This window comes from Lentilactobacillus raoultii (assembly GCF_900411375.1).
GTDB classification, from domain to species: Bacteria; Bacillota; Bacilli; order Lactobacillales; family Lactobacillaceae; genus Lentilactobacillus; species Lentilactobacillus raoultii.
In genome coordinates this window covers 1-115,343 of record NZ_LS422986.1, presented here as the reverse complement: position 1 = coordinate 115,343, position 115,343 = coordinate 1, and the positions used below count along the sequence as shown (strand labels likewise).

Annotated in this window: 115 protein-coding genes, 1 pseudogene and 3 other annotated features (1 of these 119 running past the window's edge); of the genes and pseudogenes, 66 read left to right on the top strand and 50 right to left on the bottom strand. The window is 41.0% G+C overall.

What is annotated here, in order from left to right:
• The 4 genes from ED605_RS06220 to ED605_RS06205 all read left to right on the top strand — a co-directional run.
• On the top strand, positions 1 to 478 hold the 3' end of the coding sequence (locus ED605_RS06220; protein ID WP_121978034.1) for a carbohydrate ABC transporter permease. It extends 485 nt beyond the left edge of the window; the window shows 478 of its 963 coding nt (coding positions 486-963); its start codon lies off the left edge, out of view; it ends in the stop codon at positions 476 to 478.
• Positions 478 to 1,308, top strand: coding sequence for a carbohydrate ABC transporter permease (locus ED605_RS06215; protein ID WP_121978033.1), 831 nt, complete (start codon positions 478 to 480; stop codon positions 1,306 to 1,308). Before ED605_RS06220 ends, ED605_RS06215 begins: the two co-directional genes overlap by 1 nt.
• A complete protein-coding gene (locus tag ED605_RS06210; RefSeq protein WP_121978032.1) occupies positions 1,305 to 2,675 on the top strand; it encodes an ABC transporter substrate-binding protein in 1,371 nt (456 codons plus the stop codon). The genes ED605_RS06215 and ED605_RS06210 overlap by 4 nt, the downstream gene beginning before the upstream one ends.
• A 74-nt stretch (positions 2,676 to 2,749) precedes the next feature.
• Positions 2,750 to 3,442, top strand: coding sequence for a glycerophosphodiester phosphodiesterase family protein (locus ED605_RS06205; RefSeq protein WP_121978031.1), 693 nt, complete (start codon positions 2,750 to 2,752; stop codon positions 3,440 to 3,442).
• Between the two features lie 171 nt (positions 3,443 to 3,613).
• On the opposite strand, the gene ED605_RS06200 is transcribed toward ED605_RS06205, so the two are convergent.
• The 3 genes from ED605_RS06200 to ED605_RS06190 form a co-directional block, all read right to left on the bottom strand.
• The gene (locus ED605_RS06200; RefSeq protein ID WP_121978030.1) at positions 3,614 to 4,261 is read right to left on the bottom strand and encodes a helix-turn-helix transcriptional regulator; all 648 of its coding nucleotides are present in this window, start codon (positions 4,259 to 4,261) and stop codon (positions 3,614 to 3,616) included.
• Between the two features lie 240 nt (positions 4,262 to 4,501).
• Positions 4,502 to 5,134, bottom strand: a complete 633-nt coding sequence (locus tag ED605_RS06195; RefSeq protein WP_121978029.1) for a helix-turn-helix transcriptional regulator — start codon at positions 5,132 to 5,134, stop codon at positions 4,502 to 4,504.
• Between the two features lie 651 nt (positions 5,135 to 5,785).
• Positions 5,786 to 6,442 carry a helix-turn-helix domain-containing protein gene (locus ED605_RS06190; RefSeq protein ID WP_121978028.1) on the bottom strand — a complete coding sequence of 219 codons (657 nt, stop codon included), beginning with the start codon at positions 6,440 to 6,442 and terminating at the stop codon, positions 5,786 to 5,788.
• 552 nt (positions 6,443 to 6,994) lie between these two features.
• Here ED605_RS06190 and ED605_RS06185 point away from each other — a divergent pair.
• Both ED605_RS06185 and ED605_RS06180 read left to right on the top strand, forming a co-directional pair.
• Positions 6,995 to 7,285: a hypothetical protein gene (locus tag ED605_RS06185; protein ID WP_121978027.1), complete on the top strand. Its 291-nt coding sequence runs from the start codon at positions 6,995 to 6,997 to the stop codon at positions 7,283 to 7,285.
• Positions 7,286 to 7,716: 431 nt separating this feature from the next.
• A complete protein-coding gene (locus ED605_RS06180) occupies positions 7,717 to 8,247 on the top strand; it encodes a DUF3278 domain-containing protein (protein ID WP_121978026.1) in 531 nt (176 codons plus the stop codon).
• Between the two features lie 348 nt (positions 8,248 to 8,595).
• Here ED605_RS06180 and ED605_RS06175 read toward each other — a convergent pair whose 3' ends face one another.
• Positions 8,596 to 9,417 (bottom strand): D-alanyl-D-alanine carboxypeptidase, encoded by an 822-nt coding sequence (locus ED605_RS06175; RefSeq protein WP_121978025.1) that lies wholly within the window; start codon positions 9,415 to 9,417, stop codon positions 8,596 to 8,598.
• Positions 9,418 to 10,080: 663 nt separating this feature from the next.
• On the opposite strand from ED605_RS06175, the gene ED605_RS06170 reads away from it, so the two are divergent.
• The 3 genes from ED605_RS06170 to ED605_RS06160 all read left to right on the top strand — a co-directional run bounded on the left by ED605_RS06170 (position 10,081) and on the right by ED605_RS06160 (position 12,461).
• The gene (locus ED605_RS06170; protein WP_121978024.1) at positions 10,081 to 11,412 is read left to right on the top strand and encodes a dihydrolipoyl dehydrogenase family protein; all 1,332 of its coding nucleotides are present in this window, start codon (positions 10,081 to 10,083) and stop codon (positions 11,410 to 11,412) included.
• 93 nt (positions 11,413 to 11,505) lie between these two features.
• Entirely contained in the window at positions 11,506 to 11,775 is a 270-nt protein-coding gene (locus ED605_RS06165) for a hypothetical protein (protein ID WP_121978023.1), read from the top strand.
• A 74-nt stretch (positions 11,776 to 11,849) separates the two neighbouring features.
• Entirely contained in the window at positions 11,850 to 12,461 is a 612-nt protein-coding gene (locus ED605_RS06160; protein WP_121978022.1) for a YdeI/OmpD-associated family protein, read from the top strand.
• A 311-nt stretch (positions 12,462 to 12,772) separates the two neighbouring features.
• Here the strand turns inward: ED605_RS06160 and ED605_RS06155 are convergent, their stop codons facing one another.
• A complete protein-coding gene (locus tag ED605_RS06155) occupies positions 12,773 to 13,540 on the bottom strand; it encodes an aminoglycoside adenylyltransferase domain-containing protein (RefSeq protein ID WP_162919761.1) in 768 nt (255 codons plus the stop codon).
• Between the two features lie 707 nt (positions 13,541 to 14,247).
• On the opposite strand from ED605_RS06155, the gene ED605_RS06145 reads away from it, so the two are divergent.
• Positions 14,248 to 15,039 carry a CPBP family intramembrane glutamic endopeptidase gene (locus ED605_RS06145; protein WP_225419062.1) on the top strand — a complete coding sequence of 264 codons (792 nt, stop codon included), beginning with the start codon at positions 14,248 to 14,250 and terminating at the stop codon, positions 15,037 to 15,039.
• 192 nt (positions 15,040 to 15,231) lie between these two features.
• Here the strand turns inward: ED605_RS06145 and ED605_RS06140 are convergent, their stop codons facing one another.
• A complete protein-coding gene (locus ED605_RS06140) occupies positions 15,232 to 15,681 on the bottom strand; it encodes an SAP domain-containing protein (RefSeq protein WP_225419061.1) in 450 nt (149 codons plus the stop codon).
• Between the two features lie 283 nt (positions 15,682 to 15,964).
• Positions 15,965 to 16,402, bottom strand: a complete 438-nt coding sequence (locus ED605_RS06135; RefSeq protein ID WP_121978020.1) for a hypothetical protein — start codon at positions 16,400 to 16,402, stop codon at positions 15,965 to 15,967.
• Positions 16,403 to 17,002: 600 nt separating this feature from the next.
• Between ED605_RS06135 and ED605_RS06130 the strand changes: the two genes are divergently transcribed.
• Positions 17,003 to 17,872, top strand: a complete 870-nt coding sequence (locus ED605_RS06130; RefSeq protein WP_121978019.1) for an ABC transporter ATP-binding protein — start codon at positions 17,003 to 17,005, stop codon at positions 17,870 to 17,872.
• Positions 17,872 to 18,645, top strand: coding sequence for a DUF2705 family protein (locus tag ED605_RS06125; protein WP_121978018.1), 774 nt, complete (start codon positions 17,872 to 17,874; stop codon positions 18,643 to 18,645). The genes ED605_RS06130 and ED605_RS06125 overlap by 1 nt, the downstream gene beginning before the upstream one ends.
• Positions 18,646 to 18,766: 121 nt before the next feature.
• Here ED605_RS06125 and ED605_RS06120 read toward each other — a convergent pair whose 3' ends face one another.
• The 12 genes from ED605_RS06120 to ED605_RS06065 all read right to left on the bottom strand — a co-directional run bounded on the left by ED605_RS06120 (position 18,767) and on the right by ED605_RS06065 (position 31,751).
• Positions 18,767 to 19,471, bottom strand: a complete 705-nt coding sequence (locus ED605_RS06120) for a sirohydrochlorin chelatase (RefSeq protein ID WP_121978017.1) — start codon at positions 19,469 to 19,471, stop codon at positions 18,767 to 18,769.
• 14 nt (positions 19,472 to 19,485) lie between these two features.
• On the bottom strand, positions 19,486 to 19,938 hold the full coding sequence (locus tag ED605_RS06115) for a flavodoxin domain-containing protein (protein WP_121978016.1): 453 nt from the start codon (positions 19,936 to 19,938) through the stop codon (positions 19,486 to 19,488).
• Positions 19,935 to 21,560 (bottom strand): nitrite/sulfite reductase, encoded by a 1,626-nt coding sequence (locus ED605_RS06110; protein WP_225419060.1) that lies wholly within the window; start codon positions 21,558 to 21,560, stop codon positions 19,935 to 19,937. Before ED605_RS06110 ends, ED605_RS06115 begins: the two co-directional genes overlap by 4 nt.
• 15 nt (positions 21,561 to 21,575) lie before the next feature.
• Positions 21,576 to 23,264 (bottom strand): sulfate adenylyltransferase subunit 1, encoded by a 1,689-nt coding sequence (locus ED605_RS06105; RefSeq protein ID WP_121978014.1) that lies wholly within the window; start codon positions 23,262 to 23,264, stop codon positions 21,576 to 21,578.
• 312 nt (positions 23,265 to 23,576) lie between these two features.
• Positions 23,577 to 24,377 carry a sulfate adenylyltransferase subunit CysD gene (gene cysD / locus ED605_RS06100; protein ID WP_121978013.1) on the bottom strand — a complete coding sequence of 267 codons (801 nt, stop codon included), beginning with the start codon at positions 24,375 to 24,377 and terminating at the stop codon, positions 23,577 to 23,579.
• Positions 24,378 to 24,395: 18 nt separating this feature from the next.
• Complete coding sequence (locus tag ED605_RS06095; RefSeq protein WP_121978012.1) at positions 24,396 to 24,719, bottom strand: 4Fe-4S dicluster domain-containing protein; 324 nt, start codon at positions 24,717 to 24,719, stop codon at positions 24,396 to 24,398.
• Positions 24,703 to 26,388 (bottom strand): adenylyl-sulfate reductase subunit alpha, encoded by a 1,686-nt coding sequence (locus tag ED605_RS06090; protein WP_121978011.1) that lies wholly within the window; start codon positions 26,386 to 26,388, stop codon positions 24,703 to 24,705. Before ED605_RS06090 ends, ED605_RS06095 begins: the two co-directional genes overlap by 17 nt.
• A gap of 14 nt (positions 26,389 to 26,402) precedes the next feature.
• Positions 26,403 to 27,476 (bottom strand): ABC transporter ATP-binding protein, encoded by a 1,074-nt coding sequence (locus ED605_RS06085; protein ID WP_121978010.1) that lies wholly within the window; start codon positions 27,474 to 27,476, stop codon positions 26,403 to 26,405.
• Positions 27,460 to 28,299 carry a sulfate ABC transporter permease gene (locus tag ED605_RS06080; RefSeq protein WP_121978009.1) on the bottom strand — a complete coding sequence of 280 codons (840 nt, stop codon included), beginning with the start codon at positions 28,297 to 28,299 and terminating at the stop codon, positions 27,460 to 27,462. Before ED605_RS06080 ends, ED605_RS06085 begins: the two co-directional genes overlap by 17 nt.
• A complete protein-coding gene (gene cysT, locus ED605_RS06075; RefSeq protein WP_121978008.1) occupies positions 28,299 to 29,138 on the bottom strand; it encodes a sulfate ABC transporter permease subunit CysT in 840 nt (279 codons plus the stop codon). Before cysT ends, ED605_RS06080 begins: the two co-directional genes overlap by 1 nt.
• A 172-nt stretch (positions 29,139 to 29,310) precedes the next feature.
• On the bottom strand, positions 29,311 to 30,375 hold the full coding sequence (locus ED605_RS06070; protein ID WP_121978007.1) for a sulfate ABC transporter substrate-binding protein: 1,065 nt from the start codon (positions 30,373 to 30,375) through the stop codon (positions 29,311 to 29,313).
• 53 nt (positions 30,376 to 30,428) lie between these two features.
• Positions 30,429 to 30,676: a binding site (T-box leader), on the bottom strand.
• Positions 30,677 to 30,845: 169 nt separating this feature from the next.
• On the bottom strand, positions 30,846 to 31,751 hold the full coding sequence (locus tag ED605_RS06065) for a LysR family transcriptional regulator (RefSeq protein WP_121978006.1): 906 nt from the start codon (positions 31,749 to 31,751) through the stop codon (positions 30,846 to 30,848).
• Between the two features lie 506 nt (positions 31,752 to 32,257).
• On the opposite strand from ED605_RS06065, the gene ED605_RS06060 reads away from it, so the two are divergent.
• From ED605_RS06060 to ED605_RS06015, 11 genes are all read left to right on the top strand, one after another.
• Positions 32,258 to 33,253 (top strand): NAD(P)/FAD-dependent oxidoreductase, encoded by a 996-nt coding sequence (locus tag ED605_RS06060; RefSeq protein ID WP_121978005.1) that lies wholly within the window; start codon positions 32,258 to 32,260, stop codon positions 33,251 to 33,253.
• Positions 33,254 to 33,315: 62 nt separating this feature from the next.
• Positions 33,316 to 33,555, top strand: a binding site (T-box leader).
• A gap of 64 nt (positions 33,556 to 33,619) precedes the next feature.
• Complete coding sequence (cobA, locus tag ED605_RS06055; RefSeq protein WP_121978004.1) at positions 33,620 to 35,077, top strand: uroporphyrinogen-III C-methyltransferase; 1,458 nt, start codon at positions 33,620 to 33,622, stop codon at positions 35,075 to 35,077.
• A complete protein-coding gene (locus ED605_RS06050; protein ID WP_225419059.1) occupies positions 35,055 to 35,516 on the top strand; it encodes a precorrin-2 dehydrogenase/sirohydrochlorin ferrochelatase family protein in 462 nt (153 codons plus the stop codon). Before cobA ends, ED605_RS06050 begins: the two co-directional genes overlap by 23 nt.
• 2 nt (positions 35,517 to 35,518) lie before the next feature.
• Positions 35,519 to 35,890 carry a glutamyl-tRNA reductase gene (locus ED605_RS14935; protein WP_306419369.1) on the top strand — a complete coding sequence of 124 codons (372 nt, stop codon included), beginning with the start codon at positions 35,519 to 35,521 and terminating at the stop codon, positions 35,888 to 35,890.
• A gap of 71 nt (positions 35,891 to 35,961) precedes the next feature.
• On the top strand, positions 35,962 to 36,828 hold the full coding sequence (locus tag ED605_RS06045) for a glutamyl-tRNA reductase (protein WP_306419368.1): 867 nt from the start codon (positions 35,962 to 35,964) through the stop codon (positions 36,826 to 36,828).
• Positions 36,818 to 37,729, top strand: coding sequence for a hydroxymethylbilane synthase (gene hemC, locus ED605_RS06040; RefSeq protein WP_121978002.1), 912 nt, complete (start codon positions 36,818 to 36,820; stop codon positions 37,727 to 37,729). Before ED605_RS06045 ends, hemC begins: the two co-directional genes overlap by 11 nt.
• Positions 37,730 to 37,754: 25 nt before the next feature.
• The gene (gene hemB / locus ED605_RS06035; RefSeq protein ID WP_121978001.1) at positions 37,755 to 38,735 is read left to right on the top strand and encodes a porphobilinogen synthase; all 981 of its coding nucleotides are present in this window, start codon (positions 37,755 to 37,757) and stop codon (positions 38,733 to 38,735) included.
• 6 nt (positions 38,736 to 38,741) lie between these two features.
• Entirely contained in the window at positions 38,742 to 40,040 is a 1,299-nt protein-coding gene (hemL, locus tag ED605_RS06030; protein WP_121978000.1) for a glutamate-1-semialdehyde 2,1-aminomutase, read from the top strand.
• A gap of 55 nt (positions 40,041 to 40,095) precedes the next feature.
• A complete protein-coding gene (locus tag ED605_RS06025; protein WP_121977999.1) occupies positions 40,096 to 40,815 on the top strand; it encodes a uroporphyrinogen-III synthase in 720 nt (239 codons plus the stop codon).
• Positions 40,816 to 41,228: 413 nt separating this feature from the next.
• Positions 41,229 to 41,846, top strand: coding sequence for a TetR/AcrR family transcriptional regulator (locus ED605_RS06020; RefSeq protein WP_121977998.1), 618 nt, complete (start codon positions 41,229 to 41,231; stop codon positions 41,844 to 41,846).
• A gap of 80 nt (positions 41,847 to 41,926) precedes the next feature.
• On the top strand, positions 41,927 to 42,259 hold the full coding sequence (locus ED605_RS06015) for a DUF4260 family protein (protein WP_162919760.1): 333 nt from the start codon (positions 41,927 to 41,929) through the stop codon (positions 42,257 to 42,259).
• Between the two features lie 702 nt (positions 42,260 to 42,961).
• Here ED605_RS06015 and ED605_RS06010 read toward each other — a convergent pair.
• The 9 genes and pseudogenes from ED605_RS06010 to ED605_RS05960 form a co-directional block, all read right to left on the bottom strand.
• Complete coding sequence (locus ED605_RS06010) at positions 42,962 to 43,345, bottom strand: hypothetical protein (RefSeq protein WP_121978315.1); 384 nt, start codon at positions 43,343 to 43,345, stop codon at positions 42,962 to 42,964.
• Between the two features lie 180 nt (positions 43,346 to 43,525).
• Complete coding sequence (locus ED605_RS06005) at positions 43,526 to 44,041, bottom strand: transporter (RefSeq protein WP_121977996.1); 516 nt, start codon at positions 44,039 to 44,041, stop codon at positions 43,526 to 43,528.
• Between the two features lies 1 nt (position 44,042).
• Positions 44,043 to 44,366 (bottom strand): metalloprotease family protein, encoded by a 324-nt coding sequence (locus tag ED605_RS15070; protein WP_225419085.1) that lies wholly within the window; start codon positions 44,364 to 44,366, stop codon positions 44,043 to 44,045.
• A 317-nt stretch (positions 44,367 to 44,683) separates the two neighbouring features.
• A complete protein-coding gene (locus ED605_RS05990) occupies positions 44,684 to 46,057 on the bottom strand; it encodes a hypothetical protein (protein WP_121977993.1) in 1,374 nt (457 codons plus the stop codon).
• On the bottom strand, positions 46,023 to 46,739 hold the full coding sequence (locus ED605_RS05985) for an ATP-binding cassette domain-containing protein (protein ID WP_121977992.1): 717 nt from the start codon (positions 46,737 to 46,739) through the stop codon (positions 46,023 to 46,025). The genes ED605_RS05990 and ED605_RS05985 overlap by 35 nt, the downstream gene beginning before the upstream one ends.
• Positions 46,740 to 47,399: 660 nt before the next feature.
• A pseudogene (locus ED605_RS15055) lies at positions 47,400 to 48,278 on the bottom strand (IS982 family transposase); the annotation flags it as partial.
• A 271-nt stretch (positions 48,279 to 48,549) separates the two neighbouring features.
• On the bottom strand, positions 48,550 to 48,948 hold the full coding sequence (locus ED605_RS05970; protein WP_121977989.1) for a hypothetical protein: 399 nt from the start codon (positions 48,946 to 48,948) through the stop codon (positions 48,550 to 48,552).
• Between the two features lie 63 nt (positions 48,949 to 49,011).
• Positions 49,012 to 49,854 carry an aldo/keto reductase gene (locus tag ED605_RS05965; RefSeq protein WP_121977988.1) on the bottom strand — a complete coding sequence of 281 codons (843 nt, stop codon included), beginning with the start codon at positions 49,852 to 49,854 and terminating at the stop codon, positions 49,012 to 49,014.
• Positions 49,855 to 49,868: 14 nt separating this feature from the next.
• Positions 49,869 to 50,195, bottom strand: a complete 327-nt coding sequence (locus ED605_RS05960) for a hypothetical protein (protein WP_225419058.1) — start codon at positions 50,193 to 50,195, stop codon at positions 49,869 to 49,871.
• Positions 50,196 to 50,429: 234 nt separating this feature from the next.
• Between ED605_RS05960 and hemH the strand changes: the two genes are divergently transcribed.
• The 5 genes from hemH (at position 50,430) to ED605_RS05935 (ending at position 55,799) form a co-directional block, all read left to right on the top strand.
• A complete protein-coding gene (hemH, locus tag ED605_RS05955; protein ID WP_121977987.1) occupies positions 50,430 to 51,407 on the top strand; it encodes a ferrochelatase in 978 nt (325 codons plus the stop codon).
• Positions 51,394 to 52,716, top strand: a complete 1,323-nt coding sequence (locus tag ED605_RS05950; protein ID WP_370824572.1) for an Nramp family divalent metal transporter — start codon at positions 51,394 to 51,396, stop codon at positions 52,714 to 52,716. The genes hemH and ED605_RS05950 overlap by 14 nt, the downstream gene beginning before the upstream one ends.
• An 80-nt stretch (positions 52,717 to 52,796) precedes the next feature.
• A complete protein-coding gene (locus tag ED605_RS05945; RefSeq protein WP_121977985.1) occupies positions 52,797 to 53,558 on the top strand; it encodes a flavodoxin family protein in 762 nt (253 codons plus the stop codon).
• A gap of 112 nt (positions 53,559 to 53,670) precedes the next feature.
• Positions 53,671 to 54,600, top strand: coding sequence for a nucleoside hydrolase (locus ED605_RS05940; protein WP_121977984.1), 930 nt, complete (start codon positions 53,671 to 53,673; stop codon positions 54,598 to 54,600).
• A 5-nt stretch (positions 54,601 to 54,605) separates the two neighbouring features.
• Complete coding sequence (locus tag ED605_RS05935; protein WP_225419057.1) at positions 54,606 to 55,799, top strand: oxidoreductase; 1,194 nt, start codon at positions 54,606 to 54,608, stop codon at positions 55,797 to 55,799.
• A gap of 1 nt (position 55,800) precedes the next feature.
• Here the strand turns inward: ED605_RS05935 and ED605_RS05930 are convergent, their stop codons facing one another.
• From ED605_RS05930 to ED605_RS05905, 6 genes are all read right to left on the bottom strand, one after another.
• The gene (locus ED605_RS05930) at positions 55,801 to 56,490 is read right to left on the bottom strand and encodes a GTP pyrophosphokinase (protein WP_121977982.1); all 690 of its coding nucleotides are present in this window, start codon (positions 56,488 to 56,490) and stop codon (positions 55,801 to 55,803) included.
• A gap of 110 nt (positions 56,491 to 56,600) precedes the next feature.
• A complete protein-coding gene (locus ED605_RS05925; RefSeq protein WP_121977981.1) occupies positions 56,601 to 57,518 on the bottom strand; it encodes an aldo/keto reductase in 918 nt (305 codons plus the stop codon).
• A gap of 151 nt (positions 57,519 to 57,669) precedes the next feature.
• Complete coding sequence (locus ED605_RS05920) at positions 57,670 to 58,149, bottom strand: Dps family protein (RefSeq protein WP_121977980.1); 480 nt, start codon at positions 58,147 to 58,149, stop codon at positions 57,670 to 57,672.
• A 123-nt stretch (positions 58,150 to 58,272) separates the two neighbouring features.
• The gene (locus tag ED605_RS05915; protein WP_121977979.1) at positions 58,273 to 59,595 is read right to left on the bottom strand and encodes an MFS transporter; all 1,323 of its coding nucleotides are present in this window, start codon (positions 59,593 to 59,595) and stop codon (positions 58,273 to 58,275) included.
• A gap of 260 nt (positions 59,596 to 59,855) precedes the next feature.
• Positions 59,856 to 60,548 (bottom strand): YjjG family noncanonical pyrimidine nucleotidase, encoded by a 693-nt coding sequence (locus tag ED605_RS05910; protein ID WP_225419056.1) that lies wholly within the window; start codon positions 60,546 to 60,548, stop codon positions 59,856 to 59,858.
• Entirely contained in the window at positions 60,545 to 60,973 is a 429-nt protein-coding gene (locus ED605_RS05905; RefSeq protein ID WP_191981353.1) for a MarR family winged helix-turn-helix transcriptional regulator, read from the bottom strand. Before ED605_RS05905 ends, ED605_RS05910 begins: the two co-directional genes overlap by 4 nt.
• Positions 60,974 to 61,112: 139 nt before the next feature.
• Here ED605_RS05905 and alsS point away from each other — a divergent pair, with 139 nt between their 5' ends.
• The 3 genes from alsS to ED605_RS05890 all read left to right on the top strand — a co-directional run bounded on the left by alsS (position 61,113) and on the right by ED605_RS05890 (position 65,286).
• A complete protein-coding gene (gene alsS, locus ED605_RS05900) occupies positions 61,113 to 62,789 on the top strand; it encodes an acetolactate synthase AlsS (protein WP_191981348.1) in 1,677 nt (558 codons plus the stop codon).
• 18 nt (positions 62,790 to 62,807) lie between these two features.
• Complete coding sequence (budA, locus tag ED605_RS05895) at positions 62,808 to 63,518, top strand: acetolactate decarboxylase (protein ID WP_121977976.1); 711 nt, start codon at positions 62,808 to 62,810, stop codon at positions 63,516 to 63,518.
• Positions 63,519 to 63,897: 379 nt separating this feature from the next.
• Positions 63,898 to 65,286 (top strand): sugar porter family MFS transporter, encoded by a 1,389-nt coding sequence (locus ED605_RS05890; protein WP_121977975.1) that lies wholly within the window; start codon positions 63,898 to 63,900, stop codon positions 65,284 to 65,286.
• 117 nt (positions 65,287 to 65,403) lie between these two features.
• Here ED605_RS05890 and ED605_RS05885 read toward each other — a convergent pair whose 3' ends face one another.
• Positions 65,404 to 65,694, bottom strand: a complete 291-nt coding sequence (locus ED605_RS05885; protein WP_121977974.1) for a hypothetical protein — start codon at positions 65,692 to 65,694, stop codon at positions 65,404 to 65,406.
• Positions 65,695 to 65,792: 98 nt separating this feature from the next.
• Entirely contained in the window at positions 65,793 to 66,479 is a 687-nt protein-coding gene (locus ED605_RS05880; protein ID WP_121977973.1) for a type 1 glutamine amidotransferase domain-containing protein, read from the bottom strand.
• A gap of 389 nt (positions 66,480 to 66,868) precedes the next feature.
• Here ED605_RS05880 and ED605_RS05875 point away from each other — a divergent pair, with 389 nt between their 5' ends.
• The 4 genes from ED605_RS05875 (at position 66,869) to nrdG (ending at position 71,526) form a co-directional block, all read left to right on the top strand.
• A complete protein-coding gene (locus tag ED605_RS05875; RefSeq protein WP_121977972.1) occupies positions 66,869 to 67,780 on the top strand; it encodes an ABC transporter ATP-binding protein in 912 nt (303 codons plus the stop codon).
• Positions 67,781 to 67,786: 6 nt separating this feature from the next.
• Positions 67,787 to 68,560, top strand: a complete 774-nt coding sequence (locus ED605_RS05870; RefSeq protein ID WP_121977971.1) for an ABC transporter permease — start codon at positions 67,787 to 67,789, stop codon at positions 68,558 to 68,560.
• 211 nt (positions 68,561 to 68,771) lie between these two features.
• Positions 68,772 to 70,961: an anaerobic ribonucleoside-triphosphate reductase gene (nrdD, locus tag ED605_RS05865; RefSeq protein WP_121977970.1), complete on the top strand. Its 2,190-nt coding sequence runs from the start codon at positions 68,772 to 68,774 to the stop codon at positions 70,959 to 70,961.
• Positions 70,939 to 71,526 (top strand): anaerobic ribonucleoside-triphosphate reductase activating protein, encoded by a 588-nt coding sequence (gene nrdG, locus ED605_RS05860; RefSeq protein ID WP_121978313.1) that lies wholly within the window; start codon positions 70,939 to 70,941, stop codon positions 71,524 to 71,526. The genes nrdD and nrdG overlap by 23 nt, the downstream gene beginning before the upstream one ends.
• 82 nt (positions 71,527 to 71,608) lie before the next feature.
• Here nrdG and ED605_RS05855 read toward each other — a convergent pair whose 3' ends face one another.
• Both ED605_RS05855 and ED605_RS14740 read right to left on the bottom strand, forming a co-directional pair.
• Complete coding sequence (locus ED605_RS05855) at positions 71,609 to 72,424, bottom strand: DUF1828 domain-containing protein (protein ID WP_121977969.1); 816 nt, start codon at positions 72,422 to 72,424, stop codon at positions 71,609 to 71,611.
• A 30-nt stretch (positions 72,425 to 72,454) separates the two neighbouring features.
• Positions 72,455 to 72,931: a DUF6978 family protein gene (locus ED605_RS14740; protein WP_225419055.1), complete on the bottom strand. Its 477-nt coding sequence runs from the start codon at positions 72,929 to 72,931 to the stop codon at positions 72,455 to 72,457.
• 313 nt (positions 72,932 to 73,244) lie between these two features.
• On the opposite strand from ED605_RS14740, the gene ED605_RS05845 reads away from it, so the two are divergent.
• Positions 73,245 to 73,811, top strand: a complete 567-nt coding sequence (locus tag ED605_RS05845) for a DNA-3-methyladenine glycosylase I (RefSeq protein ID WP_121977968.1) — start codon at positions 73,245 to 73,247, stop codon at positions 73,809 to 73,811.
• Positions 73,812 to 73,909: 98 nt separating this feature from the next.
• Here ED605_RS05845 and ED605_RS05840 read toward each other — a convergent pair whose 3' ends face one another.
• Positions 73,910 to 74,365 (bottom strand): hypothetical protein, encoded by a 456-nt coding sequence (locus tag ED605_RS05840; RefSeq protein ID WP_121977967.1) that lies wholly within the window; start codon positions 74,363 to 74,365, stop codon positions 73,910 to 73,912.
• A gap of 276 nt (positions 74,366 to 74,641) precedes the next feature.
• Positions 74,642 to 74,953: a winged helix-turn-helix transcriptional regulator gene (locus ED605_RS05835; RefSeq protein WP_121977966.1), complete on the bottom strand. Its 312-nt coding sequence runs from the start codon at positions 74,951 to 74,953 to the stop codon at positions 74,642 to 74,644.
• 156 nt (positions 74,954 to 75,109) lie between these two features.
• Between ED605_RS05835 and ED605_RS05830 the strand changes: the two genes are divergently transcribed.
• Genes ED605_RS05830 through ED605_RS05815 form a run of 4 tightly spaced genes read left to right on the top strand, consistent with a single transcriptional unit; the run spans position 75,110 to position 79,832 of the window.
• The gene (locus tag ED605_RS05830; RefSeq protein WP_121977965.1) at positions 75,110 to 76,048 is read left to right on the top strand and encodes an AvrD family protein; all 939 of its coding nucleotides are present in this window, start codon (positions 75,110 to 75,112) and stop codon (positions 76,046 to 76,048) included.
• 5 nt (positions 76,049 to 76,053) lie between these two features.
• Positions 76,054 to 76,827: an AAA family ATPase gene (locus tag ED605_RS05825; protein WP_121977964.1), complete on the top strand. Its 774-nt coding sequence runs from the start codon at positions 76,054 to 76,056 to the stop codon at positions 76,825 to 76,827.
• Between the two features lie 21 nt (positions 76,828 to 76,848).
• Complete coding sequence (locus ED605_RS05820) at positions 76,849 to 77,547, top strand: ABC transporter ATP-binding protein (protein WP_121977963.1); 699 nt, start codon at positions 76,849 to 76,851, stop codon at positions 77,545 to 77,547.
• Complete coding sequence (locus tag ED605_RS05815; RefSeq protein ID WP_121977962.1) at positions 77,544 to 79,832, top strand: ABC transporter permease; 2,289 nt, start codon at positions 77,544 to 77,546, stop codon at positions 79,830 to 79,832. Before ED605_RS05820 ends, ED605_RS05815 begins: the two co-directional genes overlap by 4 nt.
• A 77-nt stretch (positions 79,833 to 79,909) precedes the next feature.
• Here the strand turns inward: ED605_RS05815 and ED605_RS05810 are convergent, their stop codons facing one another.
• Entirely contained in the window at positions 79,910 to 81,613 is a 1,704-nt protein-coding gene (locus ED605_RS05810; protein WP_121977961.1) for an MFS transporter, read from the bottom strand.
• Between the two features lie 154 nt (positions 81,614 to 81,767).
• Here ED605_RS05810 and ED605_RS05805 point away from each other — a divergent pair, with 154 nt between their 5' ends.
• The 4 genes from ED605_RS05805 to ED605_RS05790 all read left to right on the top strand — a co-directional run bounded on the left by ED605_RS05805 (position 81,768) and on the right by ED605_RS05790 (position 83,975).
• A complete protein-coding gene (locus tag ED605_RS05805; protein WP_121977960.1) occupies positions 81,768 to 82,292 on the top strand; it encodes a TetR/AcrR family transcriptional regulator in 525 nt (174 codons plus the stop codon).
• 29 nt (positions 82,293 to 82,321) lie between these two features.
• Positions 82,322 to 82,774 (top strand): DUF3290 domain-containing protein, encoded by a 453-nt coding sequence (locus tag ED605_RS05800; RefSeq protein WP_121977959.1) that lies wholly within the window; start codon positions 82,322 to 82,324, stop codon positions 82,772 to 82,774.
• Entirely contained in the window at positions 82,774 to 83,418 is a 645-nt protein-coding gene (locus ED605_RS05795) for a DUF421 domain-containing protein (protein ID WP_121977958.1), read from the top strand. Before ED605_RS05800 ends, ED605_RS05795 begins: the two co-directional genes overlap by 1 nt.
• Positions 83,419 to 83,663: 245 nt before the next feature.
• Positions 83,664 to 83,975 (top strand): hypothetical protein, encoded by a 312-nt coding sequence (locus tag ED605_RS05790; protein WP_121977957.1) that lies wholly within the window; start codon positions 83,664 to 83,666, stop codon positions 83,973 to 83,975.
• A gap of 5 nt (positions 83,976 to 83,980) precedes the next feature.
• On the opposite strand, the gene ED605_RS05785 is transcribed toward ED605_RS05790, so the two are convergent.
• From ED605_RS05785 to ED605_RS05775, 3 genes are all read right to left on the bottom strand, one after another.
• Positions 83,981 to 84,490: a helix-turn-helix transcriptional regulator gene (locus ED605_RS05785; protein WP_121977956.1), complete on the bottom strand. Its 510-nt coding sequence runs from the start codon at positions 84,488 to 84,490 to the stop codon at positions 83,981 to 83,983.
• Between the two features lie 202 nt (positions 84,491 to 84,692).
• Positions 84,693 to 85,823 (bottom strand): hypothetical protein, encoded by a 1,131-nt coding sequence (locus tag ED605_RS05780; protein ID WP_121977955.1) that lies wholly within the window; start codon positions 85,821 to 85,823, stop codon positions 84,693 to 84,695.
• Entirely contained in the window at positions 85,820 to 86,440 is a 621-nt protein-coding gene (locus tag ED605_RS05775; RefSeq protein ID WP_121977954.1) for an ATP-binding cassette domain-containing protein, read from the bottom strand. Before ED605_RS05775 ends, ED605_RS05780 begins: the two co-directional genes overlap by 4 nt.
• Before the next feature lie 721 nt (positions 86,441 to 87,161).
• On the opposite strand from ED605_RS05775, the gene ED605_RS05770 reads away from it, so the two are divergent.
• Together ED605_RS05770 and ED605_RS05765 are read left to right on the top strand one after the other, a co-directional pair.
• On the top strand, positions 87,162 to 88,337 hold the full coding sequence (locus ED605_RS05770) for an aminotransferase class I/II-fold pyridoxal phosphate-dependent enzyme (protein ID WP_121977953.1): 1,176 nt from the start codon (positions 87,162 to 87,164) through the stop codon (positions 88,335 to 88,337).
• 112 nt (positions 88,338 to 88,449) lie between these two features.
• Positions 88,450 to 89,082 carry a sugar O-acetyltransferase gene (locus ED605_RS05765; RefSeq protein ID WP_121977952.1) on the top strand — a complete coding sequence of 211 codons (633 nt, stop codon included), beginning with the start codon at positions 88,450 to 88,452 and terminating at the stop codon, positions 89,080 to 89,082.
• Between the two features lie 46 nt (positions 89,083 to 89,128).
• Here the strand turns inward: ED605_RS05765 and ED605_RS05760 are convergent, their stop codons facing one another.
• Complete coding sequence (locus ED605_RS05760) at positions 89,129 to 90,562, bottom strand: DHA2 family efflux MFS transporter permease subunit (protein ID WP_121977951.1); 1,434 nt, start codon at positions 90,560 to 90,562, stop codon at positions 89,129 to 89,131.
• Between the two features lie 369 nt (positions 90,563 to 90,931).
• Between ED605_RS05760 and gdhA the strand changes: the two genes are divergently transcribed.
• Positions 90,932 to 92,278, top strand: coding sequence for an NADP-specific glutamate dehydrogenase (gene gdhA / locus ED605_RS05755; RefSeq protein ID WP_121978311.1), 1,347 nt, complete (start codon positions 90,932 to 90,934; stop codon positions 92,276 to 92,278).
• Between the two features lie 180 nt (positions 92,279 to 92,458).
• Here the strand turns inward: gdhA and ED605_RS05750 are convergent, their stop codons facing one another.
• Positions 92,459 to 92,728: a hypothetical protein gene (locus tag ED605_RS05750; protein ID WP_121977950.1), complete on the bottom strand. Its 270-nt coding sequence runs from the start codon at positions 92,726 to 92,728 to the stop codon at positions 92,459 to 92,461.
• Positions 92,729 to 93,006: 278 nt separating this feature from the next.
• On the opposite strand from ED605_RS05750, the gene ED605_RS05745 reads away from it, so the two are divergent.
• From ED605_RS05745 to ED605_RS05735, 3 genes are all read left to right on the top strand, one after another.
• Positions 93,007 to 93,393, top strand: coding sequence for a MerR family transcriptional regulator (locus ED605_RS05745; protein ID WP_121977949.1), 387 nt, complete (start codon positions 93,007 to 93,009; stop codon positions 93,391 to 93,393).
• A gap of 123 nt (positions 93,394 to 93,516) precedes the next feature.
• On the top strand, positions 93,517 to 93,915 hold the full coding sequence (locus ED605_RS05740) for a carboxymuconolactone decarboxylase family protein (protein ID WP_121977948.1): 399 nt from the start codon (positions 93,517 to 93,519) through the stop codon (positions 93,913 to 93,915).
• Entirely contained in the window at positions 93,878 to 94,621 is a 744-nt protein-coding gene (locus ED605_RS05735; protein ID WP_121977947.1) for an SIR2 family NAD-dependent protein deacylase, read from the top strand. The genes ED605_RS05740 and ED605_RS05735 overlap by 38 nt, the downstream gene beginning before the upstream one ends.
• Positions 94,622 to 94,830: 209 nt before the next feature.
• Here ED605_RS05735 and ED605_RS05730 read toward each other — a convergent pair whose 3' ends face one another.
• Positions 94,831 to 95,319: an Rrf2 family transcriptional regulator gene (locus tag ED605_RS05730; protein WP_121977946.1), complete on the bottom strand. Its 489-nt coding sequence runs from the start codon at positions 95,317 to 95,319 to the stop codon at positions 94,831 to 94,833.
• Between the two features lie 289 nt (positions 95,320 to 95,608).
• Between ED605_RS05730 and ED605_RS05725 the strand changes: the two genes are divergently transcribed.
• The 14 genes from ED605_RS05725 to ED605_RS05660 all read left to right on the top strand — a co-directional run bounded on the left by ED605_RS05725 (position 95,609) and on the right by ED605_RS05660 (position 110,301).
• Positions 95,609 to 96,991, top strand: a complete 1,383-nt coding sequence (locus ED605_RS05725) for an MFS transporter (protein ID WP_121977945.1) — start codon at positions 95,609 to 95,611, stop codon at positions 96,989 to 96,991.
• A gap of 525 nt (positions 96,992 to 97,516) precedes the next feature.
• Positions 97,517 to 98,065: a LemA family protein gene (locus ED605_RS05720; RefSeq protein WP_121977944.1), complete on the top strand. Its 549-nt coding sequence runs from the start codon at positions 97,517 to 97,519 to the stop codon at positions 98,063 to 98,065.
• A 20-nt stretch (positions 98,066 to 98,085) separates the two neighbouring features.
• On the top strand, positions 98,086 to 99,081 hold the full coding sequence (locus tag ED605_RS05715) for a M48 family metalloprotease (RefSeq protein WP_121977943.1): 996 nt from the start codon (positions 98,086 to 98,088) through the stop codon (positions 99,079 to 99,081).
• A gap of 382 nt (positions 99,082 to 99,463) precedes the next feature.
• Positions 99,464 to 100,645, top strand: coding sequence for a trans-sulfuration enzyme family protein (locus ED605_RS05710; protein ID WP_121977942.1), 1,182 nt, complete (start codon positions 99,464 to 99,466; stop codon positions 100,643 to 100,645).
• Positions 100,646 to 101,043: 398 nt separating this feature from the next.
• Positions 101,044 to 102,225, top strand: coding sequence for an amidohydrolase (locus tag ED605_RS05705; protein WP_121977941.1), 1,182 nt, complete (start codon positions 101,044 to 101,046; stop codon positions 102,223 to 102,225).
• The gene (locus tag ED605_RS05700) at positions 102,218 to 103,255 is read left to right on the top strand and encodes a D-2-hydroxyacid dehydrogenase (protein ID WP_121977940.1); all 1,038 of its coding nucleotides are present in this window, start codon (positions 102,218 to 102,220) and stop codon (positions 103,253 to 103,255) included. Before ED605_RS05705 ends, ED605_RS05700 begins: the two co-directional genes overlap by 8 nt.
• A 146-nt stretch (positions 103,256 to 103,401) precedes the next feature.
• Positions 103,402 to 103,821 (top strand): GNAT family N-acetyltransferase, encoded by a 420-nt coding sequence (locus tag ED605_RS05695; RefSeq protein WP_121977939.1) that lies wholly within the window; start codon positions 103,402 to 103,404, stop codon positions 103,819 to 103,821.
• Positions 103,822 to 103,849: 28 nt separating this feature from the next.
• Complete coding sequence (locus ED605_RS05690) at positions 103,850 to 104,653, top strand: transporter substrate-binding domain-containing protein (RefSeq protein WP_121977938.1); 804 nt, start codon at positions 103,850 to 103,852, stop codon at positions 104,651 to 104,653.
• A gap of 15 nt (positions 104,654 to 104,668) precedes the next feature.
• Positions 104,669 to 105,412, top strand: coding sequence for an amino acid ABC transporter permease (locus ED605_RS05685; protein ID WP_121977937.1), 744 nt, complete (start codon positions 104,669 to 104,671; stop codon positions 105,410 to 105,412).
• Positions 105,345 to 106,103, top strand: coding sequence for an amino acid ABC transporter ATP-binding protein (locus ED605_RS05680; protein WP_121977936.1), 759 nt, complete (start codon positions 105,345 to 105,347; stop codon positions 106,101 to 106,103). Before ED605_RS05685 ends, ED605_RS05680 begins: the two co-directional genes overlap by 68 nt.
• 496 nt (positions 106,104 to 106,599) lie before the next feature.
• Positions 106,600 to 107,298: an amino acid ABC transporter permease gene (locus tag ED605_RS05675; protein WP_121977935.1), complete on the top strand. Its 699-nt coding sequence runs from the start codon at positions 106,600 to 106,602 to the stop codon at positions 107,296 to 107,298.
• A gap of 12 nt (positions 107,299 to 107,310) precedes the next feature.
• Complete coding sequence (locus ED605_RS05670; RefSeq protein ID WP_121977934.1) at positions 107,311 to 108,060, top strand: amino acid ABC transporter ATP-binding protein; 750 nt, start codon at positions 107,311 to 107,313, stop codon at positions 108,058 to 108,060.
• 3 nt (positions 108,061 to 108,063) lie between these two features.
• Positions 108,064 to 108,876 carry a transporter substrate-binding domain-containing protein gene (locus ED605_RS05665; RefSeq protein WP_121977933.1) on the top strand — a complete coding sequence of 271 codons (813 nt, stop codon included), beginning with the start codon at positions 108,064 to 108,066 and terminating at the stop codon, positions 108,874 to 108,876.
• Between the two features lie 79 nt (positions 108,877 to 108,955).
• Positions 108,956 to 109,200: a binding site (T-box leader), on the top strand.
• A gap of 96 nt (positions 109,201 to 109,296) precedes the next feature.
• The gene (locus tag ED605_RS05660; RefSeq protein ID WP_121977932.1) at positions 109,297 to 110,301 is read left to right on the top strand and encodes a ketopantoate reductase family protein; all 1,005 of its coding nucleotides are present in this window, start codon (positions 109,297 to 109,299) and stop codon (positions 110,299 to 110,301) included.
• Here ED605_RS05660 and ED605_RS05655 read toward each other — a convergent pair.
• The gene (locus ED605_RS05655; protein ID WP_121977931.1) at positions 110,298 to 111,140 is read right to left on the bottom strand and encodes a prephenate dehydratase; all 843 of its coding nucleotides are present in this window, start codon (positions 111,138 to 111,140) and stop codon (positions 110,298 to 110,300) included. The two genes, ED605_RS05660 and ED605_RS05655, sit on opposite strands and share 4 nt — an antisense overlap.
• A gap of 299 nt (positions 111,141 to 111,439) precedes the next feature.
• On the opposite strand from ED605_RS05655, the gene ED605_RS05650 reads away from it, so the two are divergent.
• Positions 111,440 to 112,375 (top strand): alpha/beta hydrolase, encoded by a 936-nt coding sequence (locus ED605_RS05650; RefSeq protein ID WP_121978310.1) that lies wholly within the window; start codon positions 111,440 to 111,442, stop codon positions 112,373 to 112,375.
• Positions 112,376 to 112,741: 366 nt separating this feature from the next.
• Here the strand turns inward: ED605_RS05650 and ED605_RS05640 are convergent, their stop codons facing one another.
• Together ED605_RS05640 and ED605_RS05635 are read right to left on the bottom strand one after the other, a co-directional pair.
• Complete coding sequence (locus ED605_RS05640; RefSeq protein ID WP_121977929.1) at positions 112,742 to 112,951, bottom strand: hypothetical protein; 210 nt, start codon at positions 112,949 to 112,951, stop codon at positions 112,742 to 112,744.
• Positions 112,952 to 113,687: 736 nt separating this feature from the next.
• Positions 113,688 to 113,927, bottom strand: coding sequence for a hypothetical protein (locus tag ED605_RS05635; protein ID WP_121977928.1), 240 nt, complete (start codon positions 113,925 to 113,927; stop codon positions 113,688 to 113,690).
• A 654-nt stretch (positions 113,928 to 114,581) separates the two neighbouring features.
• On the opposite strand from ED605_RS05635, the gene ED605_RS05630 reads away from it, so the two are divergent.
• Positions 114,582 to 115,220, top strand: coding sequence for a hypothetical protein (locus ED605_RS05630; protein ID WP_121977927.1), 639 nt, complete (start codon positions 114,582 to 114,584; stop codon positions 115,218 to 115,220).
• Positions 115,221 to 115,343 lie beyond the last annotated feature (123 nt).

Genomic DNA, 115,343 nt, shown 5'->3' with positions numbered 1-115,343 from the left:
CCTATCACTGGTTAGCACTTGGCTTCATTTACCACAAATCAATTGGTTGACGGATCCCGGTTGGGCCATGTTGGCAGTTATTATTACAACGGTTTGGATGAACCTGGGCTTTACCTTTTTGATTTTACTGGGTGCCATGCAGTCGGTACCAACAACACTATATGAAGCCGCCAGTATCGAAGGGGCCACACCGCGTCACCAGTTATTTCACATCACGATCCCAATGATTTCACCAACCTTGTTCTTCGTGTCGATTATCACATTAATTGAAGGCTTTAAGAGCTTCGGCTTAATTGACCTAATGACTAAAGGCGGTCCAACCAACGCGACTAACATGCTGGTTTATCGAATCTATAAGGACGCTTTCTATAGTGGTAATTATGCTCAAGCCAGTGCGGAGTCGTTAATCTTAACGATTATTATTGCCATCTTCACGTTGATTCAGTTCAAAGTTTTGGAAAAGCGGGTGAACTACTGATGGAAATGGTTGCGAAACAAAAGTTACCTCAAAAAATTTTGAATTATGTCTTACTAATTATTTTAACCGTTGTGGTGTTAGGGCCGTTTCTGATCGGTCTTTGGACCAGTCTCTTACCCACTATGGATATTGCAAAAGGAAATTTTCTAAGTCTTCATATTTCTTTGACCAACTATGTAAATGCCTTTAAACAAACACCGATTCTTCAATATTTGGGAAATAGTTTATGGATTTCTACTATTACGACCATTGCGCAACTCATCTTTTGCTCAATGAGTGCTTATGCCTTTGTATTTCTTCGATTTAAAGGTCGAAAAGTACTGTTTATCCTCTTTTTGGCAACGATGATGCTGCCATTTGAAGCTGAAATTATTCCAAACTTCATGACCATTAAAGGAATGGGCCTATTAAATACCTATTCGGCCATGATTGTGCCGTTTTTAACCTCTGCCTTTGGAACGTTTATGTTACGGCAATCCTTCATGCAAATGCCGGCTGAACTAAAGGAAGCAGCGGATATCGAAGGATTGGGCCACTTTCAATTTTATTGGAAAATGGTGCTGCCGTATAATCGGATTAGCCTAATTACACTTGGTGCATACAGTTTCTTGGGTGCATGGAATCAATATCTGTGGCCAATGTTGACGACCTTCAGTAATGCTTTTCGGCCCGTTCAAAATGGACTGCGACAACTGCAATCTGAAGAAACTTTCAATGATTGGGGAATGATTCAAGCAACGGCAGCAATCGTAGTCATTCCAACTTTGATTGTTCTATTTGTTGGTCAGCATTACTTCAAATCCGGAATGAATGAAGGTGCGGTTAAATGATTCAAAAAGTGACAGCCTTTTTAAGAGCCCACTTTTGGCCGGTCCTAGTGGTCGTGGTTGTAGCGATGGGCGCGTTGGTTTATACATCGGCACATAAACAAACCTCTGCTAAAGCTGGTCGAACACCGATTGTTTTTTGGCACGAAATGGGCGGTCCCGCTGAAGTCGCGCTGGACCAAATGGTTGATAAGTTTAATAAATCGCAGAATAAATACGAAGTCATTCCTCAGTATGAAGGCGCCTATGACGAAGCCGTTCAAAAGATTATTCAAAGCCATGGCTCAAATGCTTCGCCGGCGTTGTTTCAGTCCTTTGATATTTCAACGGCCCAAATGATGCACAGCAAGTACACGACGCCGGTTCAGAAGTTTATTGACAAGGAGAACTACAACGTAAAAGACATTTCACCAGTTGCCCGATCATTTTATTCAAACAAGGGTCAGCAGTTGGCAATGCCGTTTAACACCTCTCAGCCGGTTCTTTATTATAATGCCAGTCTGTTGAAGAAATATCACATTACACCACCAGCTAAATCACCGAGTTACAGTGATGTCACCCGGGTAGCCGAACAACTTTATAAGCGGTCGCATCATCAGGTAAAGGGGATGACGATGGAAATTTACGGCTGGTTAATGGAAGAAGCTTTGGCGAACGCGAAAACGTCGCTGGTTAATCACGGGGATGGACACACCGGTAATCCGACAAAAATTAATTTAAAAAATCCAACGACGGTTAATTACCTGAAATGGATTCGAACCAATATTAAATCGGGCGATTTTGTGAACTACGGATCCGGTGCCAGTGCGGAAACTAATGAAATCGCAGCTTTTCTTGCCGGGAAACTAGGTATCTTTGTTCAATCATCAGCTTACATTGGCCAGTTAACGACCGGTAATAAAAATAAGCTGGGAATTTCATACTTCCCACATCCCGATGGCAAAAAAGCCAACGGAGTCGGGATTGGTGGTGCGGCACTTTGGATTTCAAATGATAAACCATCTAAAGTTCAAAAAGGCGCCTTTGAATTTATCAAGTATGCAGAACGACCGGACAGTCAGGCTAATTGGCAAAAGGCCACTGGTTATCTGGCGCTTAACAGCAAGTCGCAAAGTCAGCCGGCTTTAAAGAGCTTGTATAAAAAGCAACCAGAAGCTAGGGTTCCTGGTGAACAGTTAGCGGCTGCCAAGCCGAACCACACCAACTCAGGAATTTTGATGGAGGGGATGCAGTTAACTCGAGAGCTGGAGGAGACGTCGATGGAAACCGTTTATGACGGTGGTAGTATCTCCAAAGCATTATCAACAGCCAGTCGTGGCATGAATGCTAATTTGAAGACCACGAATCGAGCGAATAATAATTATAAGTGAGCAAGTGAGCGGACAAAAGCGATTAAATGAGAGAATTTGATTAAGGGTTGATTTTAAAAAGGAGTATCCTCAAAATGACAAATGAAACGTTGATTTTTGGGCATCGTGGTTATCCATACAAGTTTCCGGAAAATTCGTTAAGTGGGTTCGCTTATGCAGTTGAGCATGGTGTTGATGGGTTGGAATTTGATGTTCACCTAACTAAGGACAACATCCCGGTAATTATGCATGATGAAAAAATTAACCGAACCACTAACGGTCGGGGGAAGATTCGGGATTACACGTATCAACAATTACAACAGTTTCAGTTACGAAATGGTGAAACGATCCCCAGTTTGAGGGACTTGCTATCGCTGGTGAGTCAAAAACCAGTTTACCTAAATTTGGAATTCAAGACCAACAAGATTCACTATCCAAACATCGAGCGGATTGTTTTGGACATGGTCAAAGAATATAATTTGGCTCACCCAGTGATTTACTCGTCATTTTCATTGCAGACACTAAAGGATGCTTACCGGGTAGATCCCAGTCAGCAATATTGCCTGTTATCCAATCACATTTTGAAACATCCCCGTGATTTAATGATTGAGGCTCACTTGGCAGGATTACATCTCAGTCATTATCAGCCATTGCGAAACATTAAAGAGCGGATCTGGACAATCGATGATCCCAAGAAGCAACGCGCTTTGTTAGCGGACCATGTGGCGGGGATCATCACCGATAATTTCGAAATGGCTAAGAATGTTAAGTCCAGCGTGTTGGTTTAGCAATTAGACGATTAATTCAATAATCGGTTATCTGTCAAAATGGCCTAAAACAGCTTAATGATAGAAACGGATTAAACAAATTCTTATGTATTTTTAGCGACATGACCTTGATATTTTGCAGGCCATGTCGCTTTGTGTTTTTGCACAATATTAATTCATCGTCAATCGGAATCATTTATTTTTGCGTTGTCGTTTTTCCTTAGCGGGGTGAAAGAAAATCGCTAAAGTTATGCTAAAGGTGATAAATAGGATCAGTATGAACTCCTCTGCTGCAGCTCCGAAGGTTCCAATGACGTCGTTAGGATTTAAAGATTTTTGAAAATTAAAGTTAAGAGCCATTGAGTATGTGTTCATCAACAAAAATACAATAAAAGTGATGATGGATAAAACTACTTTTCGACTTTTTTTAAAAGAATCCCAATCTGAGTAATGGGAAAAGAAGACAAACATATTGATAATTAGACTTAGAGGAATTATTGATGCATGGAATCCAAAGGGTCTGAACATATCAATATAAGACAAAACTAAAAACAAAAAGTTTAAGTTATAACAGATATGCAAAGTGTGTCTATCCTTTTTTGCCTGTTCGTCTTGTTCATCAAAATGCTCAATTACTTTATTATCATTTTTTAAAAGGTCATCAATTTTAATCTGAAAGATTTCACTTAATCGAATCATAGCTTGGAAGTCTGGGAAACTGTGCCCATTTTCCCAGCTTGAAATTAGTTTTCTAGAAACAAACATTTTTTCAGCCAAGTCTTTTTGAGTTAAATGTTTCTCTTTGCGATATTGTTTTATTTTGTTTGATAATTCGGTCATAACTGCCACCTTCATAATAAATAGTGTTGTGGTAGAACATGTTAAATATACAGTTTGGGGTTTCCTGTTTTGCAAACCTTAATCGAAAACTGAAAAATCCATATAGTACTTTTTGTTGTTTGATCTTTGTAGGAAAATTCAGTGACATCTTAAGTTTTAAATGTTCATGTTTATTTTAAAGGAGCCCTTTTAAGTAAACTTGTGTATAGAATCAGACAGAAACTTAATGTTTTAATAATGTTATTTGTTCTTTTTAGCAGATCGAAAAAAGACGGCCAATGTCCAGCTAATGGTAATAAATAGAATTAAGGTAAACTCACCGCTTGATGCACCAATAATTGCAATAGCATCACCCGGAACTAAGGTTCTTTGAAAACTAACATTGAATATCATGGTAGTGGAGTTTAAGAATAAAAATAGGAAAAAACCAATAACAAGTCTAGTTAGTTGTTCTTTCTTTTTAAAAAGTTTCCAATTTGAATATTGTGAAAAGAAGATGATCATATTGCCAATTAGGGTTAAAGAGATTAATGAACTGTGGAATCCAAAGGGTTTGAACATATTAACGTAGCTTAGGATTAGCAAGAAGGTGTTTAGGTAATAACACACTTTTAAAATTCTTTTATCTTTTCTTACTTGCTTATCCTGTTTGTTAAAGTGCTCAATTACTTTTTCATCACCCTTTAGAAGATCGTCAACTTTAATTCCAAAAACTTTGCTTAGCTGAATAATAGTCGAAAACTTGGGGAAACTATGGCCATTTTCCCAACTCGAAACAGTTTTTCTGGAAATTGATAATTTTTCTGCTAATGCGGCTTGAGTTAATCCCTTTTTTGCACGATATCTTTTTAGTTTATTTGCTAAATCGCCCATAGTTATCACCCCATAAAATAAGAATTAGCTCTTTATAAATTAATTATAAATCATAACGTTGCATCGTGTCGCACCAAATTATGAATAGATTAGATATTTTCGCTAATTATATTCAAATAAAAGAGAGAATGTTTAATTATCAAATTTATGGCACAGTAGTGAAACTTAATAATTCGAATAAAGTAATTTATTAATCAAAGGTCGACATGGACGGCAAACTAATAATGGTAACCGGAACGGAAACCAGTTTCCGATATTTAAAAGACAACATCTAATGTCTAATCTTTGTAGCGAAGCCTAATTTATCAATGTCTATTGTTATTAGCTAGCCTTTTTGGCGATATGGGGAGATACTATGATCGTCAATTAGTTTTCGCGAAACTGTTGATAAATGGATAGCGCTAATTTGAAAGGGGAAGTGTCATTTATGAATTTTGATGGTTTACGTGAAGAGAACCTGGCTTCTGATTGTATTGGTAAGCCAAATCCTTCAAATTTTCCTATTTCTTTAAAATCACTTTGTAGCAATACGTAAGGGATTAAAAAGAAATTGGAGAAGAAAAATATTATTCAGCTGCTGGTGCACAGTTACCTAGCCTGCTTTAAGGAGTTTGAAAATTAAAGGCCTCTTTTAACCAAGTTATTTCAACACTAATTTTTAGCTGAATTGTTAGAATTCCTTTTTCTCTGTTGTTTACGAGGATAGAAACAGAAAATTAGCGTTAGGCAAATCGATAGAAGTAAGATAATAAGAATCTCTCCCGTGATAACGCCCAATTTTTCCGCTTGGTTATTAACTGCAAGTAACCGAAAGAATTCGCTATTTAATGGCACTACGCTGGAATTGACCATAAGTAACACTACAAAAGCAATTACGGCCTTTAATGATCGCTTATTTTTCTTAAACCTATCCCAATCAGAATAGGTTGAAAAGAATATCACTAGATTTGTAAGTAAAAGAAGTAAAAATAAAGAAGTGTTGATAATCAGGAGATCAAACAGGTTGCAATAAAGTATCAAGATTAAAGTTAAATTCAAATAATATGTAATTTTGACTATCTTTTCTGCTCGCTCACTCTGTTTATTCTGTTCATTATAGTGCTCTAACAGGTTATCATCTTTTAACAAATCATCAACTGAAACGCCAAATATTTCACTTAATTGCGTAATACTTTTTATATCTGGGTAACCTCGACCATTTTCCCATCCAGAAATTGTCTTTCTAGATAGGTGAAGTTTGTCAGCAAGCTCTTTTTGAGTCAAATTATTTTGTTTCCGGTATTGTCTTAGTTTATCTGAAATATCCACGTTAAATCCCTCTCACAACAGGTTTTTTATAATTATGTAACAAATATAAGCCCCCGTCAAACCTAGTGTCTGGTTATTACAGACACAGGAATCGTTGATTTTTTGGTTATTGTCGGGTAAATTAAATTTATCGATCGAAGGACGGCACCATTAAATTTGGGTGTTATTGATGACTATTAAGTTAGAAGCTAATTAAGGAATGTTGATGCTATGTTTATCATAATTTTTGTTTTTGCAATGGGACTTCTTATCTTGGCGAATTATATAAACACGAAATTAATTCAAAGGTATCATATATTTCCGTTTTTACAGTCAAAAGGTCATTCATTGATCGATCCTGAATCATCAGTAGCATTTTGGCTGTTCTTTATAACTACTTCATTGAGCCTTTTGATTTGCAGCTTGTTTTTAATATCTGGGATAAATTAATAAACAAGTTTGTTGGCTCGTATAATTCTCTAGAAGAGTGCAAAGAAAGGCGTTTGCGAGTTTGAATCAAGAGAAGATAAACCAGCGTAGGAGTAATTTTATGTAAAGGGGTGCGGCTATATTATGAAAAAAGTCTTTATCCATCCAACTGCGAAACAGGTTTTTATTTGGGGATTAATTGATGCGTTCTGCTTGTTGTCTATGGGAATTATTCTTCCACTTGGGGTCCCAAATAATATTTTAGAAATAATTGGATTGACTATGGTGCTGATTCTTGCCGTAACATTTTCCATATCCATTAACGGGATAATATTCAATCAACTTGGCAAATATGATGGAATATTATCCGTTACAGTAATTCAAGGTTGTTTTCTGGCACTTTTCTTAGTAGGCGTTTTTCGAGCATTGTTTTAAGTGCATTAAAGTACAACAAATAGCCAGAGAAATTCTTATACCGAACAGTGTTTGTGTAACGGATTGCAAAAGGCACTTTGAAAGGAGTGGATTAATAATGAAGGTTGAACACAAAGCTAAAGAAAATCTTCACAGCAACATTAAGCAGCACATGCGATTGTTTTTAAGTGGCTAATTGTTTTTTTAACGGACTTTTACCCTAGCAGGTTATCTTGCTTCAGCAGAAGACAATGCAGCTGTAAATTGTAGGGCGAAAGTTACTAAGATCACCAATTCGGAGTATGAGCAAAGGATGAGCTAAAATCCGACTAATGGATTTGTTAAAACTGATTAGTTTAATGATTATGTTGAAGCACAAATGACTTTGCAAGATCCGGAATCTGTGGGTAACTAGCGAACTGTTATGGCAATTTCAAGGAGGTAAATCAATCATGCAACAAAAAGAAAGTTTATGGGAAAAAATCATTAGGCGCTTCTATGGTATAGATTCACCGTTAAATGATTACCAGCGTAAGCAAGTTAATAGAATTGGAAATAATGCATTTCTGATTTCATTTGGCTACATGTTGGTGTCTAATATAGTTATGGCTTTTCTTGCAACAACTCATCCATTAAACGTTTTGATTAGCTTTATATTTATAAACATTTTGTTTACGCTTATTCTCACCGCCGGCTACATTCTGCCAGCCACGAATAAACTTCATTTAAATGACAAAGAAGTTTCTCCTGAGAATTATCCTCAGGTTTTAAAGGGAATTAGATGGTGGGCTATTAAAGCAGGAATCGAATTTGGAATATACATGTGGTTTGTCCAAAGAGGATTGGATTGGTTCTTTGACGGAATTAGCTTCACTCAAGGCCTTCAATCTTTTCATAGTTATTGGACGGTCATCTTAGCCGGTATAATCTTTGGATTAGGCATGTATGTGTCAAAAAAACTGCGATTAAAGAAAAGAATTTAGTGTCGATCAGTACACAATTTCGAATTTATATTAACCAAAAACAGCAAATGATTTCAGCAACGTCCTCACGGTTGTCGGAATTATTTGCCGTTTTTGATCCGCCTATTTTTCCGGCAGTCTAGAAAATAGAATTAAAAAAGAATACAAAAACAGGAATTCCACCTGTAAAGCTGTTTATCGACCAAGAAAAACAAAAAATACAGAAAGGAGCTCCTTCTATGTATCATACAGGAAAAATGACTGGCTGCCTAGACCCAAATACGTACTATCAGAAAAGATCCGCTTAGTACCTGTTTAAAACATCGGTAAACTACACAGTATTTTAAGTTGGCAGCTATTGAATCAGCATTATTTTTCTTTAGCTAACAGAACTTGATAACTTACGGAAGCAGCGTCATCGGTTGTTTTTTCAATTGGGAGTTGAGTTGACGGCCGTCCAATGCCAACATTATCACGAATAAAGAGTCCCAGTTGATAATCACTCATCGAAGCTCGCTTAGCCTGGTCGTAACCAATTGAATTTAAATATTTTTCAAAATTTGCAATTCGCTGAGTAGCCGTCTTCTTGGTTAGCCAAGCTTCTAAAACACTAAAGGCGTTTCGGTAAATGGTGGTTTGAACATCAGTATAGTCGGCATTTACTAGGGTTTCGTTTCCTGAGTCATACTGATCTGAAGCAATCTGTGAAAGCTTTAGACTAACGTGACTATTGGGAAACAAACGCATCACACCGCGCGCTAATTTTTGTGAGGGGGCCGTTTTCAGATAGTGCAGGTATTGATCATCTGTTTGGAAGGTTTTGGGCTCTTCAGCGTAATATTTGGTGAGGTATTTATTGTAAACGACCCCGGTGATATTAGTGCCGTTAGAAATTTTATAATAAATTGGTCCTTTGTTACTTTTGGTTCGGGTAAAGGCCATCATCGTATACCAAGTCGTATTTTTATAGTTGTTTAAATTATGAATCCGTTTGGTATGGTTTAAATTCCAGATATAGGCATTGTGGGCTTTAACCGTTTTTTGATTGATGCCATAAGCCATCCATGAATCACGAAAATTAGTCCAGTCACCAAATAAAACATTGGCGTGAACCGGATTTGCTTGAATGGTGATCCCAATGCCAATTGTCAGGATGCAACTGGCGACGAACTTAATTAATTTGTTAGACATTGTTATTTTCCTCCCCCGAGTTGTATCTACCTCAATTTTACGAGTTTTTTAGTTTAATGGTTAAAAAGTTTGTGATCATAAGTCACAACGACTTGCTTAGACTCCAAGTGACCTCTTTCCACAAAACGTTAGGGTTAGACATGTAAATGCTAATCACATAGTCATGCATGGCGTCACGTTTACTTTTAGTGAAGCCTTTAGCCAGCAAGGTTTGCTTGATTTTGGCAATCCTTTGCGGAGTTGTCAGGCTATAGGGTCCTAAATGCTTTGCCGCTTTCTTTAAAAAAATTAGTCTTTTGTAATACTTATCATGGTAGAATCGACAACTAAACCAACCATGACTGAGAGTAGTTCAAACGTTTTTTCATATGATTTTCCCCCGATAAGCGATCATTTTCAACATTATCATATAGTTAAGTTATGGGTAAATCAAATGGAAGGTACTCTTATTTATTGCAACTATCAGTTTTTAGTTGGCATCGGTAGGGCTTTTGAACACTTTACGTAAACTGTTTTTGACCGATTTACCTGTTGATTCCCAACCTTAGTTTTTGTAACTCATCTTTGTGTGGGCTATAATGAAGTCAGAGACTAATTGTGTACAATGAAATGATGAATTTTGCTTATTTTAGTAGTCGATTTCGTGAACTGGAGGCAATTTTTATGGCAAATCAGTATGATTACGATGTTTTATATCTTGGTAGTGGTCACGGAACTTTTGATGGTGCCATTCCACTTGCCCATTCCGGTGTGAAAGTAGGCATTATTGAAGAAGATATGATTGGCGGTACATGTCCAAACTATGGGTGTAACGCTAAAATCACCCTTGATGCGCCGGTTGCACTGACCCGGGAGGTTGAACGACTACAAGGCGTCGTCGAAGGAAATTTGACGATCAATTGGACTAAAAGCGAAGCCCACAAACAAGACGTCATTAAGGGATTACCTGGGATGATTGGTGGCTTACTTAAAGATTCCGGAATTGATGTCATTCATGGTAAAGGAAGCTTCAAAGATCGGCATACCGTGACAGTTAACGGCCAATCAAAGACGGCGAAAAACATTGTGATTTCAACTGGTTTGCGGCCGCATCGATTAGATATCCCTGGCACTGAACTGGCACATGATAGTCGGGCATTTATGAGTCTGACCGAGTTGCCAAAACGGATTGCAATTGTGGGCTCAGGCTACATCAGTATGGAATTTGCGACAATTGCCAATGCTGCTGGTTCTGAAGTGACAGTTTTGATGCATCATGATCGGGCATTGCGGAAATTCTATCATCCATACGTGGCTCAAGTGGTAAAGGATTTGGAAAAACGGGGCGTCAAATTTATCAAAAATGCCGGCGTTTCAGCGTTTGAAAAATCCGGCGATCAATTTGAAGTTCACTATGGTGATGATCATACTCTAACGGTTGACTGGATTTTGGACGCTACTGGTCGAATTCCAAATGTTGAAAACATCGGTTTGGATGAAGTGGGCGTTCACTATAATCAAAATGGTGTCGAGGTGAACGATTATCTTCAAACCAACGTTGACAACATCTATGCTTCCGGTGATGTGATTGATAAAACACAACCAAAGTTAACGCCCACCGCGATCTTTGAGTCAACTTATCTTTTTAAGCGGTTCTCGGGTCAAAGCAGCGAGCCGATCCATTATCCGGTTATCCCATCGGTTGTCTTTACTTCTCCAAGAATTGCCAAAGCTGGTGTTTCCGTAGAAGAAGCCAAGGAGAATGGAGATGACGTTGAAACCAACTACTTGCCTGATGACTGGTATCGTCAAGTTGATAATGAAACCATGGGTGATAACTCTCTATTTTTTGATAAACAGCATCATCTAATTGGAGTTACTGAAGTCAGTGAGCAAGCGGATAACGTGATTAATACGTTATTACCAGCTATTGAATTCAAGTTTGGTCCTGAAGAACTTGGCCGATTGGTTTACCTATTCCCATCAATCAGTTCTTCCGCATGGGCCCAGCTATAAATCTGGATGTCATTCAAGTAATCGACTTAAGAACAATTATCGTGAAAAGAGGGGGCCAATCCTCTTTTTTCTTACCTTTAGGAGGGTATGGTTATGGCATTATTTGACAATCGAAAAGTAGCCGGTATTATGGCAGATCGTGGATTGAGTGACTTAAGTGAAGAAACCGAGTCCCAAGTTGAAGCTATTCTAAGCGAACTGGATAGCAAAAAATTACTTAGAGACAGTGATACCGCTAATTTTACTGATCGTTCCAATCAGGAAAAGGTGGGGTTTCTGCGGGCGATTATGGAGCAGAACTGGATTTTGATTTCGCAAAATGAAAAGTTGTTAAAAGCGTTGGAGAAGAAGCAACAGGAGTGATAATTTTTAATGAAAGTGAATTTTGATGATCAGTCCATTAATAAGAAGTTATGGCAAGAAGTGTTATCTAAAAAATGAGTATTCAAAATCCTCAAAATTTATTAAAGGTAACCAATCGAGAGGCTTTCCGGCAATGGTTGGCTGAAAACGGTGATCAGGCAAGCGAATGTTGGGTTAACGTTAAACGTGGAATTCCAAAAGGAAATGGTCACTTTTGGTATGTTGATGCGGTTGAGGAAGCCATGTGTTTTGGGTGGATAGACAGCACCTACAAAGTAATTATTCCTAGCCGGCCGGCTATGCAACGTTTTGTGCCTAGAAAGTCAGGAAGTGCCTGGTCTGAATTGAATAAGGCTCGGTGCATTCGAATGGCATATTTGGGTCGGATGACCGCAGCTGGCAGATCAAAACTACCTAATATGGATCCTAAAAATTTCACCATCGACAAAAGAATTAAACGGGCATTAAAACGTCGCCCAGGGGCTTGGGAGTATTTCTGTAGTTGTCCACCCCTTTATCAAAGGGTCCGCGTTGATACAATTCAAATTAAAAGTAACGATCCAAAACTATTTAGGTCAAGGATGACTAAGTTTGCAAATGCCTGTCGTGATCACAAAATGATTGGTCATTGGAACGATGGTGGTCGTTTGAGCAACATTTATGTGACGGTTTGGCCGGAAAAATGAAAATATGAAGATAATCCAAGTAATCCGAGATAATCTCTTGGGTTGCTTGGATTTTTAATTTTTGCTGGTGTTTTTGTGCCAGTTAAATAGTGAAATCCAATGAGTATGTTTTATGTTGCCCTCTAGTTTATGTCACCTGGTATTTAATACGAGTTACTATTACTGAACACACAAATGATCTGGTAAAATTTAGTTTGGGTTGATTTGTTTATTATGATTGGGTACTATGCGTTTAAATGAAAGTGGATTTAAGTGGTAGAATGGCGATTTGACTTTCTATTATGGTTTTAAGTTTCTCTCTCAAGTAAGTTTTAAAGTCCTAAGTGCCAAAGCATTTTTGTGGCGAAAGCTGTTAGCTCGGCTGGCAATGCCTTAAATTCAATATTGGCAGACGGTTTCGTGTAGACGTGAAGTGCCTGCTGAATAAGTGGGTGCATCTGACTATCGAGGTGAGTAAACCCCCATTGGCCGCCTGACTGCTTGGACGTGATTAAACGTTCTTGCTTGTAAGCCAGCACTCGACAAAGATTTAGAATGGTATAAACCGGTTGTTTTAAAATGTTGGTTTGAGCGTCTTGGATGTCAAAGATGATGCTTTGCCAATAGTCAATTTCAGGAACTTGGTCAAAAACCTGAATAATCGGGGTGCCCACCAAGACTTGACCAAAATGATTAATAATAGTTAAGTGAGCAGCTAAATCCGGATCAGTTCCGTGCATTATTTCAATGTAACGGGCAGGATTTGCCAAGTAGTTTTGAAAATGCATCTTTGAAAAGTGGAAGTCAAATGGCAAAGGTTGGCGAAAGTGCTGAGTATCTGACAAACGTAACACATGAAATTCCAATCCCTTTGCTGGGGCGAGTGGCCATAGTTTCTTGAGGGTGACGGTCATCAATTGCTGTTTTGTTGAAAAGGATAATGGCGTTTTTACTACTACGATATAATCTAAGTCACTGATTGATGCATTATAACTGTGCATCACGTAGGAACCGTGAAGATAGATACCGACTAAGTTAGTGGATAGGATTTTTTGATAGGTTGATTTAAGCATTGATAGACATTTCTGAGTGTTTGTCATAAGCGGGATCCTCGATTCTATTGTTTCATGGATGATTCCTTTTCTAATATATTAAGGGTAACCGGGGATAAGTAGCAAGTTTAGTTATCGAATTGTCACGGTTGGGATGTGTTTTCCAGCGGCTTTAAAGCGGCAATGATCGGTACCGGGGGGGTTATCATTACTCGGAATTTTGTCCTCGTTGGGAATAAAACGAGCGGATAATGAATGATTCCCCCTATAGGGCAACCAACCTCTTAGAACGGATTGGGCAGGACGTTTCCATGAAGCGGCACCCAGAACTATTCAGGATTATGATCAAACAGTTCATGCAACTAACGAACAGATTGAAGCAAAATCTGGTCAGTAAATTGGCTCGCCGGACTTGTTGGCAAAAGGGATCATAAAATTGAGCCGAATGGCAAATCCACCACTTCACTTTTTGGCGGGTGAAAATTCGGTTGACCGGGCCTTAGCTGAGCTGCCAGTCAAAAAGACGATTTTGAGACGTGGCAAAAGCTCTCAGCCAGTTTAGATTATGGGCATGAAAATGATTGGCAATGACTATGAATAATTGAGTTAAAATTCTAAAGTGGCTGATAACTGATGAAAAGATCAGGTTGTCAGCCACTTTAATTTCATAGGCATTAAAATAAATTTTAACCTTATTATAAAAGTGATATTATCAAACTAAGCATTTATAAAACTATAAAAAGAGTGTGAAAACCGTGAAAAAACAAAATTGGATTAACGTTGCAATCATGATCGGCATCACTGGTTTAATTATTATTGGATTGCCGTTTTTAGTCCGTCCATTAATCCCCAGCGGTCGATCAATTGACTGGTTTTGGCTGATTGGGATTCAAGAACTACCAGTATTGGTGATCATTTTCATGTTAAACAGGTTTTACGTTAAACAACCGGTTTTTTATCGACTCTTGGGTCCGTTGAAAAATCTAATTTATCTTTCATTACCAATTTTTCTGATACTGTTGGCGATTGGGGCAACGATAATCCTGCTTTCTCGTCATTCTTTTAGTGGGTGGTCAATGCTTCTGGATATTTTAGCGGGAACTACTTTAATCGGTATTGCTGAAGAATATCTGTTTAGAGGACTAATTTTTCCGCAAGTTCTTAAAGCACTTGGGACTTGGACCCATCAAGATCTTTATTTAGCCGTTTTAATCCCCAGCCTGCTATTTGCGTGTATTCATGTTTTGAACTTAACGGAACAAAGTTTGTCGGCGACCTTGATCCAAATGCTTGGGGCGCTTTCGATTGGATGTTTATTTTGTGCTATCTATATTCGATCAGGTTCGTTATGGCTGCCAATTATTTTTCACAGCTTATGGGACTTCATCGTGATTGGTTTAAATGGCGCATTTCTGGTACCTGATTCAGTTACTTTGTCACTAATCTTTGACGTGGGACTATTGATAATTACGGCGTACGATTTAAGAAATACAAAGTTGGATCAACGAAATGACTGGATTGAAAAATTAATGACTAACAAACGTTAGTTGAATGATTAATGTCGTTTCCGATATGGCTTAAGCTCATCTGCAAATTGGTTCAGCAATTGATCTCGGTATTGTTTAGGGCCCTTTGAACGTTTCACATGCTGCCAAAGAAGTGCAGCTACCTTCAGTTTTTTAGCAAAGGCCCGACTTTGAGGACTGCAACAAAAATCTTTAACGAACCGGTTCCATTGACTAGGTCTGTTCTTCTGGATTATGGGCGAGAATTGAAGATGGATGAGCCCTTAAACTTTCGGCTTGTGCCAACAGTTCGCCTACAGTTAATGTTAAATCATGAGTTGCTTCAGCCCGTCGTTTAATAATGGCCATTTCTTTTGTGAATGAGAACTTTTCAACACCAAAGTAAACCTTTAAAAATTTTCGAGCCTCTTGGTTAAATGAGAAGCCGGCACCAACCACGGGAGTATCCAAGCTGATTTGATTAGCCTTAAGGGTCGGTTTTGAGGAGTGAGTACGAACAGCGGCTACTTTATTGGCAGGAGTGCCAGTTAAGAATTGATCGATATAGTGAGTCAATTCAGCTTTGGTTTCCTGAGTCGGTAGGCCATACTGGCGGCAGAGCTTGATTAATTCGGTTTTGTAGAAATAGGTTTCTTGAAAAGCTTTTCTTGTTAGATGAGTCATGAGTGTTTCTTCCTTGAATTGATATTATATGGACAAATTACTTATTTTTTTAAAACATGCAGGAAATTTTTATTTTTTTATTTTGTTACTTTTGATTATTTTAACATTGATATACCAACTTATGCATACTGATGGCTGAGTTACTAATTATCCAAAGAGTATAGATAAAAACGCCCTACGTCCTTTGTTGGATGGCAGAGCTTTTGTTGCATTTTATTAAATAAACAGTCAAGCTAAAGCATGTTTTTAAATATAATTTGAAATATTGTGTATTTTTAAACAATTATTTTGTAAAAGCTTTTGGATTTGTAACTTTGTTATACGTTTGGTTGCTTAATTTCCAGATAAGATTAGGAATATCTTGATCAGCAACCCCCTGATGTGAATGCGCGCTTAGAGAGGCATACTTGTTGGAATAGACCTTTAATATTGCTTTTTCATTTTTTGTTCGCTGGTGAAGAACATATTTGAATTTGAGCTTTGAGCCAGCAGGAAGACTAGATTTTTTAACGTTACCGTGTCCGCTTCCGGGAAAATCAGAGAAATAGTTTATCCATTTTTGCTTAGAAAAAGTTGCGACTTTTTTGCCAGAGCGATTATAAACATCAGTCCAGTTGTTGTGTGGCTTATTTGAAGTGGAAGATTGTGATGTGCCACACCCAACAAGAGTTATTGAAGCAAGTGTTATTAATAGGAAAACCTTTGCGATCTTTAATTTCATAATAAAAATCTTCTTCCTTAAAAGGCTTTAGAAACTTAAAAAAATACGCAAAACATGAATGATTTATATATATGAAACGCTTTCATTCTGAAAATTACTACATTTTAGAATAGAAGTCTAGCAAAGACACCGTATCTACAAATCGGAAATTATCTATTTCTTTACTTTTAATTTAATGATAATTAAAAAAGTTATTATATAGAGCACTCAATCTTAATTACAGTTATTATATTCTTACATAGTAGGAAAAATAAAGAAATAACCGTAAAAATAACGCATAATATTATAGTTATATGATATTATTTTAAAATACTCTTTATTATCTTGACTTAAGGGCATTTGTTGTGTTTTTTAAAATGTAGCAAAGTATTATATTAAGTAATTACATAATGTTTAAGTACTTTATTTAATAACAATGAAGTGTATATTATTGATTGTAGGTAAAATAAACACCTCATGAAAAGGATAAAGCAACCATTAACCCTATTTATGGAAAAACATCCCTTGTAGATGTGTGATCACTAGAGATCTTTTCCATATTATGTTTCACGACAGGTTGTGATTGAACCTATGTCATTAATTTTTGAGGAGGCAATTCACGTGAATATTTTAAGCGTCAGGGATGTATCCAAACGTTTTGGTAAGAGGCAGGTTTTAAAAAGCGTCAGTTTTGATATTCCAAAAGGCGCCATTGTTGGGTTAATCGGGCCAAACGGAGTTGGAAAATCAACAATTATGAAAATAATTCTGGGAATTTATAAAGCAGACTCCGGGACAGTTTCTTCAAAAGGAACTGTTGGGGCCTTAATCGAAAGTCCAGCGATTTATCCATTTTTAACGGGCCGCCAACAACTAATGCTTTATTCACACCAAAATGCAGCCAACGTTAATGTAATTGTTAAAGAAATGGCGATGACTAAGTATATTGATAAGCGGGTAGTCCACTATTCCCTAGGAATGAAGCAAAAAATGGGGATTGCAAGCGCCCTTCTTAATCATCCGGATGTCGTTATTTTAGATGAACCGATGAATGGCCTTGACCCAATGTCTAATCGAGAATTAAGGGATCTAATTATGAGATTGGCGGAAAAAGGAATTAGTTTTTTGATTTCCAGTCATATTTTAAGTGAACTTGAAAAGATGATTGACCAAGTGGTTCTTTTGGATAAGGGGCAAGTCATTCTAGCAACTTCCATGAAGCATTTGCATGCGATTGGTGCAAACTATCTCTTTCTAAAAACTGATGATGATACTCGATGCACAAGAACTTTGATTAAGGATAAAATCAGCGCTACTAAAAGTCAAAATGGCGTCCAGGTTCCCTTATCGCAAAGCAGCAACTTGAATCAATTGTTTAATGACCTGCTATCTAACAAAATTAAAATTGAAGACGTTGGCCATTTCCAAGAAAATCTTGAAGACTCGGTATTAACTATGATGGCAAATGAAAGCAGGGGGAAAGATCGCTAATGTTAAACCTAATCAACGAAGAAATCTATAAATTACTCCATAAACGAAGCACACTTTATACGCCAATTTTTTTAGCCTTAGCAATGTTGGCCGTTGGTATGATGGTGAGAAATGTTAGTGCCAGTGATGCGCAATTCTATATTACCGCTACGTTTGCCGGGACGGAGTGGGCAACTACAGTTATCATCATTGTAAGTTCAACCATCATTTCAATGGAATATGAATACGGGACAATTAAACATCTGGTGATTCAAGATAAAGAAAAGATCCGAATTTTTGTTTCTAAATTTGTGACCGTTTTAATTTACGATGCTTATTTACACGGATTGGTTTTTGTATTAACGTTTCCAGTTAAATGGCTGACTTATGGTTCTAAATATCCATTCTTTAGTCTGTATATTTATCACCAAACGATTTTGGTAAATTTATTTGATGAATGTGTGTTGGACTTTTTTGGGTCGATCATTATTGTTGGATTGATTTTCCTACTGGCTTGTGCAACCAAAACTTCAGCAGTTGCGGTTGCAAGCGGACTTACAGTTGTTTTTATTGGTCAAACAGTGTCCTCTATGTTAATTAGAAATGCGGCCTCGAACTTCCCACTGATTAGATGGAACCCGTTCAATATGCTTAATATGTCAAATGAATGGTCATATCCTGGAACATACAGTACGACGTTACTAACACTCAAACAACTGATTTTAGGAAATGTTGGATACAGTATTGTTTTCTTAGTATTGGCTTTTTGGGCGTTTGAACATAAGCGCATCTAAATTAAACAACTTAATTTTGAAATCATCCTGTTAACGATTTGTCAGCGTAAAAACCAGGTATCTGTTTTTGGGATACCCGGTTTTTACCACAATTGGGACATTAAATTATTAAGACTGACGATTATTGATTAACCGCCAAGCGGTATTGGTTGAGCCGTTCACTGATCGCTGCTGTAATGACGGGTTGATCTTCCAGTGTGGGCAGGAAAATGCTATCAGGCTGAATACTTAATACGTTTTTCTTAATGCGGTTGGCGAGTCGGCCGTCCGTCAAAAACAATCGTTGGACAATCAATGGCGCGGTTTCCTCTGCCAACACCTCTTTGACTAAATGGTGGCCAATGTGGTTGGCACAAAGGATGGGCACGTTAATGGCTGATTGTAGCCGATCACCCAAAGCGGTCAACTGCTGGTACGGTTCCGGGAAATGGGGCGTGCCGTGAGCGACAATCAAGATTTTACGGTTGGGAAACTGGTGAACAGCTGATTGCAACTGCTGATTTAAGTAATCAAAAACCGCTTCGGTGGTTGCCAAAGGTTTCAAAATGTTAAAGGAACGGTCTGATCGGATGACGGCGTTGATTCGTCTGGGGATGTCCCAGCGAATGTGCGTCGCTGAAAATAATAATACCGGCACCACGGTTAGTTGATCAACCCGATCTTGAAGAAAACGAACCCCATCTTCAAGCGTCTGCTGCTGACCTTCAAGAAAGCTGATAATTGACGGGATGCCCGATTGAGCCAGGTAAGCTTGAAGCAGTTCGATATTTGATTTGGGAATTTTGCCACGCCGACCGTGCAAGACGTAAAGAATGCCTTCTGTCATAGTTGGCCCCCCCTTTACTCCGCCACTTTAGTTGTCAGTGTTTGCGCCAACTGTTCGAGTTCGGCTATGGCGTCGTCATCCGGCGCATTTTCAATCTTAAGTGACGGGGCAATTAAAGTAGCATTGGCGTCTCGAACCTGTTTTTCCAAGATATCAACGGCACCACAGAATTCATCATAGCTTGAATCACCGGTGCCGATCACGGCCACCTTTTTCCCGGATAAATCAAAATCGGTTAAATCATCGGAAAAATCGACGATGCCGTCCGGTAATTCACCATTATCACCGTCGCTGTAACTTGCCAACACGTAAGCGTCCGCGTCGGTAAAAAAATCATCAACTTCGATGCCGTCTTCACTGTCGAGGACGTCAACTTCCGCTCCTTTTTCGTCTAAGGCATCCGTTAACACGTCGACAGCTTCCTGAGTATTACCGGTTAAACTGGTATAAATAATTTTAACTTTCATTTTAAAACCTCCTGTAATTGTGATCGATACTGGTCCACCAACGATTGAAAATGAGGTGCTTTCTGACGCAAAAAGAAATCATAGAAACTTTCTTCAGGCAGCTTTTGATCCTGATAATCTTGTAAAATAGCGCTCAAAGCGTCTGCCAACTGATCCTTTGAGAATTTTCCTTTAAGCGGCTCGGTAAAGTGACCACCGTTTAATAAACTACCGCCAACGGATAAGACATAGCCCTCCGCGTGATCGCCGGCCTGGGTTCTGGCCCGAACACCTTCAATGCCGATGTCGGCAATGCTTCGATGAGCGCAGTTGTTACCACAGCCGGTTAAGGTAATGGTTACCGGCTTTTCAAAGGTGAAGCGCTTGTCCAACTCGTTAAGTAGCGGTTTAAAGATTTCCTTGGTGTGGGCATTGGCCAAATTACAATATTCGATCCCGGTACACGTAGTTCCAAAATCCAATAATCGGTGCGGGGTAATTGAAAAGCGCTTAAAAACTTCAGCTGATTTGACCGCCGCCAAATCCTTCTCGGCAATATACGGTAAAATCAGGTTTTGACCGTGATCGAGGCGCAGTTCATCACGGCCGTATTTTTTTGCCAAATCGACGAAGGCTTGAAAATCATCCCCGGAAAGTCGGCCGGCAGGAACACTGACGCCGATGTAGTAATAACCGGCTTGCCGCTGAGGATGAACGCCAAGCGCCGTCCCATTTGACCAACCAACAATTTCACTATGGCCAGCCGTTTGAAGGCCGGGAACTTTTTCACGTAATGCCGTTTCAAATTTTTGAACGCCCCAATCCTGAATCAGAAACTTTAACCTGGATTTCGCTCGGCTGCGACGTGGCCCATAATCGCGGTAGAGTGTCACTACCGCTTCGGCAACGTCCGCTACCTGATCAGGGGTCACGAAAATATTCATGGCTAACCCTAAATAGGGCAGCATGCCCAGCCCACCGCCGATTTTGACGTTGAAGCCTCGAGTGGTTTGGCCGTTAAGTTCCTTGGTTGCGGGAATAAATGCCAGGTCATTGATTTCAGCATTGCCGGCATTATAAATGTTACTATTAATAGAAATTTTGAATTTTCGTGGTAAGTTGGAATAATCCCGGTTACCTTGAAACCGTTGATAGACATCCAAAACCGTTTGTCGAGTGTCGAACAATTCGTTTGCATCAATGCCGGAAAGGGGGTTGTCGACGATATTTCTGGTAATATCGCCCTCCGCACCCATGGTTGTCAGGCCGACGTCGTTAATCCCGGCAAAAATTTCGGGTAATTTTTCAAATGGGATCCAGTGATATTGGACTGCCTGTCGGGTCGTCAAATCAACAATTCCCCGACCGTAAGTGTTAGCCAACCAAGCGATGTGTTCGGCCTGCTTTAAGTTCAGCCGGCCACCGGGGATCTTGATTCTCATCATAAAATAACCCTTGTCTTGGGGACGTTGAACTGTTAAACCGGCAAATTTGAAGTACATATAGTAACTTTTGTCAATTTCTGAAAAGGGGTGTTTGACCAACTCCGGTAGATCTTTAAAAACATCCAGTCCGTCCTCTTTTAATTTGGCCTTTTCGTTTTTATTAATCCGTTGATCCGCCCAGGTAACTTTATAACTCATATGCATCCCTCGCTTTTAAATATTTTCGATCACAACTTGGTGATAGGCGTTAAAGTCCAGCCATTTCTGGTAAAACGCCGCTTTAGTTTTATCATTTAAAGTTTCCTGTTCAGCCAAAAATGCCTGAAGATCTTCGGCACGCCGGATGTTGATCTTGGCGCCGATCTGGTTAACGGTTGGCAGCTGCCAATTAATTTGGTCATCTAAAGCCACCGAGCCCTTGAAACGACCGTCACGGACAAGCAGTACCCGATCTTGACGCGGTAAAATCAGATTAAAACTGCTTGGATAGTGGTAACCTTGATCCGCCAGTGGTAATGGCGCGTTCAAAGCAAATTGCCCCTGGTATTCATCCGTTTCAATTTGGCCGCCACCAGTCAGCCGATAGGTATCAAAAATGTTGATTTGATAGTGGTGGGTGTTGTCCGTGAAGTCGCCACCCTTTAAGGCCACCTCGCCTTGATACTTCTCGGTAATCGTGCCGCCGCCTGCCACATCGTAGCCGTCCACTACCACGAAGCGGCCGGTAACGTGCTGTTGATCGAAGAAATCATACACGAGTGGCTGCTCGGCCTGAAAGACCACTTCTGCCACATCGTTTAATTTCACCTCTGCATCTTTTCTTGCGGCTAAAGTCGCCGCATCCGTGACTTTTAAGATTTTAAGCACTTTGACATTAACTTGCTGCGTCGCAATTTTTAATTTATAAACCTTTCCGGTTACTAACGGTGCCTGGCCCATCCAGAAAAGATTGGTTTGCAACACGTTGGTGACAATCGGGGCGTTGGCCTGTTCGTCAGTTCTGGTAATAACTTCGCCGCGCTGGTTAAAAAATTCCTCCTTAAGCATGATACCAACGGATTGGCCGGCTGAAGCTTGGGCTTTGGCGTCTTTTGGTGCCCAGTTGGCAAAGGCGGTGACTTCTGTCTGACGACCGCTTGGGTAGATGGTAATCTGATCGCCGACTTTTAGGGTACCGGCCTCAATTCGACCGGCAATAATTCGACGATCATCGAATTTAAAAACGTCCTGGATTGGGAGTCGAAGGGGTTTATCGATCGGTTGATCAGCTGTTTCAATTTGATCCAAGGTTTCAATAAAACTTTTGCCATGATACCAAGCCAGTTTTTTAGAAGTTTTCAGTAAGTTTTCGCCATAGTAAGCGGAAATCGGCAGGTAGCCGGCTGGCTTCAGATGCAGCGTTGCAAGGAAATCGGCCACTTGTTGCTTAACCGCTTCAAATTTGGCCTGTTGATAATCAACCAAGTCCATTTTATTAATCAGGACATAGATTTTTTTAATCCCCAGTAGTCGCAAGATATAAGCATGGCGTTTGGTTTGTTCCTCAACGCCCCGGGCCGCATCAACAATCAGGAAGGCCACTTCCGCGTTGGAAGCACCTGAAATCATATTTTTTAAAAATTCCTGGTGACCGGGCGCGTCGATGATCACATATTCGCGCTTAGCCGTTTTAAATTGCAGCTGAGTGGTATCAATCGTAATTCCCTGTTTTTGTTCTTCTTCAAAGGCATCCAATAAATAGGCATATTCAAAGGGTTTTCCGGTTTCTTTTGCAATTCGTTTGACTTTATCAATGGTGCCTTCTGGTAAGGCTTTGGTATCATATAGCAACCGGCCAATCACGGTTGATTTACCATGATCGACGTGGCCAACCATGACGATGTGTAAGGCTGGTTCTTTCATTTGTGGTAACTCCTTTCATTGGGAAGTTGGTGCTAAGGGCCGGGGTTTGCTCACTATTCTTAGGACAGCTCCCAAAAAGCAACACCACTCCAGATAAGGGTTCGATTTGAAAAAGCCAAAACCAGGCTTTCCCAAATCGACGCCTTATCCTCCGGGTGTTAACCGCTTTTGTCCGCTCACTGATTTTAGGACAGCTCCTCCCAGCAATCTACTGCGTCTAAGGGATCGAATGGCCAAAAGCCAAACCCAGGCTTTTCACCATTCGACGCCTTAGTCTCCGTAGATTAACCGCTGGGATCCGCTCACTGCTCACTACATATATCCCCCCTGCCTCAATTTCTGCATGGCGTACGCGTCCTCCTTATCCTGGGCTCGGCCCGCTCGTTCGCTGACCTTGGTCTGCTTTAGTTCTTCAATAATTTCGGCGATATTCTTAGCATCCGATTTAACCGAACCGGTACATGGCGCACACCCCAGACTTCGATAGCGCCGGTGATTTTTGGCAAAATACAAATCAATAATCGGAACATTTTCACGCTGAATGTATTCCCAAATGTCCAACTCCGTCCAGTGAAGTAGGGGATGGACTCGGATGTGGTTGCCCTTTGGAAAGTCAGTTTTAAATTCGTCCCACAACTCAGGCGGTTGATTGGTATAATCCCATTTATCCTGCTTGGTCCGTTCGGAGAAAATCCGCTCCTTGGAACGCGACCCTTCCTCGTCCTGACGAACACCCACGATTAAACCGTCAAATGAATATTTATGAATTACTTGATTTAAAGCAACGGTTTTTAAAGCACCGCAACATAGCAAACGACCCAGTTTCGGGTTGACACCCTCGTCTAACGCTTTCTGATTGGTATAAACAATCAGATCAAGTCCTAATTTTTTGGCCATCCGATCCCGATACTCAATGACTTCCGGCATTTCAAAACTGGTGTCAACGTGAATAAATGGGAATGGTGTTTGGCCATAGAAGGCTTTTTTGACCAACCAGAGTAAAACCGTTGAGTCCTTACCGATTGACCACAATAAGCCTAATTTTCCCAAGTTTTTATATGCTTCGCGCAGAATATAGATACTCTCCGCTTCCAATTCATCTAAATGATCCATTTTCTGCATCCTTTCTAATCAATACTTATTGGCTTCCTGACGCGACGTGATAATCTTTTCTAAAATGCAACCTTTGCGACAGGCTGTCCAGTCAATTTCCCGATGGTTGGCTTCAGCAATTAATGATGTTCCTTGACCACCGATATCATCGCCCAGGTAAAATTCGATGGCGTGCTTTGGGCAGATTTTGACACAAGACATGCAACCCCAACATTCATCCGGATACGCCATTTCAGCTTTCCGATTTTTGCCTTCGCCGACCATTTTGATCAGATTTCCCGGGCAGATATCCGCGCATAGTCCGCAACCGTTACATTTTTCTTTATCAATTCTGATGCTCATAGCGTTCATCTCTTTTCACTAAATCCCGATAAATAATTTTGACGTGGCCGTTGCGATAGACAGAGTTAACGTACTTTTTGAAATGGGGATCGTCGGGGTTGGGATAATCCAAATTTTCCGCGAAACTGTGCCAGCGGGTCTCTTTGCGGGCTTTCAAATGGGCAATCACGCATTGGCAAACCAATAGCCGCTCGCGAACCTCGTAAAGGCTCATTAAATCGTGCATATTATGGGCGCGGACTTGGTGAAGTGCCTGTTGAAGTTGGGTGATTTTTTCGGCCGCGGTTGTTAACTGGGCTGTGGTGTACCCGTAATATTGAGAAATGCCACCGGCATCCTGGTCCATCACCGTTTGCATCGCCGTTTCGATCTCTGAAATTGTCTTGGTAGGGTGCGGTTGAGTCAAATACTGTTCAGCTTGATGAATGATGGCTTGAGCAGTCACGTTAAGTACGTCGGGAAAAGTAATCGATAATTGTTGAAACTGGCGAACGACTGCCTCAGCCGCAATTTCACCCTCTGCCAAGGCACCGGTCACGTATTTTTGAGGTGCGCCACCGGCCACATCACCAGCGGCGAAAAGTCCGTGGATGGTGGTTTGTCGATCAGTATCAACCCAGTAACCACTGGCTGAATGACCACCGACAATGTAAGGCTCGGTGCCTTCAATCTCCACGTTTTGTTCCCGCGGGCCCTGATTTTCCAACCAACGGAGGGTTTGCCCCGGTGCCATATTCAAATAGGCATGATAGAGATCTTCTTCCTGTTGCTTGGTAATGCCAACGGTCCGTAGGTAGCAGGGACCGCGGCCTTCCTGATTTTCCTTTACCGTGCCGTACACCCGCTCCGAAGTCCGTAAGCCGTATTTGGTTTCATATACTTCTCCGAGAGCATTGATTTGCTTGGCACCAACTCCTTGGGCAATTGTGCCAGTGGGGGCGATGGTGTCTTTGCATCGCAAGGCGATAAATCGCATTTCAAAAGTGGTCATTTCAGCTCCCGCCCGCATGCCCATTGCATAACCGGCGCCGGTATTGAACGGGGAATACCACATTTTGTGTTTGGAAAAGCCCGGATTATTCGGTCGATAAAGACCTGAAGCACCACCAGTAGCAACAATGACGGCCTTGGCATGAAAAATGTAGGCAACTTCAGCTAGCGGACTAAAGCCCACGGCGCCATATATCCGTTGGTGGTCAACCAGGTAATCGACGATGTTAACGTGATTGATGATTTTAACGTGACGCTGACGACGAGCTGCCCGAGCCAAAATCGGCTTGATATTTTCACCGTTGATTTTAATATTGCGATCACCCCGGGCAACGTAATCTCCATTTTGATCCTTGAGAATCACCAACCCCATTTTTTCGAGATCAGCGGTGACTTTATTGAGTCGCTGACTTAGCGTTAACAGTAGATCGCCCCGAACAATGCCGGCAGCATCATTGGTCGCGTAATCAACATAAAAGTCAGGCGTTTTGCCCTTGGTAATATAGGCATTTAGTGCGTTGACCCCTGATGCTAGGCAACCACTTCGACGAATATCGGCCTTTTCGGCAATCACGATTTTTAAATCGGGATTGAGTTTGGCGGCCGTTTTAGCGGCGTAGCAACCGGCCGTGCCGCCACCGATAATCAAGAGATCGGTTTCAATGAGTTGTTGTTTCATCACATTGACTCCTTTCAATTAATCGCGTAAGACTTTAACGGCGTTGTGGTTGGTAACTGATTCTTTTCGAGAATGCCGGTGCCATGTTTAAAAACGACTAGCTGCTCAATTAGAATCGAGACCTGTTCACCAATGACTAATCCCGGTTGAAGGGCTGATCGATTGGCAAGGAGGGATTGGCCATTTAAATCCAGCTTGACGGTCATGGTTGCACCTCTGAAGATGACGTCTTTGACCGTGGCGATAGTCAGATGCGCGGTGTCGGTAGGTTGTCCAGTCTTTTTAAAAATCTGAACTCGTTCCGGCCGAACCTGGACGGTAAATGGTTTTTCTGGTAACGCAAACCCGTTTAAATCAGGTGACGTAAGGATGCTGGCGTGACCGATAAATTCAGCTACAAATTGGCAACTTGGCTGGTTATAAATTTCGGTTGGGGTGCCAATTTGCTGGACACGTCCCTGATTCATCACCACGATTTCATCGGCGGTTTCAATGGCTTCCTCGTGATCATGTGTGACGAAAATGCTGGTAATGCCCAAATGATGAATTAATTGTTTTAGCCAACTGCGGAGTTCTTGACGAATTTGCTTATCCAGAGCCGCAAAGGGTTCATCCAAAAACAGTACTTTAGGGTGGGGCGCAATGGCTCTGGCAAAGGCGGCCCGTTGTTTTTGGCCGCCTGATAACTGATCGGGGTAACGGTTGGCCAACTCACTTAGGCCGGTTAACGCTAATAAATCAGTCACCCGCTGCTTAATTTCGGCAGCTGGACGATGATGGGTTTTCAAACCAAACGCAATATTTTGGTAAACCGTTAAATACCGAAATAGGGCGTAATTTTGAAAGACAAATCCGATCCCGCGGTCTTGAGGGGTAACTGATTCAATGGCTTGTCCGTCAATGCTGGCACTGCCGGCGGTGGCGGTTTCAAGTCCCGCTAAGATCCGAAGCAGCGTCGTTTTACCACTGCCGCTGGGTCCCAAAAGAGCGGTTAGACTGCCTTTTTGGACACCAAAACTAATATCATGAAGGACGTTTTGGCCCTCTTTTTGAAAGGCCTTTGAAATATGATTAATTTGAATGTACATTGGCGTCATCCTTTCTAGTTGGGCTTGATTCAGTTAAAAAACGCTGGAGAAAAACAATTAAAAACGTCATGATTAGTAAAATGGTTGCAACCGCAAATGCGTCAGGAAACTTGAACTGGTTATATAGAGATTGAACAAGTAACGGCAGGGTGAGAGTTTTACCAGGAATATTACCGGAAACCACAGCAACCGCCCCGAATTCACCCATTGCTCTGGCCGTGGCCAGCACCAAACCGGTTAATAAGGGCGTTTTAATGGCCGGTAACGTAATTTGAAAAAAGATATCCTTTAAATGTGCGCCCAGAAAAGCGGCGGTTTGTTCCTCTTCGCGCCCCCGAGCCTCAAGTACCGGGATGAGTTCGCGAGCCACAAAGGGAAAGGTCACGAAGATAGTTGCCAGAAAAATGGCAGGCGGGGCAAAAATAATTTGGACATTTAACTTTGCCAATACCGGATAAAACCAGCCCGTTCGGCTAAAAATCAAGATAAAAATCAGGCCGGCAACGACGGGCGAAACAGAAAATGGTAAATCAATCAACGTGTTTAAAAGCCGCTTGCCGGGGAAATCATGAAATGCAATCACCCAAGCTGCACAAACCCCAATGACTAAATTGACGCCCACTGAAACGACGGTTGCGGCAACGGTTAAATTGATCGCATGCAATGTATTGAGACTGCCCAGGACACTAAGGTAATGAGGGAGACCGTTGGAAAAAGCTTGTGAAATTACCAGAACGATTGGCAAGATTAGCATGATTAACATGAAGCTCCACGCAATTAAAATTAACGGCCATTTAATTTTTGCGGCTTGAAATAGTGACATTAAGGAGTTCCCTTCTTTCTTTCGAGGTGACGTTGAAGTGCATGAATGACGAAAATAAAACAAAATGAGAAGACCAGCATAACTAAAGCGATGACGGTGGCACCTGTGTAGGAATGGGCCTCTAGCTGAAACATAATCATTAACGGGGTAATTTCCGTTTTAAACGGTTGGTTGCCGGCAATGAAAATCACACTGCCATATTCACCGAGACTACGAGCGAAAGCCAAGCCGAAGCCGGCAATTAACGCTGGTAGAATTTCCGGGAAAATGATTTTTCGAAAAATGGTCCATGAATTGGCTCCTAAAGTTAAGGCGGCCTCTTGGTAGGTATTGTCCAGCTGCGCTAAAACCGGTTGGACTTCTCTAACCACAAAGGGAATAGTCACAAACACCATTGCGATCACAATACCAGTGAACGTGTAGGCAATTTGAATGTGTAGTGGGGCGGCAAGTCGACCCAACCAACCCTTATCGGAAAACAGATAGGCCAGTGCGATACCAGCTACCGCGGTGGGGAGGGCAAAGGGCAGATCCAGCAGACAATCCAGTAACCGTTTGCCGGGAAATTGGTAGAAAGTCAGAACCCACGCCAGAATCAGGCCCAAAAAGGTGTTGATCAGGGCGGCTAGAAATGCGCCTTTCAAACTAACGGCGTAGCTGGCTAAAATCCGGGCGTTGGTGGCTTGAAACCAGAATTGTTTGAAGCCAATGGTTAATCCTTGGATGAACAAGGAAGCAAATGGGATAACAACGATGAGTAATAGGCCAATAAGAGTAATACTGATCCCGAGTCGGTAGCCGGGAATCAGTCGATTGGAAATTTTTTGAACTTTCTGCATGGTAGACCTCCTTTTGAAAGTAGTGAACGGACAAAAGCGGTTAACACCCGGAAGATAAGGCGTCGATTTGAGAAAGCCTGGGTTTGGCTTTTTTAAATCGAACCCTTATCTGGAGTGGTGTTGCTTTTGGGAGTTGTCCTAAGAATAGTGAGCGGATCCCAACGCTTAGCCCTTACTTCTGATAAATCTGATCAAAGATCCCACCGTTATCAAAGTGTTTATTTTGGACTTTGTCCCAACCGCCAAAAAGCGGATCATTGATTGAGACCCGGTTAACCGTTGGAAATTGGCGTCGGTACTTCTTGGCAACCTGTTGATTAATCGGCCGATAAAAGTTTTGCGCTTCAATTTCCTGGGCCTTTTTTGAATAGAGGTATCGGATATAGGCTTTGGCGAGTTTGGTTGTTCGGCGTTGCTTAGCAACCTGATCGACTACGGCCACTGACGGCTCGGCTTTCATGCTGATGCTTGGGGTAACAATCTGGTATTTACCGGGATGTTCCTTCATTGCCAGCAAAGCTTCATTTTCCCAAGCTAACAGAACATCACCCTGGCCGTTTTGAACAAACGTTGTGGTCGCGTCTCGGGCGCCGGAATCCAAAACAGTCACGTGGTGATAGAGCTTTTTGAGGAAGGCTTTATCAGTCGATTGTTGGTGATGATAGTGTTTGTCGGCATATGCCCACGCCGCCAGATAATTCCACCGGGCCCCGCCTGATGTTTTGGGATTGGGTGTGATAATTTTGATATCATTTTTTATGAGATCGCCCCAGTCACGAATATGTTTAGGGTTGCCCTTGCGAACTAAAAAAACAATGGTCGAAGTGTAAGGCGATGAATTATCTGGGAACTTTTTCTGCCATCCGGCTTTAATGAGTCCCGCTTTTTGAATACTGGTAATGTCAGGGTCAAGGGCAAGGGTGACGACATCGGCCTGATTGCCTTCAATCACTGAGTTGGCCTGCTTGCCACTACCGCTGTTGGAAACATCAACATGGACTTTTTGACCCGTCTTTTTGTGCCAGTATGTTTGAAATACCTGATCATAGGCCGCGTAGAGTTCGCGGGTTGGGTCATAGGAAACGTTGGTTAACGTTAGTGTTGTATGGCGGTTACCGATGGCTTTTTTTGATTGGTCTACTTGGTGGAGATAAAATAACCAATATGCACCGACAAGAACCAAGAGAAATGCCAGGGAGAACCATCGTTTGAAATGATGGCGTTGACTAGTTTGCATGAGGGACCCTCCTTTCTTGACTGATAATAAAAATGCGCCCCTTTCCGATTACGGAAAAGGACGCATTGCGTGGTACCACCTTTGATTATTTTAGCTTCACGGTTAAAATCTTATGGACACTTAGTAACTATAAGTGTCCGCACGGTAACGGGTGCGGTCGTTGGGGGCTTGCCTGACAGATAAGCAGATTCACCCGCAAAGCTCAAAGACCATCTTCCGAGATTTCAACCGATCCCTTTTCACCAAGTGGGGACTCTCTGTCCGGATGAAAGACTCGTACTCATCTTTTCGTCGCTGAATATCAGTTATTAGTTTCGTATCATAATGGGTCTTAATCCACCTGGCAAGGGGATTAACATAGTTATTCTTTATCGATTTTTTTGAAATTTAGGGAATTCCCTTAAAATAAATCGATCCTAAAAGCTGACGTGATAAGATTTGAAGGCCATAGTTCTTTTCTATCGTTTCATTTAAAAAGTCACTTTTTGATGGAGATGGGACTTGACTTCTTTAATGAAATATTGAGCAATTTCAGATAACGGATGGTCGGTTCGTCTTAAAAGAATCATGCTGTTCCTGGGAGAATCTTTGAGTGGTCGGGCAACTAATCCTTGCTGAGACGGTTTTTCCAAGATGCCGGATCCGGAACCATAAGCGTCTGTCTGATTGACAATTTTACTCAAAGTTGCCCGGTCGCTGGTGGCAATCACTGGTCCGCTGCTGGGTGGTGCCAGTGGATCTTCCGCCAATTCAGAATAGGTGGCCTCTTGAGTAAAGCGAACTTGTGGGTAAGGTGCCAAATCTGATAAAGTGATCAGTTGCTTATCAGCTAATGGATGGCCGGTTCGCATGAAAATATGGGTCTGGAAAGTTCCAAGGGCCTCATAAATTAAATTATTTTGATCAAATAAGCTCAGCAAACGAGATTGATTGAGCTCGTTAATAAAAATGATCCCAATCTCGCTTCGAAACTCGGCCACATCCCGAATTACTTTGAGAGTGGTGCTTTCAAACGCCCGTAAATACTGATAGTCCGGATATTTTTGCATCACGTGACAAAGGGCTGTGGCAATAAAATCATAGTGTTGACCGGCAATTGAAAAATAACGGGTATGCAGGGGGTCATTGGTAAAGTACCGATGAAGGTTCTCAACATCGCCAACAATTTTTCTTGCCTGACGGACAAACGCAATGCCGGAATTGGTCAAGAAATTGCCTTGGCGGGTCCGCTCAAATAACTGAGCACCTAGTTCGTGTTCAAGTTCTTTAATGCCGTGCGACAAGCTGGGCTGTGAAACGTACAGTTTCTTGGCAGCCTCGTGAAAACTGCCGTGATCAGCGACGGCTAAAACGTAACGCATTTGCTGAATATTCATTTTAAAATCACCTAATTTCTAAAAATAAAAAATCGTCCCCCGCAGTTTTAGCTGCAAAGGGACGATTCGCCGTGTTACCACCCAAATTTATGCCACCACAAGTGACACCTCGTTTTCGGTACCAATGATACCTAGTCAGATAACGGTGACTGACGATCGACTAGCGTGAACCGGCCGATGACTCCGAGCTCATATTCGCTGTCGTGATGATGATCCCTTTTTCACTAGCCGGGTTCACTGGCACCTTCACTGACAGTTACTCTTCTCTTCAACATGTTTTTAATTATTAGAAATAAATTAAATTGTTGTCAGTTTACAAGTGATTCGTGAGATTTGTCAAGTATGAATTTTTCAAAAAGCCGGTTTTAGTGGCGACAGATCGACTCATTGAAATAACATTTAATTAAAATCCTTCTTGACAGATGAAAATTATGATGGTACTTTTAGTGAAATCTTGATTGAGTCTTCAATCAAAAATTTAATGGACCGGGAGGTAGTAATTAAGCATGGAATTTGATGAACATCTTTACGATTTGACAGTGATTGGCGGTGGCCCCGTGGGGATGTTTGCCACGTTCTACGCCGGAATGCGAAACCTGGATACCCAATTGATTGAAAGTTTACCGGAATTAGGCGGCCAAGTTGCGGCACTGTACCCTGAAAAAATCATTCACGATGTGGCCGGTTTCGTGCCAGCCAGGGGTGCTGATCTCGTTGAAAACTTAAAACGCCAACTGTTTGAGTTTAAAGATCAACTAGCGATTCGGTGCGGCGAAGAGGTGACCGCCGTTGAAAAGCAGGCAGACGGGACCTTTATTTTGAAAACGGCTCACCGCGTCACCCATACCAGAAGTGTGTTAGTGGCAATTGGCAGTGGGGCATTTGCGCCAAGGCCTCTGGCAGTTGATTATGATCATCAATTGGACAATCGAAAAGTCTTTTACTTCGTTAAGCGAGTGGCTGATTTTGCTGATAAGGAAATCGCAATTGCCGGTGGCGGTGATGCCGCCATTGATTGGGCGTTGACGCTGGAACCGATTGCCAAAAAAGTTCATCTAATCCATCGACGCGATAAGTTTCGGGCATTGGAAGCCAGTGTTGAACGACTGAAGGCCTCTTCTGTTGAGTTAGTCACCCCATATAATATTAAGCAAGTGGTTGATCAACCGGCGGCCGGGCTGGTCATTCAGCTTCAAGTGGCCAAGGGGGATGACCAGCAGACGTTAACGGTCGATTCCCTGTTAGTCAACTACGGTTTTACTTCGGATAATCGAGTTTTAAAGAAGTGGGGATTACCACTTGAACGCCGGTCATTGGTTGTTGACGAACATATGCAAACGGCAGTTGAAGGTATTTACGGGATTGGCGATGCCGTGACCTATCCAGGGAAAGTGAAACTGATTTCGGCCGGGTTTGGGGAAGCACCGACAGCCATCAATCATCTGGCAGAGGCGCTCTATCCCGAACGAAAGCAACCCCTGCACAGTACGGCGATTGCTTAAGTGGGCCGGTCATGATCTTGACAATTAATCAAAATTAAGCTAAATTCTTGAATAACTTTAATAAAAGCACGTTGATGAGATGAGTAGCTGATGTTGGCTTTTAAAGAGAGTGTCCGGCAGCTGAGAGGACGCAAAGTAACCATCGGTGAAGATGAGCTCGGAGTATTAGGCAGGTGAAGGCTATGCCTACGATCGGCATTCGTTACGGTGCCCGACTTTCTTGGATTAGTTCCAAGTGAGTGTTGAGGCAATCTTTTTGGATTGTAAAGTTAGGTGGCACCACGGTTTAAATCGTCCTTGTACAAAAATAGTTGTACATGGGCGTTTTTTCTTGCCTAAAAGTTGAGTTTCAAAGGAGTTGATTACATGAGTGGATTTGTTTCGTTAGTCGGTGCTGGTCCGGGGAATCCGGAGTTACTGACGGTGTTGGCTAAACGACGGCTGGCTGAAGCGGATGTAGTGGTTTATGATCGGCTAATTAATTCGGCGCTGTTAATGCCGCTAACGGCTGAGTTAATTAATGTCGGCAAACAGCCTGAACATCATCGGGTTAGTCAGTATCAGATCAATCAATTGCTGGTAAAGCTGGCTCGCCAGGGGAAACGGGTGATCCGCTTAAAATCCGGCGATCCCGATGTTTTTGGTCGGGGTGGTGAAGAAAGTCAATTCCTACATGCGGCGGGAGTCGACTTTGAGGTCGTTCCAGGAATTACCAGCGCGATTGCCGGGCTGGCAGCAGCTGGCATTCCGATTACCCATCGAGAGTTTGCGTCCAGCTTTCACGTAATCACCGGTCACCATAAAGCAGGTGGGCATCAACTGAATTGGGAAAACATTGCCCATCAGGAAGGGACGTTGGTTTTCTTAATGGGCATGAAGGAGCTGGGGGAGATTACCCACCAACTGATTAACCACGGCCGGCCGAAGACGACTCCTGTGGCGGTTATTCAGTGGGCCACTCACTGGAAGCAACGAGCGGTTCGAGCTGACTTGGACACGATTGAAACAGTCGTGAATCAACACGGCTTAGGCGCTCCGGCGTTGATTGTTGTGGGCAAAGTGGTTTCTTTAATGCCGGAACTGGCATTGACTAAACCGCTTGCCGGTCGTCACCTATTAATGCCATTTAAGGAATCATCAAAACTGTTTGCAAATTTGCAGGATCAAGGGGCGGCCGTGGCCTTCTTCAAACGACGGCAAAACCTGGCATTGGACTTTGATTGGCCTCAGATCCAACCAGGGACGCTGATTGTGACCAGTCCAACCGCCTTTACTTTTTTTGAGCGCCGGTTATTGGCAGCCGGCTATGATCATCGCTGGTTGTCGGATTGGCGTTTATTGGCGGCCAATCAACTGACAGTCAAGGCATTGAAAGCGCGGGGAATATCTGCAGATGGCCTTTATGAGCCGAATCAGTTGGCACGGTCAGTTGCTTCAAGCGTGATGATCGGCGAAGCGGCTGACTTAAAACGGACAACCGACTTTAAGGGTCAAAAAATTGCCACTTATCGGGCGGTTGCAGTGCCCCAACCCATTGAACTTAGCCAGTTTCACGGTGTTATTTTTCCCAGTTCGCCGGCTGTTGATGATTTATTGAATGGTTGTCAACCTGAACAAATTACTCAGTTGGCAGACCTGCCGTGTTTCGTGATGGGCCGGCGGATTTTTGAGAAGTGTTTGACAGCCGGTTTACAGCGGGTCATTTTGGTACCAAGTCAAATTGATAAAGTCCCGGCGGCAATTGAAGCTTATTTCAAAGCTAATGCCGGCTCAGTTCGGGTTAGCTGTGAGGAGATCAACCGTGAGCGATCCATATCCAATTAATTTAAATTTAACAGATAAACCGGTTGTCGTGATTGGCGGTGGTCGGGTGGCAGCTAGAAAGATTCGTTCATTGTTAGCAGCTGGGGCAAAAGTGACGGTGATCAGTCCGACATTATCGGCACAGATCAAGCCGCGGTCGGTCACTTGGCTTCAACGGCCATATAGAAGCGGGGACATTGCCAAGTTTGGATTAATCATCGCCTGCACTAGCGATGAAGCTGTTAATCACCAAATTGTGATGGAAGCGAATGCCTTTCAATGGGTTAACAATACCAGTGAGAAGGAACAATCAGATTTTTTCAATGTTGCCAAGATCGAAAATCACCAATATCTCATTACCGTTTCGAGTAAAGGCCGATTTCCAAAGATGACCAAATTTATTAAACGGCAACTGGTGATTTGGTTACGAGAAAAAAAGTGGTTTAGAGAGGAGTCCTGAAAATGTTTATCATTTATGTCAGTTTAAACTATCAAAAGGTCCCAATTGAGGTTCGTGAAAGGTTCGCACTATCGGAAACCAAGCTTGCACAGGCGGATCGTCAACTAAATCAGGAAAAGAGCATCTTGGAAAATGTTATTTTATCGACCTGCAATCGAACCGACGTCTATGCAGTGGTTGACCAAGTCCATACTGGCCGTTATTACATCAAGCGGTTTTTAGCAAATTGGTTTCACGTGTCACTCGACCAGCTTAATCAGTGGGTGCAAATTGGGGTTAAAGAAGCTGCCGTTTCACATCTGTTTCGCGTAACGGTTGGCTTGGAATCCTTAATGGTTGGCGAACCCCAAAGGTCAAGGCCGCCTATTTTCTAGCGGCCGATCACGGGACGACAGGTGCGATTCTCGACCATTTATTTAAGCAAGTAATTACCTTTGCCAAACGAATGCATACGGCTTACCGGGTTAGCGAATTATCGCAAACCTCCGGCCAAGCGGGGCTGCACCAAATTAAATTAACCCTTGGCAGTTTGACGAATCGACGGCTGGCAATTATCGGCATGGGTCAAGAAGGCAGTCACGTGTTAAAAAATGCCAGTACGATGGGCTTTGAAAAAATTCTTATTTATAATCGAACGGATCAAAAAGCTGAAAGCATTGCCGATCAGTACGATGACACAGTTCAGGCACTACCATGGCGCGGGCGGTTTGACACCATTACGACTGTCGATGCTGTGATCGCGGCAACTTCAGCGACTACTGCAGTATTTGACGGTCACCTGTTTTCAAACCAGAATGGCCCCAAAGTTTTGATTGATCTGGGGGTTCCTCGAAATATTGCTCAGGCAGGATTGCCAGAAAAAATTGATTATTGGGATATTGATCATCTGACCCAAACAATTGAGCAAAATCAGCTTTTAAAACAGCGCTTACTGGATCGCATTGCTCAGCATGTGCCCAAGGCCGTTGAGCAATTCTACATCTGGCAAAAACAGTTGCACATTGTGCCAGTTATTCGTGAGTTGCGGGAATCTTCACTAAAAATTGAAAAAGAGGTTTATGATAGTTTGTTGAGGAAGCTTCCCGATTTGGATGCGCATGAGCGTCAGGTGATTAGTAAGCATCTTAAAAGCATTATTAATCAGATGATTAAGGGGCCCATTAAAACGATTAAGGAACAATCGGTTCAGCCTAATGCGGATGCTGACCTGCAGGCCTTTTGTCGAATCTTTGGTCTAACATCTGAAGCTCATTTGGTCGGTGGTGATCCTCAAACCACTACTGAACAGGAGAAAATTTTAAATGAGAACTGAATTTGTTGTGGGAACTCGCCAGAGCAAGCTTGCCATGCGACAAACCAATTTGGTTGTTGAACAGTTGAAAAGTCAATTTCCAGCGATCACGTTTACCGTTAAACCGGTCATCACTCAAGGGGACCGTAATCGACGTGAGTCACTGCGCAAAATTGGCGGAAAGGGCGTGTTTGTGAAAGAAATTGAGCAACAGCTTACCGATGGTCAAATTGACTTTGCCGTCCACAGTCTAAAAGATGTGATGCCAACTTTACCAGCAAATCTAACAATTGGTGCGGTTCCTAAGCGGGAGTCGCCATTTGATTGCCTGATTACGACTAACCCGATTACAGGTATTGCACAATTGCCCAAGGGATCCAGGATTGGTACCAGCAGTTCAAGACGTCAGGGCCAGTTTTTGCATTTGAGACCCGACGTCGAGATTGTGTCAATTCGAGGGAATGTTGATAGCCGATTGAAAAAACTGCGAACCGAAAACCTGGATGGTGTGATTTTGGCCGAAGCCGGCTTGAACCGGTTGGCGGTTGATTTAACTGGTGTTTACCGGTTGTCCTTAAAGGATGACTTGCTACCGGCTGCCGGTCAGGGCGCGATTGGCATTGAATGTCGAGCCGATGATCGGCAAACCCTTGAGCTATTGCATCAAATTGAAGATGAAAAGACCCGACGCAATGTGACCATTGAACGGGATTTCTTACGCCAACTCGGTGGTAGTTGCAATTTTCCAATCGGCGCTTACGCAACGCAAACACCATCTGGGAGTCGGTTTACCGGTTTAGTCGCTTCAATTGATGGGAAGAAGTTGTTTAAAAAAACAAATCTTGATCAAGATCCCAATCGACTTGGTCAACGAACTGCTGATCAATTGATCAAAGAAGGCGCACTGAACGTTATTCAATAATGATTAAAAAGGAGAATTATAAATTATGGTAACTTTTGATCGTCACCGTCGGCTTAGAACAACGGCGCCGATTCGCGACCTGGTTCGCGAAACTCATCTGGTAAAGGCTGATTTGATTATGCCCGTGTTTGTGGATGCCACCATTACGGGGAAGGAAGAAATTGCTTCGATGCCGGGAATTTATCGTTACAGTCTGACAAGCGTCCTGGATGAAATTAAAGAAATTGTAGCGTTAGGCATTCAATCGATCATTATTTTTGGGATTCCGGATCACAAAGATGATGTTGGGTCGGGAGCTTGGGAAGAAAATGGGATCGTCCAACAGGCAATTGCCCAAATTAAAGCTGCCTATCCCGATTTAGTTGTGATTGCGGATACCTGCCTGTGTGAATACACCTCGACCGGCCATTGCGGGATTGTAAAAGATCACCAAGTGTTAAACGATGAATCGCTAATTTACAATACTAAAACCGCGGTCAGTCAAGTGAAAGCTGGTGCCGATATGGTTGCACCATCAAATGCCATGGATGGATTTGTGGCTGCCATTCGCGAGGGCTTGGACAAGGCCGGCTTTCAGGAGACCCCTATTATGGCCTACTCGGTTAAATACGCTTCCAGTTTTTATGGCCCGTTTCGGGATGCTGCAGACGGTGCACCACAATTCGGCGATCGCAAGGGGTATCAGATGGATCCGGCTAATCGGTTGGAAGCCTTAAGGGAAGCTGCCAGCGATGAAAAAGAAGGGGCGGATTTTGTGATGGTTAAGCCGGCGATGGCCTTCTTGGACATTGTGCGAGATGTTCGTGATCGAACCAATCTGCCATTAGTTGCCTACAACGTGTCGGGCGAATATGCAATGATTAAAGCTGCTGCTCACAACGGGTGGATTGATGAAGCCCAAATTGTGAAGGAAACCTTGGTGGGAATCAAACGGGCCGGTGCAGGCCTGATCATTACTTATTTCGCCAAGGATGTTGCCCGACGAATTGACAAACAAAGGTGGTAAAAGACAGTGTTAAATTTTGAAAAATCCAAGCAGGCGTTTCAAGAATCAAGTCGGTACCTTCCCGGTGGCGTAAACAGTCCGGTTCGGGCGTTTAAAAATGTTGGTGGTGAACCGCTTTTTATCGCCAAAGGTGACGGGGCCCATATCTTTGATATTGATGGCAATCGATATCTTGATTACGTTTTGTCATGGGGACCACTTATTTTAGGTCATGCCGATCCCCAAGTTGTCAAAGATCTGCAGGCAGCGGTCGCTCGGGGAACCAGCTATGGTGCCCCAACTATCTTGGAAACCGAGTTGGCGAAAAAAATTCAAGCAATTGTGCCCTCATTAGAAATGATGCGGATGGTTTCGTCCGGCACCGAAGCCACTATGAGTGCGATTCGACTGGCACGGGGCTATACCCATCGAGATAAAATTGTTAAATTCATCGGTAACTACCACGGGCACAGTGATTCATTGCTGGTAGACGCCGGTTCGGGAGTGGCAACCTTTAACGATATTCACGAGGCACCCGGGGTGCCTGAAGATCTGGCCTACGACACCTTAACGGTTGCTTATAACGATATTGAAGGGATTAAACAAGTCTTTTCAGCCCATGGTGAGGAAATTGCGGGTGTGATTGTTGAACCAATTGCCGGCAATATGGGGGTAATTCCCGGGACAGCCGATTTTCTGCAGACACTTCGAACTCTGACCAGCGAGGCCGGGGCCCTGTTGATCTTTGATGAAGTGATGTCCGGCTTTCGGGCAGCTTTTCACGGTGCCCAGAGTTTGTATCACATCACACCGGATTTAACGACACTGGGGAAAGTGGTTGGTGGCGGCTTGCCTGTAGGCGTTTTTGGTGGTCGAAAAGAAATTATGAAATGGATTACGCCGGATGGGCCGGTTTATCATGCCGGTACCTTGTCTGGTAATCCGCTGGCGATGACCGGCGGACTCAGCACACTTGCTCAACTTGATGAGTCGCTTTATAAGCAAATGACGGCTCGAACCGATGAGTTGATGACAGGCATTAAAGGTGCTGCCGATGCCCATGGTGTCCCAATAACGGTTCATCATGTCGGCACCATGTGGAGTTATTTCTTTAATCAGGGACCCGTTAACAATTTCGACGATGTTCAGAAAAGTGACGTTACCTATTTTGCCAAGTTCTTTAAGGCGCTATTGCAACACGGGATTTATACGGCACCATCGCAGTTTGAGACTAACTTCATGTCAAGTAAGCATACTGAAGCGGATATTGAGACGACTATTGCGGCGTTTAATGCCGCTTTTGATGACGTTGCCCGGACTAAATGATTACCGCGTTCAGTATCGTTAGTCTGGTTAGCGGTTGATAAATGGGGAAGTGATCATGATTCAGTTCTTAATAACCTATCCCAAAGAAAAAATTGAGCCGGCTTTAAGAGCTCGTCTCAATCAGGTGACAACGCCAATCTATTGTCCGCTAAGGCAGTTGCGTGCCATAGCACTGACTGAATACGATCGTTGGTTAATCCGGCAGGCCGATTCTTTTTTGATTACCAGTCAATTTGCCCTTACCGTTTACTTAAAAAACCTGCGGCGGCTGAATGCCACGGCAGGCTTGCTGGTACTTAGTCAAAAAATGGCGACGCGACTAAAGGCAGCGGGTATGACCAATGTCACCGTTTCGCTGGCAGAAAATCAGCGAAGTCTGGTCTCGATATTACAGGCATCGACGAATCGAATCGTGGCTTTAAGCGGTAATTTAAAGGCTGGCTCGCGGTCACTGCCAAAATCGGTTCAACGGGTAAAAGTTTACGAGAATACTTGGAACGAGGCTGCACAGGAAAGCGCCCGTCAATTGTTAGTTGCTAAACAAATTAACCGGATCTTGGTAACCAGCCCTTCCAGTTATCGCAGGTTAAAAAAGATCGAGTTCCAGTTGCCGACAAATTTTGTTGCTCCAACGTACTACACACTGGGAGCGCAAACTGCTCAATTAATCCGGCGGGACCATCGACCAGTTAAAGAACCGGATCAAGCCACGAACGTGTTAGCCCAAATGATTTTGAAAATGTGTTGGGATGAGGCTGGAATTGTCAGGAGTTAGTTTGTTGGGAGTAGTCGGATTAGACGTTAAACAAAATTAGAGGCTGGAAGCAATCAAAGTTGTAATTGTACAAAGGCAATTTTTTCTGTGGTAATCATCTAGGAGAATGCTTTAAGACGATTAGTTAAGAGTCTATGTCTAGCTATTGAATGGTGTGGTAAATTGTAAAGTGATTTTTTAAGAAACAAATTAAGAAGCTTCGAGAGGCTCTCGAGGCTTTTTCGACTAGGATAAGAAATAAAGTCTTTATGGGCTCTAGTTTTTGAATACAAAATTTGAAAATTAACTTTTTTCTAGAACAAAAATATAAGCATCTGCAAATATTTTGTATATTCACTTCAAGGAGTCTTGACATAAAAATAAAATAATTTTATTGTATAACCAACGGTTAGTAACCACTGGTTATATAGGAAATGGAAGAGATTAAAATACAAACTGCAAGAGCAAAGATAATTGAAGCAGCAAGAAAACTATTTGAGAATAAAGGAGTTGATGGAACATCTATCCGTGATATTGCAAAGGAAGCCGGCTATTCTCATACGACTATTTATTTGTATTTTGGCAATAAGCAAGAGTTATTTAATTTGATTGCGGAAAAACCTTTAAAAAAATTATATTTAAAATTTGAAGAGATTTATGAATCGGATAAATCTAATAAAGATAAGTTTTTATTAATGTGTGAGTATTACGTGGCATTTGGAATTGCTCAACGACAGTTCTATCCACTTTTAGCCACTTACGATGGAGAAAGGATTGATGAAAAGAGCTATAAAAACGATACAAGTAAAATGCGCATGAAGTCTTTAAATCTGCTAGAAGAAGTGTTAAAAAAGATTATTTCAGATAATTTAGATGGTGAATTGAGAGTTAACTTAGTTAGAGGAGTATTTTACTTTTTGCATGGAACAGTTATGACATACATTAGTTCAAAGGAACCAAGTGAAGAGTTGATCCCTAGGCTTAAGAAAATCGTGGATGATTATTTTAATTACACTTTTTTAAAAGACAAATTTCGAAGAGATTCAAATTAGTGGAATATACGTAAAAATCAAATTAATCATGGCTAGATTTCACAAAAGAAAGTCGGGAAGGGAAATGAGGTAGAATGTTTTTGAAACGTTATATTTATAAAGCGGAATACGTCGCGATTATTATAATGCTTTTCATATTATATTATAAAATCAAAGGTAGCTATTTGCTTTTTATAGTTACATTTCTTGTATTTGATGTTGGCGGATTAGGCTACTTATTTTCTGAAAAGGTTGGAAATCTACTTTATAATTTAGGGCATACATTGATCTTTCCATTAATTTTAATTTCTTTATATTTAGTGGCTGGTTTGAATATTGCAAATAATAAAATGTTGGCTTTTTCTGTAATTTGGCTAATTCATATTTTTGTAGATAGAATAATGGGCTGGGGATTAATGCCTAGAGAAGGATGATGCTTTAAATAATTTGAATTTCAAGATATCCTATATCCTAAATGATTAATGCTTCCAATTCGTTACCCTGCTTTGAAATGTGTTTTCAATGATTCATGGGCAAATATCGCGTTGGGACTGAATTGAATCAGCTATAGTTACCATTGCTGGATAATTTTCCTTTTACATCTCAACCGGCTAAGGATGAATTATTTAGTGAAACGACAGCCATTATTTTAATAGCTAAGATAATCGGTTTTTCTTTAGATTATAAAATTATAAAATTATCTAAATTGAAGATATGACAATCAAAAAATCCCGCTTTGTGATAACTTTTGTGGTATCTAAATCACATGCAAGCTCTATTCGTTTGGAGGTTATAAGTCTATGAAATTTATGGGTACTCTTGTAGTTTCGGGAATATTGCTTTTGACCGTTGGTGCAGTCATTTTGATTCTAAGCGAACTGTCAACGATTATATCGGATGGATTAACATTATCGAAAATATCAAAAACCATATTTATTTTGCTCGTGACATTTGTACTTGGATAAGTTGGCAGTTAAGGCAGGCCGAATCATATCGTAGGCAACATGGGTAGAAATGGGACTCTCTTTAAATGCTGTTACAGTACTTAATGAACTAGACTACTTATCGGTAATTGTCAGCCAAATAAAAAATCAGGCATCTATTTTGAATGCCTGGTTTTTTATACTGAAATTCAATTATTGAGCACGTGTCAAGCTAACTGTTAACACGTTATCCTGAGTGGTATTATAACTGGCTAAAATCCCGTTAACCACGTCTGACGCCGGCCCATGAGTCGATGTCGAACGGTGGTAGGTATTAATCCAGGTCCCCAAAGCATCCAATCCAAACTCAAACCCCTCAAAGACTTGCATATAGGTTGAAGATTGAGGAATAGACGTGATAATCGTTATTTTTTGTACCCGTTGGTTTTTGATGAGCATGGTGAGGTTGATTTCATCGGTATCGAAGAAAGTAATCTCGCCATCCTTAGCAGTTACGGGCAATTGGTAATCCTTAAGTCGCATATTTTCATTATAAACGTGCGAAACGTAGAAGAATGTTTTGAGAGGATTCACAATCAAATTAGTTAAGAGTCTATATCTAGCTATTGAATGGTTTGGTAAATTATAAAGTGATTTCTTTTAGGGAAAAATAAAAAAGCTTCAGGCCTTGAAGCTTTTTCGATTAGATTTAAGAAAGCAAGGTTTGTTGGTAAGCAGCAAGATGTCTATTCATTTGTCGAAAGAAAGTTAAAAAGTTTAATTACTAAAATCGGCTAGCATTGCGTTTAACTGGCTTTTTAACTTATTCTCCTGTTGGGTAGTCATTTTCTGAACTTCTGCATCATGTCCGGGAACGGTTCCTACGTGTGTTTCCACCTTACCACTTTTTGTTATTTCAATAATAAATGGAACTGATAGTCTCTTTTCTTTTCGATATTTTAAAAAGATGCGTTCTAATTTAATGTTATCTTGGCTAGTATAATTATCAGCCCGCGTGTTGGTCACATATGACTTTAAATGATGTTCTTTTAATGCTTTATTGAAGACAGGCAGCAGTTCTAAACACCATGGACAAGTTGGAAAACCAAAGTAGTATATTCCTTGTTTTTTATTGCTTAGCGTTTGCAAAGTAGTGACTGGACTCTTATGAATAAACTGTTCCGTTTTGTCATTGTACTGTGCTGAGGAGGTATCCGACTTGCTAGTATAAAAATAAATAGCAGCTCCAGCAATGATAAACAATGACAGCATAGTTAATAATATTTTTTTCATTTTAAGATGTTCCTTTCCTTAGCATGTTTAGAATTGACAGTAATGCAACTTCGCCATCCGCAGTTATGGGTGAGAGATTAAATACGTTGAAAAAGCAAAGAAACCTAAAAGTAAGGAAGTATATAGAATTTGAGTGAGTAAGAATCCCTATTAAGATAAGGACAATTGGAGCTGAAACAGATACTATCAAGTTTTTAAGATTGTCATGTTTGTTGATATAGACTACCTCTGGTGTAAGAAAATGTGAAAATTGAAATTTGGGATTTAGACCAAGAGCTTTGGCAAAAATCCAGTGTGTGAATTCATGAATGGCAACAGTTAACAATGACGTACACAAAGAAAAAAGGAATAATAAAGCTAAATTAATATTCAAGATAATCAATTCCAATCTCTTATTTTTTGCTTTTCTTTAGATTATAAAAGAAATATCCAATGAACCAAATGGAGACAAAAAGAATATAGATTATCGCGACACGCCAATTCAGCATAAAATGTGTTGTAAGTGAATGCTTTGTCATTAAAACTGTAAGTTTTAAACCTAAAAGAGTATGCACACTCTCAGATGAGTTGATTTGAAATAATTCATACAGTGTATCTCCGACTAGAAGAGCGAACCAAACGGTCGATGCATAGCCGAGATGTTTAGCGTAGTTCATATAGCGGCCCCGTTTCCTTTTTTAATATAATGTATAAGCAAATAATTAGAAAACAGCAAATGGGAAATAATGCCCATTGGATATTTAACGAAAGCAATAACAAAATGATAACAATAATTAGCAATACTGATGAAACGGTATCATTAATATTACCTTGAGATTTTGGAAAGAGAAATCCGATTATAATCCCGGATAGTGCAATATTTATGGTCAAAAAAAACAAAATTAACTTTTGATTGGAAGCAAGTCCAATAATTAAACTAGGGATTGAAATAATAAAAGTTATTAAAACAATGCCTTGGAGTTCGTTAATAGATTTAACGTTAAAAGATGTGATCATTTTTCTAAAATCAAGGGTAGCATCTGCGTATGACATGAGTGGAACACCAAACAATGGAGACATATAGATTAACAATTGTAATTCATTTTGTTTATTCTGGAAAATAACTGTTAACGCAACCAAAAGTACAAATATCAGTGAGAAATAAAGAAATTTTTTGTTCCTAAAAGTGGCAAATATAGGCATAGTGAGCGTGCTGGCTTTGAGAGGCTTAACAGGAAAGCCTAGAAAATCTTTCTTAATTGTAAAAAGAGTGTGAATATCTAGCCTGTTCATTGAGATGAAGCCGACAACCCATAGAATTATTGAAGATAAAACGCTGGTTATAACAATAAGAGGTTTAGTAGCGATTGAATTTCCAATAAAATATTCAACTTTATACCTTCCAACTAAAAAGTAAAAAATAGTGATTAATAGGATGCACAGATTTAGGATTAAGATCCCAAGACGATTATTGTGGAAAATATTTACCTTGATAAATGAATACAAGTTGTTGATGATTAAAAAAATTGCTCCAAAAACAAGGTATAAAGACAGCAGAATTGTCAAGGCAATCATATAAGATGATGTGACTAGTTTTAAGGCAGGTGTGACAATAATGATGAGAATACTAAATAAAGTAGCTCCAATTGAAAGTTTAAAAATTTTATAACTAATGAGTACCTCTTTCCTTTTAAAAGGTAAGGTGGCTACAAAGTATATTGAATTTTTACTTAGTCCTCCTGTAGAATTAATAACCATGAATATTACTACAGATAAGACGATGGTTACATCGTAAAAGCTTATTAATGTTATCTTAGATGCAACAGCGATTTCAGCAGGAGTTGCGTTAGAAAAATTAGATAAAATTGCTAGCTGTCTCATGTTGACATAGAAGTAAGACAGGTATAAAGCACCTAAGATCGATATCAAGATAATTACATTAATTTTTCTTTTGAAAAAAGGATGATTGAATAGACCATAAAATGCATCCTGATAAAGAAATTTAAGCAATTGGGAAATGTCTTTTAATACTAGCAATTTTTTCACCTAACTTTCCGGTTGACTTTATTGCATCAGGAAGGGAACGAACATCACCGTTATATGGAACTAATAAGCCACTTTTCATAAGCCATATATTTTGGGGGAATTTTTCCAAAGTGTTCATTTCATGAGAAACAATTACTATTCCTGTACTTTCACGAAGTTTTAAAAAAAGTTCTTCAGCTAGCAATACGGTTTCAAAATCTAATCCGCTAAAAATTTCATCAGCAAATAAATATTTAGAGCCAACTGTAAGGGCTGCTATAAGCTGTACTTTCTTTTTCATTCCGAAGGAGTAACCCTCTAATAATTTATTTTGACTATCGGTTAAGTCAAAAAGAGAAAACAAGTATGGAAGAAGGTCATAATTAGGATGGGGATAACGACTTAAGACAAAGTTTACATATTCTCTCCCAGAAAGGAATCCTGGTAAATAGAAATCAGATGGTACGTAAAACAAATTTTCACTATAATGTTGGCTATTATATGGGATATCGTCAAGATCAATATTTCCATTATCGGCAACAACTAAACCACTAATAATATTCATCAACGTAGTTTTGCCACTTCCATTTGCACCGACAATAATAGATATATTATTTTTAGGAAAAGATGCACTAATATCTTTTAATACATCATTGTGATCAAAGGACTTTTTTAAATGGTTGATTGTAAACATATTCTCCTCCAAAAAAGGCCTATATGGAATAGGTCTTTTAAAGTAACAAGGATTACTTTGTGCAGCCGATAGAAATATCAGTTATCTTCGGAACATGCCAACGTACTTGACCGCTGAAGTTGTAACCTTTACTAGCGCAGTAAAAGGCGTACCCAATCGAACCAAGAAGTGCGATTAAAATAATAAGCCAAATGATCCATTTATTTTTCACAACATTGTGATACTTCGATTCTAATAATGATTGATAATAAATAATTGCTCCCATGGTTAACATCCTTTCTATGCAAAACGTAAAAATTATTTATATTCATTTTACGCTCTAAAAATAACATAAAATTTCATCTACATAAAGGAATTACACTCGTTAAAAATTATTATTTTTTTGTGATTGTAATATTAAAATGTAACGATACTTTAATGACTAGTTCACAATTTTATACATAAATTCGATATATACACGTTTTTAAATGGAATAAAGAATAAACAATTATAGTTAAGTGATCGAGTTTTTAGATTCGAAAGGTTTTTCAAAAGATCTTAGTATATATAGTGAAATATAAATAAAAAAATCATGCCAAATAGGTGAATATTTATAAATTAAACCACATTAGAATTATGTAACGTGTTGTGCTAGATAAAATATTTGTAACATTTGAGTTTTTAGTAGTCAATAATTTTAAGTCCGCTGCAACCTGCTTCCAGCTGTTGGCGAACCTTGATCGTATGCCATAGAAACATGACCGACAGCTGACTATCTAGTCCCTCAAACGACCGAATCCTCGGATGTTCAAAATGACCAGCCGTGTTTACATTATCAAAGCCGGTTTTAATCCGACGCCGATGATTTTTACACTAGGCGACGTTAATTTTGGGATTTATCTTCATATTCTTGCGCTTAGGTGTCCACAGATAGATCCCATAAGTGGCGGCTAAACGATCGTTTAAAGGTTGACCTAGGTAGCCCCGCCATCGGCCAAGACAAACCGATGTGGTGCCGCTAACAAGAGTTCTTCGGCCACGCGCCGATCGTCCACGTTGGCGGCGGTAACTTCCCAAGCGCGGAAATAGCCTTGGGCATCCATCACTGCGTGTAGTTTCAGAACCATAAAAGTAATGGCCCTTGGTCGCATTAAAGCCTTTATGGGCCAGACCTCTCATTACCTTGGCTTGTGAACTACGGCGTTCCGAAGCTAAGACAATTGGCGCACTGTCAATGATTTCATAAGGCGTGGCGGTCTGCCAGCGGCGTAGTAAAATAGCGCGAATCAGCTTTAAAACCTGAGTTAGCGCCTTACAACGCCGATGGTAACGCGACCGTTCCGGTAAGCGTAATCCCCAAGCCACCAGCTCATGATAGAAACGATTTTCTGAGCAGTCGCGCTGTTCAAACCGCATCAACATCGTGGCCATAATAACGACGTCTGAAGCAATCAAGTGCTGGTGATTGCGGCGTAAGCGAATCGCAGGATCCAATTTCTGATAAATAGGATTAATGATTTCAATAAATTCTTGTAATTGGCTTGAACTGGATTGATTTTTAAGACAATTGAGGGCAGTCCCGCATGTGGGGTTCCTTCTTTCTTTGGTTTAGTCACCATAGAAGTTGCCGCAAATGCGGGTTTTTTGGTTACGTAACGCCTCAGTTTAGTCAATTTTTTACAAAAATTACACAACTAACACAACACGTTATATAGTATGTTAGTGTAGCGTAGTTGTTAAGAAAAAATAGCAGCCTATCATTCAACTTGGTATTATTAATTAAAAAATCAGGCATTTATTTTGAATGCCTGGTTTTTAGACTGAAGTTCAATTATTGAGCGCGTGTCAAACCAACTGTTAACACGTTATCCTGAGTGGTATTATAACTGGCTAAAATCCCGTTAACCACGTCTGACGCCGGTCCGTGGGTCGATGTCGAACGGTGGTAGGTGTTAATCCAAGTCCCCAAAGCATCCAACCCAAACTCAAAGCCTTCAAAGACCTGCATATAGGTTGAAGATTGAGGAGTAGGCGTGACAATCGTTATTTTTTGGACCCGTTGGTTTTTGATGAGCATGGTGAGGTTGATTTCATCGGTATCGAAGAAAGTGATCTCGCCATCCTTAGCAGTTACGGGCAATTGGTAATCCTTAAGTCGCATATTTTCATTGTAAACGCGTGAAACGTATTCATACGTGCCGAGATCTGTCGTCCCCAATTCCTGTACCATTACAAAAGCCCCCTTTTTCGATATTATAAGGGACTTGTGTTATTTTTTGGGAAAAAGTGGCTGTTAATCGAACTCTTCGTAAACGTTGGGATCCTGACCATCAATGCGGCCATCCTGTTTATTAAGACCATTAATTTCCTTTATCTCGTCAGCTGTCAAATCAAAATTAAAGACGTCAAGATTGGTGCGCTGATGATTCAAGTTGCGAGATTTTGGAATTGGCACGATGCCGCGTTGGATGTGCCATCTCAAAATAATTTGGCCGGCATTTTTATGATACTTTTTGGCTAACTTTTGAATCAATGGTTCCTGAATGGCACCATTTCCCCGGCCTAATGGGCTCCAAGCTTCTGTCACAATGCCACGCTTTTGATCTTCAGCCAGCATTCGTTCTTGAACCCAATAGGGATGAATTTCGATTTGGTTAACTGCCGGTGTTACGCCAGTTTCTTTGATGACCCGGTCCAAGTGTTCCGGCTCAAAGTTTGACACACCAACTGAACGGATCAGACCACGCTTCTTGGCGTCAATCATCGCTTGAAAGGCCTCGACATAGTGATTACGCTTTGGCAATGGCCAGTGAATGAGATACAGATCCAGATAGTCGATACCCAATCGATAAATGGATTCTTGAATGGCTTTGGTGGCTTCATTGTATTCATGATATTTACCGGGCAACTTGGAAGTTACAATAAATTGTGAACGGGGTAACCCCGATTTACGGATGGCTTCGCCTACGACGCCTTCATTGTCGTAATTAGTAGCGGTGTCCAAAGCGCGGTAACCGTCCTTAATGGCAGCGAGGATTTGCTGAACCCCTTCGCCACCCCGAATTTGATAGGTTCCAAGTCCCAGGGCGGGTAATTTGTAGCCATCGTTTAAAGTGATATTTGGAATTTTTACCATATAATGAATGCCCCCTAATCGTTTTGGTGAGTGTCTTTTGGATCGTTTTGATGAGTTTGTGGCTTGGTATTACTTGATGCCGGGCCTTCTTTTGGCAGATTGGCAACCTTTCTGACGGTTAAATACCAACCGACCTGCATGGATTGATTGGGATTAATATATTCGGCGCTTAAATGATAGTATTTGGCGTACGGACTTTGATCTTCCAATAAGTGTTTAACGGTTAAAGCATCTGAGCGACTGTCAAAACGCAGCTCGCTGTTGGTACTGTAATTGCTATGCTTGTTGGGATCGTTGTAAGCCTTATTAAAAAAGTCCAGGAACTGTTCGGATTTATTCACGATTGATCACGTCCCCCCTCTGTAATCTCTATTGTACTCAACAATTCAATTGATTGCGATTCATAACTCGAGATTTTCCGCCTTGCGTAACGGGTTTTAGAAAACCATTTTTCAGAATTGGTCATATCTTACACGATTGATTAAAATTTAATTGTCACTGTTTTAAATTAGGCATAAAATTCAAGTAGATGGTTAATTTAAAGTTATCCTAAAATTTCTTAAGGGGGGAAGATCATGAAACAACATAAACGGGGATTGTTGTTAGTCAATTTAGGTTCGCCGGCATCACCCTTAAATAAGGATGTTAAAGCCTATTTGAAGGAGTTTCTAAGCGATCAACACGTGGTTGAACTGCCAAGGTGGTTTTGGCAACCGTTGCTTAATGGCGTGATTTTACCAACCAGGACATGGCGTTCGGCTACTTTTTATCGGCATATGTGGCGAAAGGATGGCTCGCCACTGGTCAGTTATACCAAGCAAATGTGTCGAAAAGTTCAGTTACGGCTTCCAGATTGGGACGTTCAATATGCGATGACTTATGGTCAACCACATATTGAGCAACAGCTACATCTCATGAAAAACGCGGGAGATGACCGAATTGTCGTGTTACCGTTATTTCCTCAATATACAAAAAGCACCCATGGCGGCATTATTCAACAAGTCAAAGCCTCTGGAATTGAAACACTCATCATTCGCCATTTTTATGATGAAACACAGTATCAGAAATTATTAGCACATCAAATTGATGAGTGTTATCAAAAGAAGGATTACGACTCAGTGATTTTTAGTTATCATGGGATTCCAACATCGATGATTAAACATGGGGATCCTTATCTGAAAGAATGTCGAGAAACTACTGCCGCGGTTACTAAGTTTCTAAAGTTACCGCATGAAAGAGTCAAAATGGCCTTTCAATCAAAATTTGGACCTATGCCTTGGCTAAAACCCTACCTTAAAAATACGCTAATGCAACTGGCTGCAATGGGCAAGCGAAATGTGTTGATTGTGACACCGTCATTTGTAGAGGATTGCTTGGAAACCATTGAAGAGAATAACGTTCAAAATTACCAAACCTTTCGAGCAAGTGGCGGGAAAGTTTTTGATGCAGTTCCGCCAATGAACGCAAGTGATTCGTTTTGTGATTTCCTGGCAGATATAAGTGTTGATCATTTAAAACGGACGGAGGGGAATGGCTCAGGTGAACGACCCTAATAAAAAAAGTTTGGATGAAATTAACGCCAGTGTTGAGGTACCTGGTGTTTATGAAACGGCCTTCTTACAAAAATTTTTAGCATATAGTGGTCCGGGTGCCTTGGTTGCGGTTGGCTACATGGATCCTGGAAATTGGTTGACGTCTTTGTCTGGTGGCAGCCAGTACCGGTTTAGATTACTTTCAGTATTGCTGTTGTCGATTCTAGTGGCGATGTTTATGCAGACGCTGTCAATAAAATTAGGGGTTGTTGCCCGGCAGGATCTGGCTCAAGCAATTGCTCAAAGAGTACCTAAAGTCGTTCGGTATGGTTTGTGGTTAATCAATGAAGTTGCCATGATGGCAACCGATATGACCGGGGTGGTTGGCACCTCAATTGCGTTGAAGTTACTTTTCGGACTACCGTTGATTTATGGAATTTTACTGACGATCCTGGATGTTTTGGTTGTGCTGCTGTTTTTAAGATTTGGGATTAGGCGAATCGAATTAATTGTCTTAATGGCAATTTTGACAATTGGGATTATCTTTAGCGTTGAGGTTTTTCGGGCCCATCCAGGGTGGATCGAAATTTTAAATGGCCTGGTTCCCGGGTCGCAAATTTTGTTGGACCATCAGGAATTGGTTTTAAGTCTGAGTATTATTGGGGCGACAATCATGCCACACAATGTCTATCTGCACTCATCTTTAGCCCAAAGCCGGCGGTATGATTATCACGATCCAAAGCAGGTGAATGAAGCGTTACGGTTTGCAAAGTGGGATTCCAATGTTCATTTGATTGCCGCATTTTTAATCAATGCCCTTTTGCTGATTTTGGGAGGCACGCTCTTTTTTCATAAAGGGGCCCAGTTGACAGCCTTTCGTGATGTTTATGACGGGCTAAAGAGTTCAACAGTCGTTGGTTCGTTGTCCAGTTCGCTAATGAGTACCTTGTTTGCGTTTGCACTGCTACTAACGGGAATGATTTCTTCAATCACTAGTACGCTATCGGGGCAAATTGTGATGGAGGGTTATCTGAATATTCGACTGCCGTTGTGGGAACGACGACTGCTAACCAGATTTGTAACGTTGATTCCGATTTTAATCATTGGGTTTATCGTTGGTTTTAATGAACAAACTTTTGAAGCGATGGTTGTGTTTGCTCAGATTGCTTTATCCATCGCGTTACCGGTGACACTATATCCAATGGTCGCATTAACTGGAAATCGCAAACTTATGGGTTCACATGTTAATTCGTTCTGGACAATGGTGCTTGGATATGGGCTAACCACTATCATCATGATATTAAACATTGAATTTATGTTCAGTGTTTAACTGGATGGTCATTTGAGTTTAGGTGTTTTGGTGATAAGCTAAATTTAACAGACGATTTGATGCGTTAGGGGGATCAACTAGTGAAAGTATTAGGAATTTTAGGTGCGCATCGACGAGATGGCATTACTGAAAAAATGCTATCAACGGTGTTAGCCGGTGTTAAGGCACCGAATCAAACGGAGTTAATTTATTTGGAGGATTATCCATTCAAACCGGATCGGGAAGGTCAACCAAATCCGGTATTGGATGAACTCGAGCAGAAGATGCTGGCCAGCGATGTTTGGGTTTTGGCAGCGCCGACTTATTGGGGTGGTTTGGCCGGTAAAATGAAAGACTTCTTCGACTGTATGCGAGAACGGTTGGTGCGAATTGATCATTTGGGCGGCACTCATCCGGATCGCTTTAAAAACAAGCATTATTTAAGTATCACCGACTGTTACACTGGCACGTTTGAAAACTGGGTCACCGGAGTTACCGATCAGAGTTTTCGAACGATTGATAAGGTTATGACGGCCGCCGGTGTGATTAAACTACATGAACTGGTGTTGACCAATACTTTTGGGATGCAAGAACTTCCCGAATCAAAAAAACAAACCTGCCTTAAATGGGGCCAGCGTTTGAATTCTGTTAAGAAACGAGATGACAGTACGTTGAAACGATACATTGAATTGTTCTTTATGATTGCGTTTATGGCACTGGTAACTATGGGTATCCAAGCCGGCTTTCATTTGCTTCCTCGCCACAGTTTTTGGTTAAGCTATGGCTCCTTTGTGGTTATTTTTTATGTGTTATTGGCTTCAATCCTTCATTTCTTCACGGTGGTTAAACATCGTAGAAGGTAGACAGTGGAATAAAAACGGTTCGGTTCTTTTTCAAAGTAGCGCCCGGTTATCAAATAAGGTATGATTTTGGTAAAAGTTGTCAGAAAGTTAGTTTGATTAGGAGGGAATTGCCTTGAAAAATGTGTATTTTGATCACGACGGCAACGTTGATGATTTGGTGTCGTTGTTACTATTACTACAAATGCCCGATGTTCACTTGACGGGGGTCGGCGTGATTGATGCCGATGGCTACTTGGAACCGGCGGTAGATGCTTCGCGAAAGTTAATTGCCAAATTCGGTCATGGAGCAGCCGTTCAAGTGGCGGCCTCCAATTCGCGAGCTGTGCATCAATTTCCCAAAGAATGGCGATTGAGTTCATTTTCGTTTGATGCCTTTCCGATTTTAAACGAAAACCAGCCGACTAAAGCGCCAATTGCTGATCAGCCGGCTCATTTGGACATGGTCGATCGGCTTTTGCAAACACCCGGCAAGACAACTTTGGTTATGACCGGCCCACTGACTGATTTGGCGCGGGCACTGGAAGCCGAACCGTCGATTGTTGAAAAGATTGACCGGCTCTATTGGATGGGCGGCACCATGACCGCCAAAGGAAATGTCTTGGAGCCCAAACACGACGGCAGTGCGGAATGGAACGCCTACTGGGATCCCTATGCCGTTAAAACCGTTTGGAATTCAGCTATCAAAATTCAAATGGTGGGGCTTGAAAGTACCAATCAAGTGCCGCTAAATGCGACGGTTCAGCAACATTGGGCTGATCTGCGTCGTTATCCAATGATTGATTTGGTTGGACAGGGATACGCACTGGTCTCTTCCTACGAAGCTGATTCAACTTATTATTTGTGGGATGTGTTAACGACGGTGGCCAGTCAATATCCCGAAATTGTTAAAACTAAAGAGGTCACGGGTGACGTCACGGTTAACGGACCCAGTGCCGGTAAAACGTACGAAACCGATACTGGGCGGCCGATCCAGCTAGTAACGGAAGTGGATGCCCGAAAGTTTTTTGATCGGGTGGACAATTTGTTAAAACGGGAAGTGTGATGTTAATGAGTTATTTACAATTGTCAAATTCGTTGACGCTGCCCTGTGGTGTCACGGTTAAAAATCGAATTGTTAAGACGGCATTAAGTGAAACGATGGCGACCACAGATCATCAACCCAATACGCTGTTTGCGTCTCTTTACCGGCAGTGGGCCGATGGTGGCGCGGGCATTGTGATTACCGGAAATGTTATGGTAGATCGACAGGCACTGGCCGAACCCGGCAACGTGGTCGTTGATGATGAACGCGATTTACCGGTATTGCGCCAGTGGGCCGATAATGGAACACGGCACCATACCCAATTGTGGATGCAACTCAATCATCCTGGCCGACAAGCCCCTAAACAGGTGACTGCTCAACCAGTGGCACCGAGCAGCGTGCCAATCGAAGGTCGACAGCGGCACGCATTTGCAGCTCCAAGAGCATTGACAACGGTAGAGATTAATCAATTGATTCAAAAGTTTGTTAAAAGTGCCGTGATTGCCAAAGAGGCTGGCTTTACCGGTGTTCAACTGCATGGTGCCTTTGGCTATCTAATTAATCAGTTTTTATCACGGACAACTAATCGGCGAACTGATCAGTACGGTGGTTCCTTGGATAATCGGCTGCGGTTTCTGGTCGACGTTTATCAGGGAATTCGTCAAGCATGCGGAAACCAGTTTCCGATTAGTCTCAAGCTAAGTTTAACGGATATTGATTTAAATGGATTTACAGAGGAAGACTTTACGGCAGTGATTAGAAAAATGGCTGCTTTGGGAATTGACATGGTCGAAATTGCCGGGGATGATTATGAAAATTCACAACTGGGCTTTTCCGGCCACGCCCATTTGATTCATCAATTGGTTAAAACGCCGATTGCCTTGAGTGGCGGTTTTCGGCATATTTCGGCAATGGAGGAAGCACTTGGCCGACAGGATGCCGATCTGATTGGGATTTGTACCCCGATGGCAGTGATGCCGGATTTGCCGAATCAGATTTTTAATGCTAATTATCAACCACTCGAATTGCCGCTTTTAAACGGGCGTCATTGGCTGGATGACCGTTTGAGTTCAGTGATTGTCACCAGCTATTGTGAGGAACAGGTTAGAAGAATCGCTGAAGGCAAGCCAACGGTTCCTTATCAAAATGCTTGGCGTTCGATTTTAGCCGAAATTCGATTACACGGGTTCAAGGGGTTAAAGCCCCGTCGGCCACAATAGGTCATTTAGTTTGCAAATCGCGAAAGATCGCCTGCATGCGAATCTCGATGTCATTAAGTTCCTTGGCGTAGTGTTTGAGATTGGCTGAATGCTGCTGAATCTTTTTAGGGTCGGCATCGGTCTTATAACTTAACTGATGTTCCAAGCTAGCCCACATGTCCATGCCAATGGTTCGAAATTGAATTTCGACGGGGACATCAAACACACCCTTGGATTGAAAAACGGGAACGGAAACCACTAAATGCAAACTTCGATAACCACTTTTCTTTGGGTTTTCGATGTAATCTTTGCGTTTTAGCACCGTGACATCGGATTGCTCAGACAATGCCTGTTCCACGGTGTAGATGTCATCAATGTAATTGGTGACTACTCGGATGCCAGCAATATCATGAATGTGTTCGCCAACGTTTTCGATGGTAAGATCGTATCCTTTGCGCTTTAACTTTCCAAATAAACTGTCGACTGATTTTAGCCGTTCTTCCATATGGTGAATCGGATTATGGTCATCGGCCATTGAATACTCATCATCAAGATTTTCCAACTTAGTCCCAATCTCGTTGGCGCCGGCATGGCAAAGTTGGTAAATATTGATTAATTCTTTAACATCGGGAATGCGATCTTGTAAATTCAATCGATTAAATTGCTCTTCAATTTGCTTGATATTTAAAAAATTATTTCGTTCAAGAATCATTTGTCGTTCGCCTCATTTTAAAATAGTGTTGATTGGATATGTAGCATAAAAGGGCCGAAAACCAACTTATTCGGTCCTTTTATGATTGACGATTCAGATGTAACCAGTTGTTAAAAGTCTTTAAACAACTGATCAATTTGCTTGAATTCATCGTCGCTTAATTGAATGTTTAATGCTTGGGCATTACTGTGAACCTGATCAGCCAATCGGGCACCCGGGATAACCACACTGATGTCTGGATCTTTGATGTACCAGGCGAGAATGGTTTGAGCAACCGTTGCCTGATGATTAACGGCGATTGCTTTGACCTTTTCCAATGCCTGCATGATGGTTGTGTATTGCTCAGCTGAAAATTGGGAGAAATGCTGACCATCGGCAGGCGTATATTTTCCTGTCAGCAAGCCCGAAGCCAGTGGAAAGTATGGGACAAACGAAATTTGATGAGCTTTAAGATAGGGCAGCTCTTCTTTTTCGGCTTCGCGATGAACCAAGCTGTAATTGTCTTCCACAATATCAACTTGATTATCCGCATTAGCTTCTTTGATTTGAGTTAATGAAAAGTTTGAGACGCCAATTGCCTTAATTTTACCGGCCTGTTTTTCTTCAGCCAGTGCGTGGACGGCTTCTGCTTTAGGCGTGTGGTCGTCGGGAAAATGGATGTAAAAAATATCCAGGTAATCTGTTTGGAGCCGCTTTAAAGCATCGTCAACGGATTGCTTTAAAAATTTTGGATCGTTATTCGGTTTTAAGTGATTATTGGGATCCTGGGCAGCCTTGGTCGCAATGACAAATTTATCACGATCGTAATTTTGAGTGACGTCACCGATAATTTCTTCTGATTTACCAAGGCCATACATATATGCGGTGTCCAATAGTGAAATACCGTCATTCAAGGCGGCTTTCACAACCTGAACGCCGTTTTCGTCTTTTAAACCATCAAATAAGTTGTGGCCACCAACCTTATTGGTACCTAAGCCAAGTGGGGTCGTGACAACATTACTTTTACCAATTTTAACTGTTTGTGTCATTTAAGCTGTACCTCCCGGTTATCAACATGATAAGCGTTTTGTGAAAAATAAAGAGACCGGTGATTAATTACCAGTCTCTTAGATTGTAATGCAATTCTGTCATTACTGCCAGACAACGTGATTCAGATTAATCAGATATTAAGAATGACGATTATTCGTCATAGGGTCCTTTGCCAAGGTAAGCATTGATCATCCAAATGTTTTTATCGATGTCTTCTTTAAAACCATTTAGCATGTCTTGAGTTGGAAAGTCCTTTTCGTCGTCAGTGACTTCAATTCCCTTTTGATATTGATCACGCAGGTATTTGAACTGATCAGAAAGGCGCTGCATGAAATCACGCATGGTGAGTTGATCCCAGGTTACTTTTTCATCGGGTAAACCAGTGTGCTCAATAAATTCATGAGTTGTGGCGTATGGGGAGCCGTTGATTGCAATCAATCGTTCCGCGACGTTATCTAATTGGTCGGCTAATTGATCTTTATAGTCATCCATCAGTGGATGAAGTCTAAAGAAGTTTTCACCGCGCATGTACCAATGAGTTTGTTGAATGTTGGCTTGAAGTTGCGTTAAATCGGCAACTAATTGATTCAACTGTTCACGAGTCTTTGGAAAATCATAGTTACTTGCCATTGATAAACCCTCCTATAAGTTAAAATGAATGAAGTTACCTATCTACATTCCTAGTTTATCCATAATCGGGAAAAGAACGCAAGCAATGTGACTCGCAATTTTTGGGATAGCGGTTGATTAAATTTAGGAAGCTTGTTCCGGATTGTCTGTTTCTGATGGTTGCTGATCAGTTTCGTTCAAAGCAGAGTGCTTTGAGGTTTCCAGCATACGAACGTAAACCAGGAAACTGACGAAAGCGGCAGCCGAAACGTAGTAGAAGAACCAATCTTCATGACCGATGTTTTTTAGCCAGAGTGCGACGTATTCCACGGTCCCACCAAAAATGGCCACGGTTAAGCCATATGGGAAACCAACGCCCAGGGCCCGGATTTCAGTTGGAAATAGTTCAGCTTTAACCACGGCGTTGATGGACGTGTAGCCGCTGACGATTAATAAACCGGCCATCATTAACAGGAAAGCACTGAATTCGCTATCGAAAAATTGAAGTCCCAGAAAAATCGGTATGGTCAATAAGGTCCCACCAATGCCAAACCAGTATAGCAGCGGTTTACGACCGATTTTATCGGAAATATGACCGAAGAGTGGCTGCAGTCCCATAAAAATCAGGAGTGCCAGAAAGTTAATCAAGGTTACTGATTTAGCTGGTAACCCCAGTGTATTAATCATGTATTTTTGCATATAGGTCGTGTAGGTGTAAAAGGCAATTGTTCCGCCGAAGGTCAGGCCCATCACCGTTAACACCTGGCCGGGATATTTGGCTAATTTGCGAAGCGTTCCGCGAGTGGAAGTGGTCTTTTCGGCTTGTTTAAACTGGGTGGTTTCATCCATTGAGAGTCGTAAATAAAGCACAATTAAAGCTCCGACAGCGCCAATGCCAAACGGAATCCGCCAGCCAAACTCACGAAGTTGGTTGTCGGTGAGGATTGCTTGCAAGCCAATTTGAATCAATAGTGCCAGTAGCTGACCGCTGATTAAGGTGACGTATTGAAATGAGGCGTAATAACCGCGTCGATTAGCTGTGGCCATTTCTGACAAATAGGTGGCAGAAATGCCATATTCGCCGCCGAGGGACAATCCCTGAACCATTCGAATTAATACCAATAATAACGGTGAAAACAGCCCAATGGTTGAATAGGTTGGGATCAATGCGATTAGTAACGACCCGCCTGCCATAATGCTGACGGAGAGGGTCAGGGCAGCGCGTCGCCCGTGTTGATCAGCATACTTGCCCATAATGAAACTGCCAAAGGGCCGCATTAGAAAGCCAACGGCAAAGACCGCTGCCGTACTCAATAATTCAACTGTCTGGTTACCATCAGGGAAGAATGACGCGGCAAAATAAATTGCGAATGAGGCATAAATGTACCAGTCAAACCATTCGACCATATTACCAAGTGAGCCTTTGATAATATTAGCAGTAATTCTTTTTTGACTTAATTTTTGCATAAAAACCAACCTCCTTAATGGGAAAACATTGTGGCAACGACATCTTTGTTTTGATAGTTAGTTGTTCATTTCGGAATAATTACAAAATTGAATAAAAAGCCGAAAACAGTATAATATTTGTAAAATTCTTATTATTTTCATATTATAATTTAATCTGGCACCAGGTGCAAACATTAATGTTAGGAAAGATATCCTTAAAGTCACTAAATTACCAAAAAAGTGACGTTCCCAAGCTTTAGTTTTGGGCACGTCACCAGTTTTTAGCTGCAGATTATTTTCAATTGATTTAAGCGGTCAATTTCATAAGTCGGCGTGGTAGGTGTTTGATTGACGAGATGATGCGGATTGAACCAGACGGAATCCAATCCATAGTTTGCAGCACCAAGAATATCGGAAGTCAGTGAGTCGCCGATCACCAGCGTATCAGCTTTTTTAAAGTGATCAATTTGATGAGCCACCGATTTAAAAAAGGCCTGACTGGGTTTTTGAGCACCGATCTGCTCCGAAATGAACAATTGCCGAAAATAGGGAGCAAACCCGGCTTCCCGGATGCGTCGAATCTGAGTTTGGGCAATCCCGTTAGTGATAATGTACAGTTCATAATCTCGGCTGAGGTCCGCTAGCAGGGAAGGAGCACCCGGCATTGGTTGATGGCCTTCCGCCAAATACTGCCGATAGATCCTTTCAGTCGCGATGCCGTCAACATCCTCACCGAAGTGATGAAAAAACAAGGTGAAACGCTGATTTAGCAGGTCTGCACGAGCAATTTCTCCCCGTTCGTACCGCTGCCAAAGCGTGACGTTTAACTGCTGATAATAATTAGCCATTGTAGCGGTTAATGGCTGGTGGAGATGGTTAAACAACTTTTTTAACGCCTGTTTTTCAGATGCTTGAAAATCCAAGATGGTGTCGTCAATATCAAATAAGAGGGTTGAATAAGCCAAATTAATCACTCCAAACTTTCGCTCACGATGGATTCAACGACCTTTTCAATTGCCGGAATTAGTGGGCTATCCGGCTTAATACCGGTTTCGCTGAAGCGGTTTTCCCACCAGTTTTTACGAATGCTTTGGATCACGGGGACAATTTTTTGACCGTCATCCGTCAAATGCAGAATGATCGACTTCCCAATTCCGGCCGATTTGGTCAAGTAACCCAAATCCTGCATTTTTTTAATTTCCCGGGCAGCCAATCCCTTGTCAATGACTAAGGACTTGGCCACTTGGTTTTGGTTGATATACTGATTGTCCTTGACTGTCAACAGAATGCAGGCAGCCGTCGGATTGAGATGGTGTTTTTTAAATAATTTACCGGTATCTTTATAATATTGCCGGTGCAAAATTGAAATATCCTGTGCGAGATACCCGATATCTTTCAAAAGTTCTGGTCCTTTCACTAAAAATGATCTTTTCAAATTGAAACTTTAACATTTATTAGTTGACAATTCAACATGCGGGCATTAATCTTTTGAAAGTAAGTTGAATTATCAACACAGGAAAATAGAGAGGTGTCCAATCATGGCAACTAAAAAACGTGGTTCTCAAGCTTTAATTCAATCAATGATTAATCAGGGAATTAAGTACGTGTTTGGCATTCCCGGCGCAAAAGTCGATCAGTTATTCGAGGATCTACAATACAGTGATGATCCGAATGTCCCAAAGCTCATTGTGACCCGTCACGAACAAAACGCGGCCTTTATCGCGGCCGGCATTGGTCGGTTAACCGGTAAGCCCGGCGTAGTGGCAACGACATCCGGTCCCGGGGTGTCTAATTTGACCACTGCTTTAATGACGGCCACGGCTGAAGGTGACCCAGTGATTGCACTTGGTGGCGAGGTTCCCCGGGATGACCTGTCACGGCTAACCCATCAAAGTATCCCCAGCAAGGAATTAATGAGCTTCGCAGCCAAGAGCAGTGTGGAAGTTCAGGATGCTAATAACTTATCAGAAGCCTTTATGAATGCCTATACAGCGGCGGTTTCGCCTAAAGCGGGTGCAGCCTTCATATCTCTGCCGGCCGATGTCTTGAGCGATGACGTTTCCCGACCGGTCATCAAGTCATTAGCTGAGTCCCAAGCCAGTCAAGCATCGCCTCAAACGTTGGCTCAGATTGTGACGTTGCTTAAAAAGGCCAAATTGCCGGTGATTTTAGCCGGCATGCGGGCATCCTCACAGGAAGTTACAGCAGCACTGCACCGGTTATTAGCCAAAGTTTCATTGCCGGTTGTCGAAACCTATCAGGGTGCTGGCATTATTTCTCGCGAATATGAGCAGGATTTCTTTGGTCGGGTTGGTTTATTCCGCAATCAGATTGGGGATACGCTGCTTAAACAAAGTGATTTGGTAATAACGCTTGGCTATGATCCGGTTGAATACGAAGCCAGAAATTGGCATGTGGAACATAATGATACCATCATTAATTTGGATAGTGTGGCTCCCGAACTCAGTAACGATTATCAACCAGATGTAACGATCACTGCCGACATTGCGGCCACTTTAACGGCTTTGACGGATGAGCTCCCGGCTGATTATCAGCTCTCAGAGGAAGCAGTTTCTCGTTTAAAAACTTTGAAGCAGGACTTTGAAGCAGAAAAAGTAAGTGAAACGGTTAGTGAAACCGGAAAAGTTCATCCCCTGACGATTATCAATGAACTTCAAAAACGGGTCGATGACGATACCACGGTAACGGTGGATGTTGGTAGCCATTATATTTGGATGGCCCGCCATTTTAGAAGTTATCGGCCACGCCACCTGTTGTTTAGCAACGGGATGCAGACACTGGGTGTCTCATTACCTTGGGCAATCGCCGCAAAACTGGTTCGGCCAAATGAGAAAGTGGTTTCCGTTTCCGGTGACGGTGGGTTTCTATTTTCCGGTCAAGAACTGGAAACCGCGGTTCGACTAAATTTGAACATCGTGCAGCTGATTTGGAATGATGGCTACTATGATATGGTTAAATTTCAAGAGGAAGCTAAATATGGTCGGAATGCCGGAGTGAAATTTGGCCCAGTTGATTACGTTAAATATGCAGAAAGCTTTGGCGCAACTGGCTTACGGGTGAGTGATCCAGCTAAGCTCGGCGATATTTTGGATCAGGCATTTGCGACAGATGGTCCGGTAATTGTTGACATTCCAGTTGATTATCGTGATAACATTAAGTTGAAGTCTGCGTTATTAAAAGATATCTTAAACTAGGAATAAGGAAGTTATAATATGGCGAAGCATACAACTTTATACCAGCACGGAACGCTGGCACTATTGGTTCCCGGTTTGCTGCGGGGAACAATGACAATGGGAGAGCTGTTAAAACATGGTGATACCGGGATTGGGACTGGCGAAGGCCTCGACGGTGAATTGATTATTTTAGATGGGAAAGGTTACCAAGTGGATGCCAGTGGCAAAGTTAACTTGGTGCCTGATTCATTTACCATGCCGTTTGCCAACGCTCACTATGCGCGATACTCACCATTAGCCGAATTAGAAAACGTGTCTCAAGATGATCTGAATGAACAGGTTGTGTCGTTAAGCAGGGCAGCGAATACCTTTTTTTCCATTAAAATTACAGGGAGCTTTTCGGATGTCAAAACCCGAGCGGTTAGAAAGTCCGAACCACCGTTTCACACCTTGGCACAAACGGCTCGAAATCAAAAGATCTTCACCAAAGATCAAGTTAAAGGGACTTTGATTGGTTATTATTCACCGGAACTATTTGATGGTGCGGCAGTAGCGGGCTTTCATCATCACTTTTTATCAGATGATCATCAATTTGGTGGGCATGTGTTGGATTTTCACTTAGATAAAGGGGATGTCTCCTACCAGTTGTTCGATACGTTTGAGCAACATCTGCCGGTTAATGATAAAGACTACATGCAACACGACTTTTCAACCGACAACATCTTTGAAAGCATCCACACGTCTGAATAAACTAATGATTAAATTCGTGATTACTAAAATAAACTAAAATCTTTCTCAAAATTAGTAAAAAAATAGTTTTCGCCAGAAACGTTGAGGTGAAAGCTTTTTTTCGTTCATCGTTAAATTATTTGTCAGATAATCAGTTTTTATGGTTGATTTATCCGTACAAATGAGATAATATACCAACATGTAAACGCTACAAGTTTATTGAATATATAAGAGTTGAGCAATAATCAAAGTTGTAAGCGTTGTTATAGTAGGGCCGATGTGAGATGCGTTACTATAAAAGTTGTTCAGGATTTATTTGATTTGTTATGTAACCCCTTTCAGCTTTTTGAGATGGGTGGTAGTTACTAGTTAAGAATTTTATAGGTTAAGGAGAATGAAGATGGAAAAAGCTGTTGCGACAGAAAAGAAAATTTCAAGCAAGTTTATCTACTTCTTTGGGTCGTTTGGTGGCATCTTGTTTGGTTACGATATTGGTGTAATGACGGGGGCGTTGCCGTTCCTGCAAATTGACTGGGGACTTCAAAACGAAGCCGGAATTGTCGGTTGGATCACGTCTTCAGTCATGTTGGGCGCAATTTTTGGTGGCGCGTTGGCCGGTCAATTGTCGGATAAGTTGGGCCGACGCAAAATGATTTTGCTTTCGGCCATTGTTTTCACGATTGGGTCAATTCTTTCAGGAATTTCACCAAATCATCAAGGCGAGTACTATTTAATTGCAGTACGGGTCTTCCTTGGGTTGGCAGTTGGTGCAGCTTCGGCTCTGGTACCGGCTTATATGTCTGAAATGGCGCCAGCCAAAGCCCGAGGCAGCTTGTCCGGGTTAAACCAAACGATGATTGTGAGCGGGATGCTGCTGTCATACGTGGTTGACTTTCTGTTAAAAGATTTGCCTGAAAATTGGGCATGGCGGTTAATGTTAGGTTTGGCTGCTGTTCCAGCAATTATCCTGTTCTTCGGAGTTTATAAATTGCCGGAATCACCACGGTTCCTTGTTAAATCGGGCCGTGAAGCCGATGCGCGTCGGGTATTAACCTATATTCGAGAAAATGATAAAGAAATTGATGGTGAGTTAACTCAGATCAAGCAAACGGCGAATGAAGAAAAGAAGGTTGCCAAAGCAACCTCTTGGGCAACTGTTTTCAGCGGCAAATACCGTTACCTTGCCATTGCCGGAATCGGTGTGGCAGCTTTCCAGCAGTTCCAAGGCGCTAACGCAATTTTCTACTATATTCCATTAATTGTTGAAAAAGCGACTGGAAAGGCTGCCAGTTCAGCCTTGATGTGGCCAATTATTCAAGGCGCTATTCTGGTCATTGGATCACTGGTCTACATTGCGATTGCTGAAAAGTTCAACCGGCGGACTTTATTAATTATGGGTGGCACTGTCATGGGGCTATCCTTCCTGCTGCCGGCAATTATTAATGTGCTGATTCCAAATGCCAGTCCAATGATGATTGTGGTCTTCCTAAGTCTTTACGTGGCTGCCTACTCATTTACATGGGCACCATTAACTTGGGTACTTGTCGGGGAAGTCTTCCCACTAGCCATTCGAGGTCGGGCTTCCGGTGCCGCTTCATCTGCTAACTGGATTGGTTCCTTTGCGGTTGGGTTGTTATTCCCAATTATGACCGCTCATATGCCACAAGATGCCGTCTTCGCTATTTTCGGTATCATTTGTATGCTGGGTGTGCTCTTTATCCTACGGGCCGTTCCTGAAACCAAGGGTCGGACATTGGAAGAAATTGAGGAGCAGGGGACTAATAAGTAGTCTGACAGCATCACGATTAACTCATTGCAAAAACGCGGGCGTTTCTGACATTTTCACTGCCCCATCAGACTAAATAAAGTTGATTGACTCAGACAGAATGTTTGAAGCCAATCAACTTTATTTTTTTCGAATAAGAAAAATAAATGCAACTAATAAGTAAAGACCGCCAATGATAATTGCAAAGAGACTGAGAGTCAATGAGAGTCCGAAATCATAGAAAGGTTGGATCAAAAAATAAACCCCAATGCCATTAATTAATAAACCAGTTAAGATTAAGCCAACTGTTAGGCAGTCGACAAGCAATTGGTGGTCTTGGTAGTGACTTCTTTTAAGGCTTACCCATAGAAGGCCGCCAATTAAAACGCCGACCCCTAACAGGTAAAAAAGTCGATCGGTCCAGATTGTCACAGTGCACGCTCCTTTAGGACGGTTTTACCAAATAAGCCACCTACGTCTAAGAAGGGTTCGTAGATGAACCATTTTGCCTCACACACTATTCAAAGTGGTTATTTTAGTAAGTCTTTAATGACGGCTTCTCCCACTGCAGTTGCTGAATTTGGATTCTGTCCCGTGATTAAGTTGCCATCAACTACAACGTTTGGCTGGAACGGATCACCCTTGACGAAGTCGGCCCCGGCTTTTTTCAACTCATCTTCCGGCAAAAACTTTACTTCACTGGTTAACCCGTTTAAAGCTTCCTCGTCGTTGGTGAAGCTGGTCAACTTTTTACCGGTCGTAAATCGCTTCCCGGTAGCTGTCCGCATTGCCAGGAGCACCGTTGCGCCGACACAATTCGCTGATACGATACCACCAGCGCCCATCACTTGTTCAGCGATTTTGGCCAGGGCCTTATTCTCAGGAAAATCCCACATGGCACCGTGACCACCTGCAAAATAGATAACTTGATAATCCTCCGGGTTAATTTTATCCGGAGCAATTGAAGCGGCCAGGGAGTGATTTCGAAACTCATCATTAAGATAAAAGGTCCAATCAATCTGATCCATGTTATCACCAGATAGACATAGTGGATCGAGAGGGATGTAGCCACCCTTGGGACTAGCGTAAGCTACCTCAATTTCGTTATCCTGCATGACTTGTTGAAAATGGGTCGCTTCTCGCAACCAAAGACCGGTCGCCCGATTGACGTTATCAAATTTAGGCGTATTAGTCGCTACGATTAAAGCTTTTGTCATAAACTGAATTACCTCGCTTTGGAATGGTAATAATGGATTCGCATATGCCACATCTGTATTTTAGACCTTTTAAGTAATAGCGCAAGGATAGCTCGTTTGCAATTAAAATCCGAAAGGCCATTGGCGATTTTTTCAAAGATATGTTACTATCAACACAGCTTACGATGATTGGTTATGGAATCGTAACTAATCATCAATTGTCGTGAGCTGATAGCAACTAATGGACAGTGTGTGGAGCCAAATGGTTAATCTGCGAAGGCCAAGGCGTCGAAAGGCGAAAAGGCCGGGTTTGGCTTTTGGCTATTCGAACCCTTAGACGTAGCAGATTATTTGGCGAAACAGTCCTAAGTAACTAGGGTGTGTAGATGTATTTTGAATTGGAGGAAAACATGGCAGACACAATTTTAGAGGTTGAGGGGCTTAATAAGAACTTCGGTTCCAAGAAAGTCCTAAAAAACGTCTCTTTTTCTGTTGAAAAGGGACACATTGTTGGTTTGGTTGGCCCAAATGGTGCCGGGAAATCAACAATCATGAAGGCAATTTTGGGCTTGTTCAGTTATCCCAGCGGTAAGATTACGTTGGCTGGCCAACCAGTTTCACAAACCAGTCACCAGGCACTTGAAAAAGTGGGGGCATTAATTGAATACCCCGGCATTTACCCGTTTTTGAGTGGCTTGCAGCATTTGGAACTTTTTTCAAACGATAACGTTTCCAAACAACAAATTATGGACGTTGTTGACAAGATGAAAATGGGATCATACATAAAGAGAAAGGCTAAAACCTATTCTCTTGGAATGAAACAAAAGTTAGGGATTGCGCTGGCACTGGTTAACCATCCCGAGCTGATCATTCTTGATGAGCCGATGAACGGTCTTGATCCCCAAGCAAATAAGGATTTGCGAACCATTATTCTTGATTTGGCCAAGCAAGGCACCACTTTTTTGATTTCCAGTCATATTTTAAGCGAGCTGGAAAAATTAATTGATGATCTGGTTGTCATCGACAAGGGACAAATTGTTTATCGCGGCGATATGGCGACCTTGGAGAGTGGCAGCACCCGATCGATGGTTCTGCAGACCTCTGATGATGCTAAAGCTAAAGAAGTTTTGTCACAGAACGGTTATCAATTAATCGACTCTGACCATGTAAGCGTGGTCGAAGATGAGAAAACGAAGATGGCTGATATTATCAAGCTGCTGTCAACTAACGAAATTGAGATTGAGGATGTCAAACACGTGCATAGCGACCTTGAAACCTCATTGCTTGATTTATTGCAGAATGACAAAGTAAAGGAGGGCTAAGCGCATATGATTACGTTAGTCAGACAGGAAATCTTTAAACTGGTTCATAAGAAGAGTACGTGGGCCACATCAGTGCTTTTGCTGATTATTATGACGGTTTTTGCGGTGGTTAGTCAAAGTCATCCAAGCACTTTTGAACCAAAGTCGATGTTTATTGAGCAATTCACTGGGTTTAACTGGGTCGTTTTATTTATGATTGCGGCTTCCAGTTCCATTATTTCGATGGAATTCCAGTACGGCACGATTAAAGAATTGCTTTACCGGAAGTACTATCGGGGAGAAGTATTGATTAGTAAATGGATTACCATGGTGCTTTATTCCATCTACTTTATCGCATTGGTGTTTGTCTATTCCCTGATTTTAAAATTCATTCTCTTTAACAATACGTTCCAATTAAGTGAAACTTACGGAAATAAACACAGTATTTTATTGACAGCACTATATACGTCGCTTTCCGGCTTTGTTGCACTGTGGCTCATTTTGAGTTTGGTGCTCTTAATTGCCAATCTGTTTAAGAGTTCAGCGGCCGCAATTTCGGTTGGGATTATTGGTTATTTTGCCATTAATGTGGTGTCTTCAATCTTAACCATTATTATTAAGAAGTGGACATGGTTGAAGTGGAATCCACTAAACATGATGAACTACCCGAACCAAGTCGTTAGTCCGGATTTCAAGCATTTAACGCTGTTATCAACTAATGAACTGTTGATGGGCAGTCTGGTCTATATGGTGATCTTTTTGGCCATTAGTTACGTTGTCTTTAAACGGCGTAGTGTTTAGAAAAAATAAAAAGTTCTCGAGAACCGTTGATCACGTTAAAAGTGGTTGACGGCTTTTGCTATGGAGTTGTTAACAATCTTATGGCACAACATATAGTGCTTCCAATCCTCATAACACATACATATTGTGTTTTAAAGTCTTTACTTGAATTATTTTTTGACTATAATGAACAATGTTAACTAAATTTTGGGCTTTTAAAGGAAGGGATTCGATGGATTACATTAAGACTGAAACCACCAATCAAGATAAAACCGAACTTCATAGTCTAACTGTGATCAAAGCAGACGGTGAAAAGAGCCGCTTTTATCCTTATAAAATTAAACTGGTTACCGAGGCATTGACTGATGACCCGGCGGTTCAAGCCGAACTTAAACAACGGTTGTTTGACCGATTAACCAGGTTTAAAAACCAAGTCACAACCCAGGAAATTCGTGAGGTATTTCGAACCGTCTTGTTAGAGATGGGCCAAGCGGACCTGCTGACCAGTTACGAGCAATATCGGAAAAAGGATCAGGCAAAATGGCGGGCAGCGATTAATCCGTCAACCAAACTGAGTCAATTGTTTGATAAGAGTGAAACGGTCGTTCATGAAAATGCCAATAAAGACAGCAACGTCTTTAGCACCAGACGAGATTTAACAGCCGGGATGGTTGGCAAATCACTGGGGTTGACAATGATGCCGGAAACCGTCGCCAAAGCTCACTTGCGTGGTGATATTCACTATCATGATTTGGATTATTCACCAATGACGGAGATGACTAATTGCTGCCTGATTGATTTTAAAGGCATGTTAAATAACGGGTTCAAAATCGGGAATGCCGATGTCGAGCCGCCTAAGTCGATTCAAACGGCAACTGCCCAAATGTCCCAAATTATCGCCAACGTGGCTTCCAGCCAATATGGCGGCTGCTCAGCGGATCGTGCGGATGAGTTACTGGCGCCGTTTGCCAAGTTGAATTATCAGAAACATTTAGCAGAAGCCAAACGTTGGCTTGCACCCGATAAACGGGAGGCGTTTGCCAAGGAGAAGACGCAAAAAGACATTTACGATGCCATGCAGGCCTTGGAATACGAAATCAACACGCTATTTTCATCCAATGGCCAAACACCTTTTACAACGGTCGGCTTTGGCTTGGGAACTTCCTGGATTGAACGAGAAATTCAAAAGGCGATTTTAGAAGTTCGGATTAAAGGATTGGGTAAGCAACATCGAACAGCGATTTTTCCGAAATTGATTTTTACGCTAAAACGTGGACTGAACCTTAAGCCGACCGACCCGAACTATGATATTAAGCAGTTGGCAATTGAGTGTGCTACCAAACGAATGTATCCGGATATTTTAATGTACGATAAAATTATTGAGCTAACCGGTAGTTTTAAGGCGCCGATGGGATGCCGCAGCTTTCTTCAGGGCTGGCGTGACGAGAATGGTAAGGAAGTCAACAGTGGCCGGATGAACTTGGGTGTTGTGACGATTAATCTGCCCAGGATTGCCATTGAATCCCGGGGAGACAAGGCTGTCTTTTGGGAAATCTTACAGGATCGTTTGGGGATTGCTAAAAAGGCGCTGTTAAATAAAGTGGCCCGTTGTAAACAGGCCCAACCCAAAAATGCCCCAATTTTATACCAGTATGGTGCGTTTGGTAAGCGACTTAAGGATACGGATTCGGTTGATGAGCTATTTACTCACCGCCGGGCAACGGTTTCCTTGGGCTACATCGGGCTTTACGAGGTCGGCACTGAGTTTTACGGACCAAACTGGGAACATAATCAGGAAGCCCATGACTTTACGGTCTCAATCGTCAAATGCCTACATGACTACTGCTTAAAGTGGGAAAGGCAATATGACTATCATTTCAGCGTTTACTCCACCCCGGCTGAGTCTCTAACCGATACCTTTTGTGAGTTGGATACCGAAAAATTTGGCAAAATCAAAGATATCACGTCTAAGGAATACTATACGAATAGCTTTCACTATGATGTTCGCAAAAATCCAACCCCGTTTGAGAAATTGGCCTTTGAAGAAGCCTATCCAAAATACGCTGCCGGTGGGTTCATTCATTATTGCGAGTACCCTAACTTAAAGCAGAACCCGGCCGCTTTGGAAGCTGTCTGGGATTGGGCTTATGATCACGTGGGGTATCTTGGGACCAATACGTCAATTGACCATTGTTATAAGTGTGGGTTTGATGGTGATTTCAAGCCGACTGCCAGGGGATTTGAATGTCCGGAATGTGGTAATCATGATCCAAAGACCTGCGATGTCGTTAAGCGGACGTGTGGTTATTTGGGTAACCCACAGATTCGACCAATGGTTCACGGTCGCCACGAAGAAATTGCGTCTCGAGTTAAAAATATGAGGTTGGGTGATATTGAACATGACACAGATACGCAAGACTAGACTGCCCAACAACCCGAAACCCAAACAATGGTTGGCAAAAGATCGTAGTCAGCAATACATTGCCAGTTACAAGCCCTTTAACATGGTGGATGGCGAGGGCGTACGCTGCAGTTTATATGTTTCCGGCTGTTTATTTAACTGTCCCGGCTGCTATAACAAGGTCGCCCAGAACTTTCATTATGGGCATCCCTACACGCAAGAGCTGGAAGATCAAATTATTAAAGACATGTCGGAAAGCTACGTTCAGGGGCTGACATTGCTTGGTGGTGAGCCGTTTTTGAACACCCAAGTTTGTCTTAGATTAGCCAAGCGTGTTCGTCGAGAATTTGGTCATACTAAAGATATCTGGTCATGGACCGGCTACACTTGGGATGAATTAATGAAAGAATCTGAAGATAAATTGGCCTTGCTCAGCTATTTGGATATTCTGGTTGATGGCCGTTTTCTGTTGGCTCAAAAGGATCTAACGCTTCAATTTCGTGGCAGCGCCAATCAGCGGATTATTGATGTGCCCAAGTCATTGGCAACAAACCAAGTGGTGATTTGGGATAAATTGCGCCGGTAGTTGACTCCTCCAACGATTGAATAAGTGAATTAAAAGGATTAAAAAAGCTGTTCTTTGCTCAATTTGGAGTAAGGGACAGTTTTTATCTTAATGACTTGATGCCTAAAGCTTCCTTTAGTTTATCTTTATTTTCAAACGGAATAACTTCAATATCGTGACGAGATAGATTATCTGCAAATTGTTGCTGTTTTGAATCAATTTTAGGAATAATAATATTGAGTGGCACATTATTATTTCCCTGAGAATTACGATATTCTAAAGTATCAGACCAAATACCAATTAGTTGCTCTACTAGTGATTTAGAGAGCGAATTATACACATTGGCAAATTTTCTATGCTTAACAGTTAAGTTGAAAATAAAATCAATTTTATACTTAAGTTGCGATTGACCCTGCAAAAACATTCCGGTCAAATAGCTAAAAGAATCTTTGTTTGAGTTGAAGTAAGAATTTACATCGTCGAGAAACATCTCTCTAGTATTGCTTCTGTTACTGTATGCTAGGTCAGATACTTGAATAACTGCTTGAGTAACATCATTAATAAGTTGTGAAATATCCTGTCTAGACCCTACTTTATAGATTTCATGGTTTGCCTGGGAAATGCTCACACTATTTTTGGATAATATTGAGCGCATAATTCTAAATCTATTTGATTGTTTGTCAGTAAGATTAACCCCATTAACACTTAAGTTCCAAATGGTATATCCTTGATCAGAGACTGTATAACTTGTGCCGCTTTGCGTAATCATTAATGCAATACTATCGCCAAAGGGATCAACAAAAGGGGTGTTAACTCGTAACTCGTGGTCGTTGGCCATCTTAAATTGGTGGCTTTCTTTTAAGAAGTCTAGCCACTCTGACGCAATGTTATCAATTTGTTTGCTTAAAGTATTTCCCATTTTAGCACCCCTTTCTGTGTTCACATGATGTTAAATATCTAATGGTGCTTCAATAGATATTTTAATTTTATCGGTCGAATGAACATTTATATATTTCAAGAATTCGTTTAAAGCCTGGATAAAATCATTCGTATCTCGTAATCCAAGCATTGGTAACTTATAAGCCTTAACTTGTGTAACACCATCGTTTTTCTTAACAAATTCTTGTTCTGAAAAAATTTCGATTCTATGCCCATATACTTTTCCATTTGAATTGTTGTGAAAACGGGAATCTAAATTTATTCGGACTAATGTATGTTTTGTTTTGTAATCAATTAAATTTAGGTGAATATCGTCTGTTGCATAAAAATAATTAACTTGAAATTTTCTTTTTCCATCTGCTTGATTTGATTGTAACATGAATTTACCACTATCACGTTCATGGAGCGTTTTTTCATGTGCTTGCAAAACATCTTTTAGCATCTTAATTAGTCGTTTAGCTTCTACATCGGTTAACTGTAAGTTCATGATTTAGGACCTCGTTGAGTAATAATTTGAAAGTCGCATTCCTATATGATGACTAAAATACTATTCATGATAAAATTATAATATATTTACCGTTTTGTACCAACCTCATTTCAGACAATCGTTTGTATCTTAAATTTGTTACCAAATTTGATCAAAGCAGAGCACATTTAGTTTTTGATGTATCTTATGCATTTCAATATTTAAAAAATACATATGAGGCACGACCTGTGAATAGTATCAGTCCAACAGGAATAATTTAGAGTTAGCTTAGTTAAGCGCACAAATAAATTAGTAATGAAGGGAGCAAAACACTATGAAAAAAATTCAGCGTTGTTCGTGGGCACAGACAGATAATCAATTATTGAGGGACTATCATGATAAGGAATGGGGACGCCCCTGTCATGAAGATCAGAAATTGTTTGAACTGCTTTCATTGGAAATGATGCAGGCCGGCTTGAGTTGGCAGACGATTTTGAATAAACGGGCCGCTTTCAATCAAGCATTTGACCATTTCGATTTCCAGACGGTTCAGTACTTCGAACCAAAGTTGCCGGAATTAATGGCTAATCGGGCGATCGTTCGAAACCGGCGAAAGCTATTAGCCATTATCAACAATGCAAAAATTATTGCAAAACAGGTAGCTGCCGGTCAGTCGTTTAATGATTACGTTTGGCATTTCGTTGACAATACGCCAATTAAACATGTTTATACCACTCACGAGGAAGTCCCATCGACGACTCCCGTAGCTAAGGCAATGAGTCAGCAAATGAAAAAGGACGGATTTGCGTTTGCCGGCCCGGTCACAGTGTATTCGTTTATGCAAGCTGCCGGGTTGGTCAATGATCATGAAACCACCTGTTTTTTGTATAATGCGTTTTGAAAATGGCCGTCTGCCAAAGAAAAAACTCCGGGAAACTTAATTCTCGGAGTTTTTTATGCTTATTCCAACACTTCTTCCGGTTGAGTGACTTACGAAACTTAATAGCCCGGATAATCCTGGAATTGATAATGAACCACCTTTGAAACAGAGTGGTGAGGGAGTTTAGCATAGGCCGTTACCGGACGGTCAACGTTGAATGACTTTTTGGGATTAGTTTTTAAGAAACCAACGCCATGTTTAACTACCTGATCAAAAAGAATTAACTTGCCTTGACGCACAATTACGCGGCTTCCGGTAGTCGCTTTGACAAATGCTGTGTAGGGAAGTGGTATCAAGGCCATTTCAATCCCCTTCTTCTTCAGTGAGTTCATTTCTTTTACGATTTTTTGAGATCGATTGTAGATTTTTACGTCAAAATACTGCGTTAATTTAGGCGAACTAGTTTGACTTGAAGAATGTGAGGCCGCCGAGACGTTGCTTTGAAATGCGTAAACCAGTCCGATTATTAGCAGTAGCATACCCAAAATAAAGCTTAGCCATTTTTTAAAGCTCATTTAAATTACCCCCTAAACTAACCATACTATTCCAACGTTAATTGTCAATATAAGGTTATGGCGATTTAGTTAGCTGCATTTAAAATGATTGAGTAGGCAAAGTAATTAATGTTGTGCAATCTGAATGCTTTGTCTGCAATAGGGTATTGTCGACAATATTCCCTTTAATGGTCTGTATTCTAAAAATATAACTAAGTAAAAGCGTCAGTTTACATAAAGATAATTAGTTATCTTACGTAAATTGACGCTTTTAATTTTGTTTTTTCATAAATTGGTCTAGTTATACTTTTCCGACCAGTCTCGCATCGCATAGAGAACCGGTGCCAAATCCATTCCCTTTTTTGTTAAGACGTATTCGACAGTGGGTGGATTGGTTGGAAAGACATTCCTGTCCAGAATCCCTTGTTTTTCGAGCGTCTTGAGACGGGTAGCCAATGTCCTGGTACTAATGCCCTCTAGTTGGCGTTTGAGATCGCCATAGTGGTTATGGGATTGGGAAATTTCCCAAAGGATTAAGGATGTCCATTTACCGCTAATTACATTGACCACTGGTTGAATTGGACAGTCTTCCAACGTGTATTTTTCCAAAATTAATCGCACTTCTTTCTTTAATTGGTCTACTTTAACAAAATAAAGTAAGTTTAAATAGTAAAATAAAGTTTAAAAAAATTCCCTACTTTAATTAATAAAGTTAATGTCTTAATATTAGCACATCAACAAATTAATATTCATGGGGTGAGTTTTATGGAATATGAAATTGATAAATTATTGGGTGACTATCATCAAAGATACTTTGGGGAAGGATACAAAAAAGTTCAACATAAGATTTTACGTTTTCAACGATGTGCTAATGGATGGTGTGGAAAAGCAAAAATTTCCAAAGTCAAAAGTTGGTCTGTAAAGGAAAGGGGTATGCCTCTCGAACAACACTTAAGTAGTATTGACGCTTTAATAATTTCTGTTCTTTTTTCAAGTAAAGTTTTTAAAAAGTATCATCCTGAAATTGAATTAGCTAATGTGATTCTTGCAAGCTTTACTATGAAAATGGGTAATTCTCCGGTAACTAATTTAGACAATATTGACGTTAGTTTTCATAATATGGTAGAGGATGGAAATTATTACACAATTCAAGGGAACGTTGAAAACATGCGAATTGAACTAATGTTTTACTATCAGAAAGCTGTAATGTCTAACGGTAGTTTACGTCAAAGCTTAGATTCAAAATTATCAACCATCTTTTTTGAAAATCACTATCGAGATTTAAGTAACAACATTAATCATATCACTTTTAAAGATAAAAATCTTGTGAGTTGCCAAGCAGCAGTTTTAGCAACAAGTTTAAAGAGTTATATCGGCATTGAAAGTTCTTTTGCTCAGTATACTTCACTACTTTCGTGGTTGGTTATCTTTGCTCAAATTGCAGAAGTTGATGCGTATCATTTTGATGGTATTTCACGCAGAGAATCGGCTAATTTTTGGGCAAGAAAAATAACAGCAAGGTTAAATATTCATAAATTATATCGTGTTAATTCAGAAATTGGTTTAGAGCTGGAAATTAAAAAAGCCAATTTGCTAAATATGCATGGTGACAATTGGAGAACATTAAATGTAGCTGCGTCTGACGTTAATCATTTTGTAGAATTCAAAGCAAAAATGGCACATCAGTTATTGAGGGGGAAATAATAAGTATGCAAAAACAAAAGCGTATAGTGATTTCAGGTACCTATTCAACTGGAAAGACTACCACAACTACAGCTTTATCTTTAGCAACTGGCATATCGTTAGTTAATGCCTCTTCTGCTCGAGAAATTTTGACAAGTTTATATCCGGGACGGCGTTTCCAAGATATGGATATTTCAGAATTGATGGCACTGGGTCTTAGTAGATTTGAGCAGCGTGTTAAAGCAGAATCAATTCTTATGAATCATAATCAAAGTTTCATTTCCGATGGTTCAGTTCTAAATGAATGGGTGTATGGGACGGTTCGGTTAAAAATTGGCATCAATCCAGGAGCGCCTGTTTATCAACAGATAATTAAGGATATTTTAGGCCTTCCTTCTAGAAGTTTTTTGGCAAAATATATGAATGCGTATGGTCAAGTAGTAAATCAACGAGCAAAATCAACCTATACTCATGTTATCCACTTGCCAATTGAATTTCCAATGGACCCGGATGGACACAGGCCAGTTTCAGAACGCTATAGACGCTTGTCGGACATTGAAATAGCAAAAACTTTTAAAGGTTATCACATACCATTTTATACTGTTGGCGGTAGTCAAAGGGAAAGAGTTGCTAAAATCATTAACTTGCTACATTTACCGCAAGTCATGCCTGTAGCCCAAGCGGTGGAAATGGCTAATGAAGTAATCAGGAAGAGTAGAGATATGGTTTCACAAAAGATGATTGAACAATATCACAAACCATCTTTTAAAGAGAAAATTAAAATTCTGTCACACTTTTAGGAAAGAATGGGGATTGTAATTATGATTAGCATCAATCACATCAGCCGAATTTACGAAAATGGTGCATCGAAAACGTATGCATTAAGGGATATCAACTTTGAAATCGAACCAAATAAAGTCACGATTATTCTCGGACCAAGCGGATCTGGGAAAAGTACTACATTAAATATATTGGGTGGTATGGATCGGCCAACCAGCGGTGAGGTGTTTTATAATCAGCGGCTAATCTCGAATGACTCGGATAGCGCTTTAACAGCTTACCGTCGAAAAATTGTTGGGTTTGTTTTTCAATTCTATAACTTGGTTTCTAATTTAACAGTCAGAGAAAACATTGCGATAGCAGCTAAGCTTAATGGAAATCGACTTTTGCAAGTGGACGAATTGATTAAAAAAGTTGGCTTGGAACACCGACAAAATAACTTTCCCGATCAGCTGTCAGGTGGTGAAATGCAACGGGTGGCGATTGCTCGAGCTTTAGCCAAAGAACCGGCATTGCTGCTTTGTGACGAACCAACTGGCGCCTTGGATTCGCAGACATCTCAAAAGATTTTTCAACTTTTAAAAAGTGCGCGAAATAAAAAAACGGCTGTGGTGATCGTCACACATGATGCAGAGATTGCGCCAATTGGTGATCGGATTGTGCACATCAAGGATGGGAAAGTTAGCAAAATTATTAATAACCCGCATCCGTTAGAAGTCTCGGAGGTTAATTGGTCATGAAATTTCTGTTACGAAAACTAATCCGAACAGTTTTAAAAAACTGGCAGCAGTTTTTCTCGGTGCTTTTGATGGCATTTTTGAGTGTTTTGTTTTATACGGGCTTAGAGGGTACTTGGAATGGGATGCAGCAAAGTATTAATCAATATACGCGCGAATCAAATTTAGCCGATTCTTGGGTTCAAACTACTGGGATTACCAATCATGAATTTCAGCAAATTAAACGGTTACCTTCCGTAAAATCAGTTTCTAAAACCACTGAAATTTCGGTCAAAGCCAAAGTTGATCACCAAGTCAGATACGTTAACTTATCAACTGCGAATGCCAGTGGAATTTCCAAACCTAATTTAAACGGTAATAAAATTAATCAGTATGCCAACGGTGTCTATTTGAACAAGGAATTTGCCCAAAGCAATCATTTGAAAAAAGGAGATTTTTTAACTTTTCATTATCAAAATCGAAAAGTTAAGTTACGCGTGGTCAATGTGATGCAGTCTCCAGAAAAAATGTACTATACCGGTTCGGCAGATTTCCTTTCTCCACAAAGACGAAACTATGGTTACGGAATCATCAGTCAAAAAAGTTTAAATGAAAAGTTTAGGTACCTTGGGCCAGCGACTAACTTAGCCTTAAAAAATCATCAAACTAAAAACACTGAACGCCAAATTCGACGAATCTTGGGGTCTAAATTTATCACTCTAAGTACTCGTGAGTCGGATCCAGAAATTGCGACCGCAATTGATCGAGTAACTCAAATTCGAAATCTATCCATTCTGTTTTCGGCGATCTTTATTTTACTGTCTATTTTGGCCATGTACACAACTATTAAACGATTAATCGATTCTCAGCAATCAGACATTGCTGCCCTACGTGCGCTGGGATATTCAAATCGCACTTTGACTCTATATTATTCGCTATATGGGTTGGTCATTGGTGTTATCGGAACGGCATTTGGTTGGTTGATGGCGCCGATTCTTTCAAACTTTGTCTTAAAGTCACAAGAAAAAATGTTTTCGTTACCAAATTGGCAAATTTCTTATACCACCAATTCTTTGTTTGTGGCAGTGCTGGTAATTGCAATCTGTGGATTTTCGGCAATGATTGCCTCGAGAAGTCAGCAGCATCTTTCACCAGCCGAAGCTTTAAAGGGCAATTCGTCGCGCAAATCTAAAAAAATATTTTTGGAATCTTGGCAACGACTATGGCATAAGCTACCAATCGGCAATCGCTGGGCTTGGCGTGATAGCTTGGGAAATCCAGTGAGAATGTTGATGGGAATCGTTGGTGTGGTTGGTGGTCTGGCACTTATTATGACCGGCTTTGGCACTAAAGATTCGATGACTCATCAAGTGAATGAAAACTTTGGTCATGAATTCACCTATACACGACAACTCGATCTCAACTCACAGAATTCTGCTCGCACAAATCAGCGACTAATTCAGCAGACGCATGGTCAGGCACTCTCCACCTTATCAGCTGCCGTCTTACCACGTGGTCGATTTGATCGGCCATTGACAATCGTCTGTAAAGGAAAGTTTGTCCACTTAAAAACTCTTAGCCATCACAAAGTTCAAAATGGTGGTATCTATGTGACTCAGGGAATTGCTAAGACAGCTCACATTAAAGTGGGTGATCAGCTTCAGATTAAGCCGTCGTTAACAACTAAATCAGCGGATTTTAAAGTAAAGGGAATTTTAAAATCCAGTGCCGTTCAGGGATTGTACTTGACGCGACGAACATGGGAAAACCATCATTTTAAATTTGTGCCGAACAAGATTTTGATTGGTAAAACCGCCCAGCTTAAGTCACTTATGGCAGATTCAGCTGTCAGTAAAATTGTGTCGATGAAGGCACAACGGATAAATGCTCAAAGGATGGTTGAAAATCTAAATAGCATCTTTTTGTTAATCCAGGCGTTTGGAATTTTATTGGCGGTGATTATTCTCTATAATTTAGGCTCACTTAGTTTCACGGAACGGTCAAGAAATTACGCGACGTTTAGAATTTTGGGATTCCAAAGAAGTGAAATTAGATCGTTAACCACTAGTGAGAACGTGGCAATTACAATTCTGGGCTGGTGTCTTGGTGTCCCATTCGGCTTTTGGTTTTTAGCCAAGTACATTACCACTTTTTCGACCAATCAAATTGTCTATTATCCGATTTTGAGTATGCCCAATTTGTTGATTGCAACACTTATTACGGTTGTTTCATCATTATCTACCGTTTTGTTAGTCGGCAGAAGGCTGAAAGAACTGAATATGATTGCTGCGACAAAGGGCGTTGAGTGATCGATTAAAATTTGGTCATGATTGTTCGTAACATTAGAGTTTGAATTTTCTTTGATCCGAAAGACTTCTTTGAAAAACTATCTGGGGTATCGGCGCTTTTTCTCAAACAATAAACTAATGCCGATAGCTAACAAAGTAAACGGAAAAGCCATTTGATAACCTTTCTGGAAAGCGTTGGTCATGTTTTTTCTGGTAGTAGATTCAATCTGATTAATCATGGGTTTAAGCTGCCGATTTTGGTTGGCAACCCTTTGCTTGACCATTTTAGCGACCTTGGTGTGAATCAAGGCCTTTTTTGTTGGCGAAAGATGGGTCGCGTTCGGGATGCTGGTGAGGGCTCGTCGATAGGTTACACGAATCAATTGCTGAGTCTTAGCGGGTGTCATACCCTGCTGCTGATGGTCATTCGTTGGTTGATCGTGGTTCATGATGGCAACTCGGGAAGTACTTCTCAGTGTCATCTTAGTTTGGCGAGGTAACTGAGTCGTTTCGATTTGGGTGTTTGCTTGGATCACGGATCGGCGTCTGGCAGCTGTTAGGTTGGTGGTTAAACCTGAAACGAAGATGGCAACTGCTAATAGCGTGCCGATTTGACGAAAGACGCCCAAAACGCTTTGCGAAGCAGATAATAATTTTCCGGTGAAGTTTGCCGCACCTAGGACAACCAATGGGCCGGCAATAATACCAAAGCCGCCACCGATCAAAAGAAAGCTGATAACGACAGGTAAATAATGATTAAGGTTAGCGTTTGATAGGATCAAATAACCGATTATTATTTGGAGAAACCCACTGCTGACTAATAAACGTGGTCCAAGCTTGGCATTTAGGAAACCACCAATTGGTGAAAAAATGAAGATCATCACGGAAGCGGGCGTTATCATGAGAGCGGCGGTTAGTTCTGACTTATTCAGTAAATTGGTGAAGAAAGTCGGCATAATAACCAGAATTGCAACAAGGAAAATCTCGGTTACAATTGTCGTTAACGAAGCACCGGTAAATTGCCGATTCTTGAATAAGTCAAGCGGCACCATTGGATCCGAAGTGAGTCTTTCTACGATAATAAAACCAAGTAACGAAATCGCGGAAATAGTTAACAGATTGATTGTCACTAAGCTTGACCAACCCCAGTCATTGCCTTTAACCAATGCCAATGTTAAGGAGAACAACATGACCATTGAACTTAACATCCCTAGGGCATCAATTTTAGCATTGAACCGCTTTTCACCTTTAAGTGGCAATAATCGCCAGCAGAGAATCAAGGCAACCAGCGTTAGTGGCAGGTTAATCAGGAAAACGTAGCGCCAGCCCAGATATTGGGTAACAATGCCACCAATCGTTGGCCCAAATGCGGACGCAACCCCTTGTGTGACGCCGAGGGCAGCTAAGACACCGGTTCGATGCTTGATATCAGTGCTTGAAATGCCGATTGTCATACTTGCTGGAAAAATAATGGCGGCTCCTAAGCTTTGAATGACCCGACCGATGATTAAACCGACTGCCTGACTAGCCGATCCTGAAAGTAGTGATCCCAGAAAAAAGAGCAATAAGCCGGTTAAATAGACTTTATTGCGGCCAATCATGTCGGCGAGCCGGCCAAATGGAATGGTGAAGACTGCAAAGATAATGGTATAACTGTTTAATGCCCAAGACAGAGTTCCCAAATTGACATTTAAGCCGCGTTGAATCGCGGGTAAGGCAATATTCATAACTGTTGTGTCGAGCATACATAGGAAGATGCCAATCATCATTGAAAAAATGGTTAGTTTTTGTTTGAGTTGCATGATAAACGTCCTTTCGTTTTAAAATCGCTAAAGTAATTCGTTGATTATCAACTGTCCAAATCGATGATCAACTATCAATTACTTGCCTTGTAGATTATCATGCGGTATTTTAATTAAGAATCTTTTGTTGACAAAAGGAGGGAATTTGTAAACAATGTCGCCTAAAGAACTTAGAGATCAAAAACTAACGGCAATTTTCAAAGCGTTAATGAGCCTTTTAAACGAAATGCCGTTTGAAAAAATTTCAATTACTGAACTGACTGATCGTGCTGGCGTTTCCAGGGCTTATTACTATAAGCGATTTAAGACATTAGCGGAAATTATTTCACAATACGAAATGACGCGGATCATCACATATCTTCGTCAGCTACCGGATGGCTCGAAATTAACGTTGGAAACTCTGATGGTGCACTATTTTAAGCTGGCGCTGGCTGATCGAGATGACCAATTGACTTTAATCGCGGCTGGGAAAGAACAGATTTTAATTAAGACATTTCATACAGTGCTCGTCTACTTATTGAAAAATCAGCTGATTCCACAAACAAATTTAACCACCGATCCGGATTGGGGCGATTATTTTTCCGGGGCCGTCATCAATTTATCAATCAGTTGGCTTAAACGGGGTGCTGTGGAACCGCCGGCCTACATGGGAAAGAAGATTACGACCTTTGTGAATTAATAGGATTGCAATACTGGGGGATTTGAAAGATGACTTTCTACACGTATAACTATTTGCATTCATCCCAAGACATTTGGCAATATGCCCGAATAACGATTACCTGTGTCTTGGTCTTAATTTTTATCTTGTTTTTGGTGCACTACCTGCGTCATCGATTTGATATCAAGTATAAGGATCTGAGCATTATTTTTGGCACGTTACTGTTGTTAATCTTGGGGATGCAGTATAACGATTTCAGCAATATTCAAAATTCAATTAAGCAATCCGGCCAGATTACGACAGTTATGGAGAAAATTGCTAAACAGCTTAAGGTTTCAAAGTATTCGATTAGCGTGAATTCAACTACACCTGATGACGATGTTCTGGTGAAAACCCCTAAAGGAATTTTTAGAGTTGACTATAACGCTGATGGTTCTCAGTTCGTTTTGGAACAGATCGTTTTACACGATTCAAGCAGTATCAAGATTGAGGGGGCAAAATAATGTTTACATATTCGGACGTCATGTTAAAACTCATTGTCGGATTTATTTTTATTACGTTGCTGATTAATTTGACTGGTAAAGGAAATTTGGCACCAACTTCAGCGATTGATCAGCTGCAAAACTATGTATTAGGGGGCATTATCGGTGGTGTGATTTATAATCCGGCGATCACGATGGCCCAATTCATCGTGATTCTGTTGTTGTGGTCACTGCTAATTATGGTGACGCGCTATTTGAAAACCCATCTTCATTGGATTGGTAAATTCGTCGAGGGTGATCCGATTACCATTGTTCGTAACGGGAAATTGCTAGTTGAAAATTGTTTACGCGCTAATTTATCTGCCAAAGAAGTTGATTTTAAGTTAAGAACGGCTGGGGTTTATGATATGACTAAAGTTAAACGGGCGATTGTGGAACAAAACGGATCCGTAACGGTGCTGAAATTCGGGGCCGGAAGTATTCGCTATCCGGTAATTATTGATGGCCAAATCGATCCGGATGTTCTTGATGTGATGGGAAAGGATGAATCGTGGTTGATGGCAGAGTTAAAGCAGCAGGGTATTGAGAATGTCAAAGATGTCTACATGGCTACTTTTCGAAATAGTCAATTAGACACGGTTAAATATGATCAAAAGGATGATTAAAGACCACGAACTGTTACTTTTAACTTGTTGTTTCACATGAAACATAAAGAACAGCGCTTGATATTATTAGCAATGGGACGTTTTCGTTAATGAAACGGTCTGTTTTTTTAAGGGTGTCATTTCAAAATGTAACGGTGTAACGATCGGCGCACTCAGAACGACTTGGTTGATCGAATGAACCCGTTTTTAAAACCAACAATTGGTTATGCTTTGCTGCCAGAAAAAAGCCCACTAAACGGGAACGCATGACGGTTACCCAATCAAATGTCCGGAAACGGCGGGTCTGGATGAACGTTCCACAACCAGTTAATGCTTGGGTGACGACCAACTCTTTTGGCGATGGCGAATGGTTGAAATTTCAAGTGGGACAAATTCCTAAAAAAGGCATGAACTACGCAATTGTTTTGCACAAAGGTTCTTATGTTAAACGAGCCAGGTTGATTTCACGATCGGCAATTCCCAAATTAACCCGATCAATGATTGGCCAGCCAAACCAGTATATGTCGTATACCAAATCGTCATTGGGTGCTAAAGGGTCTTGGAACCCGTTTCAGTAGGATGATTAATGCACGAAAAGGTGAAGCCAATGATGTGTTACAACCAAATACGCAAGCGAGCTGTTGATGATGAGAGAAATGGCCAAGATAAGAATGGATTGCCACCAAAAACTATTGTGAGCAGCTCGACGTGGTCGCTGTAGCACGGCATAAATGGAAGTAATAAGCCCTAAAACGGGGATTAAGCCACAGATAGTGATCGCAATCATTAAGTAGTGTTCGATTTTATTGACTCTTTCCAATTCTCTTTGCTGAAGCAGTGTGAAGACGCGAATAAATTCTTCCCGATCGGCTTCAATCTGTAAATCAAAATGACGATTATTTTTAATGAGTATATCAAGTGGTACTTCGTAAAGTTGGCTTAAAAGCGTTAGATTATAAAGATCAGGACACACATGCCCATTTTCCCATTTAGAAATTGATTGACGAGTTACCTGTAATTCGTCGGCAACTTCTTGTTGTGAAAGGCCCTTTTTTAAACGGGCTTTTTTTAATTGATTTGGTAAATTATCCAAAAAAGCATCTCCTATATTTTTCATTTGGTTTGAAGTGATGGGGCTTGTACCGCCCCTTACACTTATATAAATACGTTATTTATGGTTGATTATTTTTGGAGTTTTAAAAATAAAGGCCGCATTTTAAGGTGAAATTCCTAAAATGCGGTCGTTTTGGATTGAAATTAAAAAGTAATGGCAAAACTTAAACTAGATTAAAATCTCAGTTAATCGCTCTTTGAGATTGGCGATGGTGTTGCAGACTATAGGTCGCTAAGCCGAGTAGTATGATGCTGCTGATTAAGACAACGACACCATTTGAAAAATCAATTTGGTAATTTTCCGTGTTGTGGGCCAGCCATTTTGTTAACACACTAACGCCGTTGAAGTAGCTGGTCGGTAAATATTGGGCCATCTTGGAAATTGGTTCAACAAAGGGCGTTAACAGGTTGGTACCGATTAATAGGATGATGCTGAAAAATAGGGTAGTCGAGGCTTTCTTCGTTAAAATTGAAAATAAGAATACCCAATTAACAGTAAAGAAAGCACTTAAAATATTTAAAATAATTGTTGGCAAAATAAGTTTATCCTGGGGAATATAGATCCTATAAGACAACCGGTCTGGGAATAGGGCAATTGGGAATTTGGCCAGCCCAGTTCCTGAGACAATGGAAGCAATTAAAAAACTTACGCCTAAGATTAGTAAAAGCAGCCCCAAAGCGATAAACCAGCCAGTGATGACATTGTAGGTCACGTTTTCGCTTGATGACACCGGCAATAACGAGGCTTTATCAAGTTGGTTTGCAAAGCGCTTTGTGTATAAATGGGAACAAACGAAGATTAGGATGAAAGTGATTAGCGTTGGTACAATCCACTGGGCTACATAGAGTAGAAAAGAAATCCCAGTTGTCGGACTTTCTTCAGATTGATCAGGTGTATTTAGATGAGCAAGTGCTTCGTAACGATTGATTTCTGATTTGAAGTTATCAATCATTTGAGAATCACTGCCATTGCTGGTGACTATAGTATTTCTAAGCAGTTGCTTGTATAAGTTGATTTGGATTTGATAAGCTCGCCGCCAATTTTTGTTATGAATCGCATTTAGGATATTTTGGTTAGTGGCGAGATCTCCTTTGACATCCGTGGAAGGACGCTGATGGTGGCTTGATGCCAGATGGAGCTGTTTTGTGTCCATCGCCACTTGGCTGTTGGCATCACCTTCGAGGGTGTCTTGAGCCTGGTTTCGAACGTTGAAAAACAAACACGTTAAAATGACCAGAAAGACAAAAGTGAGTGCCATCCAAGATAATTTTGCCTTGAAGGTTTGTTTGAATAGAAAGTTAGGCGTGCTCATTTGGTTTCCTCCTTCATCGTCAGATTGGCTAGGCGAAGAATGTGATCTGCAATTTGACCGGCATCGGATTTATAATGAGAGGACATAATCATACATCGATGATTTGTGATGGCCTCGTCTTTAAGTCGGTGATACAACAAATTTCGGCTTTCTTCATCTAACCCATTACTAATTTCATCCATCATCAAGTAGGTAGCATTGCTGCAAAAATACATCGCAATCAGCAAGCGTTGTTTCATGCCAAGCGAATATTTTTTAATGGGCAGGTTGATGTAGCTAGTCATTTTCCAAAACGAAATTTCGGCTGTTAAATCCTGCGTTGAACGCCACTGTCCCTTAACAAATTTAAGGTAGTCAATGCCAGATAAATCACCGTCAAACCAGTTGGATGTTTCGTAGAAGAAAACCCGTTGCTTAGCCTGTCTAAAAGGTTGATCATCAAATAAAATTGAGCCACTTGGCCGCTTGATTAGATCTGTCAGGGCACGGAAAAAGGTGGTCTTTCCCGAACCGTTGATGGCAGTAATTAAATAAATTTGACCGGGCTCGAACTGGTAATTAAAATCATTCAGGATTGGTACGCGGGTTTTTAGTGTTAGGTTGTTTATTTTCAGCATTTTTAGCATCCCTTTAGTCTTTTTTAAACAGAATTCTACATGATTCAAAAAATCATCTCATAAGCATCAATGCGTATTGATAAAATTGTTAACATATTATATCCTAGTAAACATCATGAATGCTTTGAAGTATGGATTCGGTTACATCAACTTTACATGTTGTCTCTGGCAAGGGTTTGATGAGTGTGACGTGAAAACTAGTATGTGATAAAATGAACGGTTTCCGGAAACTGCAAACTGGTTTGCAAAAAAAGATTTTTATAATGAGTTGGGGTCTTTAGATGTGACCGACATCAGCGTTAATGAGATAATTTTTTCCAAAAGGTCACCGTAAAGCAACATTGATAAAGCTGATTCAATGGATCAAAAGCCTGCTAATAATTTAGCAACAAGATAATTGACAAGTCAGTACCAATGTGCGATATTGGCAGCGATTATTAAGGAGATTTCGTAGCTAAGATCTGCCAAAGCTAAATATAAAACAAACAATAAATTAAAATTTGATAATAGAATATTAACTATGAACGTTTCATATTTAGCATTTAACAACTTATTTGCATGAATTACACAAAATTTATTCAATAAATCAAAGATTGTTAATTGACTTCTCATATATTTGTTATATTATTAACAATAACATTCACTTAGTTGAGTGTTCGTTACCACAAGTGTTGATTGTTAAAAGCAAGCACACTTTTAAACTTCTCGGAGGTGTCCCATCATGGAATTAAATGATATTAATCCAAATGTGTTAAACGTCAAGCCCTCTTCGATGCGGGAGTTTGACCATGAAATTAGTGCTGATCCGCAAATTGTCAAATTAACGTTGGGCGAACCCAACTTCGATGTGCCCGCGCATATTAAGCAAGCGGCTATCGATGCCATTGATAATAACTATTCGCACTACCCATATTTTTGGGGCTATGCGGAACTCCGAGAAGCCGCGGCGAAATATTATCAAGAAAAGTTCGGCTACCATTACACTGCCAATCAAATTGTTGTGACGGTTGGGGCAACCGAAGCAGTTGCCGATGCAGTGGCAACCCTGTTTAAACCAGGTGATGCGGTGATTTTACCTTCACCAGCCTATCCGCTGTACGATGCCTCAATTACGATGCACGGGTTAAAACAGGTTCGAATTGATACCAGTCAAACTGATTATATTTTGACGCCTGAAGCAATCCAACAAGCGATTGATGACAATCCAGGTCTCAATATCCGCGGGTTAATTCTGACCGATCCAAACAATCCAACCGGGGTGGCTTACACGAAAGACCAGCTTAAAGCACTGGTGCCGGTTCTAAAGGATAATCAAATCTGGGTCATCAGTGATGAAATTTATGGTGAATTAACTTATGGTCAAAAACACTACACGTTATCGACTTGGTTGCCTGATCAGACGGTGATTGTTAACGGCTTATCAAAGTCTCACGCCATGACGGGCTGGCGACTCGGTTACGTCTTTGGTCCAAAGGGCTTTATTGATGAAATTGCCAAAGTTCACCAATTCACGGTCACGACACCGACTTCAATCGTTCAGTATGCGGCTATTGAAGCGATGAAACATGGCCAAAATGATGCAGAAGTCATGCGTCAACAGTATGAAAAGCGTCGCGACTTTGTGGTTAAGAATTTACAGGAGGCCGGTTTTGACGTCGTTCATCCGGGTGGCGCGTTCTACGTCTATGCCAAGATTCCAAAAGCATTGCACATGGATAGTTGGACTTGTGCCCGAACTTTAGCCAAGGATTACCACATTGGGTTGTTCCCAGGAGCTTCATTTGGTGATGATGCTTCGATTCGGATCAGTTACGCGGCCAGCGATGCAGCTCTTCAAGCTGCTATGACTGCAATTAAGCAGCTGGTAGCTGATAAGAGTGTCGTTGGTGACAAATAATGATGATTAAATTCTAAGAATAATACGCAAAAGGCCCTCAGCTGGTTGGCTTGAGGGCCTTTTGTCATGGTATGATAGTGCTAAATAATTATTAGAAAGGTGGTGATAGGAGATGTCCTCTGAAGAACAGGGAATGCTGAATGGCCAATTGTACAATGTTTATAGCGAGGAACTAACCCCGAAATATCAGCGAAAAGATCACTTGCTGCATCAAATTAATTTTCCAAGCTCCGAGATAAATCCTCAAGCAAAGTTAAAGGAACTGATCGGCAAAATGGGAGATAATTGCTACGTCGAACCACCGTTTTTCTGTGATTTTGGCACGAACATTACTTTTGGTGACAATGTGTATTGTAATACCAACTGCATTTTTCTTGATTCGGGCAAGATTACAATCGGCAATCGGGTGTTGATTGGGCCGCGGGTTAATTTGTTTGCGGCTGGTCATCCCATTGATGCGACCGTCCGTAACCATTGGCTGGGGGTTGCCAAGCCAATTACGATCGGAAGTGACGTTTGGATTGGCGGCGGTGTGACGGTTAATCCAGGTGTAACGATTGGCAATAATGTGGTTATTGGCTCAGGAGCAGTTGTGACAACTGATATTCCTGATAATGTCGTCGCTGTTGGCAATCCTTGCCGGGTGTTACGAAAGATTACTGATCAAGATCAAGCCGAATGGCGAGTGAAAGAGCAAGCATACATTAAGGATCGTGGACCGTTGAAGCAACCCATTATCCGCTAAAAAACAGCTAACTTTTCAAGGTGAAAGGTTGGCTGTTTTTTAAACGTTAGTTTGATTTTTTAGTCATGGTGAATGATAAGCATAACGCAGCAATTGCGATGATCAGTGTGAAGATGAAGCCTAGATGAACACCGTTTGTAAAAGCAATTTGGCGGGTTGCAGCTGAGAATTGCTGACCGACACCGAGTAGTGCGGTGGCAATGGCTGTGGCGATGGCGCCGACAATTTGCTGGAAAGTGTTCATGATCGTACTGCCGTCACTTGAGGTCTGTTGGTCAAGGGCACTCAAACCAAAAGTTTGGGCAGGTGACATTGACAGCGGAATGCCAATCATGATCACGATATGGGCCAGAATGACGTACCAAATAGCGGAAGTTGAAGTGGCAAACAGGAATAAGCCAATTCCGATGATCGTGAGCATAAAACCAGTGACACTGAGCAGGCGTTTGCTAATTAAGTCGGCGTACCGACCAGCGATGGCCGAAACGATGGCGTTAACAATTCCGCCCGGTAACATGACGATTCCAGTTAAAGCAACTGGAATGGCCAGACCATTTTGCCAGAACATTGGCAAGAGGTACATCGATGATAAAATAATTCCGAAGTCCATCATCACTAGAATGGCACCGGTCCGATACTGGCGATTGGCAAAAATCCGGAAATTTAAAATGGGTTCCGAAGCCGATAATTGACGCTTAATGTACCATGCCAGTAGCAGGATTGAAACGATCAGCGTACTAAGGACAACAGCGGAGGTCCATCCCTGATCACTAGCTAGGCTGACACCAGTTACTAAGCCACCAAATCCAAGTGTTGACAGCAGAATCGAAAAGAAATCGATTTTGGGCTTGGTAATGTTGCCAACGTTTGGTAGGTATTTAACAGCTAAAATTAAAGCAATTACTAAAAAGGGGATAAACATCCAGAAAATCCACTGCCATGATAGGGCACCAAGGATGATTCCGGATAGCGTTGGGCCAACTGCCGGTGCAAACATGATCACCAAACCGATCAAGCCCATGGCAGCACCTAATTTGTAAGGTGGAAAGATTAAAGTTGCCACCGTAAACATCAGCGGTAGAATCAAGCCGGTACCGATGCCTTGAATCATTCGACCTAAAAGTAAAACGGGAAAGTTGCTGGCTAAAGCAGAGATCATGGCGCCAATAATAAACGCAATAATGGCAAAAATGATGATCTGACGGGTTGAGAAAAGCCGCGATAGCAAACTTGAAAGCGGCAGGACAATCCCAATTACCAGCATATAACCGGTCACCAACCATTGAATCGTACCGATGTTCACATGTAAGGCGGTCATTAAGCTGGGTAGTGCAATATTTAATGAGGTTTCACTCAACATGCCGACAAAGCCGCCGATTAACATGCCAAGCATGGCAATAAAGGGATGGGCAACCGGCTTGGCGGCAACTCGTTCTCGGTTTTTAGCCTGAGAAGCATGAGTTTCTAAACTTTTTTCCATAATTAATAGACTCCTAATTCTAATTCTCAAAATAAACGGGTGATCATTCTCTCCAGAACATTCGATTATCTTAGCATAAATAAAATTTTTTCGTAAGTTTTATTTTTAAGAGATTCTTTTTTGGCCTAATTTTTTTGATTGTGTTAAGGTAATTAATTTGGAATTTTCTCATAATTAATAACCGGATAAACTTATCAGACTGGTGGCTATATAAAGATGTAATAAAAATAATTATAATTATTTCATAAAATGTGAGGATTTATCATTAATTTTCTGGTAGAATATAACGTAACGATGTAAATTTAAACAGCATTCGATAGTTATTTGAATTTATATCAAAAATATTTTGATGGAAAGCGGGTCGTGCTTGTGAGTAATGCAAAGTCATATATTGAATCGGTAAAGGATACGATTCAGCGTCGGGATCCTAATCAAACGGCTTTTCAAGAAGCTGCTTTTACGGTTTTAGATACGCTGGAACCGGTTTTGGATCAACATCCGGAATACATTAAAGCCAACTTATTGGAGCGATTGGTTGAACCGGAACGGGCCATTCAATTCCGGGTGCCATGGCAGTCCGATGACGGTCAGTTCCATGTTAACCGGGGATTTCGAGTGCAATTTAATTCAGCGATCGGCCCTTACAAAGGCGGCTTAAGATTACATCCCAGTGTTAATTTGGATGTCGTCAAATTTCTGGGCTTTGAGCAAATCCTGAAAAATAGTTTAACCGGCTTACCAATTGGTGGTGCTAAGGGTGGCAGTGATTTTAATCCCAAAGGTAAATCCGATTCAGAAGTAATGCGGTTTTGCCAAAGCTTCATGACGGAATTACAGCGCCATATTGGTCCTGACTTGGATATTCCGGCTGGTGACATTGGTGTTGGGGGTCGTGAAATTGGCTTCTTATTTGGTGCTTATAAGCGGTTAAATGGCTATCAAAATGGCGTTCTGACCGGGAAAGGCCTGACCTTTGGCGGCAGCTTGGCCAGAACGGAAGCCACCGGGTTTGGACTTTTGTATTACACACATGCGATGCTAAAGGCGTTGGGCGATACGCTAACCAATAAGAAAATTAAAATTTCCGGTGCAGGTAACGTTGCCACTTATGCCATTCAAAAAGCGACTGAGTATGGTGCAACCGTCATTACCTGTTCGGACTCCGATGGCTATGTCTATGATCCAAACGGCATTGATTATAAAGTCGTTAAACAGATCAAAGAAGTTGAACGAGGTCGAATTAAAGAGTACGCGCAACGGGTAGAAACGGCTGAATATCATGAAGGCTCAGTTTGGGACTTTGATACCAACTATGATATTGCCTTACCGTGTGCAACTCAAAATGAAATTAGTAAAGATCAAGCTAAATTAATTGCCAAGGATCGGGTTAAATATGTCTGCGAAGGAGCCAATATGCCAAGCGTGCCGGATGCGATTGCTACTTACCGTGAGAATAATATTTATTATGGTCCGGCAAAGGCAGCCAATGCCGGCGGGGTTGCAGTTTCCGCTTTGGAAATGAGCCAAAACAGTGAACGCTTATCTTGGAGCTTTGAAACGGTTGATAACCGGCTTCACGATATCATGGATAATATCTTTGAAATGTCTGAAGCAGCTGACAAGAAGTATGGCTTGAATCAAAATTATCAGGCTGGGGCGAACATTGCCGGCTTTGAAAAAGTTGCTGAAGCGATGATGGCTCAGGGACTGGTTTAATAATTAATTTTAAATAGAAAAGTTAAAACGTCGAGGACTTGTTAGGTTCCTCGGCGTTTTTGTGTATATTGAGATTCATTTAATTGTTATGTATTGAGCAATACAAGTTGGTGGGGTTACAATGATATATTGATCATAGACAAGACTTATAATCGCGGGCTTTAGGGGGGACATATTAATTCATTCGGTTTTTTGGTGATCTTGCTTGATCAGAAGCCAAAAGATCACTAACACGGCAAATACTAAGCCAATCCCAGAATAATATCCAGAGTTATCATGAGTTCTAAACGCAATAATAAAGCTGGCAAAGACAATTAAGTAGCCAATATAATTTTCAGCTTTTGTCTTATTGTGACTGTAGCTTCTGAAATATTGAATAAGACTATAGATAGCTCCTAAGATTGCAAGTAAAAAAGGTAAATAATTGATTGATAGGGAAATCAGATGCATAGGTAGCCTCCAAATAAAATAAAATCTAATTATCAGACAGAAGATAAACGTGTAACCTAGTTTATTTTTAAAATTAGTATAATATAATTGTTCTTTGACTCTTAGCTTAAGGTAAGATAGTGTTTGTTGTATTTTTAAGTATTATTATGCATTGTTTTGAATTAAGATCCCCAAATTTTGTGTTGCAAATAATGAAAAAACAGCTATGATTAAATCAAATTTACAAAATTATCCGGAACTTGGCATGCATATCATAACACTAAAGTGGGTGGATAAAGGTGAGCTATGGAATAGGTGCATTTTCGAAATTGGTAAATATGTCGATTGATACGCTTAGGTACTACGAAAAAGAAGATTTAATTGTGCCGGCACGTGATAAAAACAATCGACGATCATATACTGAACACGATGTGAAATGGATTAATTTTATCAAGCGCTTAAAGAAGACCGGGATGCCAATAAAAAACATTAAATCTTACGCAAAGCTTCGTTATCAAGGGGATACGACGATTGATGAGCGCCTTAAATTACTACATGATCAGCGACGTCGGTTGGTAGATAAACAAGTGGAACTGCAAGAACATATTGATTTTCTAGACAAAAAGATTGAAACGTACCACCAGATAAAACGCGAGTATCAGGCGATTAAACACGCTGAATCATGATGATAATTTAAACTAGAATAGCAGTTGAGCTAAAAAAAGTTCAACTGTTTTTATTTTTTCTTGACATGGAGTTAACTCCAGCAACTAAGCTTACAGTAATCAAATTGAAAGAAGGAATATATTATGACAAGAATTGAAAATGGCCAACAAACCTTAGCTAAGGTGGATGGAGAAGCAGCTGCTAATGTGATGGACTCACTAAAAGATGTTGCACCAGATGTTGGCAAATACATTCTAGAGTTTGCATTTAGTGATATTTATAATCGGTCGGGGTTGGATTTGCGACAACGTGAAATGATTACAATTACAACCCTTTTAACGCAGGGAGATACTGCTGATCAGTTGAAAGTACATCTTAACGGTTCGCTAAACGTTGGATTAACAAGAGAAGAAATCATTGAAACTTTTATTCACTGCATTCCATATGTCGGATTTCCAAAGGTTTTGAATGCAATTTCTGTGGCAAAAGAGGTTTTCAGTGAATATGACGAACAAATCAAAAACAAGTCGCGATCTAATTGATGCAGCGGCCCACTTAATCAGTAAGTCATCTCATATAGTGGCGTTTACAGGTGCTGGTATATCAACTGAATCAAGGATCCCGGATCTTTTGGGGATTTCTAGAATTCTAGGCGCGGATAGACACTTTGATGGAGATGTCTTTGGAATGTTAGATAGCAGGTTTGCAGAAAGTAGGCCAGAAGAATTTTATCGGTTATATCGAAAAACATTTTTCCAACCGAAAGCTAAGCCTAACTTCGCCCATAAATTTCTAGCTTGGTTGGAATCTCAAGGGAAACTTGCTGGTATTGTAACAATGAACATTGATTACTTGCATCAGTTAGCTGGCAGTAAAACGGTTTTTGAATATTGGGGTGATATGAGAAAAAATCACTGTAGTTATTGTCACCGGCCTTACGACTGGGATATTATTAAGGAACAGTCAGTTCCATTGTGTCCAGTATGTGGTCACGTGATTATTCCAGACTTTGTAATGCGAAATTTGGCAACTTACCAAGATGAAATCAGTGGTGGTCGAGCTTTGTTGGCACAAGCTGATTTGTTGTTAATTATTGGCACGCGGCGTAGTTCGAATAGCTTTACGTCGGGCATTCCTAAAATTGTCATTAATGATGAAATCTCTGATCAGATTCAAAATCAAACTCTAAAAATTCACGGAAAATCAACTGTCATTTTCAAAGAATTAAACTGTATAATCAAAAAATGATTTTTGATTATAAAATGAAAAATGCCCTTTTGATGTGGAAATTCTTGAATGCGACTCAAGAACTACATCAAAAGGGCGTTTTAATCTCTCATTAAAATAAGCAAGATGAATATTTATTAGAATAAACTTAGTCTTAAAAAGCAGCCTATTGAACTTGATTTTTGAATTCACCCTTCAAAAATATGGTGATGATCTTTTGAAAGGTTGGCTTAGTCTACAGGTTTAGTAATTACCTCGTTGATCCATTTATCAAGTTGACCAATGTCATAAATATTTTCAATATTTTTTAATATTTGCGAAAGTAAGACAGATTGTAATGATGTCCTAAGCTTTTGCTCAACCGTATCCATAACCTGGGAGATCACGCATTCTTTTTCATTTCCGTTATCACTGCCTTCAATGAAATCCTTGATAAGGTACTGACTATTAAAAATGCTACCCTTACCCTCAACAGCTGTAAATACCTGATATAAATTAATTTTATCCAATGGCCTTGAAAGGGAAAAGCCACCATTTTTACCAGGTGTTGAATTAACAAGCCCTTCGTGAACCAACGATTTAACAATTTTTTTTAAATAGGAGTGGGAAACATCTAATCGTTGACTAATCGCAATTGAGCTCAAAGTTTTGCCCTTGGGTAACCTCGATAGTAGCAATAGCACGTAGATACTTTGTTCCAGTCCTGATGAAATTTTCACTTGACATTCTCCTTATTTACACTTATATTTAAAATCATGATATTTAATTAGAGACAAAGAATGTGTCTAATGGATCTTATAGGCTTCTGAATTTGCGACGTAATTGGACCTATTGAATGTCTCCTTTATATCTTATCTTATTTTCAAAGGTATTGCTACTGAGGTGAATTGTGATTGTTTAAATTTAATGAGTCAAAATCAATTTGGTGAAATTTTGATTTGGTTGGTATCGGTCGACCATTGTTATTAGATCCAGAATGGATCACAAAATTAGGAGGGCAATAAGTTAATGGAACAAGAAGTGCAGTCTGCTAAGGCAAAATCAATGACTTTGCTATTTATTTTATCCTTAGGATTTGTGATGGCAGTTTTAGATACTACTGGAGTTGTTTTAGCAGTTCCTGAAATCAAAAAGTTCTTGGTTGTTTCAATTAGTGATTCGATTTGGATTATCAATGCGTATACCTTGGCATTAGGAACTTTTTTATTAGTAGCTGGAAATTTAGCTAATAAATTTGGTGCTCGTAAAATGTTGGTAACGGGGATGTCGTTGTTCATCGTGTCTTCGTTGGGATGTTCATTGGCTGGGAATATTGAATTACTGATCTTGTTACGATTTGTCCAAGGATTTGGTGCTTCATTGTTTATGCCAGCCTCCATGGCGATTTTATATCAAAGCTTTTCGGCTACTGGAAAATTGCCAAAGATGTTAGGAATTTGGACCACTATTATTTCCGTAGCCACCGGAACTGGCTCATTTGTTGGTGGTACATTGATTCAGTATTTTGGTTGGCGCAGCGTCTTCTTAATTAATGTACCTATTGGTATTGTGACTGTTGGATATGTTTTGATGACAGTTGACCGGGATCAATTAACGACGAATGTTAAAATTGACCTGGTAAGTAACTTACTACTAGTATTAACAATTTCAAGCTTAGTTATTTTTCTGGTTGAAGGTAATCAGTTTGGGTATACCGGTTGGCGAATTCTCTCGTTTTTGATTGCAACTATCCTATTTGGAATCTTATTTGTCATTAAAGTTAAACGAAGTTCAGCGCCAATTATCCCCAAACGGTTACTAATGAAACCAGAATTCACAGCGACGAACATAGTGGGATTTTTAACAAACGTTTCGTTGTATGGAATTGTACTGGTTTTGGGGTTATATTATCAAATGGCATTGCATTTATCCTCTATGATTGCTGGACTGTTAATTTTGCCAGGGATGACAGTTCTAATCATCGGAAACCTATTTTATACTAAATATGCCAATACAATTGGATCAAAGAAATTAGCGGTTTATGCCACCCTAGTGACATTATTGGGTGCAATCTCAATGTTTATAATTTCGTTCTTGGCGCAACCAGTTCCTGCTTGGATTATTATCATCAATTTTGCTATCATGAGTATAGGAATTGGCGTAGTTGTTCCAGCAAGTACTACATTATTAATGCAAGCTTCAGGTAAGCAATATTCAAGTATTGCTGGGGCAACTTTGAATGCCAATAAACAAATCGGTGGGTTATTCGGAACAGCTATCATGGGGATGGTAATCGCTAACTTAGGCTCAAACTGGAACGAAATTATCCAAATGACATTCCTAATTAATGTTGGTTTGTATGTGTTAGCCGCCTTCTTGTTAGTTAAGTTTGTAGCGAAACAAAAGGTTTAGAAAATCAAACCTTGTGTAGATAACGTTAAAAAAGTTTTGGATAAGTAATTAATTTTTGCTATTCATGGAGTAAAAGCTCTCCTTGTAATGCAACTCTAATTTTCAATAAAAGAGTGCTGCATCAAAAGGGAGTTTTTTATCAAGAGTACTTATTGAGAAAAGACTTTTCCTCTGAAGACGATCTCGCTTCTAGAGCGCAAATGGCTGATTAGAGTAAATGAAAGCCATTTTTTAGTTTCATCTGATTTGCAAACAGGTTTGTAAACTAGATTGCGATTTAGTTTTTGAACTTATTTTATAGTATTGATTTAAAGCCAAAAATTCGTTTTTGAGGTTCACAAACCTTATGAAAACCGTTTGTGAACCAGTTCCCGAAAGCTGATCTGGTTGATACAATCCTCCGAATCATCAATTAAGTGTTAACTCTCAATAGTTAAAGATTACTTTAGAACGCAGTCACCTAATGTTGTATTCTGCCGTCTATATGGTATGTTTATACTAAAGACCCCAAGGAGGATATTAAAAATGGTATGGATTATTTTGGGCGTAATTTTAGTCATTATTATCATACTCGTTGTTCTGTATAACGGCATTGTTTCTCAGCGAAATTTAGTTGACGAAGCAGCGAGTCAAATTGACGTTCAATTGCAACGACGAGCAGATTTACTGCCTAACCTACTCGAGACAGTTAAAGGATACGCAAAACACGAAAGAGAAACCTTAACAACGGTTACCCAAATGCGGGCAGCAATTTCTGATCCAAATGCCAGTTTAGCTGATAAGGTCAAAGCCGATAATCAATTGAGTGGCGCACTTAGTCACTTGTTTGCCGTTTCGGAAAATTATCCAGATTTAAAAGCTAATCAAAACTTTCTGTCATTACAGGAAGAGTTGACCAATACCGAAAATAAGGTCGCTTTTTCACGTCAAAACTATAACAGCAATGTGATGGCTTATAACAACAAGTTACAAACATTTCCAAGCAACGTGATTGCTAAATTTGGGAATTTCCCAGTTCGTGATTATTTGGAAGCCCCCGAAGGTTCAAAAGAAGTTCCAAAGATGAAATTTTAACGTTAAAGGAAGCTTCGTAAATGGAAACGATTAATCAACAAATCACCCAAAATCGAAGGCGGACGTGGCTGGTGTTGATTGGTTTCATCTTTCTGATTGCCGTAATCGGCTTTCTATTGGGACTGATTTTTGCCTACCAAGATGATCAGCCGGACATGAAAATTCCCGTCTACACAATGTTGGGCTTCTTGGCTGGTGCAGCAATTTATACATTCTTTGTGTACATGAGTGTCACCAATATTTTAATGAAATCCAGTCAGGCCCATCAACTTCAAGAGTCAGATGATCCAACGTTGTTCAATATTGTCAGTGATTTGTCAATGGCTGCCCATATTCCCATGCCTGATATTTATCTAATGGACGAGCAGGCTCCCAACGCATTTGCGACCGGCCGGGATCCGCAACATGCGGCTGTTGCGGTTACCAGTGGCCTTCGAGAGATGATGAATCGAGAAGAGCTTGAAGGGGTGCTGGCTCACGAAATTTCGCATATTAAAAATTATGATATTCGGGTTTCTTCTATAACGGTTGCCTTAACGACCTTTATTGCCGGTGCTGGTGCGGTGATGATTATTGCTGGAATCGGCATGATGCGAAGTGGCAATTGGTTGGGCTTCTTTGGCGATCGTGATCGGGATTCCAAGGACTCAAGTTATTTTTGGCTGGCAGTGCTGGCCTTTGGCTTTATCGTTTGGCTGGGCGGCTGGATCGTTAAAATTGTTGGTGTGCCGATCGCGCAAATTATGCAGTTTGCCGTTTCCCGCCAGCGAGAATCCTTAGCCGATGTTTCCGGAGTTAACTTGACTCGTGATCCTCAAGGCTTGATTGATGCGTTGGAGGTCTTAAAAAACGACTCAACGCCAATGAAGAATCCTGAAGCCAAGAGTGCGGCACTATACATTAATGAACCAACTGATCAACATGGCAAAACACCTTTTTTAGTAAGAATGTTTGATACACATCCACCGTTGGATGAACGAATTGCGCGGTTAAAGCGCCTATTGGGTGAACGATAGTTAAGACGATTTGGGCATCTTTTTTAAAGATCGACTTGACATGGTCGCTCAGTCGCGGTAGTATTCATGGCAAGAAATTTAATTGAATTCTAATAGTCATTTGCGACGAAGAGAAGAGTAAGGAAACTAGTAAAGTTGAAAAGCGACCATCGTTGGTGAAAGGGTGGACTGGAAAATTTCCTGAAGATGAGCTCTGAGCAATTATCAAAAGTGAAAGCTGGCGGTACGTGGGAATCACGATAAAATTCCGGGCATGAATGTGTCTTAGAGGTATCAACGGTGACGTTGGTACGAATAAATGGGTGGTAACACGATGAAAATCGTCCCTGTACAGATTGAACTGTGCGGGGACGATTTTTTTAATGGAAAGCGAGGAATTATAATGTCTGAATTTGATACAAAGTTAGTTCACGGAAAATCACAACACGATAATCAAACGGGTGCGGTTAATGTGCCGATTTATAACTCATCAACTTACGTTTACCCGAGAGCTGATTCAAAAGTAAGATGGGATTATTCACGGTCTGGCAATCCAACCCGCAATTACCTTGAAGACCAAATCGCAGCACTTGAGGATGGTACTCGAGGATTTGCTTTTTCGTCTGGTTTGGCAGCGATTCACGCAGTTCTTTCAATTTTTTCACCAGGTGACCACATTATCATTGGCGATTCAATTTATGGTGGGACATTTAGACTGATTAATCAATTCTTTGAACGTTGGCATCTGGAATTTACAGAAGTGGATACGCAAGATTTATCAGCAGTGGAAAAAGCCATTCAGCCGAACACCAAGGCGATTTATTTTGAAACGTTCACTAATCCATTGTTGAAAGTAACCAGTGTTAAAGCTATTTCTAAAGTTGCCAAGGCTCATCACCTACTGACGATTGTGGACAATACCTTTTTAACGCCATATCTGCAACGCCCACTGGATTTGGGAGCCGACATTGTCGTTCACTCGGCGACTAAGTATCTAGGGGGCCACTCGGATGTGGTTGCCGGAATCGCAGTGGTTAAGAATGAGGAGATTGCTGATCGTCTTTACTTTAATCAAAACGGTATCGGTTCAGTACTTTCGCCCGAAGATTCTAATTTGATTCGGCGAGGGATTCAAACGTTAGCAGTTCGAATGGATCGCCATTTAAGTAATGCTGCTAAAATCGTCAAATTCCTCCAAAGTCGACCGGAAATTGCCAAAGTCTACTATCCGGGCATTTCAGGCAGCTTGGACCACGAAATTGCCAGTGCTGAAACCAACGGTTATGGTGGCATCGTCTCGTTTGAATTGCAAAAAGGACTTAAGGCGACAAAATTTGTCGAGGGGCTTAATTTGATTCAATTGGCGGTTAGTTTAGGGGCTGTCGAGAGCTTGGTTGAGCTTCCTTACAAGATGAGCCACGCGGAATTGTCACCGGAGGATCAGTTGGCAGCGGGCATTACCCATCAGTTGGTTCGCTTATCTGTGGGTATTGAGGACCCTAAAGATTTAATTCAGGACCTTTCGCAGAGCTTGGACCGCTTGTCAGTTAGACAAAGTATCAGGGTGAAAGCATCAGAAAAATAAAATAATCATTGAATGCTTTGAAGCGAATGAATAGGTGGTTAATTGGATTCAAGAGAGCCGCAGGTGATGAAAAGCGGTATCCAATCACTTCCGAAGAATGGTTCGTGAGCACATATATGATGTCGACTAATTAGACATGATCGGCCACCGCCGTTATCCGGCTGGAGAAATTAGTTTCTCATAAAGGGTTTCTTTGTGAAAAGAAGCTTAAATAAAGGTGGTAACACGTCAAGAGCGTCCTTCTGTCATTGAGGCAGTGGGGCGTTTTTTCATCTAAATTGACTCGATTGTTTAAAAAACGACGTGACAGCCAGTCGTATGTCGGTTGGAAGATAGTGAAGACCTGATTAACGACTTAGACCAAGTCGTTAAACAAGCATTTAAGTGAGGTTAAGCAAATGACAACGATTACTAAGACAAATATTTTACCAGAAATTATTAATTTAAGACATCAGTTTCATCGTCATCCGGAATTATCGAATCAAGAGTATGAAACGACTAAGCAGATTTCAGCGATTTTGGCCAACTGGGGGATTCCAATTGTGCCCACCACTTTGGCTACAGGATTATTAGCGGAAATTAAGGGGAAACAACCTGGGCCAACCATTGCATTGCGGGCTGACATTGATGCATTACCAGTTCAGGAACAAACCAATCTGTCATTTAAATCCGAAACCCCTGGCGTCATGCACGCTTGTGGCCATGATCTTCATTTTTCCAGTTTGCTGGGGGCTGCTTATGTACTGAACGCCCAAAGGGAATCACTAAAGGGCACGGTTCGGTTACTCTTCCAACCAGCAGAAGAAGCCGGTCATGGGGGTGATCAAGTGTTGGCAAAGCACGTCTTGGGCGGTGTTCAGGCAATTGTCGGGTTTCACAATAATCCCAACTTGCCTGTCGGTCAGATTGCCCTTCAAGCAGGACCGTTAATGGCCGGTTGCTATCGATTCCTAGTTACCATTCACGGGGCTGGTTCCCACGGTGCCCGTCCTGAGAAGGGCCGTGATCCGATCGTCGCACAGGCAGCGATTATTTCACAGCTTCAAACGATTGTCAGTCGAAATAACAATCCGTTTGACGCGGTGGTCCTCAGTGTCACCAAGGTCCGAGCTGGGAAAACCTGGAATGTGTTACCTGGGGTAGCCACCTTTGAAGGCACCGTGCGAACCTTTTCGGATGAGCAAACGACGCTAGTTAAAAAGCGATTTTATGACATTGTGCAAAATACGGCTGCCGCGTTTGGGCAGACCGCTGATATTGACTGGAGTGTGGGTGCCTATCCGATTCACAACGATTCGACCATTACAGCAGTTGTGAAAAAGGGCTTAAAAACGCCTGTAATTAAGCCGGAACTAACGATGACTGGAGAAGATTTTGCGACTTTTGAAGCCCAAATTCCAGGGACGTTTGCCTTTATCGGTTCTAATGGCCGACCTGATGCAGCTGATTTGCATGATCCACAGTTTGTGGGTGAGGATGAGACGATTTCGACTGCCATCGACTATTTTGTCCAGAGCGCTCATAGTTTATTGACTTATTTTAATTCAATTAAATCTGAGGGGAGGCCGATTCATGACTAAAATTCTGGCATACCACGTTCGTGATGATGAGCAGCCGTTTATTGATGAATGGGCTACGCAACATCACGTTCAAGTTGATAGCGTTCCTTATGAATTGCATGACGAGACAGTTGACCAGGCGAAAGGATATGATGGGATTGACTACAAACAGCGTAGTGTCCTCAGTCAACGCCCGGACTTATATCGGAAGTTACACGCGTTTGGCATCAAACAGTTGGCAATTCGATCGGTAGGAATTGATTCGGTCAATTTGGAATGGGCCAAACAAAATCAGCTTAAACTTACCAATGTGCCGTCTTATTCACCACCAGCTGTGGCCGAACTCGTTTTAACCCAGGTCATGCAGCTGGTCCGGCACATCCCGCAGTTTAATCAGCGACTTAGTCAAAATGACTATATTGTTAACGGTCTTCGATCACGTGAACTATCGGAGTTAACCATCGGTATTATCGGGGTTGGTCGCATTGGTGGGACGGTTGCCAAAATCTTTCACGCACTTGGTGCAACGGTACTTGGCAATGATCTTTTGGCACCTCGGGATGACTTGAAGGGGATTTTGACCTATACCACAAAGGATAGCGTGTATCGGCAATCCGACATCGTAACCGTGCACGTATACTTTTCCGAACAAAATCGACATTTAATTGGGGAGCCGCAATTAAATTTGATGAAACAGACGGCTTTTTTAATTAACGATTCAAGGGGACCGGTTGTTGATACGGAGGCGTTAATAACGGCGCTTCAACAAAGCCAATTAGCCGGTGCTGCGCTGGATGTTGTGGAGCATGAAACTAATATTTTTAATTTGAAATTTGATAAACAAACGCCGGAACCGCTGTATAACGAATTAAAGAAATTGCCAAACGTTTTGTTGACGCCACATATTGGTTTCTTCACTGATATTGCGGTCGAAAATATGGTCAAGCAATCGTTGGATGATACACTGGCAATCATTGAGGGCCGGCAAAGTCGACATGAAATAAAAAGTGAGCGGACAAAAGCGGTTAACACCCGGAGTACAAGACGTTGATCGGGAAAATCCCGGTTTTGGATTTTTTTCGATCAATCTCTTGTACGCAGTGGTGTTGCTTTTTGGGAGCTGTCCTAAGAAAAGTGAGCGGACAAAAGCGGTTAACACCCGAAGATTAAAGCGTTTAGAAAGGTGAAGAATAGAAAATGGTGTTAATTCGAAAAATGACAATTGCGGATTATGACTCCGCCTATGCACTTTGGCAATCGGTTCCAGGAATGAACCTAGCTTCTTTAGATAATTCAGAACGGGGAATTGCCAAGGTAGTGAATCAGAATCCTGACTTATGTTTTGTAGCTGTTGATCAAGCGACGGTTGTTGGAACGGCATTAGGTGCAACCGATGGGCGAAAGGGCTATCTGTATCACGTTGCGGTTGCTAAAAACTATCAAGGGCATCATCTATCAAGCCAACTACTGGCCCAAGTGATGACTGGATTTAGACAACAGCATATTGATAAGATTGGCTTGTTTGTGGTAGCGGATAATGTAGATGGAAAGGCTTTTTGGCAGCATCAGGGATTTAAGACGCGACCAGATATTGAGTACTTAGATTTGGATTTGTAATTAGGCGTTTAGAGGAAGGAGAAGCCATATGAAAAAACATCATTACACATTATGGATCGTAGGATTGGTTATTGCTATTGTTGTGGTAGTAGGTGGTGCCTTTCTGTTTAAAAAAAGCTCAGCTCAAAGCAGTAGTGGCAAAACAATTGAGATTGCTACTGCAGGTACTATTTTCCCCAACGCCTACAAGCAAAATGGTAAGTTAACAGGTTACGATGTGCAAGTTGCTGAAGCGGCTGCAAAAGCAGAGGGATATAAAGTTAAATTTACAGTGACTGATTTTGATGGCATTTTTGGTCAGATCGATGCAGGAAGAGCAGATACAGTTGCTAATGATATTGGTGCAACCCCTGAACGAAAACAAAAGTACATTTTTTCAACTCCTTATAACAGAGAGACAACCAATATTGCAGTTAAAAGTAATGCTAAATATCAACAGCTAAGGGACTTGGAAGGTAAAACTGTAGCAACTAGTGGTGCCGGTAACAACTTCATTGCATCACTTAAAAAGTATGATTCAAAAATCAAGATCAAAGTTTATGAGACACGCGATCAAGCAATTCAGGCTTTAATCACTGGCCGAGTAAATGGCTTGCTGTATTCTCGAGCAACACTGAGTGCGATTATTAAACATCAAAGTTTGAAGTGGCGGGTTGTAAGAGGAAATGCTTCTTCTACAGATGTTGCTTATCCCTTTAAAGATGACCAAAAAGGTAAGCAACTAAGGAACACATTTAACAAGGGATTAAAGAAAATCCGAGAGAATGGAATGTTGAATAAAATTTCAAATAAGTATTTTGGATACGATATTACTAAGGTAATTTCAAAATAAGGATGATGGTGTGAGATGAAATTTGACTGGGGATACTTTTTTAATTTATTTCCACAGCTTATTAAATACGTTCCATTAACGTTACTGATGGCTGTGTTTGCAATGATCATTTCGGTGTTAGTTGGCGGTATTTTAACTTTAGCTTATTTGTATGCTGTTAAACCATTAAAATGGTTAGTAAAATTATATGTTTCATTCTTTAGAGGAATTCCTACACTAGTGCTATTGTTTATCGTTTATTATGGTTTTCCAGAAATTATACCAATTTTTAAAGGCGTTCCGGCATTAACAGCAGCAATTGTTGGACTGGGAATTAAAGAATCTGCTTACTTAATTGAAATATTTAGGGCAGGAATTTCGTCAGTTGATCAAGGGCAAATTGAGGCAGGAGAGTCCTTAAACTTTAGTTATTCAAGGATCTTTTTAAGCATTATTCTGCCACAAGCTGCCTTGAATGCATTGCCAGCCACAGGTAACACTTTTGTTTCGTTATTAAAAGAGACCTCACTTGCATTTGCACTCGGTGTTACTGAAATTTTTGCGGATGGAAAGTTACTAGCGAGCGCATCATTACGCTTTTTTGAGGTTTATGTAGCGGTCGGGCTAATTTATTGGGTGTTAATCATTATTTACTCGTGGATGCAAAAACTGGTTGAAAATGCTTTGGAAGCACCATACAGGAGGATTGCAAATGGCATTGATAAAAATCAAAAATCTATCGGTAATACTTGGCGACAAACAAGCGTTAAAGAACGTTAACCTGGAAGTTGAAGAAGGTTCTGTAACTGCCATTGTTGGTCCAAGTGGTTCTGGCAAAACTACATTATTGAGAACGTTAAATCTTTTGCAACTTCCAAGCGAAGGCGGTTTGGAAGTTGATGGAATTTCTGTTAGTGCAAAGAAAATTTCAAAATCAACAGTCAAGCAATTTAGGCAAAAATCGACAATGGTGTTTCAGCAATTTAATTTATTTAAAAATCTAACGGCATTAGAAAATGTCATGTCGCCGTTGATTTACAACAAACTCGCCAAATTTGATGAAGCCCGTCAATTAGCTTTAAGCATTTTGAATGAGTTTGGACTAAGCGAAATTGTTAATCAATATCCAGTGACATTGTCTGGTGGTCAGCAACAACGAGTTTCAATCGCCAGGGCACTGATTTCAAAACCAAAGGTGGTGTTATTTGATGAACCAACTTCTGCTTTGGATCCAGAGATGGTTTCGAGCGTTTTGAACATCATCGCAAAATTGGCTTCGCAAAATATTACTATGATTATTGTGACCCATGAAATTGAATTCGCTAGGCAAATTGCGGATCAAGCTATTTTTATTGAAAATGGCGAAGTGATTGATCAAGGACCAGCTAAAACACTTTTATCAGTAAAAGGAAATGGACGTATTTCCGATTTCGTTAATTCATTGGAAAATCGACATCAACCAATCTTATAATAATTAAGCGCTTTAAAACTAATTCTTGACACTTTCACTATAAAATTGTTAGTATTATTTGGAGAAAAAAACGTTAATGTGTTGATGAGAAGAGTAGGACAATAGTTTGCGGATTAGAGACTGTCAGTTAGTGAGAAGACGGCCGCAAACTTGTGTGAAGATGAACTCGGAGCTAACTATCGCAGGTGCAAGCTTGAGATACGTGGGAATCACGATACCATTCCGGGCATGAAGGTGTCTTAAGGTATTGACGGATGACGTCAATACAAAATCGGGTGGTAACACGGCTCAGTCGGGTCGTCCCTCTGCATACTAAATGTGCATAGGGACGACCTTTTTGTGATAATATAGAAAGCCGTTATTATAGGACAGCTCTTTTAAGTCACACCATGACTGATCGGGGATTAAACTGAAAAATCCAAAAGTGGAATGGTTCAGTAGAACCGGTTTGATCAATCAAATTAATGAGTTATTTAAAGGGAGGAATTGGACAATCATGTGGCATATTATTCAATCATCGACGCCTCAATTACTGGCAGCCGGACTTAAGTATACGATTCCGATTGCCATTGTTTCATTTATTATCGGCTTGATCATTGCCCTATTTACAGCATTGATTCGGCTATCATCCAAGCGGGGCGCTTTTTTGATTTTAAAAGCAATCTTTCGCTTTTATGTTTGGCTATTTCGAAGTACGCCGCTACTGGTTCAGCTGTTTATCGTCTACTTTGGCTTACCTTACCTAAAGATAAAGGGGGTCTTTCCAAATGGCATCCAATTAAATCCGGTAGTGGCCGGTGTGATTACGTTCTCGCTTAACACAGGCGCTTATTGTTCGGAAACCATTCGGGCGTCGATCCTGTCAATTCCAGAAGGGCAGTGGGAAGCAGCCTACTCAATTGGGATGACCAAATCGGTTGTTTTAAGGCGGATTATTTTACCCCAAGCGATTCGAATTTCTCTGCCACCACTGGCTAATAGCTTTATCAGCCTGGTAAAGGATACCTCGCTGGCTGCTTCAATTACGATTGTCGAAATGTTTGAGGTGAGCCAACAAATTGCTGCACAGAATTATCAACCGCTGATTATGTACAGTCTGGTAGCCGTTTATTACGCAATCTTCTGTACGATTTTGACGTGGTTGCAAGGGTATTTGGAGAAGATAACCTCCCGTTACGTTACAACAAGTCGATAAGGGGGATGAAACATGTTAAAGATCGAAAACCTAACGAAAACTTTTGGAAACCATGAAGCTTTAAAGGCAATTTCAACGACCTTTCCGGAGAATCAAACGACCGTCATTTTGGGCCCGTCAGGTTCCGGAAAATCAACGCTTCTAAGGTCATTGAATTTTTTGGAGAAACCGGAATCCGGCCATTATCACTTCGATGATTTGGACATTGATTTAGCCAAACCGGTTTCCAGTCAGACAATTCTAAATATTCGGCGGCAAACCGAAATGGTATTTCAAGGTTATAACCTGTTTCCACACTTATCCGTGATTAAAAATGTCATGGAAGGCCCGGTTCAGGTGTTGCACAAGAGTAAAGCCGAAGCTCACAAGCAAGCGGCTGAGTTGTTAGCAAAAGTCGGTTTGGCTGAAAAGGCGGATGTGTATCCGGCTCAGTTATCCGGTGGTCAGGCGCAGCGAGTTGCCATTGCCCGATCTTTGGCGATGCATCCCAAGTACATTTTTCTTGATGAACCAACCAGCGCACTGGATCCGGAACTTGAGCTGGAAGTTTTGAAAGTTTTGCTGCAAATTGCTAAAGAGAAGCAATCGATGATTATTGTGACGCATAATTTAGCCTTTGCAAGGCAAGTTGCTGATAAAATAATCTTTGTAGAGGATGGCCGAATTTTGTTTGATGGTTCGACGCACGATTTCTTTGCGACAAAGAATCAGCGCATCCTGGACTTTATTTTGGCAATGACGTTTTCAGATTTGGAGGAATAAACAATGCAGTTTGGAAAGAATATAAAACGAATTGGCTTGGCACTGGGAGTTGTGGCTGCCGGAGTTTTACTAACAGCCTGCAGCTCAAATAGTTCCAGCAAAAAGGGCTATCAATCAGAGTTAAAGCAAAGCAAACAGTTAACCGTGGGGCTTGAAGGCACCTATGCACCTTATTCATATCGAAAAGACGGCAAGTTGACCGGTTTTGAGGTTGATTTGAGTAAAGCAGTTGCCAAGAAGATGCATTTGAAAGCCAACTTTGTCCCAACCAAGTGGGATAGCTTGATTGCCGGTCTGGGTAGCAATAAGTACGATGTTGTTTTGAACAATATCGCCGAAACACCGGAACGCAAAAAGTCCTACCTGTTCTCAACACCGTACATTTACTCGCGATATGCCTTGATTACTAAGGCGGGTAATCAGTCGATCAAGACGCTGAAAGATGTTAAGGGCAAGAAGCTGGCTGAAGGCACCGGCACCAACAATGAAACGCAAGCTAAAAAGCTGGGTGCCAAAACCGTGCCATCCGGTGACTTTACCACTTCACTGGCACTAATTCGTCAGGGCCGAGTTGATGGTGCAATCAATGCCCGGGAAGCCTGGTTTGCTTATGCTAAGAGCAATTCCACCAAAGGACTGGTCTATCACAAGGTTGCCGATTCACAAGCTGAGCCGGTTAAAATTTCAGCGATGTTTAACCAAAAGGATACCAAATTAAAGACCAAGTTCAACCAGGTCCTGCAACAGTTACGAAAAGATGGCACCTTAACTAAATTATCGAAAAAGTACTTTGGTGAAGATATCACCCAAAAGTAACTGGCTAAAAAATTTCAAAATTCTGGTTGACAATTAAAATAATGTGCGTTAGATTAAAGTCACATTAAAATTTCGATTAAAAGATGCCATGAAGAGGAGAGTAGCTTCGTCAAATCATTTCAGGGAGTTCCGGTTAAGTGAGAAGGAACAATGATGAGTGAAGCGAAAGTAACCTCTGAGCAGTAAATGCGAAGCAATGAGTGTTTACGGAGAGCACGCCTTAAAGTGCCGGTGTATCGTCGAAGCAATTCGGCCGTACATGTTGAGGCAGTTTGTGTGAGCAGACTGTAAATTAAGGTGGTACCGTGCTAAAGCGCCCTTGATCTTTCATAGAGAAGATCGGGGGCGCTTTTTTAATCGAAATTTTAACTGGTGATCAAGTTGTTAGTTGGGAACATTAAAAATTGGAGGCTGATGTTTATGAAATTTGCAATGATTGGTGCGGGCGCGATGGGATTACGATACGGAATTCTACTGCAGGAAGCCGGCAATGACGTCACTTTTATCGATACGTGGCAGCCACATATTGATAAGATCCGTGAACAGGGTGGCGTCTACGTCATGCGAGATCACAAAGATCGGCACTTGACCAAAATTAAATTAGAGACACCGGAGAGTTATACCGGCGACCCCGACATGTTCATCTTTTTCGTTAAGCAGATGCAGCTGGAAGACTACTTAAAGCGATGCGCCCACCTCTTTAATGATCGGCAATATGCTTTCACTTGTATGAACGGAATGGGGCACATTGAAAAGCTGCAGAAATACTTTGCCGATGACAAGATCATTGGTGGGACCGCCTTGATTGCGACGGTTCTACCAGGACCGGGTGAGGTTGACTTTATGGGCAAGCGTGGCGCCGGCATGATGAATATGTGCCCATTAAATGAGAAACCGGATGAAATGACGCATCGGCTCTTCCATGAACTGGAAAAAGCACAAATGCATCCAACGTTGACGGACGATTTTACCGGCACATTGATGACCAAAGTTATTTTTAATTCGGTTATCAACACCATCTGTACCATGTTTGAAATTCCGATGGGTGAATTTGGCAACTTCCCGGGAGCCTACCAAATGGGGCGCCAGTTGATTGACGAAGCCTACGATATTTGTGCCCGGGCCGGAATTAAATTGGTTTCAAGCCGGGACGAGGAAATGGCCGCGCTGGACCATAACACCCGAATTGACATGCCGTTACACTATCCGTCAATGTACCAGGATATGATTAAAGATCGGCCAACAGAAGTTGATTACATTAACGGCTACATTGCCAAATTAGGTCGGAAATACCATTATGAAGCGGCAACTCATCTGTTCGTTACTCAAGCTGTCCATTTAGCTGAATTCCATCGTCAAAATGAAGCTAAAAAACGAGCAGCTGAGGCATTGGCTGAGCCAAATCGTCAAGCTCAAACGGCTTAATCGGCGTAGAACCCAAGGGGATGAACGCGATACTTGGCAGCCATTTGATGAAGCGTTGCGAATAGTTCCTCCTGTTGATCGCGCGTGCCTGAAATTTCAATGTAAAACGCGTATTCTCCCAGTTGGTTTTTCGTCGGTAATGACATTAGGGTGACTAAGTTTAAGTTAACGCTGGCAAAGTAGCCCAAAATGTCATAAAGGGTTCCCGGTTTGTCATTGGTTGCCGGTGTGACAAATAGCGGGGCCTTGAAACGATTGGTTTTGAGCGTCGTTTTGGCAAGAGTTGGCAGCTTGGCCGGTTGGGCTTTAAAAATGATAAATCGAGTTCGATTATCAGTCTGATCGGCGACCTGATTTATCATTAGTTCAGCACTTTGATTCGCCATTTGAGATTGGGGAATCAAAGCAGCTTCTCCAGCTTGACCGGCTAAAAACTTGTTGAGCGAGACCATGTTGGAAGACGTGGTCACAATGTGGGCATCGGGGATTTTGGCCAATAGTTTCTGACATTGCCCTTCTGTTTTAAATTGCACATATAATTGCTTAATTTCATTTAAGCGCTTCACGTTTGCCACTAATCCAAAGTTAACTGGAATAGTGATCTCACCGATTTCCGTAACATCGGCCGTTTGGAGACGTTGAAGAGTTGCGGACACATAGCCATCGAGTTGATTCTCCAATGGCAATAATCCGATGTTGTTTCCGTTAACAGCTTGATAAACCTGATCAAAAGTGGGGTGGTAATCAAACGTTATATGGGTATCTGGCTGGGTTTTTAAATAGGCCTTTGCGGCCGCATCAGCGAAAGTCCCTTCAGGACCGAGAACTGAAAATTTCATTAATTGTCTCCTCCACGATAGTTAAATGATGAATACTTATTGGATTTGTTTTCACAATTATCTCATGGATTGAACGAATTTGAAAAATGAGTCATTGAATTCAAAAACTTCCCCCTGATCAGCTAAGTTGGCATGTCACTGCTTGGCAGATCAGGGGGAAGTTTTGTCGGGAATCTTAAGATTGGGCAAAATTCGGTCAATTTTTGTGAAAAATGATTATAATGAGTAACTATTAATGTTTCGAAAATGGATACCTAAAATAGGCTGTTAAGATTTAAGAGGTTATTTTTAAAATGAAGATGAAAAGATCAGTTGTTAAACCATTATTAATTCCGCTAACGGCTGCGACCGCCGGAAGTTTTTGGTTGAGTTATCGATTATTCAAATATGCTTTTGAGCGGGTGGATCATGTGCCGCCGACTTCTAAAGAAAAGCAAAAATATGCTGACGACTATTACCGCTACGTTGATTGGATGAAGCAAGTGCCTTCCCAGACATGGACGTTAAATGCCCAGTCACCGGAGAATAAGGTGGTTGCCAGCTTTATCCCGGCCGACTCACCAACCACGGATACGGTCATTGTTGCCCATGGTTATAAGGGTAATCGTGAAACAATGGCTAACTATGTCAAGATGTTTCACGACATGGGTTTCAACGCATTAGTGCCGGACGATCGCGGCCACGGTGAAAGTTCGGGTCAGTACATTAACTTTGGCTGGTTGGATCGATTGGATTATTTGCAGTGGATTCAGCGAGTGATCTCGCATGTTGGCCAGGATAGTCGAATTTTACTGTTCGGCGTCAGCATGGGTGGGGCGACCGTTGAAATGATTTCCGGGGAAACATTACCGCCACAGGTGAAAGCATTGATCGCCGATTGTGGATATGCCAGCATCAAAGAAGAGTTGACCTACCTGTTGAAGCAGCAATTTCATTTGCCGGAATACCCAGTGGAACCATTGGTTAGTGGCATTAATCGCCATTTTCTCGGCTTTTCACTGGATGATGTGTCATCGACCAAGCAACTTGCCAAGAATCGTTTACCAATTTTGTTCATCCATGGTGGGCGAGATACCTACGTCCCCGTTCATATGGCGTATGAAAATTATCGGGCCACCAACGCGCCTAAACAGCTATGGGTAGTTAAGAAGGCCACCCATGCCGAGAGCTTTTGGTATGATCCAGCGGCTTATAAGCAGCGGGTAACGGCGTTTTTAAAGACCTATTTCAAATAGATGCACTGGAGATTTAACAATTAGTAACTGCCATCAGACTATTTGAGCGGTTCAAAAATTAAGGCTGACATTAACAAACCTAACGTGAGATTTGCTGATGTCGGCCTTAATTGATGCTTTAGTAAGTTTACTTCTTTGTTGGTTTTGAGTGGGGCACCGTTTTCGGATGCCTGCTACTATCATTATCATCTACGTCATCAATATTAACGAAGGCGCTGATCCCTTGAACAAAAAGTATCAGGATTAACATGATCAATCCGAAAAGGCCATAGTAATGTTTAATGAATAATACCACAACAAACCAGATGAAAAAATAGAAGTTTGAAGTTTTGTAGAATCTCTTGTTGAAAGAAACTGGCGACTTCTTCACTGGCGATCACCCTTTCTGTTCTTAATTCGTTTAATACTGGTAAAAGCGTAGACTCCTTGGACAATCGCAACTGAAACTGGCCAGGCAATCTCTGATGTGTCGTGTTGAAGTAATTTGAAAATCACTCTTCCAACAAAAACTAACGAGAAATAGAAGCTAAAACTAGTAAAGAATCGGTGATTGAATGAAATAGAGAAATTTTTCAAGTTTTCACCTCCTCATATTAGCATCGTGGAAGTATCGATTAGGACAACTTTTGCTTTGTGTAGTAAAGATTTTAATGAGTTGCGATATCGCGCTCCTTTTTCTTATACCTGTTAAATGTTGTGCATAATAGCTAATTAGTTTCTCTTTCTATATTAACGATTATACTTCAAACATAATATTACTTACAAGTATTATTTTTATAACTAATTAAATTGATAAATGCTTTAAACAAATGTAATTCACCGATTGTTCACAGTTTTTTCAAAATTATTTCAAACTTTTTTCGTGGGATCACCACACTTTGGTCAGATAATGTTTAAGTTGAATGTTCACTTTATCTCCCGATTTATTTAAAAGCAGCAAGCCATCACGAGGTGAAACTGTGGGGCTTGTTGATAATCATGATAAAAGCTAAGAAATGGTATACAGAAAGGCCGTGAGTTAAATACGTTATCGCTATATTTTGACTATCATCGTACTAATGGTGCTGATGTACTGCGTTGACTATTATTCTTTAATAGGATCGCGAACCTTATTAAGAGTAGCTTGGATCGGCTACCTGGCAACAGTCTTTATTTGTGGTTATAAACTTGTTGTTCATTGGAATGATCACAAATGAAGCTAGGTAAACTACTGGCCCAGACCATACTCAAAAATTGGGATTCATTTTCATCTCACTTAAGGATAGATTAACCCTTTTAATAGCAGCGTCTGAGGTCTCTTAGCCACTATTTATTAATTTAGCTTTGCTTGATCAACGATTTTCTTGGCTTGGAGCAAACTAAGCGGGTAATATTTCTGACGTAACTTTTTAATGGTCATAATCTCGTCATAACTTTTTAATAGGGTAGTAGCTTCCAGTATCAAAGTGTCTTTATCAAAAGTAATAGCCGCTTTAAGTTTTCTTATTTCTCGAGATTGCAAATAAATTAACAATAATAGGGCAAGAATAAACGAAATCAGTAATAAGCGCATCTACTTTCCTCTCTTTCAATTACTTTTCAATATTCTCTGAAATATACCTTACAAGTTTACATTAAGAGACCATTTTTGGGTAGGTTCTGTGTCTCAGAAATCTATTCCATTTAAAAATTTTTTGAAGGTCTTGATAACGGTTAGCTTGGTCGCAATCAGTACAATGATTTAGCTTATCAAAGATGTGGCGCATTAGTTTAATGTGTAAATCTAGTTTAATTTTCTGCACATTAAAGGGGAATTAATACAGCGAAACCAGACTAATTTTCTCTTAGATTAAATTATTTTCAGGTAAATATTATATTTTAAAATAACGAATGAGACTGTGTTTATGTACGTAATCGACTCAATCGTGAGTATCCACAAATGTATCTGAAATTCGTCGTAAAACAACAATACATTAATTGGACACAAAGTTAACAACTTACCATCATTCATTCTCATGAATAGAGAACTTAATTTTAAGCGGAATTTTTCGTTTAACGTAAGATCTGTAAAGGGATGACCCCAATAGGCTGGATGAATATGAACGTGAAGTTAAAATATAAAGATTCATATAGTTGCATATAATTGGTTTTGAGCTAAAATGAAACCGCTTTTAAGAAATGTTGGGAGGAAGCAAATGGCTGGTATTAAAAAATCGAGGTGATCGTTATGTCCCTTAAAAAGATTATTCTAAGTTGCGGGACAGTTCTTTTGGTATTAATTGCCATGCCAATCGCTAATGCTAAGTCGGATGAAAATAGTTACCAAGTAGGAAACATTAATGATTCTTGGGGCCTTCAGTTATCTAAAGAGGGGTATGTTTTTCGATTGGACCCAGATCGGAATAATGATGGTCTTTGGAGTGAACCAACAGGCAAAAATCGTTATAGAATAACGACTCATAAAACACTTCGTCAACTGATTCATCGTCAAACCAATTTTAAAATCTATCGTGTTTGGCAATATCAAAATGGTCTCCAATACAAAGTAGTTTCTCAATCTGGTCGTTATCGAGGCTGGATTGATCACGCTGGTGTTTATAATAAATATAGTTTGGATCCACAGCTCCAACCGATTATTAAACAGGAAAAACGCGTGATTAATAGCGTTAATGCCAAATATCCTAATACAACACATTATCGCCAAGTTGATTTTAAAAAATATCAGAATGACTTGATTCGAGCGACTAAGATTGCTCAAAATCTCAATGGTAATCAAAAGACAGTAGCACTAAAGTCCTTGAAAGAGGTTAAGGAATATCTTAAAGATCGTCGGTCGGATCAGGTTCCTACGATACTATGGCCCTAGTGTAACGTATCTTTGATATACTTAAAAATTTACTAATCAGTTACGAGCGTAATATCGGGATACAAGGAGCGCAATTTAATGCGGGCATCCGCGGTTGTGAACTGCCAATGAATCGCTTTTTTC

What these genes read in the sequence shown, in the direction of transcription:
- ED605_RS06215 (WP_121978033.1), top strand. Translation starts at nt 478, where the DNA reads ATGGAAATGGTTGCGAAACAAAAGTTACCTCAAAAAATTTTGAATTAT.
- ED605_RS06210 (WP_121978032.1), top strand. Translation starts at nt 1,305, where the DNA reads ATGATTCAAAAAGTGACAGCCTTTTTAAGAGCCCACTTTTGGCCGGTC.
- ED605_RS06205 (WP_121978031.1), top strand. Translation starts at nt 2,750, where the DNA reads ATGACAAATGAAACGTTGATTTTTGGGCATCGTGGTTATCCATACAAG.
- ED605_RS06200 (WP_121978030.1), bottom strand. Translation starts at nt 4,261, where the DNA reads ATGACCGAATTATCAAACAAAATAAAACAATATCGCAAAGAGAAACAT.
- ED605_RS06195 (WP_121978029.1), bottom strand. Translation starts at nt 5,134, where the DNA reads ATGGGCGATTTAGCAAATAAACTAAAAAGATATCGTGCAAAAAAGGGA.
- ED605_RS06185 (WP_121978027.1), top strand. Translation starts at nt 6,995, where the DNA reads ATGAAAAAAGTCTTTATCCATCCAACTGCGAAACAGGTTTTTATTTGG.
- ED605_RS06180 (WP_121978026.1), top strand. Translation starts at nt 7,717, where the DNA reads ATGCAACAAAAAGAAAGTTTATGGGAAAAAATCATTAGGCGCTTCTAT.
- ED605_RS06175 (WP_121978025.1), bottom strand. Translation starts at nt 9,417, where the DNA reads ATGTCTAACAAATTAATTAAGTTCGTCGCCAGTTGCATCCTGACAATT.
- ED605_RS06170 (WP_121978024.1), top strand. Translation starts at nt 10,081, where the DNA reads ATGGCAAATCAGTATGATTACGATGTTTTATATCTTGGTAGTGGTCAC.
- ED605_RS06165 (WP_121978023.1), top strand. Translation starts at nt 11,506, where the DNA reads ATGGCATTATTTGACAATCGAAAAGTAGCCGGTATTATGGCAGATCGT.
- ED605_RS06160 (WP_121978022.1), top strand. Translation starts at nt 11,850, where the DNA reads ATGAGTATTCAAAATCCTCAAAATTTATTAAAGGTAACCAATCGAGAG.
- ED605_RS06155 (WP_162919761.1), bottom strand. Translation starts at nt 13,540, where the DNA reads ATGACAAACACTCAGAAATGTCTATCAATGCTTAAATCAACCTATCAA.
- ED605_RS06140 (WP_225419061.1), bottom strand. Translation starts at nt 15,681, where the DNA reads ATGACTCATCTAACAAGAAAAGCTTTTCAAGAAACCTATTTCTACAAA.
- ED605_RS06135 (WP_121978020.1), bottom strand. Translation starts at nt 16,402, where the DNA reads ATGAAATTAAAGATCGCAAAGGTTTTCCTATTAATAACACTTGCTTCA.
- ED605_RS06125 (WP_121978018.1), top strand. Translation starts at nt 17,872, where the DNA reads ATGTTAAACCTAATCAACGAAGAAATCTATAAATTACTCCATAAACGA.
- ED605_RS06120 (WP_121978017.1), bottom strand. Translation starts at nt 19,471, where the DNA reads ATGACAGAAGGCATTCTTTACGTCTTGCACGGTCGGCGTGGCAAAATT.
- ED605_RS06115 (WP_121978016.1), bottom strand. Translation starts at nt 19,938, where the DNA reads ATGAAAGTTAAAATTATTTATACCAGTTTAACCGGTAATACTCAGGAA.
- ED605_RS06110 (WP_225419060.1), bottom strand. Translation starts at nt 21,560, where the DNA reads ATGAGTTATAAAGTTACCTGGGCGGATCAACGGATTAATAAAAACGAA.
- ED605_RS06105 (WP_121978014.1), bottom strand. Translation starts at nt 23,264, where the DNA reads ATGAAAGAACCAGCCTTACACATCGTCATGGTTGGCCACGTCGATCAT.
- cysD (WP_121978013.1), bottom strand. Translation starts at nt 24,377, where the DNA reads ATGGATCATTTAGATGAATTGGAAGCGGAGAGTATCTATATTCTGCGC.
- ED605_RS06095 (WP_121978012.1), bottom strand. Translation starts at nt 24,719, where the DNA reads ATGAGCATCAGAATTGATAAAGAAAAATGTAACGGTTGCGGACTATGC.
- ED605_RS06090 (WP_121978011.1), bottom strand. Translation starts at nt 26,388, where the DNA reads ATGAAACAACAACTCATTGAAACCGATCTCTTGATTATCGGTGGCGGC.
- ED605_RS06085 (WP_121978010.1), bottom strand. Translation starts at nt 27,476, where the DNA reads ATGTACATTCAAATTAATCATATTTCAAAGGCCTTTCAAAAAGAGGGC.
- ED605_RS06080 (WP_121978009.1), bottom strand. Translation starts at nt 28,299, where the DNA reads ATGTCACTATTTCAAGCCGCAAAAATTAAATGGCCGTTAATTTTAATT.
- cysT (WP_121978008.1), bottom strand. Translation starts at nt 29,138, where the DNA reads ATGCAGAAAGTTCAAAAAATTTCCAATCGACTGATTCCCGGCTACCGA.
- ED605_RS06070 (WP_121978007.1), bottom strand. Translation starts at nt 30,375, where the DNA reads ATGCAAACTAGTCAACGCCATCATTTCAAACGATGGTTCTCCCTGGCA.
- ED605_RS06065 (WP_121978006.1), bottom strand. Translation starts at nt 31,751, where the DNA reads ATGAATATTCAGCAAATGCGTTACGTTTTAGCCGTCGCTGATCACGGC.
- ED605_RS06060 (WP_121978005.1), top strand. Translation starts at nt 32,258, where the DNA reads ATGGAATTTGATGAACATCTTTACGATTTGACAGTGATTGGCGGTGGC.
- cobA (WP_121978004.1), top strand. Translation starts at nt 33,620, where the DNA reads ATGAGTGGATTTGTTTCGTTAGTCGGTGCTGGTCCGGGGAATCCGGAG.
- ED605_RS14935 (WP_306419369.1), top strand. Translation starts at nt 35,519, where the DNA reads ATGTTTATCATTTATGTCAGTTTAAACTATCAAAAGGTCCCAATTGAG.
- ED605_RS06045 (WP_306419368.1), top strand. Translation starts at nt 35,962, where the DNA reads ATGCATACGGCTTACCGGGTTAGCGAATTATCGCAAACCTCCGGCCAA.
- hemC (WP_121978002.1), top strand. Translation starts at nt 36,818, where the DNA reads ATGAGAACTGAATTTGTTGTGGGAACTCGCCAGAGCAAGCTTGCCATG.
- hemB (WP_121978001.1), top strand. Translation starts at nt 37,755, where the DNA reads ATGGTAACTTTTGATCGTCACCGTCGGCTTAGAACAACGGCGCCGATT.
- ED605_RS06025 (WP_121977999.1), top strand. Translation starts at nt 40,096, where the DNA reads ATGATTCAGTTCTTAATAACCTATCCCAAAGAAAAAATTGAGCCGGCT.
- ED605_RS06020 (WP_121977998.1), top strand. Translation starts at nt 41,229, where the DNA reads ATGGAAGAGATTAAAATACAAACTGCAAGAGCAAAGATAATTGAAGCA.
- ED605_RS06005 (WP_121977996.1), bottom strand. Translation starts at nt 44,041, where the DNA reads ATGAAAAAAATATTATTAACTATGCTGTCATTGTTTATCATTGCTGGA.
- ED605_RS05985 (WP_121977992.1), bottom strand. Translation starts at nt 46,739, where the DNA reads ATGTTTACAATCAACCATTTAAAAAAGTCCTTTGATCACAATGATGTA.
- ED605_RS05970 (WP_121977989.1), bottom strand. Translation starts at nt 48,948, where the DNA reads ATGGTACAGGAATTGGGGACGACAGATCTCGGCACGTATGAATACGTT.
- ED605_RS05965 (WP_121977988.1), bottom strand. Translation starts at nt 49,854, where the DNA reads ATGGTAAAAATTCCAAATATCACTTTAAACGATGGCTACAAATTACCC.
- hemH (WP_121977987.1), top strand. Translation starts at nt 50,430, where the DNA reads ATGAAACAACATAAACGGGGATTGTTGTTAGTCAATTTAGGTTCGCCG.
- ED605_RS05935 (WP_225419057.1), top strand. Translation starts at nt 54,606, where the DNA reads ATGAGTTATTTACAATTGTCAAATTCGTTGACGCTGCCCTGTGGTGTC.
- ED605_RS05930 (WP_121977982.1), bottom strand. Translation starts at nt 56,490, where the DNA reads ATGATTCTTGAACGAAATAATTTTTTAAATATCAAGCAAATTGAAGAG.
- ED605_RS05925 (WP_121977981.1), bottom strand. Translation starts at nt 57,518, where the DNA reads ATGACACAAACAGTTAAAATTGGTAAAAGTAATGTTGTCACGACCCCA.
- ED605_RS05920 (WP_121977980.1), bottom strand. Translation starts at nt 58,149, where the DNA reads ATGGCAAGTAACTATGATTTTCCAAAGACTCGTGAACAGTTGAATCAA.
- ED605_RS05915 (WP_121977979.1), bottom strand. Translation starts at nt 59,595, where the DNA reads ATGCAAAAATTAAGTCAAAAAAGAATTACTGCTAATATTATCAAAGGC.
- alsS (WP_191981348.1), top strand. Translation starts at nt 61,113, where the DNA reads ATGGCAACTAAAAAACGTGGTTCTCAAGCTTTAATTCAATCAATGATT.
- budA (WP_121977976.1), top strand. Translation starts at nt 62,808, where the DNA reads ATGGCGAAGCATACAACTTTATACCAGCACGGAACGCTGGCACTATTG.
- ED605_RS05890 (WP_121977975.1), top strand. Translation starts at nt 63,898, where the DNA reads ATGGAAAAAGCTGTTGCGACAGAAAAGAAAATTTCAAGCAAGTTTATC.
- ED605_RS05880 (WP_121977973.1), bottom strand. Translation starts at nt 66,479, where the DNA reads ATGACAAAAGCTTTAATCGTAGCGACTAATACGCCTAAATTTGATAAC.
- ED605_RS05875 (WP_121977972.1), top strand. Translation starts at nt 66,869, where the DNA reads ATGGCAGACACAATTTTAGAGGTTGAGGGGCTTAATAAGAACTTCGGT.
- ED605_RS05870 (WP_121977971.1), top strand. Translation starts at nt 67,787, where the DNA reads ATGATTACGTTAGTCAGACAGGAAATCTTTAAACTGGTTCATAAGAAG.
- nrdD (WP_121977970.1), top strand. Translation starts at nt 68,772, where the DNA reads ATGGATTACATTAAGACTGAAACCACCAATCAAGATAAAACCGAACTT.
- nrdG (WP_121978313.1), top strand. Translation starts at nt 70,939, where the DNA reads ATGACACAGATACGCAAGACTAGACTGCCCAACAACCCGAAACCCAAA.
- ED605_RS05855 (WP_121977969.1), bottom strand. Translation starts at nt 72,424, where the DNA reads ATGGGAAATACTTTAAGCAAACAAATTGATAACATTGCGTCAGAGTGG.
- ED605_RS14740 (WP_225419055.1), bottom strand. Translation starts at nt 72,931, where the DNA reads ATGAACTTACAGTTAACCGATGTAGAAGCTAAACGACTAATTAAGATG.
- ED605_RS05845 (WP_121977968.1), top strand. Translation starts at nt 73,245, where the DNA reads ATGAAAAAAATTCAGCGTTGTTCGTGGGCACAGACAGATAATCAATTA.
- ED605_RS05840 (WP_121977967.1), bottom strand. Translation starts at nt 74,365, where the DNA reads ATGAGCTTTAAAAAATGGCTAAGCTTTATTTTGGGTATGCTACTGCTA.
- ED605_RS05830 (WP_121977965.1), top strand. Translation starts at nt 75,110, where the DNA reads ATGGAATATGAAATTGATAAATTATTGGGTGACTATCATCAAAGATAC.
- ED605_RS05825 (WP_121977964.1), top strand. Translation starts at nt 76,054, where the DNA reads ATGCAAAAACAAAAGCGTATAGTGATTTCAGGTACCTATTCAACTGGA.
- ED605_RS05820 (WP_121977963.1), top strand. Translation starts at nt 76,849, where the DNA reads ATGATTAGCATCAATCACATCAGCCGAATTTACGAAAATGGTGCATCG.
- ED605_RS05815 (WP_121977962.1), top strand. Translation starts at nt 77,544, where the DNA reads ATGAAATTTCTGTTACGAAAACTAATCCGAACAGTTTTAAAAAACTGG.
- ED605_RS05810 (WP_121977961.1), bottom strand. Translation starts at nt 81,613, where the DNA reads ATGCAACTCAAACAAAAACTAACCATTTTTTCAATGATGATTGGCATC.
- ED605_RS05805 (WP_121977960.1), top strand. Translation starts at nt 81,768, where the DNA reads ATGTCGCCTAAAGAACTTAGAGATCAAAAACTAACGGCAATTTTCAAA.
- ED605_RS05800 (WP_121977959.1), top strand. Translation starts at nt 82,322, where the DNA reads ATGACTTTCTACACGTATAACTATTTGCATTCATCCCAAGACATTTGG.
- ED605_RS05795 (WP_121977958.1), top strand. Translation starts at nt 82,774, where the DNA reads ATGTTTACATATTCGGACGTCATGTTAAAACTCATTGTCGGATTTATT.
- ED605_RS05790 (WP_121977957.1), top strand. Translation starts at nt 83,664, where the DNA reads ATGACGGTTACCCAATCAAATGTCCGGAAACGGCGGGTCTGGATGAAC.
- ED605_RS05780 (WP_121977955.1), bottom strand. Translation starts at nt 85,823, where the DNA reads ATGAGCACGCCTAACTTTCTATTCAAACAAACCTTCAAGGCAAAATTA.
- ED605_RS05775 (WP_121977954.1), bottom strand. Translation starts at nt 86,440, where the DNA reads ATGCTGAAAATAAACAACCTAACACTAAAAACCCGCGTACCAATCCTG.
- ED605_RS05770 (WP_121977953.1), top strand. Translation starts at nt 87,162, where the DNA reads ATGGAATTAAATGATATTAATCCAAATGTGTTAAACGTCAAGCCCTCT.
- ED605_RS05765 (WP_121977952.1), top strand. Translation starts at nt 88,450, where the DNA reads ATGTCCTCTGAAGAACAGGGAATGCTGAATGGCCAATTGTACAATGTT.
- ED605_RS05760 (WP_121977951.1), bottom strand. Translation starts at nt 90,562, where the DNA reads ATGGAAAAAAGTTTAGAAACTCATGCTTCTCAGGCTAAAAACCGAGAA.
- ED605_RS05750 (WP_121977950.1), bottom strand. Translation starts at nt 92,728, where the DNA reads ATGCATCTGATTTCCCTATCAATCAATTATTTACCTTTTTTACTTGCA.
- ED605_RS05740 (WP_121977948.1), top strand. Translation starts at nt 93,517, where the DNA reads ATGACAAGAATTGAAAATGGCCAACAAACCTTAGCTAAGGTGGATGGA.
- ED605_RS05735 (WP_121977947.1), top strand. Translation starts at nt 93,878, where the DNA reads ATGACGAACAAATCAAAAACAAGTCGCGATCTAATTGATGCAGCGGCC.
- ED605_RS05725 (WP_121977945.1), top strand. Translation starts at nt 95,609, where the DNA reads ATGGAACAAGAAGTGCAGTCTGCTAAGGCAAAATCAATGACTTTGCTA.
- ED605_RS05720 (WP_121977944.1), top strand. Translation starts at nt 97,517, where the DNA reads ATGGTATGGATTATTTTGGGCGTAATTTTAGTCATTATTATCATACTC.
- ED605_RS05715 (WP_121977943.1), top strand. Translation starts at nt 98,086, where the DNA reads ATGGAAACGATTAATCAACAAATCACCCAAAATCGAAGGCGGACGTGG.
- ED605_RS05710 (WP_121977942.1), top strand. Translation starts at nt 99,464, where the DNA reads ATGTCTGAATTTGATACAAAGTTAGTTCACGGAAAATCACAACACGAT.
- ED605_RS05705 (WP_121977941.1), top strand. Translation starts at nt 101,044, where the DNA reads ATGACAACGATTACTAAGACAAATATTTTACCAGAAATTATTAATTTA.
- ED605_RS05700 (WP_121977940.1), top strand. Translation starts at nt 102,218, where the DNA reads ATGACTAAAATTCTGGCATACCACGTTCGTGATGATGAGCAGCCGTTT.
- ED605_RS05695 (WP_121977939.1), top strand. Translation starts at nt 103,402, where the DNA reads ATGGTGTTAATTCGAAAAATGACAATTGCGGATTATGACTCCGCCTAT.
- ED605_RS05690 (WP_121977938.1), top strand. Translation starts at nt 103,850, where the DNA reads ATGAAAAAACATCATTACACATTATGGATCGTAGGATTGGTTATTGCT.
- ED605_RS05685 (WP_121977937.1), top strand. Translation starts at nt 104,669, where the DNA reads ATGAAATTTGACTGGGGATACTTTTTTAATTTATTTCCACAGCTTATT.
- ED605_RS05680 (WP_121977936.1), top strand. Translation starts at nt 105,345, where the DNA reads ATGGCATTGATAAAAATCAAAAATCTATCGGTAATACTTGGCGACAAA.
- ED605_RS05675 (WP_121977935.1), top strand. Translation starts at nt 106,600, where the DNA reads ATGTGGCATATTATTCAATCATCGACGCCTCAATTACTGGCAGCCGGA.
- ED605_RS05670 (WP_121977934.1), top strand. Translation starts at nt 107,311, where the DNA reads ATGTTAAAGATCGAAAACCTAACGAAAACTTTTGGAAACCATGAAGCT.
- ED605_RS05665 (WP_121977933.1), top strand. Translation starts at nt 108,064, where the DNA reads ATGCAGTTTGGAAAGAATATAAAACGAATTGGCTTGGCACTGGGAGTT.
- ED605_RS05660 (WP_121977932.1), top strand. Translation starts at nt 109,297, where the DNA reads ATGAAATTTGCAATGATTGGTGCGGGCGCGATGGGATTACGATACGGA.
- ED605_RS05655 (WP_121977931.1), bottom strand. Translation starts at nt 111,140, where the DNA reads ATGAAATTTTCAGTTCTCGGTCCTGAAGGGACTTTCGCTGATGCGGCC.
- ED605_RS05650 (WP_121978310.1), top strand. Translation starts at nt 111,440, where the DNA reads ATGAAAAGATCAGTTGTTAAACCATTATTAATTCCGCTAACGGCTGCG.
- ED605_RS05635 (WP_121977928.1), bottom strand. Translation starts at nt 113,927, where the DNA reads ATGCGCTTATTACTGATTTCGTTTATTCTTGCCCTATTATTGTTAATT.
- ED605_RS05630 (WP_121977927.1), top strand. Translation starts at nt 114,582, where the DNA reads ATGTCCCTTAAAAAGATTATTCTAAGTTGCGGGACAGTTCTTTTGGTA.